General features: G+C 64.4%; 110 protein-coding genes (1 of these 110 only partly in view). 51 read left to right on the top strand and 59 right to left on the bottom strand.

The genetic code is table 11. The features are described from left to right. Positions 1 to 294 precede the first annotated feature (294 nt). On the bottom strand, positions 295 to 1,500 hold the full coding sequence (tyrS, locus tag Q8R75_RS15940) for a tyrosine--tRNA ligase (protein ID WP_305663792.1): 1,206 nt from the start codon (positions 1,498 to 1,500) through the stop codon (positions 295 to 297). A gap of 108 nt (positions 1,501 to 1,608) precedes the next feature. Between tyrS and Q8R75_RS15935 the strand changes: the two genes are divergently transcribed. Next, positions 1,609 to 2,697: an anhydro-N-acetylmuramic acid kinase gene (locus Q8R75_RS15935; protein ID WP_305614968.1), complete on the top strand. Its 1,089-nt coding sequence runs from the start codon at positions 1,609 to 1,611 to the stop codon at positions 2,695 to 2,697. A 16-nt stretch (positions 2,698 to 2,713) separates the two neighbouring features. On the opposite strand, the gene erpA is transcribed toward Q8R75_RS15935, so the two are convergent. The 6 genes from erpA to rplM form a co-directional block, all read right to left on the bottom strand. Beyond that, a complete protein-coding gene (gene erpA, locus Q8R75_RS15930; protein WP_257081951.1) occupies positions 2,714 to 3,064 on the bottom strand; it encodes an iron-sulfur cluster insertion protein ErpA in 351 nt (116 codons plus the stop codon). Positions 3,065 to 3,112: 48 nt separating this feature from the next. Continuing rightward, positions 3,113 to 3,514, bottom strand: coding sequence for a polymer-forming cytoskeletal protein (locus Q8R75_RS15925; protein WP_305614965.1), 402 nt, complete (start codon positions 3,512 to 3,514; stop codon positions 3,113 to 3,115). A 23-nt stretch (positions 3,515 to 3,537) separates the two neighbouring features. Further along, on the bottom strand, positions 3,538 to 4,185 hold the full coding sequence (locus Q8R75_RS15920; RefSeq protein ID WP_305626035.1) for a DUF6776 family protein: 648 nt from the start codon (positions 4,183 to 4,185) through the stop codon (positions 3,538 to 3,540). Positions 4,186 to 4,265: 80 nt separating this feature from the next. After that, positions 4,266 to 5,297: an N-acetyl-gamma-glutamyl-phosphate reductase gene (argC, locus tag Q8R75_RS15915; protein WP_305614960.1), complete on the bottom strand. Its 1,032-nt coding sequence runs from the start codon at positions 5,295 to 5,297 to the stop codon at positions 4,266 to 4,268. A 123-nt stretch (positions 5,298 to 5,420) separates the two neighbouring features. Further along, on the bottom strand, positions 5,421 to 5,819 hold the full coding sequence (gene rpsI, locus Q8R75_RS15910) for a 30S ribosomal protein S9 (protein ID WP_305614958.1): 399 nt from the start codon (positions 5,817 to 5,819) through the stop codon (positions 5,421 to 5,423). A 13-nt stretch (positions 5,820 to 5,832) separates the two neighbouring features. Further along, positions 5,833 to 6,261, bottom strand: coding sequence for a 50S ribosomal protein L13 (gene rplM, locus Q8R75_RS15905; protein ID WP_069038506.1), 429 nt, complete (start codon positions 6,259 to 6,261; stop codon positions 5,833 to 5,835). A gap of 499 nt (positions 6,262 to 6,760) precedes the next feature. Here rplM and Q8R75_RS15900 point away from each other — a divergent pair, with 499 nt between their 5' ends. After that, positions 6,761 to 7,183 carry an OsmC family protein gene (locus Q8R75_RS15900; RefSeq protein ID WP_305614956.1) on the top strand — a complete coding sequence of 141 codons (423 nt, stop codon included), beginning with the start codon at positions 6,761 to 6,763 and terminating at the stop codon, positions 7,181 to 7,183. Between the two features lie 12 nt (positions 7,184 to 7,195). On the opposite strand, the gene coq7 is transcribed toward Q8R75_RS15900, so the two are convergent. The 3 genes from coq7 to Q8R75_RS15885 form a co-directional block, all read right to left on the bottom strand. Next, complete coding sequence (coq7, locus tag Q8R75_RS15895) at positions 7,196 to 7,822, bottom strand: 2-polyprenyl-3-methyl-6-methoxy-1,4-benzoquinone monooxygenase (RefSeq protein ID WP_305614972.1); 627 nt, start codon at positions 7,820 to 7,822, stop codon at positions 7,196 to 7,198. Beyond that, complete coding sequence (locus Q8R75_RS15890; protein WP_305614954.1) at positions 7,819 to 8,400, bottom strand: CNP1-like family protein; 582 nt, start codon at positions 8,398 to 8,400, stop codon at positions 7,819 to 7,821. The genes coq7 and Q8R75_RS15890 overlap by 4 nt, the downstream gene beginning before the upstream one ends. Before the next feature lie 82 nt (positions 8,401 to 8,482). Further along, positions 8,483 to 9,058 carry an RNA pyrophosphohydrolase gene (locus Q8R75_RS15885; RefSeq protein ID WP_305614952.1) on the bottom strand — a complete coding sequence of 192 codons (576 nt, stop codon included), beginning with the start codon at positions 9,056 to 9,058 and terminating at the stop codon, positions 8,483 to 8,485. 144 nt (positions 9,059 to 9,202) lie between these two features. Here Q8R75_RS15885 and Q8R75_RS15880 point away from each other — a divergent pair, with 144 nt between their 5' ends. Next, a complete protein-coding gene (locus tag Q8R75_RS15880; protein WP_305614950.1) occupies positions 9,203 to 10,930 on the top strand; it encodes a proline--tRNA ligase in 1,728 nt (575 codons plus the stop codon). Beyond that, the gene (locus Q8R75_RS15875; RefSeq protein ID WP_305614948.1) at positions 10,930 to 11,541 is read left to right on the top strand and encodes a lytic transglycosylase domain-containing protein; all 612 of its coding nucleotides are present in this window, start codon (positions 10,930 to 10,932) and stop codon (positions 11,539 to 11,541) included. The genes Q8R75_RS15880 and Q8R75_RS15875 overlap by 1 nt, the downstream gene beginning before the upstream one ends. A gap of 6 nt (positions 11,542 to 11,547) precedes the next feature. On the opposite strand, the gene Q8R75_RS15870 is transcribed toward Q8R75_RS15875, so the two are convergent. Then, a complete protein-coding gene (locus tag Q8R75_RS15870; RefSeq protein ID WP_305614930.1) occupies positions 11,548 to 12,174 on the bottom strand; it encodes a LuxR C-terminal-related transcriptional regulator in 627 nt (208 codons plus the stop codon). A gap of 19 nt (positions 12,175 to 12,193) precedes the next feature. Further along, a complete protein-coding gene (gene ffh, locus Q8R75_RS15865) occupies positions 12,194 to 13,549 on the bottom strand; it encodes a signal recognition particle protein (RefSeq protein ID WP_305626450.1) in 1,356 nt (451 codons plus the stop codon). A gap of 37 nt (positions 13,550 to 13,586) precedes the next feature. On the opposite strand from ffh, the gene ccsA reads away from it, so the two are divergent. The 14 genes from ccsA to Q8R75_RS15795 all read left to right on the top strand — a co-directional run bounded on the left by ccsA (position 13,587) and on the right by Q8R75_RS15795 (position 26,043). Then, positions 13,587 to 14,399 carry a cytochrome c biogenesis protein CcsA gene (gene ccsA, locus Q8R75_RS15860; protein WP_305613087.1) on the top strand — a complete coding sequence of 271 codons (813 nt, stop codon included), beginning with the start codon at positions 13,587 to 13,589 and terminating at the stop codon, positions 14,397 to 14,399. A 3-nt stretch (positions 14,400 to 14,402) separates the two neighbouring features. Then, positions 14,403 to 15,680 carry an HlyC/CorC family transporter gene (locus tag Q8R75_RS15855; RefSeq protein ID WP_305613088.1) on the top strand — a complete coding sequence of 426 codons (1,278 nt, stop codon included), beginning with the start codon at positions 14,403 to 14,405 and terminating at the stop codon, positions 15,678 to 15,680. Positions 15,681 to 15,780: 100 nt separating this feature from the next. Beyond that, entirely contained in the window at positions 15,781 to 17,496 is a 1,716-nt protein-coding gene (gene pilB / locus Q8R75_RS15850; protein WP_305613089.1) for a type IV-A pilus assembly ATPase PilB, read from the top strand. A 59-nt stretch (positions 17,497 to 17,555) separates the two neighbouring features. Beyond that, entirely contained in the window at positions 17,556 to 18,788 is a 1,233-nt protein-coding gene (locus tag Q8R75_RS15845; protein WP_257081937.1) for a type II secretion system F family protein, read from the top strand. Between the two features lie 18 nt (positions 18,789 to 18,806). After that, positions 18,807 to 19,661: an A24 family peptidase gene (locus Q8R75_RS15840; protein ID WP_305613090.1), complete on the top strand. Its 855-nt coding sequence runs from the start codon at positions 18,807 to 18,809 to the stop codon at positions 19,659 to 19,661. Positions 19,662 to 19,778: 117 nt separating this feature from the next. Further along, a complete protein-coding gene (locus tag Q8R75_RS15835; RefSeq protein WP_305613091.1) occupies positions 19,779 to 20,099 on the top strand; it encodes an FmdB family zinc ribbon protein in 321 nt (106 codons plus the stop codon). After that, positions 20,099 to 20,728 carry a DUF502 domain-containing protein gene (locus Q8R75_RS15830; protein WP_305613092.1) on the top strand — a complete coding sequence of 210 codons (630 nt, stop codon included), beginning with the start codon at positions 20,099 to 20,101 and terminating at the stop codon, positions 20,726 to 20,728. Before Q8R75_RS15835 ends, Q8R75_RS15830 begins: the two co-directional genes overlap by 1 nt. A 44-nt stretch (positions 20,729 to 20,772) precedes the next feature. Next, positions 20,773 to 22,566 (top strand): aspartate--tRNA ligase, encoded by a 1,794-nt coding sequence (gene aspS / locus Q8R75_RS15825; RefSeq protein WP_305626722.1) that lies wholly within the window; start codon positions 20,773 to 20,775, stop codon positions 22,564 to 22,566. Between the two features lie 9 nt (positions 22,567 to 22,575). Further along, the gene (locus Q8R75_RS15820; RefSeq protein ID WP_305613094.1) at positions 22,576 to 22,965 is read left to right on the top strand and encodes a ribonuclease domain-containing protein; all 390 of its coding nucleotides are present in this window, start codon (positions 22,576 to 22,578) and stop codon (positions 22,963 to 22,965) included. A gap of 2 nt (positions 22,966 to 22,967) precedes the next feature. Then, positions 22,968 to 23,423 carry a barstar family protein gene (locus Q8R75_RS15815; protein ID WP_257081930.1) on the top strand — a complete coding sequence of 152 codons (456 nt, stop codon included), beginning with the start codon at positions 22,968 to 22,970 and terminating at the stop codon, positions 23,421 to 23,423. Next, a complete protein-coding gene (gene nudB, locus Q8R75_RS15810; RefSeq protein WP_305613095.1) occupies positions 23,420 to 23,872 on the top strand; it encodes a dihydroneopterin triphosphate diphosphatase in 453 nt (150 codons plus the stop codon). Before Q8R75_RS15815 ends, nudB begins: the two co-directional genes overlap by 4 nt. A gap of 71 nt (positions 23,873 to 23,943) precedes the next feature. After that, positions 23,944 to 24,366 (top strand): Hsp20/alpha crystallin family protein, encoded by a 423-nt coding sequence (locus Q8R75_RS15805; RefSeq protein WP_305614757.1) that lies wholly within the window; start codon positions 23,944 to 23,946, stop codon positions 24,364 to 24,366. A 109-nt stretch (positions 24,367 to 24,475) separates the two neighbouring features. After that, positions 24,476 to 25,378 carry an acetylglutamate kinase gene (gene argB / locus Q8R75_RS15800; protein ID WP_069038525.1) on the top strand — a complete coding sequence of 301 codons (903 nt, stop codon included), beginning with the start codon at positions 24,476 to 24,478 and terminating at the stop codon, positions 25,376 to 25,378. Beyond that, positions 25,375 to 26,043 carry a pyrimidine 5'-nucleotidase gene (locus Q8R75_RS15795; RefSeq protein ID WP_305614756.1) on the top strand — a complete coding sequence of 223 codons (669 nt, stop codon included), beginning with the start codon at positions 25,375 to 25,377 and terminating at the stop codon, positions 26,041 to 26,043. The genes argB and Q8R75_RS15795 overlap by 4 nt, the downstream gene beginning before the upstream one ends. Here the strand turns inward: Q8R75_RS15795 and hemB are convergent. Together hemB and yihA are read right to left on the bottom strand one after the other, a co-directional pair. Next, positions 26,030 to 27,040 (bottom strand): porphobilinogen synthase, encoded by a 1,011-nt coding sequence (hemB, locus tag Q8R75_RS15790; RefSeq protein ID WP_305614755.1) that lies wholly within the window; start codon positions 27,038 to 27,040, stop codon positions 26,030 to 26,032. The genes Q8R75_RS15795 and hemB overlap by 14 nt on opposite strands. A 297-nt stretch (positions 27,041 to 27,337) precedes the next feature. Further along, a complete protein-coding gene (yihA, locus tag Q8R75_RS15785; RefSeq protein WP_305614754.1) occupies positions 27,338 to 27,967 on the bottom strand; it encodes a ribosome biogenesis GTP-binding protein YihA/YsxC in 630 nt (209 codons plus the stop codon). 122 nt (positions 27,968 to 28,089) lie between these two features. On the opposite strand from yihA, the gene Q8R75_RS15780 reads away from it, so the two are divergent. Then, positions 28,090 to 28,740 carry a c-type cytochrome gene (locus Q8R75_RS15780; RefSeq protein ID WP_305614753.1) on the top strand — a complete coding sequence of 217 codons (651 nt, stop codon included), beginning with the start codon at positions 28,090 to 28,092 and terminating at the stop codon, positions 28,738 to 28,740. Here the strand turns inward: Q8R75_RS15780 and Q8R75_RS15775 are convergent. Then, complete coding sequence (locus tag Q8R75_RS15775) at positions 28,719 to 29,531, bottom strand: ferritin-like domain-containing protein (RefSeq protein WP_305614752.1); 813 nt, start codon at positions 29,529 to 29,531, stop codon at positions 28,719 to 28,721. The two genes, Q8R75_RS15780 and Q8R75_RS15775, sit on opposite strands and share 22 nt — an antisense overlap. A gap of 84 nt (positions 29,532 to 29,615) precedes the next feature. On the opposite strand from Q8R75_RS15775, the gene msrP reads away from it, so the two are divergent. Both msrP and Q8R75_RS15765 read left to right on the top strand, forming a co-directional pair. Further along, a complete protein-coding gene (gene msrP, locus Q8R75_RS15770; protein ID WP_305614751.1) occupies positions 29,616 to 30,569 on the top strand; it encodes a protein-methionine-sulfoxide reductase catalytic subunit MsrP in 954 nt (317 codons plus the stop codon). An 82-nt stretch (positions 30,570 to 30,651) separates the two neighbouring features. Continuing rightward, entirely contained in the window at positions 30,652 to 31,242 is a 591-nt protein-coding gene (locus Q8R75_RS15765; RefSeq protein WP_305614759.1) for a protein-methionine-sulfoxide reductase heme-binding subunit MsrQ, read from the top strand. A gap of 18 nt (positions 31,243 to 31,260) precedes the next feature. Here the strand turns inward: Q8R75_RS15765 and Q8R75_RS15760 are convergent, their stop codons facing one another. From Q8R75_RS15760 to bioB, 7 genes are all read right to left on the bottom strand, one after another. Next, positions 31,261 to 31,989: a PEP-CTERM sorting domain-containing protein gene (locus tag Q8R75_RS15760; protein WP_305614750.1), complete on the bottom strand. Its 729-nt coding sequence runs from the start codon at positions 31,987 to 31,989 to the stop codon at positions 31,261 to 31,263. Between the two features lie 25 nt (positions 31,990 to 32,014). Then, positions 32,015 to 35,104: an ExeM/NucH family extracellular endonuclease gene (locus tag Q8R75_RS15755; RefSeq protein WP_305614749.1), complete on the bottom strand. Its 3,090-nt coding sequence runs from the start codon at positions 35,102 to 35,104 to the stop codon at positions 32,015 to 32,017. 73 nt (positions 35,105 to 35,177) lie between these two features. Further along, positions 35,178 to 37,118: a 5'-nucleotidase C-terminal domain-containing protein gene (locus Q8R75_RS15750; RefSeq protein WP_305614748.1), complete on the bottom strand. Its 1,941-nt coding sequence runs from the start codon at positions 37,116 to 37,118 to the stop codon at positions 35,178 to 35,180. 126 nt (positions 37,119 to 37,244) lie between these two features. After that, on the bottom strand, positions 37,245 to 37,499 hold the full coding sequence (locus Q8R75_RS15745; RefSeq protein WP_305614747.1) for a hypothetical protein: 255 nt from the start codon (positions 37,497 to 37,499) through the stop codon (positions 37,245 to 37,247). 223 nt (positions 37,500 to 37,722) lie between these two features. Further along, positions 37,723 to 37,896 carry a hypothetical protein gene (locus tag Q8R75_RS15740; RefSeq protein WP_305614746.1) on the bottom strand — a complete coding sequence of 58 codons (174 nt, stop codon included), beginning with the start codon at positions 37,894 to 37,896 and terminating at the stop codon, positions 37,723 to 37,725. Further along, a complete protein-coding gene (locus Q8R75_RS15735; RefSeq protein WP_305614745.1) occupies positions 37,893 to 38,750 on the bottom strand; it encodes a methyltransferase domain-containing protein in 858 nt (285 codons plus the stop codon). The genes Q8R75_RS15740 and Q8R75_RS15735 overlap by 4 nt, the downstream gene beginning before the upstream one ends. 62 nt (positions 38,751 to 38,812) lie before the next feature. After that, the gene (gene bioB / locus Q8R75_RS15730; protein WP_305614744.1) at positions 38,813 to 39,793 is read right to left on the bottom strand and encodes a biotin synthase BioB; all 981 of its coding nucleotides are present in this window, start codon (positions 39,791 to 39,793) and stop codon (positions 38,813 to 38,815) included. Between the two features lie 71 nt (positions 39,794 to 39,864). On the opposite strand from bioB, the gene Q8R75_RS15725 reads away from it, so the two are divergent. Beyond that, the gene (locus Q8R75_RS15725; RefSeq protein ID WP_305614743.1) at positions 39,865 to 40,572 is read left to right on the top strand and encodes a ComF family protein; all 708 of its coding nucleotides are present in this window, start codon (positions 39,865 to 39,867) and stop codon (positions 40,570 to 40,572) included. A gap of 52 nt (positions 40,573 to 40,624) precedes the next feature. Beyond that, the gene (locus Q8R75_RS15720; protein ID WP_305614742.1) at positions 40,625 to 41,107 is read left to right on the top strand and encodes a tRNA (cytidine(34)-2'-O)-methyltransferase; all 483 of its coding nucleotides are present in this window, start codon (positions 40,625 to 40,627) and stop codon (positions 41,105 to 41,107) included. Between the two features lie 6 nt (positions 41,108 to 41,113). On the opposite strand, the gene Q8R75_RS15715 is transcribed toward Q8R75_RS15720, so the two are convergent. Genes Q8R75_RS15715 through Q8R75_RS15695 form a run of 5 tightly spaced genes read right to left on the bottom strand, consistent with a single transcriptional unit; the run spans position 41,114 to position 43,762 of the window. Continuing rightward, the gene (locus tag Q8R75_RS15715) at positions 41,114 to 42,106 is read right to left on the bottom strand and encodes an NAD(P)H-dependent glycerol-3-phosphate dehydrogenase (protein WP_305614741.1); all 993 of its coding nucleotides are present in this window, start codon (positions 42,104 to 42,106) and stop codon (positions 41,114 to 41,116) included. Between the two features lie 16 nt (positions 42,107 to 42,122). Beyond that, on the bottom strand, positions 42,123 to 42,569 hold the full coding sequence (locus Q8R75_RS15710) for an SH3 domain-containing protein (RefSeq protein ID WP_305614740.1): 447 nt from the start codon (positions 42,567 to 42,569) through the stop codon (positions 42,123 to 42,125). Continuing rightward, entirely contained in the window at positions 42,569 to 43,048 is a 480-nt protein-coding gene (secB, locus tag Q8R75_RS15705; protein WP_305614739.1) for a protein-export chaperone SecB, read from the bottom strand. Before secB ends, Q8R75_RS15710 begins: the two co-directional genes overlap by 1 nt. A 41-nt stretch (positions 43,049 to 43,089) precedes the next feature. Beyond that, positions 43,090 to 43,347 (bottom strand): glutaredoxin 3, encoded by a 258-nt coding sequence (grxC, locus tag Q8R75_RS15700; protein WP_305614738.1) that lies wholly within the window; start codon positions 43,345 to 43,347, stop codon positions 43,090 to 43,092. A 4-nt stretch (positions 43,348 to 43,351) separates the two neighbouring features. Then, entirely contained in the window at positions 43,352 to 43,762 is a 411-nt protein-coding gene (locus Q8R75_RS15695; RefSeq protein ID WP_305614737.1) for a rhodanese-like domain-containing protein, read from the bottom strand. A 266-nt stretch (positions 43,763 to 44,028) separates the two neighbouring features. Here Q8R75_RS15695 and gpmA point away from each other — a divergent pair, with 266 nt between their 5' ends. The 5 genes from gpmA to moeB all read left to right on the top strand — a co-directional run bounded on the left by gpmA (position 44,029) and on the right by moeB (position 48,819). Beyond that, positions 44,029 to 44,847 (top strand): 2,3-diphosphoglycerate-dependent phosphoglycerate mutase, encoded by an 819-nt coding sequence (gene gpmA / locus Q8R75_RS15690; RefSeq protein ID WP_305614736.1) that lies wholly within the window; start codon positions 44,029 to 44,031, stop codon positions 44,845 to 44,847. Continuing rightward, positions 44,844 to 46,070, top strand: coding sequence for a peptidoglycan DD-metalloendopeptidase family protein (locus tag Q8R75_RS15685; RefSeq protein WP_305614735.1), 1,227 nt, complete (start codon positions 44,844 to 44,846; stop codon positions 46,068 to 46,070). Before gpmA ends, Q8R75_RS15685 begins: the two co-directional genes overlap by 4 nt. A 33-nt stretch (positions 46,071 to 46,103) precedes the next feature. Beyond that, the gene (locus Q8R75_RS15680; protein WP_305614734.1) at positions 46,104 to 47,492 is read left to right on the top strand and encodes a S41 family peptidase; all 1,389 of its coding nucleotides are present in this window, start codon (positions 46,104 to 46,106) and stop codon (positions 47,490 to 47,492) included. Positions 47,493 to 47,577: 85 nt separating this feature from the next. Next, positions 47,578 to 48,039, top strand: coding sequence for a hypothetical protein (locus Q8R75_RS15675; protein WP_305614733.1), 462 nt, complete (start codon positions 47,578 to 47,580; stop codon positions 48,037 to 48,039). Positions 48,040 to 48,066: 27 nt separating this feature from the next. Beyond that, positions 48,067 to 48,819 (top strand): molybdopterin-synthase adenylyltransferase MoeB, encoded by a 753-nt coding sequence (gene moeB, locus Q8R75_RS15670; protein ID WP_305614732.1) that lies wholly within the window; start codon positions 48,067 to 48,069, stop codon positions 48,817 to 48,819. A 133-nt stretch (positions 48,820 to 48,952) separates the two neighbouring features. On the opposite strand, the gene Q8R75_RS15665 is transcribed toward moeB, so the two are convergent. The 13 genes from Q8R75_RS15665 to Q8R75_RS15605 all read right to left on the bottom strand — a co-directional run bounded on the left by Q8R75_RS15665 (position 48,953) and on the right by Q8R75_RS15605 (position 61,566). Then, positions 48,953 to 50,275: an NAD(P)/FAD-dependent oxidoreductase gene (locus Q8R75_RS15665; protein WP_305614731.1), complete on the bottom strand. Its 1,323-nt coding sequence runs from the start codon at positions 50,273 to 50,275 to the stop codon at positions 48,953 to 48,955. 109 nt (positions 50,276 to 50,384) lie between these two features. After that, positions 50,385 to 50,864 carry a disulfide bond formation protein B gene (locus Q8R75_RS15660; protein WP_305614730.1) on the bottom strand — a complete coding sequence of 160 codons (480 nt, stop codon included), beginning with the start codon at positions 50,862 to 50,864 and terminating at the stop codon, positions 50,385 to 50,387. Between the two features lie 81 nt (positions 50,865 to 50,945). After that, a complete protein-coding gene (gene hslU / locus Q8R75_RS15655; RefSeq protein WP_305614758.1) occupies positions 50,946 to 52,268 on the bottom strand; it encodes an ATP-dependent protease ATPase subunit HslU in 1,323 nt (440 codons plus the stop codon). 26 nt (positions 52,269 to 52,294) lie between these two features. Beyond that, positions 52,295 to 52,834, bottom strand: a complete 540-nt coding sequence (hslV, locus tag Q8R75_RS15650; protein ID WP_305614729.1) for an ATP-dependent protease subunit HslV — start codon at positions 52,832 to 52,834, stop codon at positions 52,295 to 52,297. A 68-nt stretch (positions 52,835 to 52,902) separates the two neighbouring features. After that, complete coding sequence (locus Q8R75_RS15645) at positions 52,903 to 54,123, bottom strand: anti-sigma-factor (RefSeq protein ID WP_305614728.1); 1,221 nt, start codon at positions 54,121 to 54,123, stop codon at positions 52,903 to 52,905. Between the two features lie 149 nt (positions 54,124 to 54,272). Further along, positions 54,273 to 56,234 (bottom strand): TonB-dependent receptor, encoded by a 1,962-nt coding sequence (locus Q8R75_RS15640; protein WP_305626712.1) that lies wholly within the window; start codon positions 56,232 to 56,234, stop codon positions 54,273 to 54,275. 143 nt (positions 56,235 to 56,377) lie between these two features. Beyond that, complete coding sequence (locus Q8R75_RS15635) at positions 56,378 to 56,707, bottom strand: hypothetical protein (RefSeq protein ID WP_305614726.1); 330 nt, start codon at positions 56,705 to 56,707, stop codon at positions 56,378 to 56,380. A gap of 15 nt (positions 56,708 to 56,722) precedes the next feature. After that, the gene (dksA, locus tag Q8R75_RS15630) at positions 56,723 to 57,160 is read right to left on the bottom strand and encodes an RNA polymerase-binding protein DksA (protein ID WP_305614725.1); all 438 of its coding nucleotides are present in this window, start codon (positions 57,158 to 57,160) and stop codon (positions 56,723 to 56,725) included. Positions 57,161 to 57,229: 69 nt separating this feature from the next. After that, positions 57,230 to 58,456 (bottom strand): class I SAM-dependent rRNA methyltransferase, encoded by a 1,227-nt coding sequence (locus Q8R75_RS15625; RefSeq protein WP_305614724.1) that lies wholly within the window; start codon positions 58,454 to 58,456, stop codon positions 57,230 to 57,232. Positions 58,457 to 58,732: 276 nt separating this feature from the next. Beyond that, complete coding sequence (locus tag Q8R75_RS15620) at positions 58,733 to 59,383, bottom strand: DUF484 family protein (protein ID WP_305614723.1); 651 nt, start codon at positions 59,381 to 59,383, stop codon at positions 58,733 to 58,735. A 7-nt stretch (positions 59,384 to 59,390) separates the two neighbouring features. Continuing rightward, positions 59,391 to 60,224: a diaminopimelate epimerase gene (gene dapF / locus Q8R75_RS15615; protein ID WP_305614722.1), complete on the bottom strand. Its 834-nt coding sequence runs from the start codon at positions 60,222 to 60,224 to the stop codon at positions 59,391 to 59,393. 22 nt (positions 60,225 to 60,246) lie between these two features. Further along, positions 60,247 to 60,675, bottom strand: coding sequence for a CoA-binding protein (locus tag Q8R75_RS15610; RefSeq protein WP_305614721.1), 429 nt, complete (start codon positions 60,673 to 60,675; stop codon positions 60,247 to 60,249). A 9-nt stretch (positions 60,676 to 60,684) separates the two neighbouring features. Then, positions 60,685 to 61,566 (bottom strand): lysophospholipid acyltransferase family protein, encoded by an 882-nt coding sequence (locus Q8R75_RS15605; RefSeq protein WP_305614720.1) that lies wholly within the window; start codon positions 61,564 to 61,566, stop codon positions 60,685 to 60,687. A 170-nt stretch (positions 61,567 to 61,736) separates the two neighbouring features. Here Q8R75_RS15605 and metK point away from each other — a divergent pair, with 170 nt between their 5' ends. Both metK and Q8R75_RS15595 read left to right on the top strand, forming a co-directional pair. Beyond that, positions 61,737 to 62,900 (top strand): methionine adenosyltransferase, encoded by a 1,164-nt coding sequence (metK, locus tag Q8R75_RS15600; RefSeq protein ID WP_305626708.1) that lies wholly within the window; start codon positions 61,737 to 61,739, stop codon positions 62,898 to 62,900. 213 nt (positions 62,901 to 63,113) lie between these two features. Continuing rightward, positions 63,114 to 65,693: a DUF3857 domain-containing protein gene (locus Q8R75_RS15595; protein ID WP_305614718.1), complete on the top strand. Its 2,580-nt coding sequence runs from the start codon at positions 63,114 to 63,116 to the stop codon at positions 65,691 to 65,693. 8 nt (positions 65,694 to 65,701) lie between these two features. Here the strand turns inward: Q8R75_RS15595 and Q8R75_RS15590 are convergent, their stop codons facing one another. Beyond that, positions 65,702 to 66,784, bottom strand: coding sequence for a TRAP transporter substrate-binding protein (locus tag Q8R75_RS15590; RefSeq protein ID WP_305614717.1), 1,083 nt, complete (start codon positions 66,782 to 66,784; stop codon positions 65,702 to 65,704). Further along, entirely contained in the window at positions 66,781 to 68,121 is a 1,341-nt protein-coding gene (pmbA, locus tag Q8R75_RS15585) for a metalloprotease PmbA (RefSeq protein ID WP_305614716.1), read from the bottom strand. The genes Q8R75_RS15590 and pmbA overlap by 4 nt, the downstream gene beginning before the upstream one ends. Before the next feature lie 124 nt (positions 68,122 to 68,245). Between pmbA and yjgA the strand changes: the two genes are divergently transcribed. Both yjgA and mog read left to right on the top strand, forming a co-directional pair. Further along, positions 68,246 to 68,827, top strand: a complete 582-nt coding sequence (yjgA, locus tag Q8R75_RS15580) for a ribosome biogenesis factor YjgA (RefSeq protein ID WP_305614715.1) — start codon at positions 68,246 to 68,248, stop codon at positions 68,825 to 68,827. Next, positions 68,814 to 69,413, top strand: coding sequence for a molybdopterin adenylyltransferase (mog, locus tag Q8R75_RS15575; RefSeq protein WP_305614714.1), 600 nt, complete (start codon positions 68,814 to 68,816; stop codon positions 69,411 to 69,413). The genes yjgA and mog overlap by 14 nt, the downstream gene beginning before the upstream one ends. Positions 69,414 to 69,557: 144 nt before the next feature. Here the strand turns inward: mog and mtgA are convergent, their stop codons facing one another. The 3 genes from mtgA to Q8R75_RS15560 are packed head-to-tail and all read right to left on the bottom strand — an operon-like array spanning position 69,558 to position 72,014. Then, positions 69,558 to 70,250, bottom strand: coding sequence for a monofunctional biosynthetic peptidoglycan transglycosylase (gene mtgA / locus Q8R75_RS15570; RefSeq protein WP_305614713.1), 693 nt, complete (start codon positions 70,248 to 70,250; stop codon positions 69,558 to 69,560). A 14-nt stretch (positions 70,251 to 70,264) separates the two neighbouring features. After that, a complete protein-coding gene (aroE, locus tag Q8R75_RS15565) occupies positions 70,265 to 71,110 on the bottom strand; it encodes a shikimate dehydrogenase (protein ID WP_305626703.1) in 846 nt (281 codons plus the stop codon). A 4-nt stretch (positions 71,111 to 71,114) separates the two neighbouring features. Beyond that, positions 71,115 to 72,014 (bottom strand): energy transducer TonB, encoded by a 900-nt coding sequence (locus Q8R75_RS15560; protein WP_305614711.1) that lies wholly within the window; start codon positions 72,012 to 72,014, stop codon positions 71,115 to 71,117. A gap of 188 nt (positions 72,015 to 72,202) precedes the next feature. On the opposite strand from Q8R75_RS15560, the gene Q8R75_RS15555 reads away from it, so the two are divergent. Continuing rightward, positions 72,203 to 73,027: an undecaprenyl-diphosphate phosphatase gene (locus Q8R75_RS15555; RefSeq protein ID WP_305614710.1), complete on the top strand. Its 825-nt coding sequence runs from the start codon at positions 72,203 to 72,205 to the stop codon at positions 73,025 to 73,027. Continuing rightward, positions 73,027 to 73,611, top strand: a complete 585-nt coding sequence (locus Q8R75_RS15550) for a YqiA/YcfP family alpha/beta fold hydrolase (protein ID WP_305626701.1) — start codon at positions 73,027 to 73,029, stop codon at positions 73,609 to 73,611. The genes Q8R75_RS15555 and Q8R75_RS15550 overlap by 1 nt, the downstream gene beginning before the upstream one ends. 208 nt (positions 73,612 to 73,819) lie before the next feature. Here the strand turns inward: Q8R75_RS15550 and Q8R75_RS15545 are convergent, their stop codons facing one another. Beyond that, positions 73,820 to 75,289 carry a hypothetical protein gene (locus Q8R75_RS15545; protein WP_305614708.1) on the bottom strand — a complete coding sequence of 490 codons (1,470 nt, stop codon included), beginning with the start codon at positions 75,287 to 75,289 and terminating at the stop codon, positions 73,820 to 73,822. Between the two features lie 165 nt (positions 75,290 to 75,454). Between Q8R75_RS15545 and Q8R75_RS15540 the strand changes: the two genes are divergently transcribed. Both Q8R75_RS15540 and Q8R75_RS15535 read left to right on the top strand, forming a co-directional pair. Continuing rightward, a complete protein-coding gene (locus Q8R75_RS15540) occupies positions 75,455 to 76,249 on the top strand; it encodes a thymidylate synthase (protein ID WP_305626699.1) in 795 nt (264 codons plus the stop codon). After that, positions 76,216 to 76,740 carry a dihydrofolate reductase gene (locus Q8R75_RS15535; protein WP_305626698.1) on the top strand — a complete coding sequence of 175 codons (525 nt, stop codon included), beginning with the start codon at positions 76,216 to 76,218 and terminating at the stop codon, positions 76,738 to 76,740. The genes Q8R75_RS15540 and Q8R75_RS15535 overlap by 34 nt, the downstream gene beginning before the upstream one ends. 65 nt (positions 76,741 to 76,805) lie before the next feature. On the opposite strand, the gene Q8R75_RS15530 is transcribed toward Q8R75_RS15535, so the two are convergent. From Q8R75_RS15530 to Q8R75_RS15510, 5 genes are all read right to left on the bottom strand, one after another. Beyond that, positions 76,806 to 79,058 (bottom strand): arginine/lysine/ornithine decarboxylase, encoded by a 2,253-nt coding sequence (locus Q8R75_RS15530; RefSeq protein ID WP_305626696.1) that lies wholly within the window; start codon positions 79,056 to 79,058, stop codon positions 76,806 to 76,808. A 159-nt stretch (positions 79,059 to 79,217) separates the two neighbouring features. Further along, positions 79,218 to 79,886 (bottom strand): PEP-CTERM sorting domain-containing protein, encoded by a 669-nt coding sequence (locus Q8R75_RS15525; protein WP_305614207.1) that lies wholly within the window; start codon positions 79,884 to 79,886, stop codon positions 79,218 to 79,220. Between the two features lie 155 nt (positions 79,887 to 80,041). Beyond that, positions 80,042 to 80,608, bottom strand: a complete 567-nt coding sequence (gene dcd / locus Q8R75_RS15520; RefSeq protein WP_305614208.1) for a dCTP deaminase — start codon at positions 80,606 to 80,608, stop codon at positions 80,042 to 80,044. Positions 80,609 to 80,742: 134 nt separating this feature from the next. Continuing rightward, complete coding sequence (locus Q8R75_RS15515; protein ID WP_305614209.1) at positions 80,743 to 82,017, bottom strand: NAD(P)/FAD-dependent oxidoreductase; 1,275 nt, start codon at positions 82,015 to 82,017, stop codon at positions 80,743 to 80,745. Further along, positions 82,014 to 82,334, bottom strand: coding sequence for a c-type cytochrome (locus Q8R75_RS15510; RefSeq protein WP_305614210.1), 321 nt, complete (start codon positions 82,332 to 82,334; stop codon positions 82,014 to 82,016). The genes Q8R75_RS15515 and Q8R75_RS15510 overlap by 4 nt, the downstream gene beginning before the upstream one ends. A gap of 197 nt (positions 82,335 to 82,531) precedes the next feature. Between Q8R75_RS15510 and Q8R75_RS15505 the strand changes: the two genes are divergently transcribed. The 11 genes from Q8R75_RS15505 to Q8R75_RS15455 all read left to right on the top strand — a co-directional run bounded on the left by Q8R75_RS15505 (position 82,532) and on the right by Q8R75_RS15455 (position 91,479). Then, entirely contained in the window at positions 82,532 to 82,915 is a 384-nt protein-coding gene (locus Q8R75_RS15505) for a metalloregulator ArsR/SmtB family transcription factor (protein WP_069038577.1), read from the top strand. Positions 82,916 to 82,917: 2 nt separating this feature from the next. Then, positions 82,918 to 84,249: a sulfite dehydrogenase gene (soxC, locus tag Q8R75_RS15500; RefSeq protein WP_305614211.1), complete on the top strand. Its 1,332-nt coding sequence runs from the start codon at positions 82,918 to 82,920 to the stop codon at positions 84,247 to 84,249. Then, on the top strand, positions 84,233 to 85,261 hold the full coding sequence (locus tag Q8R75_RS15495) for a c-type cytochrome (protein ID WP_305614212.1): 1,029 nt from the start codon (positions 84,233 to 84,235) through the stop codon (positions 85,259 to 85,261). The genes soxC and Q8R75_RS15495 overlap by 17 nt, the downstream gene beginning before the upstream one ends. A gap of 11 nt (positions 85,262 to 85,272) precedes the next feature. Further along, complete coding sequence (gene soxY, locus Q8R75_RS15490; RefSeq protein WP_305614213.1) at positions 85,273 to 85,743, top strand: thiosulfate oxidation carrier protein SoxY; 471 nt, start codon at positions 85,273 to 85,275, stop codon at positions 85,741 to 85,743. Between the two features lie 62 nt (positions 85,744 to 85,805). Further along, positions 85,806 to 86,105: a thiosulfate oxidation carrier complex protein SoxZ gene (gene soxZ, locus Q8R75_RS15485; protein ID WP_305614273.1), complete on the top strand. Its 300-nt coding sequence runs from the start codon at positions 85,806 to 85,808 to the stop codon at positions 86,103 to 86,105. Positions 86,106 to 86,198: 93 nt separating this feature from the next. Beyond that, positions 86,199 to 87,008 carry a sulfur oxidation c-type cytochrome SoxA gene (soxA, locus tag Q8R75_RS15480; RefSeq protein WP_305614214.1) on the top strand — a complete coding sequence of 270 codons (810 nt, stop codon included), beginning with the start codon at positions 86,199 to 86,201 and terminating at the stop codon, positions 87,006 to 87,008. 10 nt (positions 87,009 to 87,018) lie between these two features. Then, positions 87,019 to 87,666, top strand: coding sequence for a sulfur oxidation c-type cytochrome SoxX (soxX, locus tag Q8R75_RS15475; protein ID WP_305614215.1), 648 nt, complete (start codon positions 87,019 to 87,021; stop codon positions 87,664 to 87,666). A 7-nt stretch (positions 87,667 to 87,673) separates the two neighbouring features. Next, the gene (gene soxB / locus Q8R75_RS15470) at positions 87,674 to 89,398 is read left to right on the top strand and encodes a thiosulfohydrolase SoxB (protein ID WP_305614216.1); all 1,725 of its coding nucleotides are present in this window, start codon (positions 87,674 to 87,676) and stop codon (positions 89,396 to 89,398) included. Between the two features lie 73 nt (positions 89,399 to 89,471). Beyond that, complete coding sequence (locus tag Q8R75_RS15465) at positions 89,472 to 90,374, top strand: MBL fold metallo-hydrolase (RefSeq protein WP_305614217.1); 903 nt, start codon at positions 89,472 to 89,474, stop codon at positions 90,372 to 90,374. Continuing rightward, entirely contained in the window at positions 90,371 to 90,856 is a 486-nt protein-coding gene (locus tag Q8R75_RS15460) for a thioredoxin fold domain-containing protein (protein WP_305614218.1), read from the top strand. The genes Q8R75_RS15465 and Q8R75_RS15460 overlap by 4 nt, the downstream gene beginning before the upstream one ends. Continuing rightward, positions 90,853 to 91,479, top strand: coding sequence for a class I SAM-dependent methyltransferase (locus Q8R75_RS15455; RefSeq protein ID WP_305614219.1), 627 nt, complete (start codon positions 90,853 to 90,855; stop codon positions 91,477 to 91,479). Before Q8R75_RS15460 ends, Q8R75_RS15455 begins: the two co-directional genes overlap by 4 nt. Before the next feature lie 58 nt (positions 91,480 to 91,537). Here Q8R75_RS15455 and Q8R75_RS15450 read toward each other — a convergent pair whose 3' ends face one another. Both Q8R75_RS15450 and apbC read right to left on the bottom strand, forming a co-directional pair. After that, entirely contained in the window at positions 91,538 to 91,840 is a 303-nt protein-coding gene (locus Q8R75_RS15450) for a hypothetical protein (protein ID WP_305614220.1), read from the bottom strand. Positions 91,841 to 91,869: 29 nt separating this feature from the next. Continuing rightward, positions 91,870 to 92,958 (bottom strand): iron-sulfur cluster carrier protein ApbC, encoded by a 1,089-nt coding sequence (gene apbC / locus Q8R75_RS15445; protein WP_305663791.1) that lies wholly within the window; start codon positions 92,956 to 92,958, stop codon positions 91,870 to 91,872. A gap of 174 nt (positions 92,959 to 93,132) precedes the next feature. Here apbC and metG point away from each other — a divergent pair, with 174 nt between their 5' ends. The 3 genes from metG (at position 93,133) to Q8R75_RS15430 (ending at position 96,719) form a co-directional block, all read left to right on the top strand. Continuing rightward, on the top strand, positions 93,133 to 95,829 hold the full coding sequence (gene metG, locus Q8R75_RS15440) for a methionine--tRNA ligase (RefSeq protein ID WP_305614222.1): 2,697 nt from the start codon (positions 93,133 to 93,135) through the stop codon (positions 95,827 to 95,829). Positions 95,830 to 95,833: 4 nt separating this feature from the next. Further along, a complete protein-coding gene (locus Q8R75_RS15435; RefSeq protein WP_305614223.1) occupies positions 95,834 to 96,151 on the top strand; it encodes an acylphosphatase in 318 nt (105 codons plus the stop codon). 121 nt (positions 96,152 to 96,272) lie between these two features. Continuing rightward, positions 96,273 to 96,719 carry a hypothetical protein gene (locus Q8R75_RS15430; protein WP_305614224.1) on the top strand — a complete coding sequence of 149 codons (447 nt, stop codon included), beginning with the start codon at positions 96,273 to 96,275 and terminating at the stop codon, positions 96,717 to 96,719. Here the strand turns inward: Q8R75_RS15430 and Q8R75_RS15425 are convergent, their stop codons facing one another. The 4 genes from Q8R75_RS15425 to Q8R75_RS15410 form a co-directional block, all read right to left on the bottom strand. Next, positions 96,720 to 97,961 carry a Coenzyme F420 hydrogenase/dehydrogenase, beta subunit C-terminal domain gene (locus Q8R75_RS15425; RefSeq protein ID WP_305614225.1) on the bottom strand — a complete coding sequence of 414 codons (1,242 nt, stop codon included), beginning with the start codon at positions 97,959 to 97,961 and terminating at the stop codon, positions 96,720 to 96,722. A 123-nt stretch (positions 97,962 to 98,084) separates the two neighbouring features. Beyond that, entirely contained in the window at positions 98,085 to 99,065 is a 981-nt protein-coding gene (locus Q8R75_RS15420) for an AAA family ATPase (RefSeq protein ID WP_305614226.1), read from the bottom strand. Between the two features lie 117 nt (positions 99,066 to 99,182). Then, the gene (locus tag Q8R75_RS15415) at positions 99,183 to 101,039 is read right to left on the bottom strand and encodes a serine/threonine-protein kinase (protein ID WP_305614227.1); all 1,857 of its coding nucleotides are present in this window, start codon (positions 101,037 to 101,039) and stop codon (positions 99,183 to 99,185) included. 147 nt (positions 101,040 to 101,186) lie between these two features. Continuing rightward, positions 101,187 to 101,405, bottom strand: a complete 219-nt coding sequence (locus Q8R75_RS15410; RefSeq protein WP_305614228.1) for a hypothetical protein — start codon at positions 101,403 to 101,405, stop codon at positions 101,187 to 101,189. Between the two features lie 134 nt (positions 101,406 to 101,539). On the opposite strand from Q8R75_RS15410, the gene Q8R75_RS15405 reads away from it, so the two are divergent. Next, a complete protein-coding gene (locus Q8R75_RS15405; protein ID WP_305614229.1) occupies positions 101,540 to 102,220 on the top strand; it encodes a hypothetical protein in 681 nt (226 codons plus the stop codon). Positions 102,221 to 102,239: 19 nt separating this feature from the next. Here Q8R75_RS15405 and Q8R75_RS15400 read toward each other — a convergent pair whose 3' ends face one another. Together Q8R75_RS15400 and Q8R75_RS15395 are read right to left on the bottom strand one after the other, a co-directional pair. After that, entirely contained in the window at positions 102,240 to 103,076 is an 837-nt protein-coding gene (locus Q8R75_RS15400; protein ID WP_305614230.1) for an alpha/beta fold hydrolase, read from the bottom strand. Between the two features lie 88 nt (positions 103,077 to 103,164). Beyond that, on the bottom strand, positions 103,165 to 105,331 hold the 3' portion of the coding sequence (locus Q8R75_RS15395; RefSeq protein ID WP_305614231.1) for an EAL domain-containing protein. The gene runs 245 nt beyond the window's last position; only the last 2,167 of its 2,412 coding nucleotides appear in the window; its start codon lies off the right edge, out of view; the stop codon is at positions 103,165 to 103,167.

The raw sequence follows: 105,331 nt of genomic DNA, 5'->3' as shown, positions 1-105,331 counted from the left end.
TTGATTCGTATGAGCACTTCAATTTAGTTGTCATGCGTATCTCCATCACCCCAGGTTGCCCCGAAACGACATCCACACGCCGTTACAACCATGCCGTGCCCACACCTATCGGCTGTTTGTGTTTTTAAAGAGCTTCGCTGCTGAGCAACGAGAGGTGCGCATTCTACGGATAATCGAAAGGCCGTCAATACCTTTTCGAAAGAATCCTGAATATTTTTCGCATCGGACCCACGCCACTCCGATGCAACACGACAAACGTATAAAAATCCCTCGTTCGATCAGCGGACTAACGGCTCATCCCTGGCCGACAATGATCCTGCAGAATTTTCGCTTGCCGACCTGCGCCACCACGTTTGTCCCCGCGGCAAGCAACAGGCCGCGATCGGATGCCTTCTCGCCGTCGAGACGTACACCGCCTTGCTCGATCATGCGCAGCGCCTCCGATGTCGTTCCCGTGAGCCCAGCAGACTTCAACGCCTGGGCAATCGGCAAACCGGATGGCGGCGCCTGAAGCATCACCTCCGGCAAATCATCCGGTACACCGCCTTGCCGGAACCGCGTTTCGAAATCTTGCAGCGCAGCGTCAGCCGCGGGCGCGCCATGGAAGCGCGCAACGATCTCCTTCGCCAACATCACTTTCGCGTCGCGCGGATTGCGACCCGCCCGAGTCTCTGCCTGCAGCGCTTCGATCTCGGCACTGCTGCGGAACGACAACAGCTCGAAGTAGCGCCACATCAGCCTATCGGACACCGACATCACTTTGCCGAAGATCTCGTTGGGGGGCTCCGATACACCGATATAGTTGCCAAGGGACTTGGACATCTTGTTGACGCCATCCAGCCCTTCAAGCAGCGGCATCATGAGTACAACCTGCTGCGGCTGCCCGCACTGCTTCTGGAGCTCTCGCCCCATAAGCAGGTTGAACTTCTGATCGGTCCCGCCGAGCTCCACATCGGCCTTCAATGCGACCGAGTCATAGCCCTGGCAAAGGGGATAAAGAAATTCGTGGATGGCAATCGGCTGATTGCCGGCATAGCGCTTTGCAAAGTCGTCGCGCTCGAGCATCCTGGCCACCGTATGGCGCGAAGCGAGGCGGATCATGCCCTCGGCGCCGAGTTCGTTCATCCAGGTCGAATTGAACACAACCTCCAGGCGCTCGGGGTCAAGGATCTTGCCGACCTGATCCTGATAGGTGCGCGCATTGGCAAGCACCTGTTCGCGACTGAGTGGGGGCCGGGTCGCATTCTTGCCGGTCGGGTCACCGATCGAGCCGGTGAAGTCGCTGATCAGGAACAGGATGTGGTGACCGAGATCCTGAAAGTGCTTCAGCTTGTTCAGCAATACCGTGTGCCCAAGATGCAGGTCCGGTGCTGTAGGATCGAAGCCGGCCTTGACCCTCAGCGGGCGCCCGGACTTCAACTTCTCCACCAGATCAGCCTCGGGCAACAACTCTTCCACGCCACGCTTTATCCAGTGCAACGCTTGTTCGACATCTGACATGACTTTACTCCGGCTATCCAGAAACGCCGGTCGGCCCAGATCAGGCCGGCCGACGTGCAAATCGCGCGATGGTATCGCAAGCGCGGGACCGCGCCGACGGGAAGGCTCATGAGGGAGCTGTTCATCGGAATCATGTCGGGCACCAGCCTCGACGGAATTGATGCGGTACTGGTTGATTTTTCGGCTGAACGGCCTGCCCAGCTGGCGCATGCACACCGGCCCTACGCGATCACGCTGCGCGATGAACTGACCGCATTGTGCGCGAGCGGGCTGGACGAAATACGCCGATCGCAATGCGCAGCTATTGAGCTGGCCCACATCAGTGCCGATCTGGTTTCCCAACTGCTCGCTACTGCCGGGCTGTCTGCCGCAGGCGTCAGCGCCATCGGCTGCCATGGCCAGACCGTCCGGCACATGCCAGCGGAAGGCTACACACTGCAGATCAACGCACCTTCGCTGCTGGCCGAGCTGAGCGGGATTGCCGTGGTCGCCGATTTCCGCACGCGCGATTTAGCGGCAGGCGGACAAGGCGCACCGCTCGTGCCGGCGTTCCACGCTCACTTGTTCTCCGACGCAACCCGATCGCGAGTGGTCCTGAACATCGGCGGCATGTCGAACGTAACGCTGCTGGCACCGGGCGAGCCGGTACGCGGATTCGACTGCGGCCCTGGCAATGTGCTGATGGACGGATGGATCGCGCGCGCGCGCGGGCTGCCCTACGATTCCGATGGCGCGTGGGCAGCAAGCGGGAAGGTGGATCGGAAGCTGCTCGATGGGTTGCTGTCGCATCCGTTCTTCGCACGCCAGCCACCAAAGAGCTGTGGGCGAGAACAGTTCAATCTCGATTGGCTGGATTCGCTGTTGACGGGCAGCGAGCGCGCCGAGGACGTGCAGGCCACCCTAGCGGAATTGACCGCAATATCGGTGTGCCAGGCGCTGGCGTCCGCCGGTTTCAGCGCCGATGAGATCGCCGTGTGCGGCGGTGGCGCCTTGAACACGCATCTTGTGAACCGACTGCAGGCCCATGCAAGAGCTCAGGTCATCAGCACCGCCCACTGGGGTGTCGCGCCCGGCAGCGTTGAATCGCTCGCGTTCGCGTGGCTTGCGCGGCGCACCTTGCGCGGCGAGCCTGGCAACGTACCGAACGTCACCGGTGCCCGCGGCCCCCGGATACTGGGCGCCGTGTGGCCGGCCTAGAAACCAGCTTGCAAAATCAGACTGAGAAAGACGAGCCGCAACCGCAAGTCGACGTCGCGTTCGGATTCTTGATCACGAACTGAGCACCTTCGAGACCTTCACTGTAATCAATCTCTGCGCCAACCAGGTACTGGTAGCTCATCGGATCGATCAACAGCGTCACACCGTTCTTTTCAAGCGCGGTGTCGTCTTCGTTGGTCACTTCATCGAACGTGAAGCCGTACTGGAAACCGGAACATCCACCGCCCGACACGAAAACGCGCAACTTCAGGTCAGGGTTGCCCTCTTCGAGGATCAACTCCTGAACCTTGTTTGCCGCACTGTCGGAAAAAAGCAGCGGCATCGGCATCTCGGTCATTGCATTCATGTTTCGTCACTCCAAGGTTGCTGCACTACAAAACAAGTTCGTTCCAGTTCAACTTCCACTGGCCAACTTCAGTTCAATCGCACGCGGAGCCGCATTCTGATGTTCCAGCAACCCCTTGACAATAGCACCAAGATGCACCTCCAGCCTGTTATAGACCACATCGCCGGATATTCGTGCCTGCGGCTGAAGCTCCAGAAACTCCGACGACACGATGGGTCCGTTGACGACGCCATTCACCATGGCATGGGTCACGGAGACAGCGCCCTCAATCCGCGCATGTTCGCTCAGTACCAGCGTGCTGGATTCATCCCCATCAGCTCGGACATTGCCTACCACCTCACCATCAATACGCAGACCGCCACGGAAATGTACGTCACCGACCACTCGGGTACCGGCGCCGATCAGGCTGTCTATTCGGTTGCTGGGCTTTTTCGACTTCTTTCCGAACATGCCGTCCTCCAAAGGTTGCGTGCTCAGACCGCTGCGGTCGCGCGCGCCCTGATTTGTCCGTCCTGAACAAAACGTACTTCTATCGATTTCAGCCGCGCGCCGTCCGGCAGGGTGATAACACCATCGACGCGCTGGAAGTGCCTGAACGCGACGCGGTGCGATGCATCGCCGGGCTTGTGCGGAAACGTGATGTTAGCACCGTGCCCCTGTTGGTCAATTGTCGCAACGATTTCGTAGGTCCCAAGGGCGTCCCGGTCGGGCTTGCCGCCCTGACGGATAATCAGCATGCGATAGCGATAACGCCCGACTTCGCCGTCTGATTCAAGCACCAATCGATTGATCTTGAAACCCTGCTCTACACCGGATGAACCGGCCAGACTTTCGAATACCAGCATATCTTCGCGCAAGCGGCTGTTTTCGCTTTCGAGGGAGCGAATACGGGACGTCAGCTGTTCCTGCGCGCTACGCTCTATCTGCAACGTGCTGTGTGCAGAATCGGCCTGCTGACGAACACCAGCTAGCTCGCCTTCCAGCACGGATACGCGCTCGCGAAGCGATTGCGCCTCCGACTGCATGCCAGAAATGTCCAGACCCACCCAGCCGCGTCCAGCGTCGAAAATCACTTGTGCAAACACCAGCACAATCGCCACGACGCCCGTGACCGCAAGCACTTTGAGATACCAGGGCGCGTTCGAACGCACCGCAACCTGACGGGCTGCGATGCCGTGGCGCGAACGCCATCGACGCGCCTTTACGGCAAGACCGGTACGAGCTCTAGTCCACACGACTCATCGAACCCGAACATCAGGTTCATGTTCTGCACCGCCTGTCCCGCAGCACCTTTCACCAGGTTATCGATTACGCTCAGTATCACGACCGTATCGCCTCCCTGTGGGCGATGAACAGCGATACGACAGGTATTGGATGCGCGGACCGAACGCGTTTCAGGATGGCTGCCCGCCGGCAGGACATCGACGAAGCGCTCGTCGGCATAACGCTCCTCAAACAGCGCCTGCAGGTCACACTCCTTGCGCAAGCGGCCATACAGAGTGGCGTGAATACCGCGAATCAGTGGCGTCAGATGTGGCACGAAGGTCAACCCGACTTCATCGCCGGCTACGTTCGAGAGGCCCTGCCGGATTTCCGGCAAATGGCGGTGGCCCGGGACGCCATACGCTTTAAAATTATCCGCTGCTTCGGCAAACAGCGTGTGTACTTCCGCCTTGCGCCCCGCACCGGATACGCCCGACTTGGCGTCGGCGATCAAAGCGGCAGGATCGACCACACCAGCTTCGATCAGCGGAATGAAGCCAAGCTGCACCGCAGTCGGATAGCAGCCAGGGTTTGCGACGATGCGTGCGGAACGGATCTGCGCCCTGTTCACCTCCGGCAGGCCGTAGACCGCCTCAGCAAGGATGTCAGGGCAGGCGTGCGGCATGCCGTACCATTGCTCCCAGACGGCTTCATCCTTTAGCCGGAAGTCTGCAGCAAGATCGATCACCTTCACCCCTGCCGCCAGCAAAGCGGGTACCTGCTGCATGGCGATGCCGTTCGGTGTGGCGAAGAACACCACATTGCAGTCTTCCAGCGCCGCCTCGACAGGGTCGGCAAAACGCAGATCGACGTGCCCCCGCAGGCTTGGAAACATCTCGGACACAGGTTTGCCCGCATCGCCGCGAGAGGTGATCGCCTTCAGTTCCACGTCTGGATGTCGCGCCAGCAAGCGCAGCAGTTCAACGCCTGTATAACCCGTTCCACCAACGATACCAACCCGGATTGCCACCTCGATTCCCCTTTGAATGGATGCGGCCTGGAGCGAGCTGGTCGCTCCGCCTACGCTGCATGATGCCAGAAACGAAAAAGGCCGCTGTCGAGGCGGCCTTCTCCGGATGCGGCGACTGACGAATCAGCGCTTCGAGAATTGCTTGCGACGACGTGCCTTGTGAAAGCCAACCTTCTTGCGCTCAACTTCACGTGCATCGCGCGTAACAAACCCTGCTTTGCTGAGTGCAGGCTTCAGCGTTGCGTCATAGTCGATGAGCGCGCGGGTGATGCCGTGGCGAACGGCACCGGCCTGACCGGATTCACCACCACCGATCACATTCACCATGATGTCGAATGTGCTGATGTGCTCGGTCAGCTCAAGCGGCTGCCGGACAACCATGCGTCCAGTTTCGCGCGAGAAGAACTCGTCGACCGGCTTGTTGTTTACAACAAAAGCGCCCTTGCCCGGACGGAGGAACACGCGGGCAACCGCAGTCTTGCGCCGTCCCGTGCCGTAATAGTAATCAACGTTGAAAGCCATGACCGGACCGTCCTCAGATATTCAGCGCTTTGGGCTGCTGCGCTGTATGCGGATGATCCGTACCAGCGTAGCACTTCAGCTTCTTTAGCATTGCGTAGCCTAGCGGTCCCTTCGGAAGCATGCCCTTGACTGCTTTCTCAAGAACACGCTCCGGGAAGCGCTGCTGCAGCTTGGTGAAATTCGTTTCGTAGATACCGCCCGGGTATCCCGAGTGGCGGTAATACTTCTTGTCTTCTGCCTTGTTCCCGGTGACGCGCAACTTCTCGACGTTCACGACAACAATGTAGTCACCAGTATCGACGTGGGGCGTAAATACAGGCTTGTGCTTGCCGCGCAGACGGCGTGCGATTTCGCTGGCCAGGCGCCCGAGCACCTTGTCAGAGGCATCGACGACATACCAGTCGCGCTCGACTTCGTGCGGCTTGGCTGAAAAGGTTTTCATCTCGAACGTCCCAATGATTTCGGGCCAGATCGCCCAAAAGCCGGCGAATATAGCCCGCGGAGTCAGGCGTGTCAATGCTCGACGCCTGAATAAAAAAAGCGCGACTCATTGAGTCGCGCTAAATCCACACCAAAGGAGGAGGGTGGAGGAGACACCTGCGGAGAAACGACCGCACTACTGGCAGCAGGTGCAGGTGAACGATCGTTCTCGAAACTTGCCTTGATTATTGTCCAGCCGATCCGCGTAAGCAAGGATTTTTTGCATCGCACAAGGAACACCGCTTAGCCAGCGCGCGGGCGAGCACCGATCCACTGCATTAAATAACTTTTTATTTCATGAAGTTACAGCCCGCTTGACCGTAAGGCAACGAATTACCCCTACGGAAATGCGGATTACTTCGCATCACCACCCAGGCCGTGACGCATTGCAACAATTCCGATGCGGACGGATTGGTCGCGTCTGCGCATTACAATCACGCGCTCTTAAAGGAGAAGACGCGATGGAATGTGTCGTGAAGTGGCTAGACGGCGTGAGCTTCGTGGCCGAGACGGGCTCGGGCCACATGTTGAACATGGACGGCGCGCCGGAAGCCGGCGGTCGCAACATGGCACCGAGGCCGATGGAACTGCTGCTCGCCGGCACCGGGGGCTGCACAGCCTTCGACGTCATGCTGATACTGAAGAAAAGTCGTCAAGCGGTCACCGGCTGCGAAGTGGAACTCAAGGCAGACCGCGCTCCCGAAGATCCCAAGGTGTTCACCCGAATCGGGTTTCACTTCAAGATCAGCGGCAGGCAACTGAAACCGGAAATGATTGAGCGCGCGATCCATCTGTCTGCCGAGAAGTATTGTTCGGCTTCCATCATGCTCGGCCAGACGGCGCGCATCGAACACACCTGGGAAATCATCGAAACACCTGCCTGATCACAGGCGCCTTCAGACGTGGTAGGCCAGCCTGGTCATTACAGACGACGCCGCACGCATCGCAGCCCGGACGGGCGCCGGCAGCTCTGCAGCGCCCAGCTTTTCGGCTACGCGTGCATGCTGTCGCTCGTCCTGCCGCATCTGCTCGAGCAGCCTCCATGATTTCTGGTCAGCTGCGGGCAGGCGGTCCAGATGCCCCTGAAGGTGCGCCTCGACCTGGTTTTCTGTTTCCACCAGAAAACCCAGATTCCACTTGTCGCCGACCAGTCCGGCGGTAACGCCTGCCAGCAGCGCACCACCGTACCAAAGCGGATTCAGCAGGCTGGTCCGCGCGCCCAGTTCGCCGATGCGCGACGCAGTCCAGCACAGGTGTTCGGTTTCCTCGATGGCCGCCTGACGCAACGCATCGCGAACCGACGGATCGCGGCACGTCAGCGCCTGCCCCTGATAAAGCGCCTGGGCACAGATTTCACCCACGTGGTTGATGCGCATCAGGGCGCCGACATGGAGACGCTGGCCGTCGTCGAGGTCGGGCTCAGGCAGTTCGGCCCCGGGAATCGGACGCGTGGTTCGTGCGGGTGCCGCCAGAGTGCGCAACGCGCGATCAAGCTCGATGATCAGACGATCCGGGAACATCAGCGATAGCCTGTAAGTGGCGTTCCGACCCGCGACTTGAAGCTGGCCGCCATCAATTCGATCGCCTGAGATGGTTTCTGCGGGCGATCGCCGGCGCAAATCAAACCATCGAACAGAGCGTAGTGATAGGCATTGAAGCGGTTGCCGGTATAGACCGGCGACCATTGCACCGAACGCGGACTCACCCAACCCGCCCCTGCCCTGCGGTGGGCGTACAGACGCCGTTCCGCTGTTGCGCAGCGAATGCCTTCGACCGAAACAGTCTCTGCACCACCCGCGGTCAGCACACGCGAAATGAAGCGCGTCACTTCATCCTTACCCACGCTGATACTCGCACGCGCGACAAAATAGCGATTTCGCGTCTCGGAACCGACGTGGAACTCGACCCAGTCCGTCGCCTGTGCAACATCGGGCAACGCAAAGTCGTCTTCCTTGAGTTCGCCCGGTTCTCCGGCTTCCTGCCCGCGATAGGGCTCCGGCTTCTGCCAGTCGGTGATCTGCGCACCCGCGCCGGTCATCGAGAGGCACAGCATCACTGCTGCAGCACAACGTACGGCAGCTAAATAGTTTTTGGTGAACATATGAACGATTGAGGGTCCTTGCATGGACGAGGTTCCGCAGGTTGCGGCAGAACATGCACCGGCCGGGCGAACTTCGACGCCCTCACGGCGCGGGCGAAATGGAGTCCGGTCTTGAATCATCCGGTACGGGCGACACCTTCTGCTCCTCGTCGTCGCCATGGCTCGCGCAGCCTTTGGCGCGGGCATTCCGGAAGGCCAGCCGCGCCAGTTCTGTCAGCGCCTGCTGATAGACCTGCCGCTTGAACTCGATGACCGAATCCAGCGGAATCCAGTAGTCGTGCCATCGCCATGCGTCGAATTCGGGATGATCGGTGGCGCGCAGGCAGACGTCGCAGTCGCGGCCCACCATGCGCAAGAGATACCAGATCTGCTTCTGGCCGCGGTACGCACTGCGCCATTCGCGCCGCACCCAATTGCGCGGCACGTCATAACGAAGCCAGTCGCGCGTTCGCCCGACGATACGCACATGCTGCGGACGTAGCCCCAACTCTTCCCAGAGCTCGCGGTACATCGCCTGCTCGGGCGATTCACCGTGGTTGATGCCTCCTTGTGGAAACTGCCAGGCGTGTTCGCCTATGCGCTTTCCCCAGAAGACTTCATTGCGCCCGTTGATGAGGATGATGCCGACGTTCGGGCGATACCCTTCCCGGTCGAGCATGACTGAACCTGCCTGATGAAATTTTGGTGGATTCTTCCACAATTCGTCACCGAAATGAAGCAAAGGTCGCCGCTTCAGCCTAGCAGTGCCAAGCGGCTAGAATCGCAAGTTTGCCTCTTCACCATTCTCGGGTTCGCGAACTTCATGCACGCCAGCAAATTCTTCATTTCCACGCTCAAGGAAGCCCCCTCGGACGCCGAGGTCGTATCGCACAAGCTGATGACCCGCGCCGGCATGATCCGCAAGCTCGCTGGCGGCATCTACAACTACATGCCGATGGGCCTGCGGGTCATCCGGAAGATAGAAGGCATCATCCGCGACGAAATGAACAAAGCCGGCGCGATCGAGCTGCTGATGCCGCTCATTCAGCCAGCCGAGTTGTGGCAGGAGACCGGGCGCTGGGACAAGATGGGTCCGGAAATGCTGCGCGTGAAAGACCGGCACGACCGCGACTTCATCATCCAGCCGACATCGGAAGAGGTCGTCACCGATATTGCGCGAGCGGAAATCCACAGCTGGCGCCAGCTGCCAAAGAACTTCTATCACATCCAGACCAAGTTTCGCGACGAGCGCCGGCCGCGCTTCGGCGTGATGCGCGGGCGCGAATTCACGATGAAAGACGCCTACTCGTTTGATCGTGACGACGAAGCTGCCGGCCGCAGCTACGACATCATGTTCGATGCCTATCTGCGCATTTTCAACCGGCTTGGCCTGCAGTTTCGCGCTGTTGCCGCCGACACCGGCGCCATCGGCGGTTCGCGCAGCCACGAATTCCAGGTGATCGCCGACACCGGCGAAGATCTGATCGCCTGGTGCCCTGATTCCGACTACGCGGCCAATATCGAACTGGCGCAGGCGGTGTCGCTGATCGCGCAACGGGGTGCGGCGACGCAGACGATGTCCGTCACACCGACGCCCGGCACGACCCGCTGCGAGGATGTGGCGGCGCTGCTCGGCGTCCCGCTTGCGTCGACCGTCAAGTCCATCGTGCTTGCGGCCGAAAAGGAAGGCAGGACCGAACTTTGGCTGCTCATGTTGCGCGGGGATCACGAACTGAATGAAGTGAAGGCATCGAAGCTGGCCGGTCTCAAGGACGGCTTCCGCTTCGCGTCCGAAGCGGAAATCGTCGAGCACTTCGGCTGCGTGCCGGGCTATCTGGGGCCGATCGGCTTGAAGCAGCGTGTGCATATCGTGGCCGACCTGACGGTCGCCAACATGCACGACTTCGTCACGGGTGCCAACCAGCCGGACGCCCACCTCACCGGCGTGAACTGGGACCGTGATCTGCCGGAACCTGAAGCGGTTGCCGACCTGCGCAACGTGGCCGAAGGCGATCCGTCACCGGACGGCAAGGGCGTGCTGGCCATCCAGCGCGGCATCGAGGTCGGCCACGTTTTCTTTCTCGGCACCAAGTATTCGGAAGCAATGAACTGCACCTATCTCGATGAAACCGGCAAGCCGCGCGCCATGGTGATGGGCTGCTACGGCATCGGCGTGACCCGGCTTGTCGGCGCCGCCATCGAACAGAACCACGACGAGCGCGGCATCATCTGGCCGCAGACGATCGCCCCGTTCGAAGTCGTGATCTGCCCGGTCGGCTGGAGCAAGTCCGACGCCGTGCGCGAGGCGGCGCAATCGCTCTATGGTGAACTGGCGCAAAAGGGCTTCGACGTCATCCTCGACGATCGCGACGAGCGCCCGGGCGTGATGTTTGCCGACTGGGAACTGATCGGTGTGCCGCACCGCATCACGGTCGGCGAGCGCGGACTAAAAGAAGGCGTGGTCGAATACCAGCACCGTCGCGAGGGCGTCGTACACAAGGTGGCGCCGGACGCCGTGTCCGGACTTCTGGGCGCCCCTGCGGGCCATTGATGACACGCGCGCAATTTGCCTGCTTCGCCCTGCTGCTCGCTTCGCTGGCGGGCGGCGCGGCCGCGTCGCAGCAGTACGAGCCGCTGGCCGACAGCGTGCGCGCCGCCCTGCACCGGGCAATCAGTGACCGGCCGGCGCCGGAATCAGCGGGCGGCGCGTCGCCGGAACGCCAGCTCTGGCTGAATGCGATGTCGGATCGCCTGACCAAACGCATGCCGGACGAGGCCGGACGCATGGAATTCCTGAAGGCGGTGCATTACGAGGCCACACGGGCCGGGCTCGATCCACAGCTCGTACTCGGCTTGATCCAGGTGGAAAGCGGCTTCCGCAAGTACGCGGTGTCGAGCGCGGGTGCGCGCGGCTACATGCAGGTCATGCCGTTCTGGGTGAAGCTCATCGGCAACGAGGAAAGCAACCTTTTCCACCTGCGAACCAACCTGCGCTTCGGCTGCACGATCCTGCGCCACTATCTCGACATCGAGAAGGGCAACCTGTTCAGGGCGCTCGGACGCTACAACGGCAGTCTGGGCAAGGCCGAATACCCGAATCTGGTGCGCGGCGCCTGGGAGCGTCATTGGTCGTGGCCCGGCTTGAGCGCCAGCAATCCCTGAGTCCGGTCAGCGCAGCGGGTCCGAGAGCAATCGCCATTCAGTGACCTGAACCACCAGCTCAGCCAGCGAACCGACCTTCATCTTGGCCATCATGCGCGCGCGGTGCTGTTCCACCGTTTTCGTGCTGATGCCGAGATCGACTGCGATTTCCGCGTTCTGGCGCCCCTCCATGACGCGTTCGAGCACTTCGCGCTCGCGTGTGGTCAGCGTTCCGAGATGTTGGCTGACCGCATGAAGGCGACTGCGACGGCCCCGATGGGCGCAGTGAATGCCGATCGCTTCGTTCACCCTTTCGCGCAGTTGCAACGGATCGACCGGCTTCAACATGAAATCCAGCGCGCCACGGCGCAACGCCTGAACTGCCTGGATCACCTCGCAGGGGCCGGACACGAAGACGATCGACGCGCGACTGCCGATGGCGAGCAAACTGGACTGCAATTCGACGCAACCGATGTCCCGCAGGGTGGCACTGACCACCAGGCAGGCGGCCCGCGTGATGGCGCTGCGGTTCTGCAGCAGAGAGCCCGCGCCGGCAAACATCTGCACATCGATGTCCGGTCCCGCGACCGCCTCCGCCAGCGCCCTCCGAGCGCGCTCGTCGTCATCGACGACGCATACCAGCTCTCGCGCCACGTCGACCGGCTCCGCGCGCTCAGCGCATGCCCGGCAGCATGCCCTTCATGCTGCGCATCATTTTCTGCATGCCACCCTTGGAGAACTGCTTCATCATCTTCTGTGTTTGTTCGAACTGGTTCAGCAACCGGTTCACCTCCTGCACCGACGTGCCTGAACCCGCTGCAATGCGCCGCTTGCGGCTCGCCTTGATGAGTTCCGGCTTGGTACGTTCGGTCGGCGTCATCGAGTTGATGATGCCTTCGATGCGGCGGATCGCCTTGTCATCCTGCCCGCCCTGCATCTGCTGGGCGGCACCGGCGAACTGCGCCGGCAGTTTGTCCATCAGCGCCGACAGGCCTCCCATCTTGCGCATCTGTGCGATCTGCTGCTTGAAGTCATTCAGATCGAAGCCCTTGCCGCTCTTGAGCTTCTGCGCCAGATCGCGCGCCTGATCCTCATCGACCTGACGGCGCGCGTCCTCGACCAGACCAAGGATGTCACCCATGCCGAGAATGCGCGATGCCATGCGCTGGGGATGGAACTCCTCCAGCCCGGTCAGCTTTTCGCCCACGCCGGCAAATTTCAGCGGTGCACCGGTCACGTGGCGCACCGACAGCGCCGCGCCACCGCGCGCATCGCCATCAAGCTTGGTCAGCACGACGCCAGTCAGCGGCAATGCATCCTTGAACGCCTTGGCGGTATTGACCGCGTCCTGACCCAGCATGGCGTCAACCACGAACAGCGTTTCGATCGGCTTGAGCGCCTCGTGCAGCGCACGGATTTCGTCCATCATCGGCTGGTCGACCGCCAGCCGGCCAGCGGTATCGACCAGCAGCACGTCGAAATAGCGGGTTTTTGCGAATTCAACCGCCGCTCGGGCGATGTCGACAGGTTTCTGGTCCGGCGTTGACGGAAAGAACTCGGCGCCGGCCTGACCGGTGACGGTGCGCAACTGCTCGATGGCGGCCGGGCGATACACGTCGCACGACACGGTCAGCACCTTCTTCTTCTGCGTTTCTTTGAGCCACTTGGCCAGCTTGCCGACCGTGGTCGTCTTGCCAGCGCCCTGCAGGCCGGCCATCAGCACGATTGCCGGCGGCTGGGTTGCGAAGTTCAGGCCGACCGAAGCGCCACCCATCAGCGCGGTGAGTTCGTCATGAACGACGCCGATCAGCGCCTGACCCGGCGTGAGCGAACCGACCACTTCCTGGCCGACCGCCTTTTCACGGATCTTCGCGACCAGGTCTTTGACCACGGGCAGAGCGACGTCGGCTTCAAGCAGGGCCATGCGCACTTCGCGCAGCATGTCTGCAATGTTCTCGTCGGTCAGGCGAGCCTGACCACGCAGTGTCTTGACGACCTTGGCAAGCCGTTGGGTGAGGTTGTCTAGCATGTCGGGGCAGCCTGCGCCTTGGGTTAAACTGGGAGCAATGATTCTAATCGAACTGCTCCCCTCCGCCCTGTACGCTGCGCTGGCGCTGTGGCTCACCCGCCCCGCCATGCTGGCCCGGGCACTGCCGGCGCCGGGTAGCAGTTTGCGTACCGCGGCGCTTGCCTTCGCGCTGGTGGTACACGGCGTGGTGCTGTCGCATCAGCTTTTCCCCGACGGCCAGATGCGTTTCGGTGCGGCCGACGCGCTGGCCGTGATGACCTGGCTGGCGCTGGTGTTCTACTGGGTGGAAAGCCTGTCGTCGCGACTGGATGGCCTGCACACACTGGCGTTGCCGGTGGCCGCGGTCTGCGCCGCGATTCCCGTAATCTGGCCGGACCGTCACGCAATCGGCAATGCCGACAACCTGCTGTTCCGCACCCATTTCGTCATGGCGATGACCGCATACAGCCTGTTCACGCTGGCGGCACTGCACGCGATGCTGATGTCGGCGGTTGAGCGCAGCCTGCACAAGGGCCGCCTGACCCGATTGCTCGACAACATGCCGCCGTTGCTGGTAATGGAGGGGCTGCTCTTCAGGCTCATTACGGTCGCTTTCGTATTGCTCAGTGCAACGCTGATCAGCGGCATCGTGTTTTCGGAACAGGTATTCGGCAAACCGCTCACCTTCAATCACAAGACCTTCTTCGCGATCCTGTCCTGGGTGCTGTTCGGCATCCTGCTGGCCGGGCGGCACTTCCGCGGCTGGCGCGGCCGGCTCGCGCTGCGCTGGACGCTGGGCGGCTTCTTCGTGCTGCTTCTCGCCTATATAGGTACACGCTTCGTGATCGAGGTCGTGCTCGGCCGTACCTGAGCGATGGATTCAATCCCCCTGTCCAGCCAGTTCATAGCACTGGCCGTTCTGCTGGTGTTGTCCGGCTTCTTTTCGATGGCGGAAACGGCCATGATGGCGTCCAACCGCTATCGGCTGAAGGCAGCGGCACAAGGCGGCTCGCGCGGTGCGCAACACGCGCTCGACCTGCTGGCGCAGACTGACAAGCTGCTCGGCGTCATTCTGCTGTTCAACAATCTGGTCAATGCCGCAGCCGCCACGCTGACCGGGGTGATCGTGATCGGCCTGTTCGGCGAAGGCGAGCTGACACTTGCGATCGGCACGCTGCTGATCACCTTCCTCATCCTGGTGTTTTCCGAGATCACGCCCAAGGTGGTCGGCGCGGGCTACGCCAATTCGATCGCCCCGGTGGTCGCGTTCGTGCTCAAGCCGTTGTTGAAGGTGTTCTATCCGGTCATCTGGTCGGTCAATCTCCTCGTTTCGGGCATTCTGCGCATCACCCGCCTGAACCCGGGCGACCAGGAAGAAGGTCATGCGCTGTCGGCGGACGAACTGCGCGCGCTGATGACCGAATCGGGCCATTTCATCCCCGCTGCTCACCGGCGCATCCTGATCAACCTGTTCGAGCTGGAGGACGTGACGGTCGAGGACGTGATGACCCCGCGCAACCAGATCGAGGCGATTGACCTCGAACAGCCGCTGCCGGATATCCAGCACCAGATTGCCACGAGCCACCATGGCCGGGTACCGGTCTATGTCGGCGAGCTGGACCGGGTGCTCGGCGTGTTGCCGCAGCGGCGGGTTGTCAGCGCGCTGTCAGCGGGCGAACTCGACAAGGATGAAATCCGTGCGTTGCTGACCAAGCCCTACTTCGTGCCGTCGGCGACGCCGCTGTACAGCCAACTGCAGTTCTTCCAGGAGAACCGGCAGCGCCTTGCGCTGGTGGTGAACGAATACGGCGAGGTCGAGGGACTGGTCACCCTGGAGGACATCATCGAGGAGATTGTGGGCAAGTTCACCACCGGCCAGCCGGGCAGTGCGCTCTCATTGGCCTGGCAGGACGGCAGCGTCATCGTCGATGGCAGCCGCAGCCTGCGCGAACTGAATGGCAAGCTTGGGCTCAACCTCCCGCTTCAGGGGCCGAAAACACTGAACGGGCTGTTGCTTGACCACCTGCAGGACATCCCTGAGTCCGGCCTTTCGGTACGGATCGATAATGTGACGATGGAAATACTGCATACCGAAGACCGAATGGTGCGCAGCGTGCGCCTGTTCAAACCGGTCGACGAATCGAAACGTTGAAACGGCGCTGAAGCGCCAGAAACCGTTTACAGATCAAGCCTGAATCGTCATCATCAAAGGCGATTTATCAACTTTCGCACACACGTCTCCGACTCCGATCATGGCCGCTACAGCAAAAAGCTCCCTGTCAGGTCTGGCGCGCGCGCTGGCTCAGCACGGCCGGCTGACCGAGACGGAAGCCAGCACGCTGACCCGTGAAGGCGATCAGTCGGGGGCGGGTTTCGTCGCCCAGCTCGTGGCGAGCGGCAAGATGACCGCACGTGATGCGGCGGTGTTTGCATCGGAAACCTTCGGCTATCCGCTGCTCGACCTGACGCAGTACGACCCCGACCAGTTCGCGACCGACGCGATCGACATGAAGCTGATGCGCACGCATCGCGTGCTGGCGCTGAAGAAGCGCGCCAACCGGCTGGCTGTTGCGATCGCAGACCCCTCCAATCTGCGCGCCATCGATGAAGTCCGCTTCCAGACCGGCCTGGCCGTCGATCCGGTCGTCGTGGAAACGGACAAGCTGTTTGCGCTGGTCGACAAGATGTCGGAGTCGGTCGAGAAGACGCTGGAATCGCTGTCTTCGGCCGACTTCGACTTCGAAGGCGAAATGGCGCCGGACGAGGAGGCCGCAAGCAACGACACTGGCGCAATCGAGATCGACGACGCACCGGTGGTGCGTTTCATCCAGAAGATTCTGCTCGACGCGATCAATGAAGGGGCGTCCGACGTCCACTTCGAACCGTACGAAAAGTATTACCGCATCCGCTATCGAACCGACGGCGTGCTGCGCGAAATCACCCAGCCGCCGTTGGTTCTGCGCGAGAAGATCGCGTCGCGCATCAAGGTCATTTCCCGGCTCGACATTTCGGAGAAGCGGGTGCCGCAGGACGGCCGGATGAAATTCGTACTGTCCAAGACGCGCGCCATCGACTTCCGGGTCAGCACACTACCGACGCTGCACGGCGAGAAGATCGTCATGCGGATTCTCGATCCCAGCTCGGCCATGCTGGGCATCGATGCGCTCGGTTACGAGCCGCCGCAGCGCGCGGCGCTGATGAATGCGATCGGGCGTCCGTACGGCATGATTCTGGTCACTGGCCCTACCGGTTCGGGCAAGACAGTGTCGCTCTACACCTGCCTCAACATCCTGAATCAGGCCGGCGTAAATATTTCGACCGCCGAAGATCCGGCCGAAATCAACTTGCCGGGCGTCAATCAGGTCAACGTCAACGACAAAGCCGGCCTGACCTTCGCTGCGGCGCTCAAATCCTTCCTGCGACAGGATCCGGACGTGATCATGGTCGGTGAAATACGCGACCTCGAAACGGCCGAAATTTCGATCAAGGCCGCCCAGACCGGTCACCTTGTGCTGTCGACGCTGCACACCAACGACGCGCCGACCACGCTCGACCGAATGCGCAACATGGGCATTGCCGCATTCAATATTGCATCGAGTGTCATATTGATCACTGCGCAGCGTCTGGCGCGGCGCCTATGCTCCTGCAAGCAGCCGATGGACATTCCGGTCGAAGCCCTGCTCGAAGCCGGTTTCACCGAGGAAGAGCTCGACGGAAGCTGGCAACCCTACGGCCCGGTCGGCTGCGAGCGCTGCAAGGACAGCGGCTACAAGGGCCGGGTCGGCATCTACCAGGTGATGCCGATCTCCGATGAGATTGCGCATATCATCATGACCAATGGCAACTCGATCGACGTTGCGCAGCAGGCCCGGCGAGACGGCGTGAGGGATTTGCGACAGTCGGGGCTACTGAAGGTCAAGCAGGGTGTGACCTCGCTGGCTGAAGTGCTTGCCTGCACCAATGAATGAACGGTCGCGGCACCCCCGCCGCGCCAGCAAGAGCGGTCATACCGCGCTAGGAGCTTGATTTGGCCACCGCAACCCGCCCCGCACGCAAGGACAGCGGTTCCAAGGACCAGGTATTCAACTGGGAAGGCAAGGACAAGAGCGGCAAGCAGGTGCGCGGCGAAATGCGCGCCGGCGGCGAAGCCATGGTCCAGGCCACGCTGCGCCGTCAGGGCATTCTGGTCACCAAGGTCAAGAAGCGCAGCTTTGGTCGCGGCGGCAAGGTGACCGAGAAGGACATCACACTGTTCACCCGCCAGCTCGCCACGATGATGAAAGCCGGCGTGCCCCTGCTGCAGGCCTTCGACATTGTCGGCAAGGGCGCCGCGAATGGCGCCGTGTCGCGCCTGCTGGGCGACATCAAGCTCGAAGTGGAATCCGGCTCGAGTCTGAACCAGGCCTTCCGCAAGTACCCGCAGCATTTCGACCCGCTTTTCTGCAATCTGGTATCCGCCGGCGAGCAGGCCGGTATTCTTGACAGCCTGCTCGACCGGCTTGCGACCTACCGAGAAAAGATCCTTGCCATCAAGGGCAAGATCAAGTCGGCCATGTTCTATCCGGCATCGGTGCTGGGTATCGCAATCATCATCACCGCGGTGATCATGATTTTCGTCATTCCGGAGTTCAAGAAGGTGTTTTCGAGCTTCGGTGCCGACCTGCCGGCACCGACGCTCGTCGTCATCGCGATCTCGGACGCCTTTGTCGCCTATTCCTGGCTCATCGCGCTCGTCGCCGCCGGCGCCTTCATCAGCTTCGCCTACATGCTCAAGCGATCGCTGCCGCTGCAGATTGCGGTCGACCGGCTGCTGCTCCGCTTGCCGGTGATGGGCGACATCGTGCGCAAGGCAACCATCGCGCGCTGGGCACGCACGCTGTCGACGATGTTCGCGGCCGGCGTGCCGCTGGTCGAAGCGCTCGATTCGGTCGGCGGTGCCGCCGGCAATCACATCTACCGCATGGCGACCAAGCAGATCCAGTCCGAAGTGAGTACCGGTACCAGCCTCACGGTGGCGATGCAGAACACGAATGTGTTCCCGGTAATGGTGGTACAGATGGCGTCGATCGGCGAGGAGTCGGGTCAGCTCGACGCCATGCTGTCCAAGGTGGCCGACTTCTTCGAGCAGGAAGTCGATGATTCGGTCGAGGCGCTGTCCAGTCTGCTTGAGCCGATCATCATGGTGGTACTGGGTACGCTCATCGGCGGCCTGGTGGTGGCCATGTACCTGCCGATCTTCAAGGTCGCGCAGTCGGTCTGAGCGCAGGCAGGACACTTCATGAACATCGACCTGCTGGCCCAGTCCGGGCCGCTGGCGCTGCTGTGCGGCCTCATCGGTCTGGCCGTCGGCAGCTTCCTGAACGTGGTGATCCATCGTCTGCCGCTGATGATGGAACGCGAGTGGGCGGCGCAGTGCGCGGAACTTGCCGGCCACACGCCTGCGCCGGCTGATCCACTTACCCTCGCCGTACCGCGTTCCCGCTGCCCGTCCTGCGGCCATGCGATCAGCGCGCTGCAGAACATCCCGCTGCTGTCGTGGGCCCTGCTGCGCGGTCGCTGCAGCGCCTGCAGAACGCCGATCAGCATGCGTTATCCGCTGGTCGAGCTCCTGACCGGCCTGCTCAGCGCCGCCAGTGCCATCACCTTCGGCCCGACGCTGCTGCTGGCTGGCGCATTGGCTTTCGTGTGGGCACTGATCGCCCTGACCTTCATCGATCTCGACACCCAGCTGCTGCCCGACAGCATCACCCTGCCTCTGGTCTGGGCAGGGCTGCTGCTCAATCTGGTGGGCGGTTTCACCGATCTTCCATCTGCGGTGGCGGGCGCCATCGTTGGCTACCTCGTGTTGTGGTCGGTTTACTGGGCCTTCAAACTGGTTACCGGCAAGGAAGGCATGGGTTACGGCGACTTCAAGCTGCTCGCTGCCATCGGCGCGTTCCTCGGCTGGCAGATGCTGCCGGTGGTCATCCTGCTGTCGTCGCTGGTCGGCGCGAGCGTCGGCATCGCGATGATTGTCTTCCGCTCGCACGGCCGCAACGTGCCCATCCCGTTCGGCCCCTATCTGGCGGCAGCCGGTGTTCTGGCCCTGTTTTTCGGGCAGTCCATCAATCAGACCTATCTCGGTGCTTTCTGAGCAGACGCACGGGGCCTTGAATCCGGCGCACCGACCCTCATCTGCTTCGCGCATGGACTGAAATGTGCATGTGCAACAATGCCTTAATCTATACTTCTGCGTTTTCCGGAGCCTGACATGCCGATATACGGTTACCGCTGCTCGTCCTGCGGTCATGAAAAAGATGTAATGCAGAAGATCAGCGAGGCAAAGCTGACGGTCTGCCCGGCCTGCGGCGCATCGACCTTCACCAAGCAGCTTTCCGCGGCCGGCTTCCAGCTCAAGGGCAGCGGCTGGTATGCCACCGATTTCAAGGGCGGTGGCGCAAAGCCGGCCAGTCCTGCAGCCGGCGCCGATGCCGCGAAGGAGGCGTCATCCGGATCCTCTGCCGAACCGGCTTCGACCGACAGCAGTCCGGCCGCGCCGAAGGCTTGTGGCGGCCCGTGCGCCTGCCATTGATGAAACGCTATTTCATCACCGGCCTGCTGATGTGGATTCCGCTCGCGATCACCCTCTGGGTGCTTGCGTGGATCCTCGGCACGCTCGATTCAACCATGCTGCTGGTGCCCTACCAGTGGCGGCCGGAGCAGCTTTTCGGGTTCGACATTCCCGGTCTGGGCGTCATCCTGACGGTGCTGATCATCCTGATCAGTGGCGTAGTCGGTCACAACATCATCGGCCAGCGCCTGCTGCGCTACTGGGAAGGCCTGCTGTCGCGCATTCCCGTGGTCAAGTCGATCTACAACGGCGTGAAGCAGGTGTCGGACACTCTGTTTTCCAGCTCGGGCGAGGCCTTCCGCAAGGCGATGCTGATCCAGTACCCGCGTCAGGGCAGCTGGACCATCGCCTTCATGACCGGCCAGCCGGGCGGCGACGTGGCCAACCACCTGACCGACCACATCAGCGTCTATGTACCGACCACGCCCAATCCGACCTCAGGCTTCTTCCTGATGGTGCCGCGCAGCGAGGCGATAGAACTCGACATGACGGTGGACGAAGCGCTGAAATACATCGTGTCGATGGGCGTTGTTCCGCCAGCCCGCAAACCCAGGGTACACAAGGCGGTCGTGCCCGCACTCGATAACTGAAACCGGGGCGCGGCTGCGCCCCTACTCTCTTCCGGAAACACACCATGCGTACGCAATACTGCGGCCTGCTCGATGCGGGCTATCTTGATCAGACCGTCACACTGTTCGGCTGGGCGCACCGCCGGCGTGATCACGGCGGCGTCATCTTCATCGACCTGCGCGACCGTGAAGGCCTGGTGCAGATCGTGTGCGACCCAGATCGCGCGCAAACCTTTGCCGTGGCCGAATCGGTCCGCAACGAGTTCTGCCTGAAGGTGACCGGCCGCGTGCGTCGCCGTCCGGAAGGCACCACCAACGCCAATCTGGTGTCGGGCCAGATCGAAGTGCTGGCGCACGAAGTCGAAGTGCTTAACCCGTCGGTCACCCCGCCCTTCCCGCTCGACGACGACAATCTGTCGGAAACGGTGCGCCTGACGCACCGCGTGATCGACCTGCGCCGCCCGGCGATGCAGAAGAACATGATGCTGCGCTACAAGACCGCAATGGCCTTCCGCCGCTTCCTCGACGAAAAGGGCTTCATCGACATCGAAACGCCGATGCTGACCAAGAGCACGCCGGAAGGCGCGCGCGACTATCTGGTGCCCAGCCGCGTGCACGATGGTCACTTCTTCGCGCTGCCGCAGTCGCCGCAGCTGTTCAAACAGCTGCTGATGGTGGCCGGCTACGACCGCTACTATCAGCTGACCAAGTGCTTCCGCGACGAAGACCTGCGCGCCGACCGGCAGCCGGAATTCACCCAGGTCGATATCGAAACCAGCTTCCTCGACGAGCACGAAATCACCGCGCTGATGGAGGAGATGATCCGCTATGTCTTCAAGGAAGCGCTCGCGGTCGAGCTGCCGTCGCCGTTTCCGCGCATGACCTACGCAGAAGCAATGGACCGCTTCGGTTCCGACAAGCCGGATCTGCGCGTCACGCTCGAACTGGTCGACGTCGCCGATGCGGTCAAGGACGTTGCATTCAAGGTGTTTTCAGGCCCGGCCAATGACCCGGCGTGCCGCGTTACCGCGCTACGCGTGCCGGGCGGCGCTTCGCTGTCGCGCGGCGAGATCGACAGCTACACCGAGTTCGTCAAGATCTACGGCGCGCGCGGTCTGGCTTACATCAAGGTCAACGACGTCACGAAACTGAACGAGGAAGGCCTTCAGTCGCCCATCGTCAAGAACCTGAACGAAGCGGCGCTGCAATCGATCATGGAACGCACCGGCGCGCAAAGTGGCGATGTAATCTTCTTCGGTGCCGACAAGAGCAAGGTGGTGTCGGACGCGCTCGGCGCGCTGCGCCTGAAGATCGGTCATGAAAAGAAGTTCGTTACCGGCGACGCATGGCGCCCGCTGTGGGTGATCGACTTCCCGATGTTCGAGTACGACGAGGACGAACAGCGCTGGAACGCCTGCCACCACCCCTTCACCAGCCCGAAGGATGACCACATCGGCCTGCTGAAGACCGATCCGGGCAAGTGTCTGGCCAAGGCCTACGACCTCGCACTGAACGGCTGGGAAATCGGCGGCGGCTCGGTGCGTATCCATCGCGCAGACGTACAGGAAACCGTGTTCGAGGCGCTGAACATCGGGCCGGAGGAACAACAGCTCAAGTTCGGCTTCCTGCTCGATGCGCTGAAGTACGGCGCACCGCCGCATGGTGGCCTGGCCTTCGGTCTGGACCGCATCGTCACGATGATGACCGGCGCCGAATCGATCCGCGACGTGATCGCCTTCCCGAAGACCCAGCGCGCGCAGTGTCTGCTGACGCAGGCGCCGAGCCCGGTGGATGAGCGTCAGTTGCGCGACCTGCACATCCGCCTGCGCAACACCGCGAAGGCGGACGCCGCGCAGTAGGCACGCTCGATGACCTCGGGACTGTCTCGCCGTACGGGCCGCTGCGCAGCGCTTGCGCTGCTGTGGTTGCTGCTCAGTGGCTTCGCGCCGCCGGGCGGTCTGCCCGAGGTCGAACTCGATCGTCTGCCGCCGGAGACCGCACGCACGCTGATTCTGATCAAGCAGGGCGGTCCCTTCCCGTACTCGCGTGACGGCGTGGTGTTCCAGAACCGCGAACGGCTGCTTCCCGCACGCCAGCGCGGCTATTACCGCGAATATACGGTGCGCACGCCAGGCTTGAACCATCGCGGCGCGCGACGCATCGTCGCCGGCGAGGGCGCCGAACGCGACGTGCGCAGTTCGGGCGAGTATTACTACACCGGTGACCACTACCGCAGTTTCCGCCGCATCAAGGAGTAACCATGTCTTCCCTGCCCCCGCCGACGTCGATGGAGGCCCGATTGCGCGACGCCTCGCGCAGCGGCGTTTTTTTCGCGCAGCCCACTGCGGCCGCCCGCGCGGCGCGCGTGGCCGATCAGGCCGGGCTGCTGCTGATCGGTCTCGACCTGAAGGACGCGCGCGACCGCGCTGCGCTGTTCCAGGCCTTCGCCGACACCTTCGGCTTTCCGGCCACCTTCGGCCACAACCTCGACGCGCTGGGCGACTGCCTCGGCGATCTGTCATGGATACCGGCCGGCGGATATCTGGTGCATCTGAGTGGCTGCGCGAAGCCGGTCGAACATTGCAAGGACGACTTCAATGCCATCGTCGCCGTGCTCGACGAGGCCGCCGCCGAATGGCGCGCGCGCGGCACGCCGTTCTGGGTGCTGATCGACCAGCCGAATACGCTGGCACGCCCCTTCATGGCCAGCGCATGAAGCGACCGCAGTCGGTCCTGGTGCTGATCCACAATGCATGTGGCCACATCCTGCTGATCGAACGGGCGAAGCACCCGGGCTTCTGGCAGTCGGTCACCGGCAGCGTCGAAGCCGGCGAATCGCTGGTCGAGGCGGCACAGCGTGAAGTGGCCGAAGAAACCGGCATCGTTGCCCCGGCCGCGCTGTTCGAGCGCTGGCATCACAGCAGCCGCTTCGAAATCTTCCCGATGTGGCGCCAGCGCTACCCGCCCGGCGTCACCCACAACACCGAACACCTGTTCAGCCTGTGCGTGCCGCGCGACACGCCGATCACGCTGGCACCCGACGAGCACCGCGACTGGCGCTGGCTGCCGTGGCGCGAGGCGCTCGACGCAGTGTTTTCCTGGACCAATCGCGATGCGATCCGGTTGTTGACCCAGCGCAAGCGGCTGAACGACGACAGGCCTTGAAATGGTTTTTCGCCACCCCTAGTTTCAGGGCATGCGGGACAGCTCCCGCGTCTGATACGAAAGGATGAGCGATGAATCAAGTCACCCGTTGGGACCCGTTCGAAAACCTGTTCAAGGACTTTCGCGGCCTCGTGCTGCAGCCGGTCGATATGGCCGGCAATCCGGATGTTCCGGCACTGAAGGTCGACGTGAAGGAAGACAAGGATGCCTACACCGTGCACGCCGATCTGCCGGGCGTGGCGAAAGGCGACATCCAGGTCAACATCGAAGGGCCGGTGGTGTCGATCAGTGCGGAGAAGAAGCGCACGGTCGAGAACAAGGATGGCGAGCGCGTGCTGCGTTCGGAACGTCACTACGGAAAGGTGTCGCGCAGCTTCCAGCTCAGCCAGGACATCGACGAGGGGAACGCCCAGGCCCGCTTCAGTGACGGCGTACTGGAACTGACCCTGCCGAAAAAGGTGGTGGCTGCATCGCGCAAGCTGACCATCCAGTAAATCGGACCGGCGATGCATCGGAAGCGGACACCCCGGCGTGTCCGCTTTTTGTTTGTGCAGTGCACGGCTAGAATCCGCCACCATCATCTCCAGCTGCCGGACACCCGAAATGCCCCACTCTTCCGACCTGACTTCCGGACTGTCACCCCACGCCAAGGCCGCCGTGCTTTCGGAGGCGCTGCCCTATATCCGGCGCTTCCAGGACCGCACCATCGTCATCAAGTACGGCGGCAACGCCATGACCGACCCGGCGCTGAAGCTCGGCTTTGCGCGCGACGTGACGCTGCTCAAGCTGGTCGGCATGAATCCGGTGGTGGTGCATGGCGGTGGACCGCAGATCGACGACCTGCTGAAGCGGGTCGGCAAGCAGGGCACCTTCGTGCAGGGCATGCGCGTCACTGACGACGAAACGATGGACATTGTCGAAATGGTGCTCGGCGGCCATGTGAACAAGGACATCGTGAACCTGATCAACCAGGCCGGTGGCAAGGCCGTCGGATTGACCGGGCAGGACGCGTCCTTCATCCGCGCCACCAAGCTGATGATGCCGAACAAGGACAAGCCGGACGAAATGCTCGACATCGGTCTGGTCGGCGACATCGTGTCGATCGACCCGACCATCATCAACTTTCTCGACAGCGGCGACTTCATCCCGGTGATCGCGCCGATCGGCGTCGGTCCGGATGGCGAAAGCTACAACATCAACGCCGACGTGGTCGCCGGCAAACTGGCTGAAATCCTGAAGGCGGAAAAACTGGTGCTGCTTACCAATACGCCGGGCGTGCTCGACAAGGAAGGCAATCTGCTGACCGGCATCACGCCGCGCGACGTCGATGCCATGATCGCGGACGGCACGCTGTCCGGCGGCATGCTGCCCAAGATCGGTTCGGCGCTCGATGCCGCGCGCAGCGGCGTGAAAAGCGTGCACATCATCGACGGTCGCGTGCCCAATGCGCTGCTGCTCGAAGTGCTGACCAATGACGGTGTCGGCACGCTGATCAAGAGCAAATGAGTCGACAGGCGGGGCGGCGTACGGTCTGGATCTTCGATCTGGACAACACACTGCATGACGCCAATCCGCACATTTTTCCGCATCTGAACCGGGCGATGACCGCCTGGCTGATGACGGAACTCAAGCTCGAACAGGCGGAAGCGGATCGGCTGCGCATGCATTATTGGCACCGTTACGGTGCCACGCTGCTCGGCCTGATGCGCCACCATGGCACGCGGCCGGCGCACTTCCTGCATGGCACGCACGACGTCGAGGCACTGCGACCCGGTGTGGTGTTCGACCGCGCGCTGCGCCACATGCTGACCCGGCTGCCGGGCCGCAAGATCGTATTCACGAACGGACCGGCGCATTACGCCGAAGCGGTACTGGCGGTGATGGGCATGCGCCACCTGTTCGACGCGGTACATGCCATCGAACATTCGCGCTACGTGCCGAAGCCGCGGCTCGCCGGCTTCCTGCACCTGTTGCGCGACCAGCACGTGACGGCGTCGGACTGCATCATGGTGGAGGACACTGCGGCCAATCTGCGCACCGCGAAACAGCTCGGCATGCGCACCGTGTGGATCAACCGCAGCGCGGGCCACCACAATTACGTCGACCTGCGGCTGACTTCGGTGCTGAAGCTGCCGCACGCCACACGACTGCTCAGCGTCAGGCGTCCCTGAGCCAGCGCGCCGCGTCCAGCGCGTAATAGGTCAGTATGCCGTCAGCGCCGGCGCGCTTGAAGGCGAGCAGCGCTTCCATCGCAGTGGCGCGCTCGTCCAGCCAGCCGTTGGCGACCGCGGCCTTCAACATCGCGTACTCGCCGCTGACCTGATAGGCATAGGTCGGCACACCCAGTTCCGATTTCACCCGGCGCACGATGTCCAGATACGGCATGCCGGGCTTCACCATGACCATGTCCGCGCCTTCGGCGATGTCGAGCGACACTTCGCGGATCGCCTCATCGCTGTTCGCCGGGTCCATCTGATACGTGTACTTGTTGCCCTTGCCAAGGTTGCCGGCCGAACCCACCGCATCGCGGAACGGGCCATAGAAGGCCGATGCGTACTTGGCCGAATAGGCAAGGATGCGTGTATGGATCATGCGGTGCGCGTCGAGTTCGAAGCGGATGCGGCCGATGCGCCCGTCCATCATGTCCGACGGCGCGACGACGTCGGCGCCGGCACGCGCATGGCACAACGCCTGTTTGGCCAGTGCCTCGAGCGTTTCGTCGTTCATCACATAGCCGGTCACGTCGATCAGACCGTCCTGACCGTGGCTGGTGTAGGGATCGAGTGCGACGTCGGTGATCACGCCGAGCTCGGGAAACCGCGCCTTCAGCGCCTGCACCGTGCGCGGCACCAGCCCGTCCGGATTCCACGCTTCCGCTGCATCGTCGGTTTTCAGCGAGGTGTCGATCACGGGGAACAGTGCCAGTGCGGGCACGCCGAGCGACACCGCCTGTTCCGCCACCCCCATCAGCAGATCGACGCTGACCCGGCTCACGCCGGGCATCGATGCCACGGCTTCGCTGCGCGTCGGGCCATCGAGCACGAACACCGGGTAGATCAGATCGTTTGCGGTGAGCGTGTTTTCGCGCATGAGCCGGCGCGAGAAATCGTCCCGGCGCATGCGGCGCAGGCGGGTGGACGGGAAATGGCTGGCGGGAGGAAAGGACATCGCAGTGGCCCGTTACGCAAAGCCGCGATGATAGTACGAGCGCACCCGGCTTCGCGTGCAGGCACCGGCCAACGCGCGCTGCGGCGACGCAACAATTCCGGAACTCGCGCAGACGCGACCCGGTCAGAGCAGGCGACGGTGCAAGCCGTCACCCGCTTCACCTCCCTGAGCGGGTGCTTCTTCAAGAGGCGTTTCGAGCCCACGGCTTCCATCCCCTTTGGCCGTGGGCTTTTTCTTTTCGGCTCCGGCTGTTCGTGCGCTGCGGTCCCGCAGTGGTCCGTTTCGCTGCAGCAGGTATCAGGCAGGTGTCGTTGACGCCTGATCGGGCAGGTGCGAGGCCAGCCAGGGTGAAACGGCCGCCTCGGCTTCCTCGACACCGGTCTTCTTCAGGCTGGAGAACAGTTGTACGCTGACCTGCTCCCCCATGCCGGACAGCTGTCTGCGCACGTCGGCAAGCGTCGCAGCCTGAGCGCTGCGGGTGAGTTTGTCGGCCTTGGTCAGCAAAACATGCATGGGCTTGCCGCTCACCGAGAACCATTCGATCATGTTCCAGTCCAGAGGCGTGAGTGGGTGACGCGCATCCATGATGAGCACGAGGCCGGCCAGGCTTTCGCGCTCCTTCAGGTAGCGCTCGATCAGTCCCGCCCAGGCCTTGCGGACTTCGATCGGCACCTGGGCATAGCCGTAGCCGGGCAGGTCGACCAGAAAGCCGCCACGCACCAGCGTGAAGTAATTGATCAGCTGGGTACGCCCTGGCGTCTTGCTGACGAAAGCCAGACGCGTGTGGCCGACCAGGGTGTTGATGGCACTCGATTTACCGGCATTGGAACGCCCGGCAAAGGCGATTTCCGGGCCGGCAGGCGCCGGCAGGCCGGACGGTTTGGCGACCGAAAGGTGGAATGCAGCACCGCGGAACAGAGAGGACAAATCGATTACGCGCCACGCGCGCCCAGGAAAACACGGTAAAATGAGGAGTTTACCGTAACACCCTATTCAACCGGCCACAGATCCATCGGGCCATCGACCGGATTCATCGTTCAAGGATAGTCATGCGCATGCTCAAGTCTTTCGGTTTTGCCCTGTCTCTGACCCTGGTTTCCGCCAGCGCGCTGGCGTCTGAAGAAAAAGCCGCCCCGAAAGCGGACATTGCGGCCGGCAAGACTGTCGCGACGCAAGTGTGTGCGGCCTGCCATGGTGCAGACGGCAACAGCGTCATCGCGGTCAACCCCAAACTGGCCGGCCAGCATCCGGAATATCTCTACAAGCAGCTGATGAATTTCCGCAGCAAGGACGGCCAGCCGCCCGAGCGCGCCAACGCCATCATGGGCGCACTGGCCTCCGGCCTGTCGGAAGCGGACATGCGCAATGTTTCGGCCTACTACGCGAGTCAGACCCAGACGCAGGAAAAAGCCAAGGGCAATCGCGAAAGCATTGAACTCGGTCAGCGCCTGTGGCGCGGCGGCGATCTCGAAAAGGGTCTGCCCGCCTGTGCCGGCTGTCACGGCCCAACCGGTGCCGGCATGCCCGCACAGTACCCGCGCATCGCGGGCCAGCATGCCGAGTACACCGAGACGCAATTGAAGTACTTCCGCGTTGCAGAGCGCGCGAATGATCCGGCCAAGATGATGCGTGGTGTGGCGATCAAGATGACCGATGCGGAAATCAAGGCCGTGTCCGACTACGTCGCCGGCCTTCGCTGAACGCTCAGACCCGCGATCTCGCTGGCCGAAAAGCCCGCCGCCAGGCGGGCTTTTTCGTTGACGGGGGGCTGCAGGCGCGGCGCATTGAAGGCATTGAACAGCTGGAGGAAGGTGGCTTCTGGCGCCAGTCCGCGCTGCGCGCAAAGATGACGGAACCAGCGGTCACCGATGGCGACATGGGTGATTTCGTCACTCAGGATGACGTCGAGAATGGCTAGCGCCGGCGCATCGCCGATGGTGCGCAGCTTGTCCATGATGGGCGGCGTGGCATCCAGCCCGCGCGCTTCGAGCACGCGCGGCACCAGCGCCATACGGGTCAGCGCGTCATCGGCGGTGCGTCGCGCCATGTCCCACAAGCCGGCGTGCGCCGGAAAGTCGCCGTAGTCATGACCCAGCGTCTGCAGATGGGCGCGCAGCAGACCGAAGTGGCGCGCCTCGTCGGCCGCCACGCGCAGCCAGTCGGCCAGGTAGGCGTCCGGCAGGTCACGGAAGCGCCAGGCAGCGTCGAGTGCAAGATTGATCGCGGTGAATTCAATGTGGCAGATCGCATGAATCATCGCCGCATGGCCTTCACGCGTGCCGACCTTGCGGGGGCGCAGCGCCGAAGGCTCGACCAGTTCGGGCCGCACCGGGCGCCCGGGTTCGTCGATGGCATGCGGAAGCGCTGCCGCACGATCGAAAACCACACCCGCCTGCCAGTCTGCCCACAGTGATGCGACTCCAGCGCACTTGGGCTGCGGCGCCTCGCACATCAGCAGGTCGAGCAGTTCGGGAAAGATCTTTCGGTTCATCTGCAGTCAGAGAGGTAAGGTCGCGCCAATGCGGCCGGTCAGCACTGTTCTGACCCCCTGCAGCGTACAACGAGGAGCTTCACCATGCTGATCAAACGCCCGGCCGACATCGTGTCGTCCGACATCACGCCGCGCGCACTGTTCGACACCCGCCGGGACTTCATCCGCGCAGCCGGACTGGGCGCCGGTGCTGCGCTGCTCGGCGGCCTGCCGGAGATCGCAGGCGCGCAGGGCAAGCGCGGCGAGAAACTCGGGCCACTGGCGAAAAGCCCCTTCTCGACCGACGAAAAACTGAACGATTACGACGACATCACCAGCTATTGCAATTTCTACGAGTTCGGCACCGATAAGGGTGACCCTTCGAAGAACGCCCATCGCATGGTCACCCGGCCGTGGACGGTGAGCATCGAGGGCCTGGTGCAGAAGCCGAAGACGCTGGGCATCGAGGAGGTGCTGAAGCTGGCGCCGCTGGAGGAGCGCATCTACCGGCTGCGCTGTGTCGAAGCGTGGTCGATGGTCGTACCCTGGGTCGGCATTCCGCTGTCAGTGCTGCTCAGACAGGTGGAGCCGCTGGGCAGCGCGAAATACGTCGAATTCACCACGCTTGCCGACCCGAAAACCATGCCCGGCGTGCGCAGTGCAGTGCTCGAATGGCCGTATGTCGAAGGGCTGCGGCTGGACGAAGCCATGCATCCGCTCTCCATCATGGCTGTTGGCCTGTATGGCGAAATGCTGCCGAACCAGAACGGCGCACCGATCCGGCTGGTCGTGCCATGGAAGTATGGCTTCAAGAGCGCGAAATCAATCGTCAAGATCCGCTTCACCGACAAGGAGCCGCTGAGCGCATGGTCGCGTGCCGCCGGTCGCGAATACGGCTTCTATTCGAATGTGAATCCGGACGTCGATCATCCGCGCTGGAGTCAGGGGCGCGAACGGCGCATCGGTGAGTTTTCGAAGCGCAAGACGCTGGTGTTCAATGGCTACGGCGATCAGGTTGCGTCGCTCTACGCCGGCATGGACCTGAGGAAGTACTACTGAGGTGCAGGCACGCGCCTCGACCGCACCGCCCCCGGGCCGCACCGCGCGCGCCTGGACACCGGGTGCCACCGTATTCCGCTGGCTGTGGCGTACCGTCTGGCTCGCTTGTCTGGTGCCGCTGATATGGCTGGCATTCTGCGCATATGCCGACCGGCTGGGCGCCAATCCGATCGAACACATTACGCGCGCCACCGGCGACTGGACGTTGCGCCTGCTGCTGGTTACGCTCGCCGTGACGCCGTTGCGTCAGATCACCGACTGGCACTGGCTGGTGCGCCTGCGCCGCTTGCTCGGCCTGTACGCGTTCTTCTACGCCTGCCTGCACCTGCTCACCTATGTGTGGCTGGACCAGTTCTTCGACATCGAGGGCATCGTCAAGGACATCATCAAGCGTCCCTTCGTGACGATTGGCTTCGCGGCTTTCGTGCTGATGCTGCCGCTCGCCCTCACCTCGACCCACGGCATGGTGCGCCGCCTCGGCGGCCGGGCCTGGCAGCGGCTGCACAAACTTGTCTATGCAGTTGGCGTACTCGGTGTGGCGCACTACTGGTGGCTGGTGAAGAAGGACCTCACCGAACCGATACTCTATGCAGCCATCCTGACGCTGCTGTTCGGTATGCGCCTGTGGCACGCCCGCCGTCTGCGCGCGCACGTGGCGGCGCAGACGGCGTAGGGGCGCGAGGGGCGTCGATCAGCGACGCGCGCGACGGGCGGCACCCGCCACACCGATCAGGCCAGCGAGCATCAGCGCCCAGCTTTCCGGTTCCGGCACGGCAGTGATGTTCACATTGTCGATCGCCAGTGCGGTCGTCACGCCGAAGTCGCCCACATCGACGACTCCGAACGCCAGCTGTACCGCACCGCCGCGCGTAAATACATATTCGAAGCTGCGGATGCCGGTGTCGGCCAGAAAATCGAGGATCGGCGCCGACGTTGCGTCAGCGACCGAGGCGATGCGCGTGATGTCGCCGTCGACCGACAGGAAGGCAAAGTCCGGCCGTGCTTCGGCGCCGACTTCGTTGGTGGCCAGCAGCCAGTCAAACCGCAGGATGTCACCGACATTCACGTTCACGGTGCGCCAGATGGCCGAGCCTTCATAAGTGAAGTCGTCGCCACTATCAAAGGCGCCGGGCTGCGCACCGATCGCCGTTTCGAGCGCGAGGCCGGTTTCGACCGCTGCCACACCGCTCAGATTGAACGAGCCGGCCGGCAGCGGGAAGTCATCCTCGAACGTCAGCGATGCCGTTGTCAGGGCGATGTAGGTGTCGCCCGAATTGTCCTGTGCGGACACGTCGCCGGCGGTCTGCCAGTTGGCGACGTAACCGCTGTTGAAGTCTTCGCTGAAGCTCACGTTGGCGTGCGCAGCGGTGGCGAACAGCGAAGCAATCAGCGCTGCGGCGGCGAGGGGTTTGAAGGTCATGTTCGAATCTCCGGAAAGTCGGTGTTCAGTAGAGGAAGGTGGCGCTGCCCAGCTGGGCGGGCAGCACGTTGCGCAGGATCACCAGCGGACGGGCAGCGGCGCGACCGGCAGACCCATCGGCGTCGAACAGCACCATCGTGTTCGCACCGCTCTGACGCAAGCTGATGTGGCCGCTGGTCAGCGGGTCGCTGCCGGTCGTGACGCCGGCCAGCAGCAGGCGCACATCCAGCCTGTCCTGCTGCGGGTCGAAGTCGGTGATGGTGTCGAGCGCGTCGCGTACGCTCTGATAGACGAAGGTGTCCGCACCGCCGCCGCCAGTCAGCAGGTCTGCGCCTTCGCCGCCGGTGATGACGTCATCGCCCGGTGTGCCGGTCAGCGTGTCGCGACCGGCGCCGCCGTTGATCGTGCGCAGCAGGTTCAGACCGATGATGACCGGATCGTGGTCCGACGAGCGGAAGGCGGTCGGCGCGTACAGGTCCTGCGGCTTGAACTCGGTGTTGTAGTCGATCACGAATGGCTCGTCGGTATTGATGTGCCACTGCGTGACGCCACTTACCTTGCCGGCCAGCGCGGCGCTGGCCAGCGCATGGTCGAGCGCGCCACTTTCACCGTCGAAGGTGTAGGTGTAGTTGAGCTCGATACCTGCAGCAAGATCGGTCAGACCGGCCGAGGTCAGCGCAAGGATGGGATCTTCCTTCGCATACGCGTTCAGGTCGCCGATGACCAGCATGTCGGCGGCGCCACCTTGACCGGGCAATTGCTGGATGAAGGTCTGCAGCGCTGCCGCCTGCTGCACGCGCAGCGGATTCCAGCAACCCTGACCGTCACCCTGATCGGCTTCGGCCCCGGCGGCGTCGCCGCAGCCCTTCGACTTGAAATGATTGACGACGACGGTGAAGCGCTCGCCGTTGGCCGCGGCGAAGGTCTGCGCCAGCGGCGGGCGGCTGTGGACCGTCGCCGTGTCGCTGACCGCGCTGCCGACCGGTGTGACCTTCGTCGGCTTGTAAATCATGGCCTGACGGATGGCGTCGGTACCGCTTCCGCCGACCGGCAGACCGACCGCGGCATACACATTGGCGCCGTAGGCTGCGTTCAGCGCGGCCACCAGATCGTTCACCGCGCCCTGACCGTTGTTCTCGATTTCGATCAGGCCGACCACATCGGCATCCATCGCCCGCAGCGCGGCGACGATCTTGTCGCGCTGACGGGTGAATTCGAGTGCGCTGTCGGCGCCGCGGCAATCGCTGCGCGTGCCGGTCGGGAAGCACGAAGCACCGGCCTGGTCGATCGTGCTGAAGTAGTTCAGCACATTGAAGCTGGCCACCTTCACATTGCCGCCAACCGGCTCGGGGAAAGCAGTACGGGGGTGTGTCCGCTCGAATACGGGTTCGACGGCCGGATGGATCTTGTAGTCGCGCGGCCCGGTACTCGACGCGGTGATCAGGCCATGATCGATCACGCCAGTCAGCATTTCCACGGTGTCGCCGGCGCGCAGCGTGTTGTCGGCGCCGATGAAGGGGATGGGATTCGGGTTCTGCGCAGTCCTGCCGTCGTCGAGCACGATGCGGCGACGTGCATTCTCGTCGCGCAGCGCCAGCGCCTCCGCGCTGCCGGCCGGGTGGCGGTTGGTCGGGATTTCCAGGCGGCCTTCGGCCGACAGCGTGACCTGACCGTAGCGGCCCTGGAAGTAATTCTGCGACACGGTGAGCGGCGACACGATACGGACCAGCATGCCTTCGTAGCGCTCGAGTTCGCCCTCGAATGCTTCCGGCAGCACGATGTCGGTTGGCGTGATCGACACGCCGCTACCCAGCACCTGTATGGCGCTCGGCGACGTGAGCTGGGTCACCGTGTTGAATTCGGTGACACTCGCCGTCAGACGCAGCCGCTGACCAACGATTGCCGTGTTGCCCGGGGCATACACGAAAATGCCATCTGACGTGCTGACGTCGCCGTCGCCTGATGCGTCCTGCAAGGTGTAACCCGACAGTCCGGGGAACACGGCACTGACCACGCCCTCGGTAGTGACGACCTGACCGTTCAGCGGGCTGGCGTCACCGCTGCCCTGGATCGCCGGGATGGGCACGATGGCGGCCGGCGCAGCGACCGTGATATCGACACTGCACGTTCCTTCCTGCGCCTCGTTGTTCGTAAAACGCAGACCGATGCTGTACTGGCCGGATGCGGTACCCGCCGCAACGCTGACCTGCGCCGACGCGCTGCCGCCGTCGGCGGTCGCCGGTGCGAAACCGTCGACCGTCACGCCATCCGGCAGCGCACCGGTCAGCGAGAAAGCCTCGACGACGCTGTCGGCGTCGCTGGCAGCCACCATCACGCTGCCTGCTTCGCCGGCCTGAATCGCAAGCGCCGGGCAGGTGGTCACGATGGGTTGATTCACCGCCCCCGTGCCACCACCCTGCACCGAAATATTGTCGATGCCGACCCACTCGTCGTTGCCCGGCGCGTTGGTCGTGATCACGCGCAGTTGCAGCAGCGGCTGGTTGTCGGCGGCGGCCGGCAGCGTCACCTGCACCGGCGTTACCTTGACAGCCAGCGACGGACCTTCGGTGGCGTCGGCAACATAGCCTTCCGGCACATTGATGAAGCTGCCGCTGGCGCCGATGCGGTACTGCAGTGCCACTTGCTGTTGTGCGTTGTCGGCCGAGCCGTCGAGATCGCGCAGGTCATAGCGCACGACGATGCCGCTGTGGCCGGTGGTGTTCAGCGACAGCAGGATGAACGGCGCATCGGCGGTGCCGGAGCCGGTCAGTGCGACGACCGGATCGGTCAGGTGGAACTCGGTGACGCCACCGGTACTGAAGGTGTTCGGATTGGTCTGGTTGGCATTCACGTCGACCGGCGACGTGGTGCCATCGGCCGTGATGGTCTGCGGATCGACGCCGGTTGCGCTGGTCAGCTCATCGCCGCGGTAGCCGGTGATGCCGGGCACGCCGCTCCAGTTGTCATTGGCCGTGATCAGGCCGATGTTCGTCCAGTCCTGCGCAAACGGCAGGGTTTGCGGTGTGTTGTCGGCCTGCGCAGCCGAGGCGAACAGACCGACGATGGCCAGCGTCAGGGCAAGTCGGGGCGAAACGATGCGGTCGTTTGATGACATTTGAGTTTCCAGCAAGACGGGCAGGGTAATCGAAGCGGCCCGCCGGCGATAGCGGACGGGCCGGGAGGCTGAATCAGACAGCGACGGCGTTGCGGCGGCGGGCAAACACGCCGAGCAGGCCCAGGCCGGCCAGCAGCATGGCCCATGTATCGGCTTCCGGCACCGGCGAGATCGCCAGGTCGACCAGGCGACCTGCCGGGTCGAGCGGATCGGCGACGCCGTAGCGGCTGGCACTGATGACGCCGCCCAGACCGCCTTCCGAGATTGCGTCGGTGATGTATTCCTGCAGCGCCTGCTGGTAGGTGATCGAACTGACGGCATTCTCGAATTCGATGCCGGCAGCCGCGAACGGGTAACCGTCGCCACCGTTGGCGGTGAAGTCGATCGTGGTCAGCGAGAAGCTGCGTGCGCCTTCCACGACTTCACCGTTCTGCACCAGCACGGTGCCGTCATCGAGCACGATGCTGACGATGCGGTCGCCCGACGCCCGCGTCGTGTCATACACGACACGCATGCCGGACACCTGGGCAAAGCGGCCGTCAGCACTGCCGCTGGCCGATGCGTTGGCAACCGAATGCTCCATGATGGTCTTCAGCTGCTCCGCATCGACGCTCGGTGCGACATCGACCAGATTGGTGAAGGGCAGCACGTCAAACGTGTTGCCCACGCTGACGTTGCCGACGCTGATCGAAGTACGGATGCCGCCGCCGTTCTGGATCGCGATGTCGGTGCCGCCGGCATGACGCATGGCATCGGCAACCAGATTGCCCAGATTCGTTTCCGCATTGCGCACACCTGCCTGGAAGCTGCCGGGCGTACCCGCCGCGCCGCGTGCTCCGTTCAGGAACACGTCCGACGTCCCGATCACGGTCGCATTGAGATCATTGACGTACATCTGGACCGGATCGACCACCGCGGTCTTCAGGAAGCTGTCGCCCACGACTGCATCGGTCTGAGCGCCGGACACGCGGTACAGATTGGCGCCGTTGATCGCGGTCACGACACCGGTCGTGTCGTGCAGCGTGAGGTTCAGTTCTCCGACGTAACGGTTGCCGAAGTTCGAGGTCACCATGGCCACGCCTTTGCCATCGGCATCCGCGATCATCTGCGGCAAGCCGGTGATGGCGCGCACATCGTTCGGAATCAGCACATCGTCGGCATCGGCCATCAATTCGTGGCCGCCGCCGGACAGCACGACATCGACGCCGCGCAGACCGGGGATCAGCACGTCGCGCTCGTTGGCGGCGTTCTGCAGGTGGCTGATCACGATGACGCTGCCTGCACCTTCTGCGCGCGCGGCATCGATCTGCTGCTGTACGAAAGGCACCAGCGCCTGCAGGTTCTGCGTCTCGGTATTGCCTGCGCTCCAGCCCCCGGTCAGATTCACCGCACCCGGCGAACTGATGTTCGGCAGCCGCGGTGTCGTGACACCGACCACCGCAACCTTGTTGCCGCCATTCGTGCTCAGCAGCGTGTAGGGCGCGACCGTGCCGGTCGCGGCGAGCGACGCGAATGCGGGCGTGGCGCTGAAGTTGAGGTTGGACGACAGGTAGGTGGTGCCTGAAACCTGGGCGAAGCGCGCCGCGACGTCCGGGCCGAGATCGAATTCATGATTGCCGAACACGGCCGCATCGAAGCCGATGTGGCGCATCGCGATGGCGTCGTAGAAATCCTGACCGCCATCGATGTAGGCCGAGCCCAGATTGGCGAAGCTGGCGTTCAGGCGGGGCCCGGGCAGGAAGGCGTCACCCGCGTTGAGCTTGAACACCGTGTTGCCGGCCAGTTCGGCGGCCGACTCGGCGGCGAACATGACGCTGGCGAGGCGGTCGACGCCGCCGTAGAACGACACGGCCTGCGAGGCGTTGTCACGCAGGTTGCCCTGCGCCGACAGCAGCCAGGACTCCTGGTCACCGACATGCAGCAGCGTGAGACCTTCGGCCAGCGCCGGGCCGGCGAACAGCGACGAAATCAGGATGGCAAGCGTGTGCTTGCGCACGACGAGGGTGGCGTTCATGGGACATCTCCGGAATCGTTGTCAGACGGCGGGCGCGCAGCGGCACCCGACTGTGTGAGCCGGAGGTTAGGGCGCGAAGATGACCGGACTGTGGCCGCGAAAACCCTGCGGCATGGTCTGAACGGACTATGCCGCAGCGCCCGGGCGACGCAGCGCCGACAGCGCCCCCAGCAGGCAACCGACGCCCAGCGTGCCGCAGGCGAAGGTCCATGCCACAGGGGAAGAGATACCCCCGGTCATGTCGAGCACGCCACCGAACACCCGCGGCGCGATGAAGCCGGCGCCGAAGCCGCCGAGCGAATACAGCGCCATCGCCGCAGCGCGCCGTGCCGCCGGCGCAGCATGCACCAGGCCGGCGGTCAGCGAGGCCGAATCAGCCATGACTGCCGTGTTGTACAGCTCCGGCCAGCCAGGCACAGCAGGCCCGAGGTAACCCTCATATCGACGACCCCGCGCCGACGCCCGACACGGCCGGCCATTTCGTTACCGAAAATACCAGGGTCAATTGAAACTGAATCGCGCGCGGGCCGCGATTAAACGCGGACAGACCCCAGCGCCTCGGCGACGCGCATCAGCAGCGTGAGCCGGGCCGATGGCGACATCGTCAGTCGCCGTCCGTCGTCTTGCGCAGACCGGATTTGAGCCGCGCGCGGCTGGCCTTCTTGTCTTGCCGGGCGTGCTCGCCGCCCTTTTTCATCAGCGCCGCAGTGGCCAGCGGGTTGCGCGGCTTCAGGCTGCGTCCCTTGGCGCTGACCCGCACGGCGTCCTTGCGCTTCATAGCCGGCGGCCGCGTTCGAACTGGATGATCGCGCGGCCGTCTTCGGTCTGGCGCGGCTCGCCGCGCCAGGCGTGGCCGTAGATGATCTCCATCGTTGCCGGCAGGCGGCCGTCGTCGCGCAGCCGCAACAGCGCGTCATCGAGCCGCGCACGGGCACGCGGCGTCAGCAGTCCGCGCGGCCGTGCGGCCAATGCGCAGTGGCCGCCGGTATCGGCCAGATCGCGGTACAGCGCGGTCGGCGTGTCGAAGGTCAGCGTGATGTGCTCCATGTCCATCACCGGTTCGGCGAAGCCCGACTCGACCAGCATGTCGCCGACATCGTGCATGTCGATGAATCGATGTGCGCGCAACGGCAGTCCGGCTTCGGCCAGCGCGCCACGCAGTTCGCGCAGCGTGTCCGGGCCGAGCATGGAAAACATGAACAGCCCGTCGACGCGCACGCAGCGCTGCACTTCGCGCAGTGTCGCCGGCAGGTCCGCCTGCCAGTGCAGCGCCATGTTGGACCACACCATGTCGATGCTGCGCGGCGCAATCGGCAGGCGCGCGATGTCGGCACGCACCAGCGCGGTCTGGCTGCCGCCCAGCACCCCGGGCAGCCAGCGCCGCCAGCGCGGTGTGCGGGTCGCTGCCCGCGCGAGCATGGCGGCCGAACGGTCGACGCCGATCATCTGCATGTCGGGGTAGCGGGCGCGCAGCGGCTGCAGATCGGCGCCGCTGCCGCAGCCCAGATCGAGCAGGCGGGCCGGCTTCAACATGACCATGTCAAGCCGCTCGGCCATGCGCCGGGCCACTTCGCGATGCAGCACCGCCGCGTCGTCGAAACGCGCGGCGGCACGCTCGAAGCCGCGCGCCACCGCGCGCGCATCGAGTGCGAGGTCGGGCGGAACCGCAGCGGCGATGGTCGTGCGCTCCGCGCTCAGACCGACTGGATGCCCAGCCGCTCCAGCAGCCGGCGGTCGTTGTCGGCCTGCGGGTTGCCGGTGGTCAGCAGCCTGTCGCCGTAGAAGATGGAATTGGCACCGGCCAGAAAGCACAGCGCCTGCATCTGGTCGTTCATCGCTTCGCGCCCGGCCGACAGGCGGACGTGACTCTTCGGCATCGTGATGCGGGCGCAGGCGATGGTACGCACGAATTCGAACGGATCAAGATCCGGCGTATCGGCCAGCGGCGTGCCTTCGACCTTGACCAGGTTGTTGATCGGCACCGATTCGGGCGGTGTATCCATGCTGGCCAGCGTGGCGATCAAGCCGGCACGGCCACGGCGCGATTCGCCCATGCCGACAATGCCGCCGCAGCACACGTTCATGCCGGCTTCGCGCACCGCTTCCAGCGTGTCGAAGCGGTCTTCCTGAGTGCGCGTACCGATGACGTCGCCGTAGAACTCCGGAGCGGTGTCGATGTTGTGATTGTAGTAATCCAGCCCCGCCTTCTTCAGCGTTTCGGCCTGACCTTCGCGCAGCATGCCCAGCGTGGCGCACGTTTCCAGACCCAGCCCCTTCACCGCCGAAATCATTTCAGCCACCGCTTCGACATCGCGGTCCTTCGGGCCGCGCCAGGCGGCGCCCATGCAGAAGCGCGTCGCACCGGCATCGCGCGCGGCGCGGGCAGCCGCCAGCACCTCTTCGACCGGCAGCAGGTCCTGGCTGGTGACGCCGGTGTCGTGGCGCACCGACTGCGGGCAATAGCCGCAGTCTTCCGGGCAGCCGCCGGTCTTGATCGACAGCAGGGTGGATCGTTGTATGGCATTGGGATCAAAATGCTCGCGATGCACCTGCTGCGCTCGGAACATCAGATCGGCGAAAGGCAGCGCGAACAGCGCCTCGACCTGTTCGGTGGTCCAGCGCTGGGGCACTTGCGAACGGGAGGACGGCGGAAGATGGATGACCTGGGTATGCATGATGTGAAGTCTGGCGGGCGCATCGGCGCCGAAACGGCGAAGCCCGCATTTTCCGCGAAAACGGCCTGCCCATGTTGCACCGCGTAATCGCCGCTGCGCAGGCCGTGCGCAGACGATTGATGCCGCAGGACTGCCGACTGTGCGGCCTGCCATCGGGCGATGCGCTGTTGTGCGCCGGATGCCATGACGAGTTGCCGCGTCTGCCCGCGGCGCATTGCCCGATCTGCGCGCTGCCGGTTCCAACCGCCGACGTGTGCGGCCGCTGCCTGAAGCATCCGCCGGCCTTCGACGCGACGCTGGCTGTCTGGGCGTACGCGGAACCTGCCGACCAGTTGATCCATGAGCTGAAGTTCCGCGCCCGCCTGCCATTGGCCATCTGGTTCGCGCACGAGCTGCACGCGCTCGGCCTGCCGCCCTGTGATCTGCTGCTGGCCATGCCGTTACACCCGAACCGTCTGCGCGAGCGCGGCTTCAACCAGTCGGTCGAGATCGGCCGCGCGCTCGGTCGGCTCGGCCAGCTGAACTTCGATGCCTTCGGTCTGGTGCGCCTCTACGACACGCCGCCGCAGCGCGATCTCGCGTGGTCGCAGCGACGGCGCAACGTGCGCGGCGCATTTGCGGTGCGCACCGAGGTGGCGGGCCGGCATGTCGCAGTGCTGGATGACGTGCTGACCACCGGCGCGAGCCTGCACGAGGTGGCACGCATGCTGAAGGCAGCCGGCGCGCTGACGGTGACCAATCTGGTGCTGGCGCGCACGCCACGGCTGCGCGGGAAGTAGCTTCACCCGCCCCGCCACGGCACAATCGCGTTCCCCGACCCGGCGCGCGCCCATGTTCCACATCGTCCTGTACCAGCCCGAAATACCACCCAACACCGGCAACGTGATGCGGCTGTGCGCCAACGGCGGGTTCAGGCTGCATCTGGTGAAGCCGCTCGGCTTCGAAATCACCGACAAGCACCTCGCGCGTGCCGGCATGGACTACCGCGACCTGGTGAATGTGACGGTGCATGAGGATTGGGCCGCGCTGTCGGACGAACTGGCGCTGCAGCCCGACGATCCGCGGCTTTATGCCCTGAGCACGCGCGGGCGCACGGCACATACGGCGCCGCACTATCGCTCCGGCGACATTTTCCTGTTCGGTCAGGAAACCGCCGGTCTGCCCGGCGCGCTGCTCGACACTGTGCCGGTGGCACAGCGACTGCGAATCCCGATGCAGCCGGAAAGCCGCAGCCTGAATCTGAGCAATTCGGTGGCCATCGTCGCCTATGAAGCATGGCGCCAAACCGACTTCGCTGGCGCGGCGACGCCGTGAACGAGGCTACAGCGGCGGCGTTTCCGCTTTCGGATCACGCGACAACAGGTTTTCCACTGCGTCGGCTGCAGCCAGCCGCCCGTCGAGCACCGCCGCCACCGCCTGCGTGATCGGCATGTCGACCTGCATGCGCTCGGCCAGCGCGGCCGCCTCGCGTGCGGTCGGCACCCCTTCTGCCACATGACCCAGCGTGGTCAATACCTCATCCAGCGAACGCCCTTCGGCCAGCAACAGGCCGACGCGCCGGTTGCGTGACAGATCGCCGGTGCAGGTGAGGATGAGGTCGCCCATGCCGGCCAGTCCCATGAAGGTCTGGCTGCGGCCGCCAAGCGCCACGCCCAGGCGGGCGATTTCGGCCAGACCGCGGGTGATCAGCGCGGCCCGCGCGTTCATGCCGAATCCGAGCCCATCGCACACTCCGGTGGCGATCGCCATGACGTTCTTGACTGCGCCACCGACCTCGACGCCGATCAGGTCGTCGTTGGCATACAGCCGCAGCCGGGGACTGTGCAGCGAGGCGACCAGCCAGCTCGCGAACGCGATGTCGTCGCTCGCCACGGTGATCGCAGTCGGCAGGCCGCGTGCCACCTCGATCGCAAAACTGGGCCCGCTGAAGGCGCCGCGCGAAATGTGCGCCGGCAGGATGTCCCGCGCAACTTGGTGCGGCAGCAGACCGCTGCCGCGTTCGAACCCCTTGCAGGCCCACAGGACGGCGGACACGCTGCTGCGCGCAACCGCTTCGAGCGCTGCACGCAGGCCGGCGATCGGCGTCGCGATCAGCGCCAGATCACAGCCGTTCAGCGCAGACGCAGCGTCGGACGACACCGCAATGCCCGGCGGCAGCGCAATGCCGGGCAGATAACGTTCGTTGCAACGCGTACTGTGCAGCGACCGCGCATGGTCAGCATCGCGTGTCCACAGCGTCACGTCGTGATCCGGCGCATAGGCGACAGCAAGCGCCGTACCCCAGGCGCCGGCGCCCATCACGCACAGCTTCATTTCGGCGAAACCCGGCTCACAGCCCCCAGACCTGGGAGATGCGCACGAAACCGCTCTGGCCGTCACGATGCTTCACCTTCGCCCAGCCTGCGGGCGCCGCTTCGGTCAGTGGTTCGAGCAGTACGCGGCGTTCCGCTTCGAACACCAGCGGTGCGTCGTCTTCTGCACGGACCAGGACGCGCGCGCGCTCGGCGGTGACAATCACCATGCGTGCAGGTGCCAGCGAAGCCGCCTCGACCCAGGCCAGCATGCCGCCCGGCTCGCGCACCTTGACCCATCCGGTCTGGCTGCGCACCACCTCGACCGGCGTGTGGCGTGCGATGACGAACTGCTGACGCGCCTGCCGCGACGGCGCGTCGTACATGACCGCAACGTCCGACAACGACCGGTACTCGACGCCCGCCGCCTGCACGACAGGCGGACAGACGAGGGCGACCAGTGCCGCACACGCGGCCTGCTTCATCACTGCACCGTGGCGCCGTTCTGGCCTTCGGGCGGCTGCTGCATGCGTTGCTGGTAGATCGATTCAAAATTGACCGGTGCCAGCACGACCGGCGGGAAGCCGGCGCGATTGACTGCATCCGACACGCTTTCACGGGCGTACGGGAAGAGGATGGTCGGGCAGGCGATGCCGAGGATCGGCTGGATGTCTTCGGCCGGGACGTTGCGGATCTGGAAGATGCCGGCCTGACGGACTTCAACCAGGAACATCGTCTTCTCTTCAAGCTTGGCGGTGACGGTGACGGTCAGCGTCACGTTGAACACGCCTTCCTGCACGGCCTTGCCCTCGGTCTGCAGCTGGATCTGCACGGTCGGGTTTTCGCGGGTCAGGAAAATTTCCGGCGCGTTCGGGACTTCGAGCGACAGGTCCTTGACGTAGATCTTCTCGATGGAAAACACCGGGCCCGTGGGCTGTTGGGGTTGCACTGCTTCTTCGGCCATTTTTCGCTTCTCGGTTGGGGGTTAAGGCTGCAAAAACCGGCTCACGCCTGCAGCAGGGGGTCTAACTTGCCTTCGCGGTCGAGTGCCTGCAGATCATCGCACCCGCCCACGTGGTAATCGCCAATGTAGATCTGTGGCACGGTGCGCCGGCCGGTTCGCTCCATCATTTCGGAACGGCGATCCGTATCGATGTCGATGCGCACCTTCTCGATGTCGGTCACACCCTTGCTCGTCAGCAGGCGTTCGGCCTGCGAGCAATACGGACAAAAGCCGCTTGTATACATCAGCACGCGTGCCATGGCATCACTTCTTTGTCAGCGGCAGACCGGCCTGTTCCCAGGCGCCGATCCCGCCGTCCAGCGCGAAAACCTTCTCGAAACCCGCCTTGCGAAGCGCGGAGCACGCACTCGCCGAGCGCTGGCCGCTGGCGCAGACGACGATCAGCGGCCGCTGCCTGAACTTTTCCAGCTCACCCAGCCGTTTCGGGATTTCGCCCGCCGGGATGTGCCGCGCGCCATTGATGTGGCCCTTGGACCATTCCGCCTGATCACGCACGTCGATCACCTGCGCGTCTTCGCGATTGATCAGCTGCGTGGCCTGGGCCGGTGACAGGCGCGGGCCCGACACCTTCTGGCGTATGGTCAGGAAGATGAGCCCGGCACCACTCATGAAAGCGGTGATGGCCCAGATGTAGTTGGTCGTTACGAAGTCCATGGAGTCTGAGAGCAGCCAGTGTAGGGGTCGGGATGAAATCGCGTGCCCGGGTTAGCGGGCCGTCGTTCGGAAGCGTCCGACCATTTGATACGCGTCGAAACGCGCAGGTATGTCGATTTTTTACCGGACCGCGAAATGCTTTTTCTGGGAAAATGCCGATTTTAGCCCAAGCGCGCGCGGCTCACCTACAGACCACGAATCAGTAGCGCAACTCTCCGCCGCTAGATGCCGCGCCCGACCCGATCCCACCCTACAGATCCCACCTCATGTACAAGCTCGTTCTGTTGCGCCATGGCGAATCCGTCTGGAACAAGGAAAACCGTTTTACCGGCTGGACCGACGTCGGTCTGACCGAAAAGGGCGAAATCGAGGCGCGCGAAGCCGGCCGCCTGCTCGCCCGCGAGTCCTACCGCTTCGATGTGGCATTCACGTCGGTGCTCAAGCGCGCCAACAAGACGCTGTATGTTGCGCTCGAACAGATGAACCTGATGTGGATTCCGATCCGCCCGACCTGGCGCCTGAACGAGCGCCACTATGGTGCGCTGCAGGGTCTGGACAAGGCGCAGACGGCGCAGCGCTTCGGCGAGGAACAGGTGCTGGCATGGCGCCGCTCCTACGACACGCCGCCGCCTGCACTGGAAGAGGACGACCCGCGGCTAGACCGCAAGAACCCCCGCTACGCCGACGTGCCGAACGAATGCTTTCCGCGCACCGAATGCCTGAAGGACACCGTGGCCCGCGTGCTGCCGTTCTGGAGCGCGGAAATCGTGCCGCAGATCAAATCCGGCAAGAACGTGCTCATCGTGGCCCACGGCAACAGCCTGCGTGCGCTGATCAAGTATCTCGACAACGTGTCCGAGCAGGACATTCTCGGCCTGAACATCCCGACCGCACAGCCGCTGGTCTATGAGCTGGACGACGACCTGACGCCGATCCGCCATTATTACCTGGGCGACCAGGAGGCGATCAAGGCCGCCATTGACGCCGTGGCCAACCAGAGTCGCGCCGTTCCGCAGCGCCAGCGGCCACCGATTCCGGATACGGAGGAGGCGCAGACCGAGCAACGCCCGCCGTGGATGGAGTGACCGTCCGGTTCCTCCTTGCCCTGCTGTGCACCCTGCCACTGGCCGCACAGGCTGAACGCGCGGTCCAGTCCAGTCCGGAACAGCTCAAGGCGCTGCAGCAGCGCATGGAAGCGCTGCGCGATGAGCTTAACCAGTCGGAAAGTGCGCACCGCGAGGCTCGCGACGAGCTACGCGGTTCCGAAAAAGCCATCTCGGACGCCACCCGCGCGTTGCGCGACATCAGCCGGCAGCGCAAGGAGGTCGAGACGGCGCTGGCCCGCACCCGTACCGACATCGCCGCCGGCGAAACAACGCTGCAGCGCCAGCAGGCACAGCTTGCACAACTGCTGCGCGGCCACCAGCGCGCCGGCGAAGCCGATGCACTGCGCCACCTGCTGTCGGGCACCGACCCGAACCAGAGCGCGCGCGACCTGCACTACCTGCGCAGTCTTTCGCGCAGCCAGCTGGCGCTGATGGACACCCACCGCGCTGCGCTCGCGCGGCAGCGCGAACTGCTGGCACAGCAGGACAGCCAGCTCGAACAGATGCGCACGCTGGAGGCGGAACGCGAACTCGAACGCGAACGCCTGGCTGCCGAGAACAATGTGCGCCGCAAGGTGCTAGAACGACTGGCCACCCAGTTGCGCACCGAACGGCGTGAGCTTGCCACTTTGAAGCGCGACGAGGCGAGGCTCAGCAGGCTGATCGAAGCCCTGTCGAAGAAAAGTGCGCGCACCGTGCCACGTCCGGCACCCGGCGCAGCGCCGCCAGGTGACAACCCGGAACCCGCCCGCAACAAGGCGGACACCGGCCCGGTCGTCAAGTCTCTGCCGGTCGATCATGGTGGCCAGCCGTTCGTGAAGTTGCGCGGCAAACTGCCCTGGCCGGCCAGCGGCGAACTTGCGCGCCGCTTCGGTGCCCAAAGTGCCGATGGCGGCACACCGTTGCGTGGCATTTTCATCCGCGCCGGTGCCGGAGACGTGAAAGCCGTGGCGGCGGGCACCGTGGTGTTCGCCGACTGGCTGCGCGGCTTCGGCAACCTGATCATCGTCGACCACGGCGACCACTATCTGAGCATCTACGGCAACAACGAAGCCCTGCTCAAAGGGGTGGGCGCACGCGTTGGCAGCGGCGAGAACATCGCCTCGATCGGCAGCAGCGGTGGGGCTCTGGAATCGGGTTTATACTTTGAATTGCGGCATCAGGGACAAGCGCTGGATCCCTTGAAATGGGTTTCCCGCTAGATTTCCGGCCGATACACACGCGGAGTGCTTTCGATGCAAAAGAAGCTGCAGCAAACCGGCCTGATCATGATCGGGCTCTGTGCAGGTGTGCTGCTCAGTCTCAATTTCTCCGCCAATGCGAACAAGACGCCCGGCAGCAGCCTGCCGGTGGAAGAACTCCGCCAGTTCGCTGACGTCCTCAATGCGGTCAAGGCCAGCTACGTCGAGCCGGTCGATGACAAGAAATTGATCACGCAGGCCATCAGCGGCATGTTGTCCGGCCTCGACCCGCACTCGGCCTACCTTGATCAGGATGCGTTCAAGGACCTGCAGGCCGGCACCCAGGGCGAATTCGGCGGCCTCGGCATCGAAGTCGGCATGGAAGACGGTTTCGTCAAGGTGGTGTCGCCGATCGAGGACACACCTGCGTTTCGCGCCGGCATCAAGTCGGGCGACCTGATCATCAAGCTGGACGACACGTCGACCAAGGGACTGAACCTCGGCGACGCGGTCAAGCGCATGCGCGGCAAGCCGAACACCAGCATCCGCCTGACCATCGCGCGCAAGGGCGAAACCAAGCCGATCGAAGTGACGCTGATGCGCGAAGTGATCAAGGTGCAGAGCGTGAAGTCCAAGCTGGTCGAGCCGGGCTACGGCTACCTGCGGCTGACCCAGTTCCAGGAGCAGAGCGCGGAAGATCTGGTCAAGCATATCGGCAAACTCTACAAGGACGGCGAGCTGAAGGGTCTGGTACTCGACCTGCGCAACGATCCTGGCGGCCTGCTGCACGGCGCGGTCGGCGTATCGGCGGCTTTCCTGCAGCCGAAGGCGCTGGTGGTATCGACCGACGGTCGCACCGATGACGCAAAGCGCCGTTTCATCGCCTCGCCGGAAGACTACCTGCGCGGCAGCCGCGATGACTTCCTGCAGACCCTGCCTGCAGGTGCCAAATCGGTACCGCTGGTGGTGCTGGTGAATTCGGGATCGGCTTCGGCCTCGGAAATCGTCGCCGGCGCCCTGCAGGACCACAAGCGCGCTGTCATCATGGGCACCCAGACCTTCGGCAAGGGTTCGGTGCAGACCATCATGCCGCTGACCAACAATACGGCGATCAAGCTGACCACGGCACGCTATTACACGCCGAACGGTCGCTCAATCCAGGCCAAGGGTATCGTGCCGGACATCGTTGTCGAGGAAAGCGCGAATGGCAGCACCGGAATGCGCCTGCGCGAAGTCGACCTCGACCGCCACCTGAACAACGACAAGGACGTGGAAATCCCGGCCATGCCGGCCGATGCAGGGGCCAAGGGCAAGCCGGGTCCGGCGAAGGAAGACGAGGACGGCAAGCAGGCTGCGCCGTTCGAATTCGCGACCAAGACCGACTACCAGTTCACACAGGCGCTGAATCTGCTGAAGGGCCTGCAGATCATGCAGAAGAACTGAGCTGCGACCGCGACCATGCGGTCTGGCCAGCGTGTCCGGCGTCCGCATGCGGACCGTCGGACCTACCGGATTGAGGAGCTGAATGATGGCCGCTCATGCAAGCAAGCGTCGTTTTGGTCGCGAACACCGCGCCCCGCGCAAGCCGGGTTACGGCCCTCAGGCCGGTCTGATGAAGCACCGCGAACTGCGCTTCAGCCTGCGCAGCTACGAGCGGATCGATGAAGCAAGCCGCTTTCTCACCGAACAGGGCAACATCACCGTCACCGGTCGCCGGGGTCGCGCACTGGCCATCGAGTACAGTCTGGCCGAGCACAGCTTTCGCAGCATCGAACGGCTGCTCGACCAGAACGGCTTCCACACCGACACCGGGCTGGTCATGCGCATCCTGCGCGCGCTGCTGCACTTCTGCGAAGACACCCAGCTGCGCAACCTGCGGCAGCCGGAACGGCTGATCAAGAAATCGAACGAAATCTATGTCAAGGCCTGGCAGCACCATCCGCATGGCGACCATGACGACACGCCGACCGAACTGCGCGACTACCGCTGACACCGCACGGCCGCAACCTTTTCTGCAATGAACGACGAACAACTGCTGCGCTACAGCCGGCACATCCTGCTGGACCCGATAGGTATCGAAGGACAGGACAGGCTGCTCGCATCGCGTGCCCTGATCGTCGGCGCCGGTGGCCTGGGCTGCCCGGCGGCGCTCTACATGGCGGCAGCCGGTGTCGGCACGCTGGTGATCGTCGACGATGACGAGGTCGATCTGACGAATCTGCAGCGACAGGTGCTGCACCGGCAGCATTCGGTCGGGCGGGCCAAGGTCGAGTCGGCGCGAGAAGCGTTGCACGACATCAATCCGAGCATCGCGGTGATCGCGCTCAAGACACGGCTGGCTGGCGACGCTTTGCGCGAACAGGTCGAGGCGGCCGACGTGGTGCTCGACTGCAGCGACAATTTCGCTACTCGCCATGCCATCAACCGCGCCTGCGTGGCCGCGCGCACGCCGCTGGTGTCCGGTGCGGCGATTCGTTTCGACGGTCAGGTGTCGGTATTCGACAGCCGCGACGCCGGGGCACCCTGCTACCACTGCCTGTTTCCGGAAGGTGGCGACGCCGACGAGGTGCGCTGCGCGGTGATGGGCGTGTTCGCGCCGCTGACCGGCATCATCGGCACGATGCAGGCCGCCGAGGCCCTCAAGCTGCTGGCGCACACCGGCCAGTCGCTGGCCGGCCGGCTGCTGCTGCTCGACGCACTGGGCATGGAGTGGCGCAGCATCACGCTGCCACGCGACCCCGCATGCGAAGTCTGCGGCCAGCGGACCTGATCGCCCGGTTCCTGCCCACTCGCCGCCGCAGCGACGCCGTCGGGCAGACCAACCTCAGCACATCGCCCGAACCAGGCACCGGCCCCCTGGTCCCTGGTCCCTGGTCCCTGGTCCCTTAAATTCTGCCTCTGCCTCAATGCAGCTTGACGTGCGGCTCCGTGCTGCGCTTGATGATGCGTGCCAGCGCGTCGATCGAACTTTTGATCCAGCCGTGCAGCGCGATCTGATGCATCTGGTACAGCGAGCGGTACATCACGCGTGCCACCAGGCCTTCGATGAACATGCTGCCGCCAATGATGCCGCCCATCAGGTTGCCGGTTGCGCCGGTCTTGCCCAGTGATACCAGCGAGCCGAAGTCCTTGTATCTGAACGGGCCCGGATCGCCCTTGCCGAACAGGCGCATGTCGAAAATCTTCACCAGATAGCTGGCCTGCTGGTGTGCCGCCTGTGCACGCGGCGGAATCGTGCCTTCGCCATCCAGCCAGACGCAGGCGGCACAGTCGCCGAAGGCAAACACGTCCGGGTCGCGTGTGGTGGTCAGGTGATCATCCACCACCAACTGGTTGATGCGGTTCGATTCCAGTCCGCCGAAACCGGCAAGCATGTTCGGCGCCTTGATGCCTGCGGCCCACACCATCAGGTCGGCACGGATGAACTGGCCGCTGGCCGTGGCCAGACCGTCCTTGCTCACTTCGCTGACCCGCTCGGACTTCAGCACATCGATGCCCATCTTCTTGAGCAGGCCTTCGACCGAAACCGAAATGCGTGTCGGCAGCGCCGGCAGCACCCGATCGGCCGCCTCGATCAGCGTGATGCGGACGTCCTTCCGCGGGTCCATGCTGTGCACGCCGAAGGCCCGCAACACCTTGCTGGTATGCCGCAGCTCGGCCGACAGTTCGACACCGGTTGCGCCAGCCCCGATGATGGCAATCGACACCTGGTGCGGCTCGCCACGCTCGGCGCGCGCATCGGCACGCATGCAGGCGGCCACCAGCTTCTGCCGGAAACGTTCGGCGTCGTGGGTCGAGTCGAGCGCCATCGTGAAGTCGTCGGCGCCCGGAATGCCGAAGGTATTCACCGTGCTGCCGATGGCGATCACCAGATAGTCGTAATGCAGTTCGCGCTCCGGCAGCATGGGGTCACCGTCGAAGTCCGGCACCGCCTCGATGTGGATGGTCTTGCGCTCACGGTCGATCGCCGTCATTCGGCCAAGCTGGAACTCGAAGCTGTGCCAGCGCGCCTGGGCGACGTATTCGAGCCGGTGCATGTGCATGTCCATGCGCCCGGCAGCAACTTCGTGCAGGTGCGGCTTCCAGATATGGATCGGCGAGGCGTCGACCAGCACCACGTCGGCCAGACCCTTTTCGCCGTAGCGGTCTCCAAGACTGGTCACGAGCTCGAGTCCGCCTGCGCCGCCGCCCACCACCACGATGACGGGTTTTTTCTGATGGTTCATAGTGTCCGGAAGCAGAAAGATTGATGCACGCGGATTGTGCATCAGCAACTGTCGCTTGTGCTCGACACCCTTCCGGATGCGGCACAAATGGAACAGCGGGTACGGCTGCTCAGTGCCGGCGCCACGAGAGCAGCACGGCGATCAGCGCCAGTGCCACCAGCCAGGCGAGCGACCACTCAGGAATGTCGAGCCCGAAGATGGGCGGCAATTTGGCGCCGCAGGCGCCGTCGGCGAAAAACAGCTGGGGCAGCCACTGCGCAGGCGGCAGGCTGTTTACGAAGTCCTCGACCGGATCAAGACCACAGCTGACCGACGGGTGGTACAGCACATAGACGTGCCGCCCGGCGATCGCCGCGCCCGCGCCGGCGACCAGCGCCGCCAGCCAAAGCCCGCTGCGCGACAGCGTGCCGCCGAACAATCCGCTCAGCAACAGGAACAGGCCGGCACCGGCAAAGGCGTAGCGCTGCAGGATGCACAGTGGGCACGGCGCCAGCCGTTCGACGTGCTGCAGGTAGAGCGCAAAGGCAACCAGGCCGAAACAGACGTAGGACAGGACGAACAGCAGGCGGGTACGGGCGATCGGGGTCATCGGACGCTCAGGTGGACGGACGGGGGGACATTCAGGCAGAAGCTCGGGTAGACGGAAAGTTCTGTACGCACCGGAGTGCGCTCAAAGAACATAGCGGGCAAGATCCTCGCTCTGCGACAGTTCGCCCAGGCGGAGGTCGACATAGGCGGCATCGACGGTCAGCGCACTGTCGTGCCGGCCGGCGTCGAAGGACACGTCTTCAAGCAGCTTTTCCATCACCGTGTGCAGACGGCGCGCACCGATGTTTTCGGTGCGCTCATTGACCGACCAGGCGACTTCGGCCAGCCGGCGGATTCCGTCGGCGGTGAAGTCCACCGTGACGCCGTCGGTGCCCAGCAGCGCAATGTACTGGCGCGTCAGGCAGGCGTCGGTGGCGGTCAGGATGCGTTCGAAATCTTCCACCGACAATGATTCGAGTTCGACCCGGATCGGGAATCGGCCCTGCATTTCCGGTATCAGGTCGCTCGGGCGCGACAGGTGGAAGGCGCCACTAGCGATGAACAGGATGTGATCGGTTTTCACCATGCCGTACTTGGTGCTGATGGTCGTGCCTTCGACCAGAGGCAACAGGTCACGCTGCACGCCCTGGCGCGACACGTCCGCACCACCGTGCTCGGAACGGGTGGCAATCTTGTCGATCTCGTCGAGGAACACGATGCCATGCTGCTCGACCGCGGCCCGCGCCTGCTGCTTCACCTCGTCCTCATTCACCAGCAGTGCGGCTTCTTCGTCGGTCAGCACGCGCATCGCTTCCGCGATGGTCATACGGCGCCTGCTGCGGCGCGGGTTGCCCATGTTCTGGAACATCGACTGCAGCTGCCCGGACAGTTCCTCCATGCCGGGCGGGGTCAGGATTTCCATCGACTGCGCCGACTGCGCGACTTCGATGTCGATCTCCTTGTCGTCCAGTTCGCCTTCGCGCAGCTTCTTGCGGAATTTCTGCCGCGTGCCGGATTCTTCCGCCGGCGGCGCGTCGGTGCCGAAACCCGTCGGGCGGGCCGGCGGCAGCAGCACGTCCAGGATGCGGTCTTCCGCGGCGTCCTCGGCGCGCGTGCGCGACGCCTTCATCGCGCGCTCACGCAGATCCTTGATCGCGATCTCCATCAGGTCGCGGATGATGCTGTCGACGTCGCGCCCGACATAGCCCACTTCGGTGAACTTGGTCGCCTCGACCTTGATGAAGGGCGCGTTGGCCAGGCGCGCCAGCCGGCGCGCGATTTCCGTCTTGCCGACCCCGGTCGGCCCGATCATCAGGATATTCTTCGGCGTGATTTCGGTACGCAGCGGCTCGGCCACCTGGGCGCGGCGCCAGCGGTTGCGCAGCGCCACGGCGACGGCGCGCTTGGCACGCGTCTGCCCGACAATGTGCTTGTCCAGTTCGGACACGATTTCGGATGGCGTCATGGTGTGACTGGAAGCGGCTGTATTCATCACCATTCGATCACTTCGATGGTGTGGCTCTGGTTGGTGTAGATGCAAAGATCGCCGGCAATGCCGAGCGACTTCGAAATGACATCTCTGGCGGACAGTTCGGTGTTTTCGATCAGTGCGCGGGCGGCTGCCTGAGCGTAGGCACCGCCCGACCCTATGGCAACGATGCCGCCTTCCGGTTCAAGCACATCGCCGTTGCCGGTGATGATCAGCGACGACTCGCGATCGGCCACAGCGAGCATGGCTTCGAGCCGGCGCAGCATGCGATCGGTACGCCAGTCCTTGGCCAGTTCGACCGCGCTGCGCAGCAAATGCCCCTGATGCTTTTCCAGTTTGGTTTCGAAACGCTCGAAAAGCGTGAAGGCGTCAGCGGTGCCACCGGCGAATCCGGCCAGAATGCGGCCCTGGTACAGGCGGCGCACCTTGCGTGCCGTGGACTTGACGACAATGTTGCCGAGCGTGACCTGACCGTCGCCGCCGAGCGCAACCTGCCCCGGACGGCGCACCGAAAGGATGGTCGTGCCGTGAAACTGTTCCATGCCTGATCCTGATGAAGCGGAAAGGTCGCGTACTTTACCCTCGCGGGCAGCGGCCCAGTTGAGTCGATTCAGAAATGCCGCTGCTGGATTTCCGCCACCGCGGCGACGCCGATCAGCACGAACAGCGCGGCAATCATGGGACGCACCTCGACGAAACGCGGTTGGCGACCGGTGGCCTGCACCGCTGTGATCACGTTGAACAGCAGGCCCGCGCTGATGAAATCCATACGTTTCAGATCGCAACATTCGACCTTGAGCACACCCGGCGGGTGATCGCCGGCCGTCAGCACGGCGAAGGCGTCCTGCCTGGCGCCGGTGATTTCGCCCTGCAATGCCACTGCCGGCTTGCCATTTGGTTTGACCGGCTCGGGCGCCGCCGGCAGCAGCGTGGCCGAAACCCAGCGCGCATCCCATGACGGCGGCGACTGTTCGAACGTCACCGCATACTGGATGGCAAATTCCTCGAATGTCGCTTCGTCGCCCAGCTGCTGCAGCGTTTCCAGATAAAGCAGCCATTGCTCTGGCAGCGCCGCCGTACCGGGAATGACACGCGGTGCGAGCATATCCCGCAGGGATGTGACATTGATCATCGCCACCCGATGGCCGCTGCGCCTGACTTTCACCAACGCCTCGGTCAACATTTTCGCGCCGTCTTCGTCCACGTCCTGCACGCGTGCGGTGTCGAGCCTGAGCAGCGGGGTTTTGCAAGCGAGACGGTCGAACTGGTCAATCATCGCGCGGCTGGCTTCGCACAGCTTTCCGGACAGCGTCAGGGTTGGGGGGCCATTTGCCGCGCCTCGGGACGGGCTGGCCGGCCAGGTCGGCGCAGAGCGTTCGAAACGCTCGGCATAGGCCAGCGCGTGCGCTTCGAAGGCGTCGCAGCGACCGAGCGCGTGGCACAGATCGAACAGCATCGCCCACACCTGCTCGGCGGAACTGCCCAGATCGTCGAAGGTGGCGCGCTCGAGCGCACTCAGTGCGGCTTCATCGTCACCGTTGGCAAACAGCATCGCCGCCTCTTCGACCACCGGGTGCAGTCCGCTGGCAACGTCCTGCACTTCCAGCTCGCCCTTGCCCATGCGACGCGCGCCCTCGAGCGGATCGCGCGAGATGAAGTCGAGCGATATCAGGCCACTCGATGGCGACACGCTCGGCGCAACATTGCGCGGCCCGCTCTGGGGCGGCGTGCTCTGGGGCGGACGCGAAGCCGTGCCGCCGCGGGCGGGCTGCACGGGTTTGCGCGTCTCGACCTGCGGCGCAGGTGATTTCTTGAAGAATGAAAAGGCCACGGACGGAAAGATATCGGGTTAACCCGAAGGGTTAACGGCACTGCTTGGACAAAATCGATACAGATCTTTACTTTACCCCGCAAACCCTGCGCGCTGCGCGCCCATCCCGTAAGCAGACGTGACAGGCGCCCGCCCCCGCGTCGCTGCGTTCAGAAATTCATCCGCAGACCGGCCATCACGCTGCGCCCGGGCAGCGGTGCAATCGTCTTCAGGAAAGACACGTGGTTGCGCGCTTCGGTATCGAACAGATTGTTGCCGCGCAGCCAGGCTTCCCAGCCCATGCCACCCGCCGAGAAGCCGTAGCTGGCAAATGCGTTGACCCGCGTATAGCCCGCGGTCGATGTGCCGCCATCGTCTACGCGATCCTGCCGGCGCACGCCCTGTGCTTCGAGCCGCAGCTGCAGCCGGTCGCGATGCCAGTTCAGCGCGGCGAGCGCGCGCATCGGCGCAATGCGCGGCAGCGGCTCGCCGGTGTCACGGTTGCTGGCACGCACCATGTCGGCCTGAAGATCGAGGTGCAGTTCGCCGGCGCAGCGGCACAGCAGCAGATGCGCCTGCGCCTCGGCACCGGTGAATCTGGCCGGCACCGCACTGTAGGTAAACTCCGGCAATTCACCTGCAGGGTCGATCAGTCCGTCTTCTTCGCGGTTGCGGCCGCTACCTGACAGCGCGATGTAGTTGTTGAAGCGGCTGTGGAACACACCGATGCTGCCGCTGTGCTCGCCATGCTTGACCCGAAGCTGCAGGTCGATCGAGTTCGATTTCTCGGTATCGAGCGCGGTGTTGCCCAGTTCGTAATTACCGGTGGCGGCATGCGGGCCATTGGCGAACAGCTCGTAAAAGGTCGGCGCACGTTCGGTGTGGGCCAGCTGGCTGGCCACCGAAAACACCTCGTTCAGCGGATAGATGGCGCCGAAGGCTGCGCTGCGCGCGGTGAAGCGGCGCTCCTGCGAGGGGTCGAAGCGTGGCGTTCCGGGGTTGTTCGCGTCATCCGGTCCGCCGCCATCGGTACCGACCTCCACCCGTTCGATGCGCCCGCCGAAGGTGAGCTTCAGGTCGCCGACCTTCGTTTCCTCGAACACGAACAGTGCGCGCGTATCGGTGCTTGTGGACGGCACGAAGGCCTCTGCGCCGAGCGCCGAAAAGTCGCTGCTGTCGAGCTGCACGCCGAATACGCCGCGGAAGGCACCGACCGGCGCGTGGCTGGCTTCGACCCGGAAGTCGGTGCCCTTGTTGAAGAAGCGTGTCTCGGGCGCTCCATCATCCAGTTCGACATGCTTGTAGTCGGTGTGACCGGCACGGAATTTCAGGCCGGTGATGAAACCGCCCAGATCGCGCGCCTCACCGGCCAGATCCCAACGCTCGCTGCGCATGTCGATGGTGATGGACGGTTCGGCGACCGTACCGTACAGCGTGTCGTACTGGCCGTAGGACGCGCCGACATAACCCTTGTCGCCAGCCAGCGAAAAGCCGATGCCGCCGCCTTCGCTTTCGGCCGCCGAATTGCGCAGCCGCGATGCGCCGCTGCTGCGTGGAATCCGCAGGTCGCTGGTACGGCGGCTGAAGCCATCTACGTGCAGATTGAAGCCGTTGGCACCGAATTCGGCACGACCGGCGACGGCGCGCGTCGAATCGGCACCGCCGACCACCCCGTCAAGGCGGCCACTGGCACCGGACAGCGCACCCTGGGGAATGCGGTTGTCCAGCGTATTGACCACGCCGCCGACTGCATTGCCGCCATACATCAGCGCCGCAGGGCCGCGCACCACCTCGACCCGTTCGATCACCAGCGGGTCGGTCGTGACCGCGTGGTCGAAGGACAGTGACGACGCATCGACCGTCGCGCCGCCGTTGCTCAGGATGCGCACCCGGTCGCCGTCGAGGCCGCGGATGACCGGGCGGCTCGAATTCGGTCCGAACCAGGTGCTGCTGACGCCGGGCAACGTGCCGACCGTTTCGCCCAGCGTGCTGGCGCCGCGCAGCGTCAGGTCATTGCCGTCCATGACCGACACCGGGCTGACCAGATCCGACAGGTCGCTGCCAAGCGGATTGCCGGTCACGACGACAGTGGGCAGATCCTTGATGGTTTGCGCCGCGGCCGGAACGGCCATGGCTGCGATCGAAGCGGCGACGACGGCGCTTCGCAATGAATGCGGGTGGTACATGAGTGCTCCCCTGGCCCGATAGGGCATGGCCGCGCACGACGCGGCCGGTCTGTCACTGGAAGGATCGCGCCGGTAGGCGGCGCGCTGCGTCAGATCAGTGAGGGGAGTGGCGGGCCGTGAGCGCGTTGCTCCGGCAGATCGCAAGCCGTTGAACGAACTGGCGCGGTCGTGATGAATACGTGATCAAGGCCGGCGTGGCGCAGCCCCGGCAGCTTGGCCGGCATCGCGGTATTCAGCGCATGTCCCGACAAGCAGTCTGCGCATGACACCGCGTGCAGACCCGAGCCATGTTCCGACCCGGCGACCGAATGCACGCCGGGCGCCGGATGATGTTCGTATGCGTGCGCAAGCGCCACATGCTGTGCGCCAAACAGGCACAGCAGCAGCAGGATGCGCCGCAGTACGAACAGGGGATTCATGACGGCGAAGCCGCTTCAGTCGCCGTACAGCTTCTGCAGTCGTTCGCGCCGTTCCTGCGCTTCGATGGTCAGCGTCGCGGTCGGACGGGCAAGCAGGCGGCCGATACCGATCGGCTCGCCGGTTTCGTCGCAATAGCCGTACTCGCCTGCGTCGATACGGTCGATCGCCTGTTCGATCTTCTTCAGCAGCTTGCGCTCGCGGTCGCGGGCGCGCAGTTCCAGCGTGTGTTCTTCTTCGACCGTCGCGCGGTCGGCCGGGTCGGACACGTTGTCGGCTTCCCGCATGTGCTCGACCGTTTCATCGGCCTTGCGCAGGATGTCGTCACGCATGCGCGCGAGCAGACCGCGGAAAAACGCGAGCTGCGCCTCGTTCATGTAGTCCTTTTCCGGCATCTTCAGCATGTCGGCTTCGGTCAGCGGCTTGTCTGCCTTGCCGGCGTTCTTGGTGGCCATCCGCGGGGACTCCCAAGTTGGAAAGAGCGGGAGGATACCAATGTTTGCAGTAAAACAAGAGCCGCGTTGTCACACCACGCGGATGAGCAGCCCTTTCAGGTACTCGCCTTCCGGAAAAGCCAGCCCGACCGGGTGATCCACCCCGGCCGAAAGCCGGCGCAAAACGCGCGCAGCGACGCCGGCATCAGCCGCTGCGTCACCAACGATGCCCTGGAACATCGCCGGGTCGATGCCGGCCGAACAGGAATAGGTCATCAGCAGCCCTCCCGGCGCCAGCAGACGCAGTCCGAGCAGGTTGATGTCCTTGTAGGCGCGCGCAGCCGACTTGGCGTGCGACGCCGACGGCGCGAACTTCGGCGGGTCGAGCACCACCAGATCGAATTTGCGGCCTTCGGCACGCAGTGTGCGCAGGTGCTGGAACACGTCCGCTTCGAGCCAGGCAGCGCGCGCCGCGTCAAGGCCCGGGTTGTGCGCCAGATTGGCGCGGGCCAGATCGAGCGCCGGTCCGGATGAATCGATCGACAGCACCTCGGTCGCCCCGCCGGCCAATGCGTGCAGCGAAAAGCCGCCGGTGTAGCAGAAGCAATTCAGCACCCGCCTTCCCTGCGCCAGTTCGCCGCACAAACGGCGACTGTCACGCTGGTCGAGGTAGAAGCCGGTCTTGTGGCCGTTGACCACGTCCACTTCTATATTGATACGGCCTTCTGCGGCGCGTTCGGCAATGACCGGGCGCAGCGTCCAGCTTTCGCTCCCCGTCTCGCCGGTCAGCCAGCCGGTGCGCGTGGCCAGCCCTTCGAGGGCGCGTACGTCCGGGTCGGAACGCTCGTAGATGCGGGCGATGCCGGTGGCCCGGGTCAGCGCGTCGGCGATCGCGTCGCGCCACTTCTCGCCACCGGCGCTGGTGATCTGCAGCACGATCGTGTCGCCGTAGCGGTCGGCGACCACGCCGGGCAGGCCGTCGGATTCGCCATGCAGCAGCCGCACCCCGCCGGATGCGTCGAATTCGGGCGCCAGTTCCGGCAGATCGCGCCGCTGCTCGACCGCGCGCGCCACGGTGCGGCGGAAGAAAGCGTCGTCGATGCTTTCGTCGACGAAGGTCCACATGCGGGCGCGTATCTGCGACTCGGGCGACAGCGCGGCGCGGCCCAATGCGCGGCCGTTGCTCGCCTGCACCACGACGGTGTCACCCGGCCGGGCGCGCCCGTCGATGCGATCGACCGCACCAGCGAAAATCCACGGGTGGCGCCGCAGCACCGAACGTTCGCGGCCCGGTGCAAGAATCAGGGTGGCGGTCACACTGCGCGGTCCGAACGGGTCGGCTGTTCAAACCCGACCCTGTTCGAACAAAGTGAGCGTGGGGGCCGACGCGCCGCCCGCAGGGCCGCCCCAAGGGGTGTAGCGGGGGTTTCGGCGGGCATTGCTCGCCGCCCGCGTAACGGGTCGGCTGTGCAAAGCCGACCCTGTGCGAACGAAGTGAGCGTGGGGGCCGACGCGCCGCCGGCAGGGCCGCCCCAAGGGCGAGCGCAGCCCCCTCGGGGGGCAGCGAACGAAGTGAGCGTGGGGGCTCTCATCTCAGCCCAGCTCGCGGATCAGCGAGGCGCCGAGCAGTTCGCCAATCCGTTCGAGGTAGAGCGTGCCCATGTCGGACACGAAACGGTCGGCATCGTCGGAACCCAGCGCCAGCAAACCGACGATGCGTGATTCGCGGCGCAGCGGGATCAGCGCAATCGACTGCACCGACGGCGCCGCGTCGCCGAACCACGCCACTACGCCCAGATCGTTCACCGGCCCGCAATAGGGATGCTTCGCGTCGTTGGCGAACACGCGGATGCGCTCCTCCACCGGCGCGAACACGTCGCTGTCGCGCGTCAACACGCTGTTCCAGAGGCGCAGCGCCAGCTGCGGCACGGCGAAGGCGTCGGCCAGCTGTTCACGCAGCACGTTCATCAGCGCGTCGAAGCTTCCAGCTGTCAGCAGCGCGACCGACAGCGCATGCACGCGCGTGGAAATGAGGTCGTTGTCTTCGCCGAAGCGCAGCAGCTCTGCCAGCTTCAGTTCCAGCGCCTTGGACTTTTCGCGCAGCGTCAGGATCTGCCTTTCGGTGATCGAAATGGTGCGGCCGCCGTGCGGATGCGGGACATACAGCTGCGCCAGCAGGTCGTGGTAATCCTCGAAGAACTGCGGGTGGTCCTGCAGGTAACGCGCGATGTCGTCGGCTCTCATGCCTCGGTCACTCCAGATGAATGTCTGCTTCAAAAACGGTCACGGCCGGGCCGGTCATGTAGACCGGCTCACCTTCGCCGGCCCAGCGGATGTTCAGTTCGCCGCCGCGCGTGGTCACGCGCACCGGGCTGTCGAGCAGATTCCTGACCACGCCGGCCACCACGGCGGCGCAGGCGCCGGTACCGCAGGCCAGCGTTTCGCCGGCCCCGCGCTCATGCACGCGCAAACGGATGTGATGCGCATCGACCACCTGCACGAAACCGGCGTTCACCCGCGCCGGAAATCGCGTGTGCGATTCGATCAGCGGCCCCTGCTGCGCGACCGGCGCGGCATCGACGTCGGCCACCACCTGCACCGCATGCGGGTTGCCCATCGACACGGCGGTGATCGGCAACGTCATACCCGCCACGTCGAGCGGCTGCACGAAGGCATCGGAGGCGGAATCGAACGGGATGCGCGCCGGATCGAACACCGGCACCCCCATGTTCACGGTGATTTCACCGTCGTCTTCCGCGGTCAGCGTGATGACGCCGGACATCGTTTCGACGCGGATCTGCCGCTTGGCGGTCAGTCCCTGATCGAGCACGAAGCGCACGAAACAGCGCGCGCCATTGCCGCACTGTTCGACCTCGCCGCCGTCGGCGTTGAAGATGCGGTAACGGAAATCGATGCCCGCCTGCTGCGCGCGCTCGACCAGCAACAGCTGGTCGCAACCGACACCGAAGTGGCGGTCGGCCAGAAAACGCACGCGCGCGGGTGTCAGATCGACCTGCTGACGGATGGCATCGATCACGACGAAATCGTTGCCGAGGCCGTGCATCTTGGAAAAACGCAGCTTCATGCGCGTCCTTTCATGTGCGCCTTCATTCGGTCGCCAGCGGCACCCAGTCGCGCCACACGCAGCGATTCATCACCACGGTGAGCCCGGCGTCCTTCGCACGCTGCGCGGCGGCTTCGTCGATCACGCCGTCCTGCAGCCAGATCGCCGGCAGGCCGAGCGCGATGGCGCGATCGACCACGGGGCCGACGCGTTGCGGCGCCAGAAAGACATCGACCAGATCGATGTCGCGCCGCAGCGCTTCGGGAATGTCATCGAGCGAGGCGTAGGCGGTTTCGCCCAGCACTTCGGTCACGGCCGGTCGCACCGGCACGATGCGCCAGCCCAGGACCTGCATGGCGCGCGCGACCCGATGACTCGGGCGGTTCTCATTCGGGGAGAGGCCGACGACGGCCACGGTGCGTGCGCGCCGCAACAGCGCGCCGATGGCCTGCGGCGAAGGATTTTCAAACATGCGTGCATTCTACAGCGCGGGCCGCTGCACGCCGGGCGGGCACTTGTAGCGCTTGTAACCCCAGATGTACTGGTCGGGATAGCGGCGCACCAGTGCCTCGACGCTGCGGTTGATCGCCTCGACGCGCGCCCGCGTGTCCCCGGTGACCGGCACCTCGGGCGGCAGGAAGTGCAGATGGAAACCCTGACCGTCCGGCAACCGCTCGGCGAATACCATCAGCGGGCCTTCGGCATGCTCGGTCAGTCGCGCCGCCAGCGTCATCGTGTAGGCTGGCCGGCCGAAGAAGTCGGCCCACACACCTTCGCCATTGGCCGGCACCTGATCGGGCAGGATGCCGACCAGTCCGCCGTCACGCAGCGTGCGCAGCAACCGGCGCACGCCGCCGCCGTCAGCCGCAGCCAGCGACACGCCGCCGCCGTCCCGCCCATGTGCCATCAGCGGGCCGAGCCAGGCCTGGCGGGGCTCGCGGTACAGCACGGTGATCGGCAGACGTGAGCCGATCAGTTGCGCCGCCACCTCGAAAGCGCCCATGTGCGGCGTCAGTAGCACCACGCCGCGTCCCTTCGCGTGCAGCGCCGCGACATGCTCCCAGCCGGTGACGCCGGTCACCCGGCCCAGCACCTCGGTTCGTGGCCGCATCCACACCCAGGGCAATTCGAACACGACACGCCCGGCGCTGGCGGCTGCCGCGTCGATCAGCGCGGCGTCGGCATCGGGCACGGCGCGTTTCAGATTGGCATCGAATTCGCGCCGGAACTTGTCCGACCAGGCATGCATGCGACGCCCGGCGAATGCGCCCACCGTCTGCAGGACGCGCAGCGAACAGCGTGACAACACGCCGAAGAAAGCGCCGGCCAGCCGGCTTGCCGGGGTGTGAACAACTGCAGGCATCGAGAAATGCTTGGCGCACGGAAACAACAGGACGCGGTAGACTAATGCTTCCGCCGAGTTAAACGAGACAACTTGCAGGGCGGATTAAAAATACTGCTAAAGCGTCGCCTGCTCGCTTCCCGGAGCTGGTTCGACGAACCAGCACAGGGATGATCAAAAGGAGCAGGCGCATGTCAGAGTATCTATTCACGTCGGAATCGGTTTCAGAAGGTCACCCGGACAAGGTGTCCGACCAGGTGTCGGATGCCATCCTCGACGCCATCCTCGCGCAGGACCCTACCGCCCGTGTCGCCGCGGAAACGCTGTGCAACACCGGCCTCGTCGTGCTCGCGGGCGAAATCACGACGACCGCCAACGTCGACTACATCCACGTCACGCGCGACACGCTCAAGCGCATCGGCTACGACAACACCGAATACGGCATCGACTACAAGGGCTGCGCCGTGCTGGTGGCCTATGACAAGCAGAGCCCGGATATTGCGCAGGGCGTCGATCGCGCCAGCGACGACTATCTGAACCAGGGCGCCGGCGACCAGGGCCTGATGTTCGGTTACGCCTGCGACGAAACACCGGTGCTGATGCCGCTGGCCATCCACCTGTCGCACCGTCTGGTCGAGCGCCAGGCGCATCTGCGCAAGGACGGTCGTCTGCCCTGGCTGCGCCCGGACGCCAAGAGCCAGGTCACCATCCGCTACGTCGACGGCAAGCCTGAACGCATCGACACGGTCGTGCTGTCGACCCAGCACGCGCCCGACATGTCGCTCGAAGCCATCCGCGAAGCAGTGATCGAGGACGTAATCAAGCCGGTGCTGCCGCCGGAACTGGTCAAGGGCGAAATCAAATATCTGGTGAATCCGACCGGCCGCTTCGTCGTCGGCGGCCCGCAGGGCGACTGCGGTCTGACCGGTCGCAAGATCATCGTCGACACCTACGGCGGTGCCGCACCGCACGGCGGCGGCGCATTCTCCGGCAAGGACCCGTCGAAGGTCGACCGCTCGGCCGCCTACGCCGCACGCTACGTGGCGAAGAACATCGTCGCCGCCGGCCTCGCCTCCAGGGCGCTGGTGCAGGTGAGCTATGCCATCGGCGTCGCCCAGCCGACCTCGATCATGGTCGACACCTTCGGCACCGGCAAAATCTCGAACGAAAAGCTGACCGAACTGGTGAAGCGCCATTTCGACCTGCGCCCGAAGGGCATCGTGCAGATGCTCGACCTGCTGCGCCCGATCTACCAGAAGACCGCCGCCTACGGCCACTTCGGCCGCGACGAGCCGGAATTCACGTGGGAAGCGATCGACAAGGCCGCCGCGCTGCGGGCGGACGCGGGGCTCTGACCCGGGAGCGTTCGTAGGCGCTGAAAGGAGGGCCGCAATGCGGCCCTTTTTTGTCGGTCGACGCTGTAACGCCAAGCGTGTCGCATCGAAATGAAAAACGCATGTGCAAGAATTTCGGTTTCGCCCACTGGGTCGCCTTCGCGGCCGGAACGGAGACTTTTGCGCACGCTGCCACCCGCATTCCAGCGCCTTTTCAGCCTGCTCCTGATACTGATGTCCTGGGGTGCGGATGCCCGGGCCGCGGACTACCGCATCACACCGACGCCCGCCTGGGTGACGCCCATAACGACCGCGAGCCGCGCAGTCGTACCGGTCGGACAGATCAGCAGCGGCGCCTACTTCCTCCTCGGTGACTTCCAGACACGCAGCGGCCCCGAAGGACGGACCGTATTCCGCCACCTCGCCGCCCAGGCGCTCAACGACAAGGGCGTCGATGCGATCGCCAATATCGAACTGTTGTTCGAGCCGTCCCACCAGACCCTGCATCTGCATATGCTTGCCGTCATCCGCGATGGTCAGCGCATAGACAAACTGCGCCGGGCGACCATCCGCGTACTGCAGCGCGAGAAAGAACTGGAGTACCGCATCTACGACGGGCGCAAAAGTGCCCACATCTTCCTCGACGACATCCGGACTGGCGACATCGTCGAGTACGCCTACAGCGTGCTCGGCTCGAATCCGGTGTTCGGCACGCGCGAGTTCGGCAGCCAGTCGCTTCAGTGGGCGGTGCCGATGGAGCGCCTTCATGTCAGGCTGTTGCTGCCCGCCGATCGCGACATGCGCATTGCCGTCCGCAACAGCGCACGACAACCACTCGTGCGGATGATCGGCAGCCATCGCGAGTACGTATGGGACGAATCGCCGCTGGCGCCGCTGGCGCTCGAACTCGATGCCCCGGGCTGGTTCGACCCCTATCCGGCGCTCGAATGGAGCGAGTTCGCCGACTGGAATGCCGTCGCACGCTGGGCCGTCCCGCTTTACCGTCCGCCGGCGCAGCTCGGTCCGTCGCTGCGTGCCAAGGTACTTTCCATCGAACAGGGCGCCCGGAGCCAGGCCGACAAGGTGCTCGCGGCACTGCGCCTGGTACAGGGCGATGTTCGCTACCTCGGCGTCGAGATCGGTACCGGCTCCTTCGTGCCGTCACCGCCTGATCGCGTCTACGACCAGCGCTTCGGCGACTGCAAGGACAAGACGCTGCTGCTGCTGAGTCTGTTGCACCACATGGGCATCGACGCCCAGGCAGCGCTGGTGAACACCGTGCTCACGCGCGGCATCAGCGACACGTCACCGAATCCGGCTGCGTTCAACCACGTGCTGGCACATGTGAAGATCGGCGGGCGCAGCTACTGGCTGGATCCGACCCGCGCCCCACAGCCCGGCTCGCTCGAGGTCGTCCACCAACCGGACTTCGGCCGTGCATTGCTGGTCAGCGATGCAACGCGCGAACTGCTGCCGATGCAGCGCGACCCTGCCCCGGCACTCAAGCGGCGCATCGACGCGCAGTTCGACGCACGCAACGGTTTCGATCAACCGGCGCGGCTGACCGTCACGACGACCAGCGAGGGCCGGGAGGCGGAAGAGGCGCGCAACCTGCTCGCCACGACCAGTCCGGACGCGCTGCAGAAGCAATACCTGAACTATTACGCGCGCTACTACGCCGGCTTGCGCGTGGCTCAGGCCATGGCAATCAGCGACGACACCGGGCACAACCGCATCACGGTCTCCGAGTACTACGAAATTCCCGACTTCTGGCCACTGGCCGAAGACGGCAGTCGCCGCGAAGCCAGCTTCTACTCGCCCGAGGTGATGGATCTGCTGCGGCTGCCGTCGTCAACCGTGCGCCATTCGCCGGTGGCACTTGCGCCACCGCTTGACGTCACGCTGGTCACCGAAGTGCTGCTGCCGGAATCCTGGCCGATCAAGGCCGAAACGACGCGGATCGACGACGCCCACTTCACGCTCGAACGCCGCATCGGCGGTGACGACCGGCGCCTGATACTGACCGACCATTTTCGTTCGCACGTCGATCACGTGAAGATGGATGCCATTCCATCCTATGTCGCCAATCTCGAACGTGCGCGCAATGCGCTGGGCTACCGTCTGTTTCATCACATGAACCTGCCGCCCGCCACGCTGGCCGAGCGTTTCAACTGGATGATCGCGCTGCTGGCCGCGATGCTCACCGGTGCATTGGTCTGGCTGGCAGTGCGTCTTTACCGCTACGACCCACCACCTGGCAACTTCACGCCCATCCCGGCTCTGACCGGCCTGCGCGGATGGCTGCTGCTGCCCGCGCTGAACCTGTTCCTGCTGCCGTTCAGGCTGGTCAGCGACTTCCTGCCGAGCATCAATGTCTACGCGGTTCCGACCTGGATCAGGTTGACCCACCCGGGTGGAGCCGGCTACGACCCGCTGTGGGCACCCGCGCTGCTGTTCGAACTGGTGGCCACGCTGACCCTGGGCACACTGGCCTTGCTGACCCTGGTGCTCTTCCTCAAGCGCCGCAGCAGCACACCACGCGTGTTCATCGCGCTCAGCATAGGCATCGTGATTTCGCAGTCGATCAACCAGGCGCTCGTCATGGCGCTTCCGCTGACCGGCGACGTCGCGGATACGCTGCGCAACCCTGCGGAACTGATCCAGTCGGTGCTGTTCCTGGCGGTCTGGGGCACTTACTTCCTGCGGTCGCAACGCGTGAAATCGACCTTCACCCGCACCTGGCGACCACGCCCGCCGGAACCCCTGCCTGCCACCGCACCGCTGGAGGCCACGCAGGCGCAGCCCGCCGGCTGAAGCCGGCGTCACTCCACCGGATGCCGTCCGGCGAACGCATCGACCGAATTTTCCGAAATCCGCGTCCACAGATGCTGTTCGGAGCGGAAGCGGTTCCACGGTTCGAACACCTTGCGAAAGCCCGGACTGGACGCGGCGAGTTCGCGGTACAGGGCAAAGGTTTCCTTCTGGCAGGCGAGCAGGATGTCGCGCGAAAACATGCGCAACCGGGCGCCACCTTCGATCAGCTTCTTCATAGCAGCCGGGTTGCGCGCGTCGTAGCGCGCCTGCATGCCGAGGTGCGCGGCTGCGCAGGCGGCTTCGAGGATATGGCGGTAGTCGGCCGGCAGCGCGTCATGCGCCGCGCGGTTCACGTAGATCGACAGCTGCGGCCCGGCTTCGGCCCAGCCCGGGTAGTAGTAATAGGGCGCCACCTTGTAGAAGCCGAGCTTCAGGTCGTCGTACGGCCCCACCCATTCGGCGGCGTCAATGGCGCCCTTTTCCAGCGCCGGATACACGTCGGAGCCCGGAATCTGCTGCGGCACCACGCCCAGACGGGTCACGACCTGCCCGGCCAGCCCGCCGACGCGCATCTTCAAGCCCTTCAGATCAGCCACGGTGAGGATTTCGCGGCGGAACCAGCCCCCCATCTGCGCGCCCGTATTGCCGCACGGAAAATTGACGATGTTGTAGCCGGCGAACAGCTCGCGCATCAGCGCCATGCCGCCGCCATCCAGCAACCACGCGCTCTGCTGGCGACTGTTCAGGCCAAACGGCATCGCACAGTCGAAAGCGAAGGTCGGGTCCTTTCCGATGTAGTAGTAGGAAGCGGAGTGACCGCACTCGACCGTGCCTTCGCGTACCGCGTCGAGCACACCGAACGGCGGTACCAGTTCGTTGGCGGAGAACACCTGGATCTGGAAGCGGCCGCCGGTCGCGGCACTGACCTGCTGCGCCACCTGTTCTGCAGCGGGAAACAGCGCATCCAGCCCTTTCGGAAAGCTGGACGCCAGCCGCCAGCGGATCGCCGGCTGCGCACCCACCACGGCCGGTGCGGCCAGCAGCGCGGCGGGCGCCGCCTGCAGGAAGGTGCGCCGCCCGCGCGCGCTCACGCGCCGGCTATCCTCATGCGGTCGATGAGGATCGAGCCGCACTGCTTCGAGCCGCGCACCAGCGTGTCGGCACCGACTTCCTTGATGCCCATGTACATGTCGCGCAGATTGCCGGCGATGGTGATTTCCTGCACCGGATAGGCGATCTGGCCGTTTTCGATCCAGTACCCGGCGGCACCGCGCGAATAGTCGCCGGTCACGTAATTGACGCCGTGACCCAGCAATTCGGTCACCAGCAGGCCGCGCTTGATCGAGCCGATCATGTCCACCAGGCTGCGCGTGCCCGGCTTGACGATCAGGTTATGCGAGCCGCCGGCATTGCCGGTGGTCTGCATGCCCAGCTTGCGCGCCGAATAGGTGCTCAGGAAGTAGCCGTTGAGTACGCCGTCCTGCACCACATCGCGGTCGCACGTAACCACGCCGTCGTCGTCGAACATGCCGGAGCCCATCGCTCGCGGCAGATGCGGCCGTTCGGCAATGCTGATCAGCGGCGAGAAGATCTGCTTGCCCAGGCTGTCGAGCAGGAAGGACGACTTGCGGTACAGCGAACCACCGCTGGCCGCCTGCACGAAATGGCCGATCAGGCCGATGGCCAGCGGCGCCTCGAACAGCACCGGCACCCGGGTGGTCTTGACGCGCCGTGCGCCCAGCCGCGCCAGCGCGCGCTCCGCTGCATAGCGGCCGATGGCTTCGGGTAACGGCAGATCGGCCGCAGATCGCTGGCTCGCATACCAGTCTTCGCGCTGCATGGCATCGCCCTCGCCGGCGATGACCGAACAGGTGATGTACTGGCGCGAACTCGAATAACCCGCCATGAAGCCCAGGCTGTTGGCCGAAATGAACTGCGACTGCTGCGCCGACACCGAACCGCCTTCCGAATTGCGGATGTCGGGCGATGTGGCGAAGGCGGCGTCTTCGCAGCGCTTGGCGATTTCGATCGCCTGTTCAACCGGCAGCTCCCACGGATGGAACAGATCAAGGTCGCGGAATTCGGTCGCCAGCAGCGACTTGTCCGGCAGGCCGGCGCAGTCGTCTTCTGCCGTGAAGCGGGCGATCGACAGCGCTGCATCGACCGAAGCGCGCAGCGCGTCGCGCGAAAAGTCGCTCGAACTGGCGTAACCCTTGCGCTGGCCGACATAGACAGTGACGCCGATGCCCTTGTCGCGGTTGTATTCGATCGTTTCGACCTCGCCACGGCGCACCGTGACCGACTGGCCGAAGCCTTCGGACACGTCGACTTCGGCCGCTGTGGCGCCGCCGGCACGTGCGTGGTCCAGCAGATCCTGCGCAATGTCGCGCAGGCTGTCATCGGTATAGCTGAAACCCTGTCGGGACATGGGGGCCTATCTCGCAGTGAAATCGGGTGGGAAATCCGCAGCCGGCGCGCCACGCAAGGGCGTTGCACGAGCGGGCTGCGGCAAAGCTGCAATAATAGCCGCTTGCCAAGCTTCGCCCCGCCCCATGCGCCCGAAATCCATATCGACCCACGACGACCCCGATGACGAGCCGCAGTACGACGGCCCGAGCAAGAGCCAGAAGAAGCGCGACTCGCATGCGCTGCAGGACATCGGCGAACAGCTGGTCGCGCTGTCCGACACCCAGCTCAAGCGCATCGACCTGCCGGAAAACCTGCGCCGCGCGATCGAGGAAACGCGTCGCACGCGCAGCCGCGAAGGCCTGCGCCGGCAGATGCAGTATGTCGGCAAGGTGATGCGCAACATCGATACGGCGCCACTGGTCGAAGCGCTAGACGCGATACGCGGCGTGTCCGCCCGCGCCGTCGCACGCGAACAGATGCTGGAACGCATGCGCGAGCGATTGATCGCCGACGAACAGGTGCTGGGCGACATCGCCGCGCAGTGGCCGGACGCCGACCTGACCCAGTTGCGCACGCTGCGCCGCAACGCGCTGCGCGAAACCGAGCTGGACAAACCGCCGCGCGCGTTCCGCGAAATTTTCCGCGTGCTGCGCCAGCTCGACCGTGCCGGCACGCCGGACGCCACCGAAACCGCAGAGGATGAACACGACGATGAGCAAGGATGACGATCTGCTGACCGTGGGTCTGGTGTCAGTGTCCGACCGCGCCTCGTCCGGCGTCTATCAGGACCAGGGCATTCCGGCGCTGCAGGACTGGCTGTCGGCAGCGCTGAAGACACCGGTCGCCTTCGAAACACGGCTGATTCCGGACGAACAGCCGGTGATCGAGGCGACGCTGATCGAACTGTGCGACAGCGCCGGCTGCGATCTCGTGCTGACCACCGGCGGCACCGGCCCGGCGCCGCGCGACGTGACACCGGATGCCACCGCCGCCGTGGCGCACAAGCTGATGCCCGGCTTCGGCGAACAGATGCGCCAGATCAGCCTGCGCTTCGTGCCCACCGCCATCCTGTCGCGCCAGACTGGCGCCATCCGCGGCAAGACGCTGATCCTGAACCTGCCGGGGCAGCCGAAATCGATCCGGGAAACGCTCGAAGGCGTGAAGGGTGCGGACGGCACCCAGATCGTGCCCGGCATCTTCGCCGCCGTACCCTACTGCATCGATCTGATCGGCGGGCCGTACATCGAAACCGACGAAGCCGTGGTGAAAGCCTTCCGCCCGAAATCCGCGATCCGGCCGCCCAGGACCTGAGCAGGCGTCGCCCGCACAGCGGACTGACCGCGGACGACCGCTGTGGAAACCGCGACGGTGTTGCTTTTCGTAGGAGCGGACTCTGTCCGCGGTGCACGCGCTGTCACGCAACCAGCATTCCCCTTCCGCGGCTTGAACTCGCCGCTAAGGCACTTGCGAGTAGTGCATGCGTGCCGCAACGCGTGAGGCGTGTGCCGCGAGACGCGGGCCGAAGGTTTTCTCGTACTTGCGCGGGTTGGGCAGCATGACGGCCAGCCGGGCTGCCTGATCCGGCCCGAGCTTCGCCGCCGGCACGCGATAGTAGCGCTGCGCGGCCGCTTCGGCGCCGAAAATGCCGTCGCCCCACTCCACCACGTTCAGATAGATTTCGAGGATGCGCCGCTTGTCCATCACCGCTTCCATCATGAAGGTGATGGCCGCCTCCTGCGCTTTGCGCAGATAGCTGCGGCTCGGGCTCAGAAACAGGTTTTTCGCCAGCTGCTGGCTGATGGTCGAGCCGCCGGCGACCGCGCGGCCCTTCTTGCGGTTCTTTTCCATCGCCTTCTGGATGCCTTCCCAGTCGAAGCCTTCGTGATCGATAAAGCCATCGTCCTCGGCAGCGATCACGGCGCGCTTCAGATGCACCGAAATGCGCTCGTACGGCACCCACTGCCTGCGCAGCTGTGCCTCGGGCTGACGTTCGCGCAGCTCGGACAGGCGCAGCGACATGAAGCGGGTTTCGTCCGGATTGAATTTCGTCCACCACAGCAGGTGGCCGAAAATCCACAGCTGATAGGCCAGCGCCAGCAGCACCGCAGCGGCAAGCAACCATTTCAGCAGGCGAAGGAGGCGACGCATGGCGAGGGCGACGTTCAGGCGAGCGGCGGCGTTGCCGCGCGCAGCATGTCGCGCACCGGCGCCGTGTCAGGCCGCACGCCCCGCCACAGTTCGAACGCTTCGGCCGCCTGTTCGACCAGCATGCCCAGACCGTCGGCCAGCGTGGTGGCGCCCTGCGCGCGCGCCTGCTTCAGGAAGGCGGTCAGGCCGCGGCCGTACACCATGTCGTACGCCAGACTGCCCGGCGCGTACAACCCGTCGGGCAAAGGCGGCGTTTCGTCGGTGAGGCTGGCGCTGGTGGCGTTGATCACGATGTCGTACGGCGCAGCGGCAGCGTCCTGCCAGCCACCGGCGGCCAGAACACCCGGCATGCAGTACACAAGCATGTCGGCAAAATCTTCCAGGAACTGCTCTGCCCGCGAGCTTGTTCGATTTGCAACGAACAGCCGAGACACCCCAGATTCAAGAAGCGGCGCAACGACTCCGCGCGCAGCACCGCCTGCGCCCAGCAACAGGACCCGGGCAGTGGCCAGTCGGCAACCGAGAGTTTCCAGGTCGCGAACCAGTCCGGCGCCATCCGTGTTGTCACCCTGAACTTCTCCTGCGTTGAACGAAAGTGTGTTTACAGCCCGAGCGAGGCTCGCCCTTTCCGTCAGGCGATCGGCCAGCCGCCAGGCCTCTTCCTTGAACGGCACGGTGATGTTCATGCCGCGCCCGCCCTCGGCGCGAAATTGCCCGACCGTGGCAGCGAAACCATCCAGCGGCGCCAGCAGCGCCTCGTAAATCATGTCCTGACCGGTCTGCGCGGCAAACGCGGCGTGGATGGCGGGTGACTTGCTGTGCGAGATGGGGTGACCCACCACGGCGTAACGGTCGGGCATCGGTTTAGCGTGCTTGAAGCTGATCGCCCTGGGTGAAGCTCCAGGTACGGGTGATGGACAGGATTTCAAAGTCGCGCCGGATGTCCGGCGAGAACGGCGCATAGGGTGCGGCCATGCGCACGATGCGCTGCGCCGCCTCGTCGAGCAGCGGCTGACCGGACGAGCGGCTGACGTAGATCTGTTCGATTTCGCCGTCGGACCGTATTTCGACCGTCAGCGTGAGGTTGCCGTAGATGCGGCCGCGCGCCGCGCTCGGGTAGTTCAGGTTGCCGATGCGCTCGACCTTCTGCCGCCAGTCCTCGATGTACTGCGCGAAGCGGTACTCCTGCGTGCGCGCGCCGACGAATTTCTTGCGCGGCCGCTTGTTGTAGTCATCCACATTGCGCGCGATTTCGGCTTCGAGCCGCGCCATCGCCATGGCGCGTGCCGCAAGGTCGGTGCCGCTCGGCAGCGGCACGGCCTGTGGCGTCGGTTCCGGCTGCTCGACCCTACGTTCTTCTTCCCGGACTGCTGTCTTTGCCTGCGCTTCGGCCAGCAACTTCTGCTGCAGGGCTTCAAGCTCCTGCACGCGGCTTTGCGTGCTGACCAGCTGATCACCGGTCTGGTCGCGTTTGCTGGCGGGCAGCGGGGTTTTGGCGCGACGGTCCTGATCGGTGTTGCCGCCGCCGTCCAGGCTGGCCTGCGCGAGCGCCTGCGGATCGACCGGCTTCTGCTTGCTGCGCGCATTGACCAGCACCACTTCCAGAGGCTGATCGATCGCCTTCTGCTTCGGCTTGAGGTCCGGCGCGAAATTGATCGCCAGCACGAAGCCATGCACGAAAATCGACACCGCGATGCCGATGGCCAACGGCGGCAGCGCGGGTTCGGCCGCGGTCAGGGCGGCTGGCCGAACGCTGGTCAGCACCGCCCTCTCGGGCGTGGCAGCGGACTTGGGGCGGGTGCGGGCTGCAGCGCTTTTTCGTGGCATGGGGCGGGATTTTACAGGCGGCCGGTGAAATACCGCCGCCCCGCCGGAAATGAGACAGCGCAGCGTCGCCGGCATGTCACGACCGGCACCCTATAATCGCCGGTCTTTCGTGTGCAGCAAACTCCATGGATCCATTGCTGATCAAGGCCTTCATCCTCGGCATCATTGAAGGTCTGACCGAGTTCCTGCCCATCTCCAGCACCGGCCACCTGATCATCGCAGGCAGCCTGCTCGGCTATACCGACGACACCAGTCGCGTATTCAAGATCGTCATCCAGCTGGCCGCGATACTGGCGATCTGCTGGGAGTACCGGCGCAAGCTCATCGATGTCGGCAGCGGTGTGCTGGCGCGCGACCCGCAAGCCAACCACTTCGTGACGCTGGTGCTGATCGCCTTCATGCCTGCTGCGGTACTTGGCTTCCTGCTGCACGGCGTGATCAAGGCTTACCTGTTCAACCCGCTGACCGTGGCCGGCGCACTGATCGTCGGTGGCGTGCTCATCCTGCTGATCGAGCGGCGCAACCACCAGCCGCGTTATGAAACGGTGGAGGAGATGGACTGGCGCGCCGCGCTCAAGGTGGGTTTCGCGCAGTCCGTGGCGATGTTCCCCGGCGTGTCGCGCTCGGGTGCGACCATCATGGGCGGCCTGATCTTCGGCTTGTCGCGCCGCGCGGCGACCGAATTCAGCTTCTTCCTCGCCATTCCGACCATGTTTGCGGCCACCGCCTACGACGTTTACAAGAACTGGGCGCTGCTGCGTGCCGAAGATCTGCCGGTGTTCGCGACCGGCTTCGTGGCCTCTTTCCTGGCCGCGTTCTTCAGCGTGCGCTGGCTGCTGCGCTACATCTCCACCCACACCTTCGAGGTGTTCGCCTGGTACCGCATCGTATTCGGCATCATCGTGCTGCTGACAGCCGCTGGCGGCTGGGTGGACTGGGCCGATCACTGATGCAGAAGCTGTTCTACCTGCACGGCTTCCGCTCGGGTCCGCAGTCGGTCAAGGCCGTGCAACTGCGCGCCCACCTTGCCCGCCAGGGACGGGCCGGCGACCTGTGGTGCGAACAGTTGCCGCCCGGCCCGCTGGACGCGATCGCGCTGATCGAATCGGTGCTTCGCCCGGCGCTGGACACCGGCGATGATGTCGCACTGGCCGGCTCGTCGCTGGGCGGCTTCTATGCGCTGCATCTGGCGGAAAAGCACGGACTGCACGCGGCGCTGATCAATCCCGCCGTGGTCGCACCGAAGTCGCTCGGCGACTACGTCGGCGAACACGAGCACATGTATACGGGCGAAGTGTTTCGCTTCGAACAGGAACATGTCGACCAACTGGCTGCGCTGGAGGTCGCGGCGGTTACCCGGCCGGAACGGTACCTGGTACTGCTGGAAACCGGCGACGAGGTACTGGACTGGTGGCAGGCGGTGCTGAAGTTGCGCGGCGCGAACCTCGTAGTACATGCCGGGGGCGATCACAGCCTGCAGTGCTTCGCGAGAGAACTTCCACGGATGACCGAATTCCTGCTGCCGGATCGCTGACGGCGATTGCCGCTTGTTGGGCATCGCTGCGCTCACCCCAACCTACGGGGGATGGGGCGGCGCGACTTGAGGAAGCCTGATTGTTGGGCATCGCTGCGCTCACCCCAACCTACGGGGGATGGGCAACGTGATTGCCGGCGAGCGCAGTCGCTGCCGTAGGTTGGGGTGAGCGCAGCGATGCCCAACACCCGCCCTGCGCGAGGCCGGGCTAACGAAAATCGCTGACGCGGAAACGGGCGAGATCGAAGTTGGCGCCGCGCTCGATAAGTTCGACCGGATCAAGCCTGACATGGCGCCCGTTGATCGACGCGTGCAGCGGATACTCGGCCGAATAGCCGGTGCCGTTGATCGCCAGACGGACAACGGCGCCGGTGATCGGGTCATCCAGCGCAACGGCTTCGCCGCTGTTGCGTTCGGAAAATACCTCCAACGGGCGGGCGGTGGTCGACAGCGTTTCGATGCCGACCGTGCCGCGCGCGTCGCGACCTCGCATGTAACGGCGCACGACACCGACCAGCCAGTTGTCGCCGCCCGAAGGCTGCATGCCGACCAGCGAGCCGATACGTACCCACTCCGCGCTGGCGGTAGGTGCCGTTGCGCCGATGCCGCCCAGGCTGGCGTCGGACATTTCCCAGCGATAGATCACCGCCTCGTCGCGCGCGCCGCGTAGCACATGGTGCAGATGCTTGATGCCGTTGGCGACCGCAAGCGCACCGCCCAGTGTGTGGCGGCGGTACTGCCGGGTCGGCGGGTCGAGCGCCCAGTTGATCGACAGGTGGCGCAGCAGCCGGCCCAGCTGTTCGGGCGACGGCTCTTCATCAAAATGCAGCGAATCAGGCCGATCGCCGGCTTCGAGCTTGCGCGCCATCGCAAGTGCGGCATCGGCGGCTGCGATGCCGGAAAAGTAACGGATACCGTCGGTGGTGAGCGGCGCGCGCACCAGACGCAGCGGAGGTGCCGGCTGGTTGGAGTCCAGCCAGTGCGTGGTGCCGCGCTCGACGGCGGATGCCATCGAAAACCGTGCCGCGAAATAACTGGTCAGCTGTTCGGCCAGCCGCACGCCCGCCGGCACCAGCCCTTCCGGTGCCGCCACATGCAGGGCAATCAGGCGCAGATACTCGCGTTCGACCGAAGTCGCCGCTTCGTCGGCAACATTGACCACCTCGCGCACCTCGGCACCCGATGCCTGCGCAAGCAGGTAGGCCTGGCCCGCTACCTGCCACAGCCCGGCATCGATCGGACCGTTGTGATAGACGTCCCACTTGAAGCGCTGGCGGCACGCCCGCACGGTGCGCGAGGCCAGACGCGACAGGCCGCTGAGCACCGATGCCTGCGCCGGGTCTGACATGTAGCGATCGAGCGCGAATTCGTAGGCGGATGACAGGATGGACCAGAAATCGCGACCGGTGCGCCAAACCACATCCTTGCCTTCCGGTTGTTCGACGTACGCGCTGTCGAGCTTGCGCAGATGGGGCTGGGCGCTGGAATCGAACTGATAAAGCAGATTGACGTGGTGCGCGATGTCGATATTGGCCGCTTCGCTGACCGATTCGACCCAGCCGGTCAGTTCGTTGATGGCCAGATCGGGCTGCGCGGCGGCGATTTCGGCCAGCACACGGCGCAGCTCGGCCGGATTGCCGAGCACACTCGCCGGGGATGAAGAAAAGACACCGAACATACCTGCCACCTCCGCCGCTCGGGATGCGCCCCGATTGTACTGATCATCAATCGTCCGTCGGACGGTGCGCAGTGCCCCGTCCGTACTGCATGCAGACCCCGCCGGAACCGCGCGCTGGACTACAATCCCGACCCTCTAGCGTAACGCGACTACGCGATATTTTCCATGCGGCAATATCTCGACCTCATGCGCCATGTGCTCGAACAGGGCGCGCTCAAGACAGATCGCACCGGAACCGGTACCCGTTCGGTGTTCGGCTGGCAGATGCGTTTCAACCTCGCCGACGGCTTTCCGGTGCTGACGACGAAGAAACTGCACCTGCGATCCATCATCGTCGAATTGCTGTGGTTCCTGCGCGGCGACACCAATATCGCCTGGCTGAAGGAAAACGGCGTCAGCATCTGGGACGAATGGGCCGACGACAACGGCGACCTCGGTCCGGTGTATGGCGCCCAGTGGCGCAGCTGGCCGACGCCCGACGGGCGCCACATCGACCAGATCGCCGAACTGATCAAGGGCCTGCGCCAGAATCCGGATTCGCGCCGCCACATCGTCAGCGCGTGGAACCCGGCCAGCATCCCGTCGATGAAGCTGCCGCCCTGCCATGCACTGTTCCAGTTCTACGTCGCCGAAGGTGCATTGTCCTGCCAGCTGTATCAGCGCAGCGCCGACATATTTCTCGGAGTGCCTTTCAATATAGCGAGTTACGCGCTGCTGACGATGATGATGGCCCAGGTGTGCGGGCTCAAGCCGGGCGAATTCATCCATACGCTGGGTGATGCGCACCTGTATCTGAACCATGTCGATCAGGCCCGCGAACAGTTGTCGCGCGCGACGCGGCCGCTGCCGGTGATGCACATCAACCCTGCGGTGACCGACCTGTTCGCCTTCGCGCCGGAAGATTTTCGTCTTGACGGCTATGACCCGTGGCCGCACATCCCGGCCAAGGTGGCCGTGTGACGCCGCGCCTGTCGCTGATTGCCGCACTGGCCGCCAATGGCGTGATCGGTCGCGACAACACCATGCCCTGGCATCTGCCGGAAGACCTGAAGCGCTTCCGCGCGCTGACCATGGGTCACCCGATGATCATGGGTCGCAAGACCTGGGATTCGCTCGGCAGGCCGTTGCCGGGTCGCACCAGCATCGTGGTCACCCGGCAGCCCGGGTTGTCGATGCCGGGTGCCATCTTCGTGCCGTCACTCGAGGCGGCGCGACAGGCGGCGGCGCAGGCCGAAGGCGGCGCGGACGCTTTCATCATCGGTGGCGCCCAGCTTTATGCACTGGCGCTGCCGCACGTGCAGCGCCTGCTGTTGACCGAAATCGCCGACCCGTTCGAGGGCGACACGGTGTTTCCCGCGTTCGACCGCAGCGAATGGGTCGAAACCGCCCGCGAGACAGCTGACAGCGTCAGCGGGCTGCGCTACGCCTTCGTCGATTACGCCCGGCGCTGAAGCACGGCGCGAAACGTCGCGCCGCCAGCCCCACAGACTGCCCGGGCGTGCAGGCAGCAAAGCTCTCAATCACGCACGCAGTCCACCAGATAGTTGATCGTTTCGCCCTCGCCGTCGCCGACCAGACCGTGGATGTCGGTCTCGAAGCCCGGGAAGGCGCGGTTGAACTCACGGGCAAAACGCAGGAAATTGACGATGGTGCGATTGAAGCGCTCGCCCGGAATCAGCAGCGGGATGCCCGGCGGATAGGGCGTCAGCAGCACGGCGGTGATGCGGCCTTCGAGATCATCGATCGGCACGCGGTCGATCTCGCGGTGCGCCATGCGCGCCCACGCCTCGGCCGGCTTCATCGCCGGTTCCATCGGCGACAGATACATTTCGGTCGTCAGGCGCGCGATGTCGTGCTTCTTGTACATTTCGTGAATGCGCACGCACAGGTCGCGCAATCCGACGCGTTCGTAGCGTGAATGCGCCGCCACGAACTCGGGCATCACCTTCCACAGCGGTTCGTTGTTGTCGTAGTCATCCTTGAACTGCTGCAGTTCGGTCACCAGCGTGTTCCAGCGGCCCTTGGTGATGCCGATGGTGAACATGATGAAGAAGCTGTACAGCCCGGTCTTCTCGACGATGATGCCGTGCTCGGCCAGGTAGCGCGTCAGCATGCCGGCGGGGATGCCCCAGTCGGCAAAGTCGCCATCGACGTCCAGACCCGGGGTGATGACGGTCGCCTTGATCGGGTCGAGCATGTTGAAGCCTTCGGCCAGATCGCCGAAACCGTGCCAGCGCTCGCCTGCGCGCAGCGTCCAGTCTTCGCGCGTGCCCAGCCCCTCTTCCGCGAGGTGCTCCGGCCCCCACACCTTGAACCACCAGTCGGTACCGAATTCGGCATCGACCTTGCGCATCGCGCGGCGGAACTCCGCCGCTTCGGCAAGGGATTCCTCGACCAGCGCCGTGCCGCCCGGCGGTTCCATCATCGCGGCGGCGACGTCGCACGAGGCGATGATCGCGTACTGCGGGCTGGTGGAGGTGTGCATCAGGTAGGCCTCGTTGAACACATCGCGATCGAGCGAGCGGGTCTGCGAGTCCTGCACCAGGATCTGCGACGCCTGCGACAGGCCGGCCAGCAGCTTGTGCGTCGACTGCGTGGCAAAGATCATCGAATCCTTGCAACGCGGACGCCCTTCGCCGATGGCGTGGTAGTCACCATAAAGATCGTGGAAGGACGCGTGCGGTAGCCAGGCTTCGTCGAAATGCAGCGTGTCGATTTCGCCGTCGAGCACGTCCTTGATGGCTTCCACGTTGTACAGGATGCCGTCGTAGGTCGACTGCGTGATGGTCAGGATGCGCGGCTTCTTGTTCAACACCTTGCGCGCGAACGGATTGGCTTCGATCTTGGCGCGGATCACGTCCGGGCTGAATTCGGACAGCGGAATCGGCCCGATGATGCCGTAGTGGTTACGCGTCGGCGTCAGGAAGACCGGAATCGCGCCGGTCATGATGATGGAGTGCAGTATCGACTTGTGGCAGTTGCGATCGACCACCACGATGTCGTCCTGCGCCACGGTCGAGTGCCACACCATCTTGTTCGACGTCGAGGTGCCATTGGTGACGAAGAACAGGTGATCGGCATGGAAGATGCGTGCTGCGTTGCGCTCCGACGCGGCCACCGGGCCGGTATGGTCGAGCAGCTGCCCCAGTTCTTCGACCGCATTGCACACGTCGGCGCGCAGCATGTTCTCGCCGAAGAACTGATGGAACATGCGCCCGACCGGGCTTTTCAGGAAGGCAACGCCGCCGGAATGCCCCGGGCAGTGCCAGGAGTAGGAGCCGTCCTGCGCGTAGTGCACCAGCGCACGGAAGAACGGCGGCGGCAGCGAGTCGAGATAGGCACGTGCTTCGCGCACGATGTAACGGGCGACGAATTCCGGCGTGTCCTCGAACATGTGGATGAAGCCGTGCAGCTCGCGCAGGATGTCGTTCGTGATGTGGCGCGTGGTGCGCGTCTCGCCATACAGGAAGATCGGGATGTCGGCGTTGCGGCGGCGGATTTCGGCGACGAATTCGCGCAGGTTCTGCAGCACGGCCTGGATTTCCGCGGCGCTGCCGCCCCCGAATTCCTCGTCGTCGATCGACAGGATGAAGGTCGACGCCCGGCTCTGCTGCTGCGCGAACGAGGTCAGGTCACCGTAGCTGGTGACCCCCAGTATCGTCAGCCCTTCCTTCTCGATCGCTTCGGCCAGCGCACGGATGCCCAGGCCGGAGGCGTTCTCGGAACGGAAGTCCTCGTCGATGATGATGATCGGAAACTCGAAGCGCATGGCGTCAACCTGTGTGATGGCAGGAGCGCCCTGGCACGGCGCCCCGGGTTGCAGAGAACCTGCAATCTTGAGCGCGCGATGGTATCAGTTCGATGTCTCAAAACAATCCGGGCCGCACTGGGCGGCCCGGACGGGATGCTGCAGAGGCTGCAGACGGGTTCAGCCGAGGCGGCGGCGGGCGACGGCACCAACGACCAGCAGGCCGGCAAGAATCATCGCGTAGGACGCCGGTTCCGGCACCGGGGCGGCGACCGACGTGTAGCTGTCGAGGAATTCGACGCGTACGCCAGTCGGGTTGCCACTGCCCTGCGCAGCATTGTTCACGAAGAAATCGATCGTATTCACGCCGGCAACGAAGCCGGTACTGGCGGCAAACGACGTCCAGCTGCTGAATGACGAGCCGGTGGATATGGTGCTGCCGTTGAAAACGACGTAACCGCTGTTGTCCGACGCCCAGCGACCCGAAAATGCGGACGCTGCCGGGTCATAGCCAGTGAGATCAAAGCTGATCGACCACTTGTACAAGCCGGCCGACGACGGATCGTAGCTTTGCGCAGCGTTGGCCGACGGCGTCAGCCAGGTCGAATCCCAGTTGTTCGCAAGCCAGGGACCGAAAGGAAAGCCCGAACCGGTGGTCACGACGCCGTAGCCGTCGGTGCCGGTTGCCGTACCGGCGATGGCGGTGAAGCTGTAGCGGGTGTCGGTCTGGCCGGCGTCAAAGCCAGTACCGGTGTTTTCGAGGCCGTCGATCCAGGGCACGTCGAGCGCGGCAAAGGCGCCCGTCGAGACAATGGCAAGACTTGAAGCGAGAAGAAGGTTCCTGAACATGACGGCTCCGCAGTGATTCGTGAAAGTGAGCGGAGTCTAGGGGGGGGCGTCAGCGCAGACTGTTCATAAAGTCACGTCGCAGCGACGTGTAACGCTTGGTATCGATTCGCGGGAAAATGCATGCGGAAAGCGTGTATTTGCGCACGAAAACCGCGTCATATCTTGGGCAGCGTCACACCGGTCTGCCCCTGGTACTTGCCGCCACGGTCACGGTACGAGGTTTCGCACGGCTCGTCCGACTCGAAAAACAGCATCTGCGCCACGCCTTCGTTGGCATAGATGCGGGCCGGCAGAGGCGTGGTGTTGGAGAACTCCAGCGTGACGTGACCTTCCCATTCGGGCTCGAGCGGCGTCACGTTCACGATGATGCCGCAGCGCGCGTAAGTGCTTTTGCCGAGGCACACCACCAGCACGTTGCGCGGCACGCGAAAGTATTCGACCGTACGCGCCAGCGCGAAGGAGTTCGGCGGAATGATGCAGGACTCGCTGTTCATTTCGACGAAGGAGTTCGGATCAAAGCTCTTCGGATCGACGATGGTCGAGTTGATGTTCGTGAACACCTTGAATTCGGCGGCGCAGCGCACGTCGTAACCATAGCTCGACGTGCCGTAGGACACGATGCGCCGGCCATCGACCTCGCGCACCTGACCGGCCTCGAACGGCTCGATCATCCGGTGTTCCTCGGCCATGCGACGTATCCAGCGATCGGATTTGATGCTCATCTGCGTACCTCGGCATGCGTAAGCGGGCGCCCGGGCGCCACGGAAGAGCGCGATTGTTGCAAGTTCGGCGCAGAAAAGCACGCGGCCCGGACATCAACGCAATGTGCGGGCCGCGTGTCTTGAAGCAGCAACGATCAGGTCAGCATGTCGGCCCAGATGTTGCGCGCCCAGGCGAGCGCGTATTTGCCTTCCATCTCGGTGGGTGCTGCCGACAGACCGCCCGCGCCCTTGACCGGCTGGGGCTGCCTGGTCGCCGCATCGTACGGATGCACGGACGCCACGTGCACCACGTTCGTCGCATCGACGAAGCTGTAGCAGGTATTCATCACCAGCGGCGCGTCGGACGGCGGCTGTCCGGACATCAGGTTGATGATGGCCGCCGCCGCGACCTTGGCGTGCTGATTGGCCATGTGACCGGACTTGGGCATCGTCGGCGCCGGGAAGATGGCATCGCCCAGCACGTGAATGTTGGGCGTGCTTGTCGATTCCATCGTGAGCCAGTTGATGTCGACCCAGCGGTTATTGATCAGCTTCAGCCCCGAATTGGCGGCAATGTCGCCAGCGCGCTGCGGCGGCACAACGTTGAGCACATTCGCCTTGACCTGATCGAATTCGAGGATGGCGGTGCGATTGCCTGCATCGACATCGCGCAACTCGCTCTGCGGCCGGTACTCGATCATGCCCTTGTAGCTGTCGGCCCAGGCCTTGGTGAACAGGCCCTTCTTCGACACGATTTCCTCGTTGGCATCCAGCACCAGCACCTTCGATTTCGGCTTCGCCTGCTTCAGGTAATGGGCGACCATGCAGGCGCGTTCGTACGGCCCGGGCGGGCAGCGGTAGGGCGCCTTCGGGATGGTCATCGCGAACACACCGCCGTCGGGCATTGCTTCGAGCTGCTTGCGCAGCGCAACCGTCTGCGGACCGGCCTTCCACGCGTGCAGGATGTTCTCCTTCGCCGCTGCCGATGCCATGCCGGGCAGCGACTCATACATAAACTCCACGCCCGGCGACAGCACCAGCCGGTCGTAGGCGAGGTCGCCGCCACGTGCCAGCCTGATCATGCGCTTTTCGGCGTCGACCGCAGTCACTTCGTCCTGCACCACGGTGATGCCGTATTTCGCAAGACCTTCGTAGCCGACTGTGATGTCCGACAACTGCTTTTCGCCCGCCAGCACGAGATTGGAGATCGGGCAGGAAACGAACGCTGCGTTGCGTTCGACCAGCGTCACCCGGATGCCGCCCTCACTCCACATCGAAATGTACTTCGCAGCGGTCGCACCGCCGTAGCCGCCACCGACCACGACAACATGGCCCTTGGCGCCCTTGCCGGCGCCGGCGCAGCCATAGAGTGCCGCCATGGCGGACAGGCCGAGCGTGCCCTTGATGAATCCACGACGTGCTGCGGTCATTTGGCACCTCCGACGGGTGTGCGCGACGCGAAGTAGTCCGCAATGAGGTCAAGCTGGCTGTCGGTGTAGCCCTTGGACAACTGATGCATGATCGTCGCCGGCTTGGCGCCGCTACGGAACTCGTTGATCAGGCCGAGCATCTTGGCTTTCGACATGCCCGCAAGACCCGGAATGCCGCCGGCGCTGTTGCCGTCGGTGCCGTGGCAATTGGCGCAGGTGGCTGCAAGGTTGCGGCCAAGGTTCGGATCCGCGGCCTGTGCACAGGCCATTGAGAGGCCAAGCCACAGCAGCGCCGTGCCCGCCAGTTTCTTTCTCAAAATGTTCTCCTCCGTGGAATCTTCGTGTTAATCCGGGCACGCCTGTTCCACATCCGTCGTGAAGAACCTTGCGAGCTAACGACACGCTAGACAAAAACGCGTCACCTCTCAAGTAGAAAAAATAATAAATTTATTCTTGACCATATGCGCAATTGCGCATATGTTTGATTTCAACAAGGACAAGACGAGGAGCAGCGGTGGATTACGATCCCGAGCTGGACAAGGTTTTCGAGTCGGTGGCCGATTACTTCGGACTGCTGGCCGAACCTGCAAGACTGAAAATCCTGCACTGCCTGTGCGACGGCGAACGTTCGGTTGCCGACGTCGTGGACCAGTCGGGTCTGAGCCAGACCAACACCTCCCGTCACCTCAACATGTTGTACCGCGCCGGCATCGTCGGCCGGCGCAAGGACGGCGCCATGGTGTTCTACAAGCTGATTGATCCGAATTTCCCGTCGATCTGCCGCACCGTGTGCATCCAGATTGCCTCCGGCAACTCGCTGAACATGCCGCACCGACCCAGCAAGGCATCGCTGAAAAAGGTGGGCAAGTCGCTCGAACTCGCGTCCGAACAGGAGTAAGCATGTCCCAGATCACCCCACGCCCCGGGCGCATCCAGCGCGCACCGGAAGGCTTCCTGTCGCCGGAACAGATACGGGAAGTGTCTGCCGGGCGCCGCGACTTCCTGCGGACGGCCTTCGCCAGCGCCAGCATGGTCGTTGCGGGGACGTCCGTTGCACGAGCCGCCGATGGCGACCCGGCCATACTGACGCTGCCCGAGCACAGCACCACGCTGGGCCGTCCGGTCGCCGAACGCCCGTACGGTGCCCCGTCGCAGTTCGAAGCGGGCCTTCGCCGCCGCGAAAGCCCCGGGCTGACCCGCGTGGCCGGCTCGTCGGTTTCGTTCTCGCCGCTGCAGGGCCTGTTCGGCATCATCACGCCATCCGGCCTGCATTTCGAACGCCACCACCAGGGCTGGCACGACATCGACCCGGCGCGGCACCGGTTGATGATCAACGGCCTGGTGAAGGAAGCCCGCGTGTACACGATGGACGACCTGATGCGTCTGCCGTCGGTGTCGCGCATCCACTTCATCGAGTGCGGCGCCAATACCGGCATGGAATGGGGCAACGTGGCCGTGCCGACCGTGCAGTACTCCCACGGCATGTTGTCCTGTTCGGAATTCACCGGCGTGCCGCTGTCCGTTCTGCTCGACGACTGCGGCATCGATCGCAAGCGCGCGAAGTTCGTGCTGGCCGAAGGGGCCGACGGTTCGAGCATGACCCGCACGATATCGCTCGACCGCGCACTGGACGACGTACTGGTGGCCTGGGGCCAGAACGGCGAAATGCTGCGTCCCGAGAACGGCTACCCGCTGCGGCTCGTGGTGCCCGGCGTTCAGGGCGTGTCATGGGTCAAGTGGCTGCGCCGCATCGAAGTCGGCGATCAGCCGTGGGCGACCAAGGACGAAGCGGTGCACTACATCGACCTGATGCCCGATGGCACGCACCGCCAATACACCTCGATCCAGGAATGCAAGTCGGTCATCACGACGCCCTCCGGCGGCCAGACCCTGCTCGACAAGGGCTTCCACAACATCACCGGTCTTGCCTGGTCGGGCCGCGGCAAGGTGAAGCGGGTGGACGTATCGGTCGATGGCGGCCGCAACTGGCGCACCGCACGGCTTGAAACACCGGTGCTGTCGAAAGCGCTGACCCGCTTCAACATCGACTGGGTGTGGGACGGCAGTCCCGCGATCCTGCAGTCACGCGCCATCGACGAGACCGGTTACGTGCAGCCCACCTATGCGCAACTGCGCGCGGTGCGCGGTACGCGGTCGATCTATCACAACAACGCCATCCAGTCGTGGAAGCTGGCGGACAGCGGAGACGTGAGCAATGTCCAGGTTTTCTGAACTTCTCGTCGCGGGCTGCCTGATTGCCGCCGCGGCCGGCGCCTCGGCCAACAGCAGCTTCCCGGGTGTCGGCCGAGCGGCAACACCAGCCGAAGTCAAGGCGTGGGACATCGATGTGCGCCCTGATTTCAAGGGTCTGCCCCCCGGCAAGGGCTCGGTGGATCAGGGCATCGAACTGTGGGAGGCGAAATGCACGGCCTGTCATGGCAGTTTCGGTGAAAGCAACGAGGTATTTACCCCGCTGGTCGGCGGCACGACGAAGGAGGACATCGCTACCGGGCGTGTCGGAGCCTACATCCGGCAGGACGCCCCGCAGCGCAGCACGCTGATGAAGGTGCCGACGCTGTCGACGCTGTGGGACTACATCAACCGTGCCATGCCCTGGAATGCGCCGAAGTCGCTGAGCCCGGACGAGGTGTACGCCGTGCTCGCCTACCTGCTTCATCTGGGTGAGATCGTGCCGGCCGACTTCACGCTGTCGGACAAGAACATCGCCGAAGTGCAGCAACGCATGCCGAACCGCAACGGCATGACGACCAAGCACGGCATGTGGGACATCAAGGGCAAGCCTGACGTGAAGAACGTGGCCTGCATGAAGAACTGCAAGACGCAGATCACGATGGGGTCCAGCCTGCCGGACTACGCCCGTGATGCACACGGCAATCTCGCCGATCAGAACCGGGGGATCGGCGCGGTACGCGGGCAGCAGACCAGCGAGGGCGCCGGCGGCGGTGCGGCAGCGCCAGCGCCGCATCCAGCAATGGAATTGATGAAGAAAAGCGGTTGCAGTGGTTGTCACGGCATCGCCAGCAAGATACTCGGGCCGTCCTTGCGCGACATCGCGAAGCGTTACAAGGACGACAGGGGGGCAGAATCGCAGCTCATCGGCCGTGTCAAGGCGGGTGGCAGCGGCTCCTGGGGCGATGTGGCAATGCCGCCCCAGGCGCATGTCAGCGACGCGGACACGGCTGCGTTGATCAAATGGATATTGTCGGGCTCGCCCGAAAACTGAGGAGGAAACGGATGAACACGCAGCGAAGGAAAGTCCTGAAGAGCGGCAGCGCGGCCGGATTGTTCGGTCTGCTGGTGGCCGCTGGCCTGATCACGACCCAACAGGCGCAGGCAGCCGGATGGGACAAGCCGGCGTTCGAAGCCAAGGCGATGGACGAAGCACTCAAGGCGCTGGGTGCCGGCAAGCCAGCCGATTCGAAGGACATACAGATCAGCGGCCCCGACATCGCCGAGAACGGTGCGGTGGTGCCGGTCGGCGTCAAGAGCGCGCTCGCCGACACCGAGTTCATCGCGATCCTGATCGAGAAGAACCCGAGCATGCTGGCTGCCAGCTTCACGCTGCCGGCCGGCACGATGGCCGATGTGAGCACCCGCGTGAAGATGGGCCAGACCTCGAATGTGTTCGCGCTGGTCAAGGCAGGCGGCAGCTTCTACATGGTGTCCAAGGAAATCAAGGTGACGCTGGGCGGTTGCGGCGGCTGATGCCGGTCGGCAATTCGTTCACATCCCACGCACAACCCAAGGAGCAAGACATGGCAGGTCCGATGCGCATCCGCGCTGCCAGCAATGGCACTGAAACCGAAGTGAAGATCCTGATGAGCCACGACATGGAAACCGGTCAGCGCAAGGACGCGTCCGGCGCCCTTGTCCCGGCCCATCACATCACCGAACTGACGGCCACCCACAACGGCCGCGTCGTGCTGGCCGCCCAGTTCGGCCCGGCAGTATCGAAGAACCCTTATCTGCAGTTCAAGTTCGCCGGCGGCGCCAAGGGCGACAAGGTCAACGTGAGCTGGGTGGACAACAAGGGTGACAAGCGCACCGACGAAGTCGTCGTGGCCTGAACCCCGCGCGCATCGTCGTACCGAGGATCGACCCGAAGCAGGCCGGTCCCGTCATCAGCCAGGACATCCCGTCAAGGACTGGAGGAAGAGATCATGAAAACAAACAGCACATACGCTGCGTGCGTTGTCGCGTCGGCGTTCATGTTTGCCACGCCGGTGCTGGCAGACGCCACCGCCGAGGGCATTGCCAAGTACCGCGAGGCGCTGGCCGAGGGCAATCCGGCCGAGTTGTGGGAAATGCGCGGCGAGGAGTTGTGGAAGGAGGCGCGCGGCCCGAAGAAAGCGACACTGGAAAAATGCGACCTCGGGCAGGGGCCGGGCGTCGTCAAGGGTGCCTTCGTCACGCTGCCGCGCCATTTCGCCGATACCGGCCGCGTGCAGGATCTGGAATCCCGCCTGTTGACCTGCATGGAAACACTGCAGGGCATTCCGGCTGACGAGGTCGCGAAAACGCCGTTCGGCAAGGGTGAACAGAAAAACATCGAGGCGCTGGTCGCGTGGATATCGGCCGAATCGCGCGGCATGAAGTTCAACCTACCGATGGCGCATCCGGAAGAGAAGCGCATGTACGAAATCGGCAAGCGCGCCTTCAACTACCGCGGCGGCACGCATGACTTCGGCTGCGTCACCTGCCACGGCGAAGACGGCAAGCGCATCCGCCTGCAGGATCTGCCCAACCTGACCAAGGGCCCGGACGCCGCGCGCGGTTTCGGTTCATGGCCAGCCTACCGTGTGTCGTCGGGCGAGCTGTGGAGCATGCAGCGCCGGCTCAACGACTGCTTCCGCCAGCAACGTTTCCCGTATCCGCTGTACGGATCGGACGTGACCATCGCCCTGTCGAGCTATCTGGGCGTGACCGCCAACGGCACGGTCGAAAGCATCGCCCCGGCCATCAAGCGTTAAGGAGAGCACGATGAATATCCGCATCCGTCAGGGCGCAGTCGCGCTCGCCGTGCTGGCAGCGCTGGCCACCGTCGCGGGCTGCGCCGGCACCGGCGCGTCCCGAGTCACCTCGGCCGACTACGACAAGGACGCCGCGGCCGTCATGGCCGCATCCTTCCGCGAACAAGGCATCGTCAAGACCGATCGCCTGACGCAGGACGAAATCATGGTCGCCTGCTCGAAATTCGGGCACAGCCTCAATGACGACCTGCGCGAGCGATTCCAGGCGTCCGCGCTGGCCGACGTGAAATGGCCGTCCGACGGCAAATACATCGGTGACTGGAAGGAAGGCGAAAAGATCGCGCAGAGTGGTCGTGGTCTGACCTGGACCGACAAGGCCGACGATGCCAATGGTGGCAATTGCTACAACTGCCACCGCATCACGAAGAAGGAAATTTCGTACGGCACCATCGGCCCAAGCCTGTACCAGTACGGCAAGGTTCACGGCAACACGGAAACCACGCAGAAGTATGTGTGGGCCAAGATCTGGAATCCGAACGCCTACAGCGCCTGCACCAACATGCCCCGTTTCGGCACGCACGGCATCCTCGACGAAAAGCAGATCCGCCACATCGTGGCCCTGCTGCTCGATCCGAAATCGCCGGTCAATGCGGAGTGATGGCGCGATGAGCATGAACCGCCGCGAATTCATGCAGGTGCTGGCGGCGGCCAGCGCCGGTGGCATGGCCCTGCATGGCAACTTCGCCCAAGCCGCCAGCGCGGCCGGGCAGATGTACGAACTGCCGCGTTTCGGCAACGTGAGCCTGCTGCATTTCACCGACTGCCACGCGCAGCTGATGCCCATCCACTTCCGCGAGCCGGACGTGAATCTGGGCATCGGCGACATGCTGGGTCGGCCCCCGCATCTGGTCGGCGAGAAGCTGCTGAAGCAGTTCGGCATCGCGCCGGGCAGCGCCGAGGCACACGCCTTCACCTACCTCGACTTTTCGCAGGCGGCGAAAACCTATGGCAAGGTCGGCGGCTTCGCCCACCTGGCCACGCTGGTCAAGCGCATGAAGGCGAGTCGGCCGGGCGCGCTGCTGCTCGACGGCGGCGACACCTGGCAGGGTTCCGGGCTGTCGCTGTGGACCAAGGGGCAGGACATGGTCGACGCCGGCAAGCTGCTCGGCGTCGATGTCATGACCGGCCACTGGGAATTCACCTACGGCGCCGAACGGGTGAAGCAGATCGTCGACGGCGACTTCGCCGGCAAGATCGATTTCGTCGCGCAGAACGTGAAAACCACCGACTTCGGCGACCAGGTGTTCCCGCCCTTCGTCATCAAGCCGATCAACGGCGTGCCGGTGGCCATCATTGGCCAGGCCTTCCCGTACACGCCGATCGCCAATCCGCGCTACTTCACGCCGGACTGGAGCTTCGGCATCAACGACGAAAGCCTTCAGGAACACGTCGAAGCCGCACGTGCCAAGGGCGCACAGGTGGTGGTCGTGCTGTCGCACAACGGCATGGATGTCGACATCAAGATGGCGTCCCGGGTGCGCGGCGTCGACGCCATCCTCGGCGGTCACACGCACGACGGCGTGCCGGCGCCGGTCATCGTCAAGAACGGCGGCGGACAGACGCTGGTCACCAACGCAGGCTCGAACGGCAAGTTCCTCGGCGTGCTCGATTTCGACGTGAAGGGCGGCAAGGTGTCGGACTTCCGCTACCACCTGCTGCCGGTGTTTTCCAACCTGATCCAGCCCGACGCCGACATGGCTTCGCTGATCGCGAAGATGCGTGGGCCGCACGAAGCGAAACTGGGCGAGAAGCTCGCGGTGACCGAAGGCCTGCTGTACCGCCGCGGCAACTTCAACGGCAGCTTCGACCAGCTCATCCTTGACGGACTGATGAAGATGAAGGATGCAGAAATCGCGTTTTCGCCCGGCTTCCGCTGGGGCACCAGCCTGCTGCCGGGCGACACCATCACGATGGAAAACCTGCTCGACCAGACCGCCATCACCTATCCGTACACGACGCTGACGCCGATGACCGGCGAATTCATCAAGACGGTGCTCGAAGACGTGTGCGACAACCTGTTCAACCCCGACCCCTACTACCAGCAGGGCGGTGACATGGTGCGCGTCGGCGGGCTGCAGTACCGCTGCGACCCGACCGCAAAGATGGGCAGCCGCATCACCGCGATGTCGCTCGCCGGCAAGCCGCTCGAGGCGTCGAAGACCTATCGCGTCGCGGGCTGGGCGCCGGTATCGGAAGAAGCGAAGAACGCCGGCGGCGAACCGATCTGGGATCTGATGGCGCGCTATCTGCGCGATGTGAAAACCGTCAAGCCGGTCAAGCTGAACCTGCCCGAACTGCAGGGCGTGGCCGGCAACCCGGGCATGGCCTGACATGCCGCTTCTGCGTCGTCCGTCGATGGGGACACTTCTCGCGACATGCGCGGTTCTCCTTGCGCACTGCGCGATGGCGGGCGAGGCGCCGCTTGTTCACCCGGCGCTCAAGCCGATACAGGTCGGCGCCCACAGCTGGTATGTACAGGGTGAAGCCGGCCCGGCCAGTCTGGCCAACGCTGGCTACAACTCCAACGCGGGCTTCGTCGTCACCGGCGACGGCGTGGTCGTGATCGATGCGCTCGGCACCCCCACACTGGGTGAGGCGCTGATCGCCGCCATCCGCCGCGTGACCGACCAGCCGATCCGCCGCGTGCTGATCACTCACTACCACGCCGACCACTTCTACGGGCTGCAGGCATTCAAGGCAGTCGGTGCCGAAGTGTGGGCGCACCGCGCCGGTCGCGAATACATCGAAGGCGAGGAAGGCCGTGCCCGCCTCGAACAGCGGCGGCGCGATCTCGATCCGTGGGTCGACGGCAAGACGCGGCTGATCGCCGCCGACCTCTGGCTGGAGGGCGATTCCAGCTTCCGCATGGGCGACATCGGTTTCGAAATGATCCACATGGGCCCGGCGCACGCACCGGACGACATGGTGGTCGTGGTGCGCGAAGACGGGGTGATCTACTCCGGCGACATCCTGTTCATCGGCCGCATCCCCTTTGTCGGTGATGCCGACAGCAAGCGCTGGCTGACCACGATGGACCGTCTGCTTGCGCTCAAACCCGGCACGCTGGTCACCGGCCACGGTCCGGCCTCGACCGACCCGGCGCGCGACCTCGGTTTGACGCGTGACTACCTGACCTATCTGCGCTCGGAAATGGGGCGGGCTGTCACCGATTTCATGCCGTTCGACGAGGCCTATGCGCGCACCGACTGGCGCCGCTGGGAAAAAATGCCGGCGTTCGACGCCGCCAATCGCGTCAATGCCTACGGCACCTATCTGCGCATGGAGCAGGAGGCGCTCGACAAATGACCTGGCGCACACTCGTCGCCCTGATGGCGCTGCTGCTGAGTCCGGCGTTGTTCGCCGCGCCGGCGCGTACCGCCGGACCGGCGCTGCCGACGATGACCAACGCGGTGAAGGATGTGCGTGACGCCGCCAACCCGGGCGTCGTGGTCGTCGTGCTGTTTTCGCTGCCCGGCTGCCACTACTGCGAAGAGGTGCGCAGCCACTATCTGGCGCCGCTGGCACGCGATGCCGCCCAGCGCGGCCGGCTGGTGATCCGCGAAGTCGATCTGAACAGCGCGCGCAAGCTGACCGACTTCGACGGCAGCAAGACGACGCAGGCCGCGTTCGCGAAACGCATGAAGGTGCAGTTCGCGCCGACCGTGCTGTTTCTGGATGCCGACGGCAGACAGGTCGCCTCACCGCTGGTCGGAGCCGGCAAGGCCGACTTCTATGGCGGCTATCTTGATGACGCCATCGCGGCGGGCGTCAAGGCGGCCGCGCGATGAACGACGGCAAGAAGCACCACTGGGAAGAGGTCTATGCCCGCAAGGCGCCGGACAGCGTGAGCTGGTTCCAGCCGCACGCGCAGCATTCGCTCGACCTGATCAAACGTGCCGGACTGGGTCGTGAGGCCGCCATCATTGATGTCGGCGGTGGCGCCTCGACGCTGGTCGATGATCTGCTGGCGCGCGGCCATACCGACCTCAGCGTGCTCGACCTGTCGGCCGCTGCGTTGCACGCGGCGCAGGCTCGTCTGGGCGGCGCGGCGGCCGGGGTGACGTGGATCGAGGCCGACATCACCGAAGTCGAACTGCCGCCGAGGCGCTTCGACCTGTGGCACGACCGCGCGGTATTCCATTTCCTGACCGATCCGGCACAGCGGGATGCCTATGTGGCGACGGTGCTGCGGGCGGTAAAGCCGAACGGCTACGTGATCGTGGCCGCCTTCGCGGAAGACGGCCCGGATCGCTGCAGCGGCCTGCCGGTGGTGCGCTATGGTGCGAACGCGCTGCATGCTCAATTCGGGGCACGCTTCGAACTGCTGGAGCACAGTCGCGAAGCCCATCGCACGCCAACCGGCGTGATGCAGCAGTTCGTCTATTGCTTCTGCCGCCGGTCGGCGAGTTGACGTTCCAGACGGACGCGCCAATCGGACGCGCCCGCCTGGCGAACCTGCTGAATGTGCCTTATCTGAACTTGTAGTAACGCTGGTTCAGATAGGCCGCAACATGCGCCTCGTCTTCCGGGAACCAGCCGGTGTTGAGCTGCGAATTGCACACGCTGACCTGGGTCGCGAGCTGGGCCAGCGTGTTCACCCGCCGGTCCTTGCGCAGATAGATCTGCGAACCGTCTCCGCCCAGCTTGTCCGCGTGGCAGCTTTCGCACCGCGCCTCGACCACCAGTTCGCCGCCCTTGGCCGGATCGGCGGCATGAACTGCCGTGGCAAGCAAGCAACACGATGCAGCGATCAACAGTGCGTTCGGCTTCATGACGGTTTGCCTCCGGGTGGGTCTGGCAATCAGGTGTTCTGCACCACGATGCTGGGGAACTTGGCACTCATGTCCTTGCCCTTGTCGGCGATCTTCACCGCCACCTTGCGCGCGATGTCGCGATAGATTTCGGCCACGCGCCCGTCCGGGTCGGACACCACGGTCGGCTTGCCGGAATCGGCCTGTTCGCGGATCTGCATCGCCAGCGGCAGCGAACCCAGCACTTCGAGGCCGTAGTCGGCCGCCATGCGCGCGCCGCCACCCTCGCCGAAAATGTGCTCTTCGTGGCCGCACTTCGAACAGGTGTGGATGCTCATGTTTTCCACGATGCCGAGGATGGGGATGCCCACCTTCTCGAACATCTTCAGTCCCTTGCGTGCATCCAGCAGCGCGATGTCCTGCGGCGTCGTGATGATGACGGCGCCGGTCACCGGCACCTTCTGCGCCAGCGTAAGCTGGATGTCGCCGGTGCCCGGCGGCATGTCGATGACCAGGTAATCGACATCCTCCCAGCGGGTTTCGGTCAGCAACTGCTCCAGCGCCGAGGTCACCATCGGGCCGCGCCAAACCATCGGCGTTTCGACGTCGATCAGGAAGCCGATCGACATCGCCTGGATGCCGTAGGCCATCATCGGCGACAGCGACTTGCCGTCCGGCGAATCCGGCCGGCCGGTGATGCCCAGCATCTGCGGCTGCGACGGGCCGTAGATGTCGGCGTCGAGCAGACCGACCGTCGCCCCCTCGGCGGCCAGCGCCAGAGCAAGGTTCACCGCGGTGGTGCTCTTGCCGACGCCGCCCTTGCCGGACGCCACGGCGATGATGTTCTTCACACCTGGCAGCAGCTTCACGCCGCGCTGCACCGTGTGCGACACGATCTTCTGCGTCATGCTGACGCTGACATTGCCGACGCCCGGAATCGCGCGCAGCACGGCGATGGCCATCCGGCGCAGGTGATCCATCTGGCTCTTCGCCGGATAGCCCAGTTCGATGTCGACCGACACGTCGATGCCATCGACGCGGATGTTCCGCGCGCTGCGCGTGGTAATGAAATCCTTGCCGGTATTGGGATCGATCAGTTCCTTGAGCGCACTCTGGACCTGGGCTTCGCTGATGGACATATGAACTCCGAAACGCGGTGTGCCCGCCGGGCCGCGTCATGCGGCGCCGCTGCAGGCAATACCTGATTGATTTACTCCAGTTTAACCGATCATCGCGCTCCGTATCCCGGAAGCCCGTTCGCGGGCAGTAGAATTGCGGGCTTTCCTGCTCTGGCTACCACCCCGCCGCCCGCCATGTCCCGCCGCCGCCTGCTCGTCACCAGTGCCCTTCCCTACGCCAATGGCGCCATCCATCTCGGTCATCTGGTCGAATACATCCAGACCGACATCTGGGTGCGCTTCCAGCGCATGCGCGGCCACGAGGTGCATTACGTCGGCGCCGACGACCAGCACGGCACGCCCATCATGCTGCGTGCAGAGAAGGAAGGCATCACACCGCGCGAGCTGGTCGAACGCGTGCTGCACGAACATGCACGCGACTTCTTCGGCGGGCTCGACGTGCAGGCCACATGGAAACAGGGCCGGGGCGAACTCGGTGGCTTCCTGGTCAGCTTCGACAATTACCACCAGACCGATTCCGACGAGAACCGCGCCTTCTGCGAAGACATCTACGGCAAGCTGAAGGCGGCCGACCTGATCGCGCAGCGCTCGGTCGAGCAGTTCTACGACCCGGTGAAGGAAATGTTCCTGCCCGACCGCTTCATCAAGGGCGAGTGCCCGAAGTGCGGCGCGAAGGACCAGTACGGCGACTCGTGCGAAGTGTGCGGTGCCACCTATGCGCCGACCGAACTGAAGAATGCATATTCGGTGGTGTCCGGTGCCGCGCCCGAGCGGCGCGCCAGCGAACATCACTTCTTCCGCCTGTCGGCGCCGCAGTGCGAACAGTTCCTGCGCGATTTCACGCAGGGCTCGAACCGGCTGCAGCCGGAAGCCGCCAACAAGATGAAGGAATGGCTGGGCGATCCGGGCGACAACCGCCTGTCCGACTGGGACATTTCGCGCGACGCGCCCTACTTCGGCTTCCGCATCCCGGGCACCGACAACAAGTTCTTCTACGTCTGGCTGGACGCACCGGTCGGCTACTTCGGCAGCTTCCGCAATTACGTGCAGAAGCAGGCGGCGCTCGGCCATGCCATCGACGAAGCCGACTTTCTCGATGCCGCCGGGGCACGGGCCGCCGGCACCGAAATGGTGCACTTCATCGGCAAGGACATCCTGTACTTCCACGCCCTGTTCTGGCCGGCCATGCTGGAGCACTCCGGCTACCGCACGCCGACCCAGATCAACGCGCACGGCTTCCTGACGGTCAATGGCGAAAAGATGAGCAAGAGCCGCGGCACCTTCATCACCGCGCAAAGCTATCTCGATCTCGGCCTGAACCCGGAATGGCTGCGCTACTACTACGCGGCCAAGCTGAACGGTTCGATGGAAGACATCGATCTCAACCTCGACGACTTCGTCGCGCGGGTGAATTCCGATCTGGTCGGCAAGTACATCAACATCGCCAGCCGCTGCGCGGGCTTCATCACGAAGCGCTTTGCGGGCAAGTTGTCGGCGCCGACCGTGCCATTTCACTGGCATGAAGTATCGATCCGTGACGCCTACGAGTCGCGCGACTATGCCCGCGCACTGCGCGAGGTCATGGCCTGTGCCGACCAGGCCAACGTGTTCGTCAATGACCATGCACCCTGGGTGCTGGCCAAGCAGGACGGTCAGGACGAAAAGCTGCAGTCGGTTTGCAGCACCGCGCTGGAACTGTTCCGCCAGCTCACCGTACTGCTCAAGCCGGTGCTGCCGCATCTGGCTGCCGAGGTCGAGCGCTTCCTGAACATCGCGCCGGTGTGCTGGGACGACTTCGACGCCACGCTCGCCGCCGGCCACACCATCAACGACTACAAGCACCTGATGACCCGCATCGACCCGAAACAGGTGATCGCGCTGGTCGACGCCAACAAGGAAAGCCTGCTGCCCTCACCCCAGCCCTCTCCCGCTGATGCGGGAGAGGGCGTGAAAAGCAAGGGCACCTCGAACCCCTTTCCCGCTGATGCGGGAGAGGGAGCGAAAAGCCACAGCGCTGCAAAGCAGTTGCCAGGCGATTCCGCCAAAACCCGCGACGCGTCGAATCCCTCGCCCGCATCAGCGGGAGAGGGTGGCCGCGCGCCAGCGCGGACGGGTGAGGGCAAGGCGGCATCCGCCCCCGCGTCGCTGGTCGAACTGGCCCGCAAGCTGCGCGCCGGACAGACCGATGCCGAAGCACTGATCTGGTCCTTGCTGCGCGATCGCCAGATCGGCAACGCGAAGTTCCGCCGCCAGCACCCGTTCGATCTTGGCGGTGGCGCGAAGGCCATCCTCGATTTCTATGCCGCAGAACAGAAAATCGCCGTCGAACTCGACGGCGGTCAGCACGCCGACGCCGCACTGAAGGATCGCGAACGCGACCGCATGCTCGCGGAGCAGGGCATTCGCGTGCTCCGCTACTGGAACAACGAGGTGATTGATCAGACCGAAGGCGTGCTGGAATCGATCTGGCGCGCGGTGACGAACGCATCTGCCCTCACCCCCGGCCCCTCTCCCGCAGATGCGGGAGAGGGGAGCTTCATCTCCATCGACGACTTCTCGAAGGTCGAACTGCGCATCGCAAAGATCGTCGCGGCCAACCATGTCGAAGGCGCGGACAAGCTGCTGCGCCTGCAGCTCGACATCGGCGAAGAGCGCCCGCGTCAGGTGTTCGCGGGCATCAAGTCGGCCTATGACCCGGCACTGCTGGTCGGCCGGCTGACTGTCATGGTGGCCAATCTCGCACCGCGCAAGATGAAGTTCGGCCTGTCTGAGGGCATGGTGCTGGCGGCGTCCGACGATACGGGTGAAGTACCGGGCCTGTTCATCCTGTCGCCGGACAGCGGTGCGGCGCCGGGCATGCGGGTCAAGTAGGTCGATGGCCGATTCGGAGATCGAGGCGCTTCACTTCGCCGTCCGCGGGCGGGTGCAGGGCGTGGGTTTCCGCTATGCCATGATCAACGAAGCGCGCCGGCTCGGCGTGACCGGCTGGGTGCGCAACCGGCGCGACGGATCGGTCGAGGCATTCGCCTGCGGTGTGCCGGCGGCCCTCGATGCGCTGGTTGCCTGGGCCGAACGGGGCCCGGCCGGAGCGCGCGTTGATGAATGTTTGATTGCGCCGATCGCAGCCGACAGTGCACTGCACGACTTCTCGCAACGCCCGACCGTCGGCGATCCGCTATCGAAAACAGACTGAAAGCCCGGTCATTTGGTGCACTGCCGCCATGGCAGTGCGTCAAGACATTCCGCAGACACACGTCTAGTCTCTCCAACAGGCGCGCACATGGACGCAACCCACTTCTGTGGAGGAGACAATCATGCTGCCAATGGAGGAAGCGTGTTTTAGCGCCGTGTTGCGCGCCTGCCAGGATCACGCCGACGCATTGCTTGCGCGCGGCGACCCACCTCGTCCCACCGCGCTGATGGCGCACATTGAGCACGGCCGCATCCGCAGTGCGGCGCTTGCCCACGTCGACTTTCTGGACGAACTCGCCGTGACCCGCTTCGTGCAGGAAACGGTCGCTCAACCGGACATCGATGTGGTCGGCCTGAGCTGCCTGTTGCGGCTGGCCGAATTCGACGACGACGAACCCGATCAGCCGCCGGTCACGCGCGATGTCGTGCTGATCTATCTGGTGTCGAAAGAGCGCGAAACCTGGGTCGCCAATGACATCGATCTTGAATCCGGCTGCCTGATGCGGGGTGAGCTCGATCTGACGCGCGGCAGCCGCACCTTCCTGGTCGACCCGATGAAGTTGCACTGATCAGCCGGCATCACCCTCTCGCGGCGCGCGGGTGTCCCGCTCGGCCGGCAATTCGGTTGGCACCGGCGTCAGCGCATACGGCGCAACCAGCTTCCAGATGTGCGCCGGCACCATGCTCTTGAGACGCTGCGGCATTTCGCGCCGCAGGTGGATGACGGTTTCGACCGCCTTCATTTCGACCCGGGCACGCGCAAATTCCAGCCCCTTCGGCCCGACACGCGGCATCAACCAGCCCACGATGGGGCGCAGCCATTGCGGCATGCGGCGCAGCGGCAGCCCGCCCGCGGCGCGCTCCACATTGGCGAGGAAGCCTTTCACCGGCCCCTGCCGCTTGCCCGCACTGCCCGGCGCACGCGTCACCACTTCGTCGCCCAGCAGCGCAAGCAGTTCTTCGCCGCGCTCGTTGCGCACCAGCAGCCACTGTTCGCCCTCGCCACCCATGTAGCCGACCGTGATGTCGGCCAGCACATTGGTGTAATCGACACAGGTGCGACAGGTCAGCGGAAAGAAGTCGTTCGGCAATTGCGACAGCGGCAGCATCAGAAAGGGAATGGCGCGCTTCGTGCCATCGCGGTAGCGCAGCTCGACGTGATAGTCGGCGCGGAATTCGAGATAGGTGATGTCGTCGGCGGCAACATCGGTTTCCCGCGCCAGCAGTTCGAGGAACTCGTGGAAGCGCTCGGTGGTGGTGTTGTCCGAGCAGGGCGTGCCGATCACGTATAGCCTGTCGAAACCCAGTTCGGCTTCGAGTGCGCGCAGCGCATAGACCTGACACGGAATTCCGATCACCGCGAGCCGCCGGTAGCCCTGCGCGCGCGCCGGTTCGAGCAGCGCAAGCAGCGGCGCATAGCCCATGCGCATGCCGCGGCACTGCGCCATGCCTTCCGATCGCGTCACCAGCACCGGCACCGGGCGCCAGCGATCGTCCGGGTCGGGCGCCATCGTCAGCACGGCGTCGACGGCGCCGGTTTCCAGCAGCCGTTCGGCGATGCGGGTGGTGATGCCGGTCCATTGGGCATCGGCTCTGGCCGGCTTGAGTGCGGCACGCAGCATGCGGCGATGCGGCCCGAAATGCATTTCGTCCGGTCGCCGCGGGTCGCGTGCGCGGCCATGTACGCGCGTTTCAAGTTCGGGGTAATCCGGCTTGATGAACTGGCAGGCTCGGCCGCAGCGCTTGTCTTCGCTGCTGCGCGAAATGCCGCAGTCGGTGCACAGATCGCGGCTGGCAGCCGGGCCTATCATCGGCCGCCATACGGCTGAAGATGAAGGCACTTCACACGATGGGGCAGCGATCGAAGGAGCGTCGTTCAGCGCTGGAAGACTCGGGTGGTTCATGCGACCGGAGCGTACCAGAGCACGTGTGCGCTAGAACCCTATCTTCTTCTGCCGGGTCGCGCGGCCGGCGTCCAGATCGGCCGGCAGCAGGTGGTCGCGCCGTTCCAGCTTGGCATTGCCGAAGGCCGCCATCAGCACCTTGCGCATGTCGCGCGGCGGCACACGGGCCAGACCGTCGATGACGTCTTCCGGCGCGTCTTCGTCGAAGCCCCAGTGATGTACGGCAAGAATCTCGCCATACAACGTACGCGCTATCGCACAGGCCTGATCGTGATCCGGCCGCGGAACGGTGTACACATTCATGCGACTCAGGATAGGGTCGGGAATCGAACGCTCGTCATTCGCCGTGGACACCCACATGATGTGGCTGGCATCCATGTCGACCTCGATGAATTCGTCCTTGAACTGGCGCGCGGTGTCCTGCTCCAGCAAGCCATACAGCGCACCCATCGGGTCATAGCGCGGGTCGCCACCGGCCTTGTCGACCTCGTCGAGCACCAGCAGCGGATTGGCGTAGTCGCCGGACACCAGCGCCTGTGCGACCTTGCCCGGCCGCGCGTGCGACCACTGCGACGAGGTGCCGCTCAGTATCCAGCCAGCAGTCAGCGACGACATCGAGACGAACTCGAAGCCTGTACCCAGCACATTGGCAAGTTGCTTCGCGAAGTGGGTCTTGCCGATGCCCGGCTCGCCGAGCAGCAGGATGGGCGTGAAATGCATCGGCTCGTTGCCGGCTACCGCCAGCGCGAGATAGCGTTTGAGATCGTCCAGCACGGGTGCGAAATTCGGACAGCGGGCGTACAGCGGATCGAGCCCGTCGAATGACGAAGGCTTGACGACGTAGCGCACGCCACCCAACTGCTTCATCTTTTCGTAGTACGCCACCAGCGACTCGTTGCGTGATGTGGCACCCGATTCCATCGCCCGGTCGACCGCGCCAACGCTGTAGATTTCGCGGCATTCGGCCAGTGGAATCTGAAACTCAGCCCCTTGCATCTCAGCCCCTCGCATGATTCGTCTCCCGATGTTGCTGCACCCACCTGAAGGTCTAACGTCGCGCGCACCGGGAAGTTGAGTCGGGTCCGCAGGCGCACGGTCGGTGCGTCATCCGATGCATCAACCGTGCCACTACTGCGGTGTCGGAACGATCAGCCGGGCAAGCGTGGCGAAGCGACTCGGTTGACCGAGCATCAGCTTTGCCAGTTCGTCCAGCCATTCGGTCCCGTTGTCTTCTGCGGGCGGCTGGTAATCGACGATGCCGAAACGTTCGACATTCTGCAAGGTCAGGCGCAGCGTCAGCCGGGTGAAATCGGCGTTCAGTTCGACCCGGCCGCGCACTTCGGGCGCAACATCGAATACTTGGGCACGCAGGCGATTCTGTTCGTCACGCAAGGCCTGTTCCTCAAAGCGCAGGCCGTGTTCGCGCAGCGCCACGCGCAGCGCGCTCGCCGCCTGCGGCTCGCGCTCGCAGCGCATCAGGGCCTGGCCGCGCAGCAGCCAGGCCAGCGACACGCGAGCCAGCTGATCGGGCGCCTCCGGACCGCGATTGCGGGTGTTGACGTCGGACGCCTGCCAGGCCAATCCGCGCAGCACACCCAGACCGAGCAGCGGATAGTCTCGCGCGACCTGCGGTTTGATCACATTGAGTTGGCCCGCAAGCTGCGTCAGGTAGTCGCGCACCAGCACAAGGCGGGCGGCGAGCGCCTGTTCCGCTTCGGTGCGCACCGCCCGCTCGCCGCGCTGCATCTGCGCGTTGTGCGTGCGGATGCGCTGTGCCTCGCTGGCAAGATCGGCCAGCAGCGACGACGCGGCGGCTGCCGGCGCACCCGGCGCCGCGCCGTTCGATGCTGCGGGCACCGCTGCACCCGCAGCGACTTCCGGCTCGTCGTGCAGCGTGGGGAAAGCCGGCCCCTGTGTCGCCGCCTCGCGCAGCGGCTTCAGGCGGCTCTGCGCGGTGCCGTCGGACACCACGCCGATCGAGGGCGGCGCGGTGCCACGGGCCGAAAACGCATCGATGTCAGCCGCCAGCGCGGCCAGCACGTCGTCGACCGGCAGACCGGGTTTCTGCGACTGACCGCGACGCAGGCTTTCCGGACCGTCCACCAACTCCGGACTTTCCATCGCACGTGGCGGCGGTTCAGCCACTTTCAGCACCGTTGCAGCAACCGGTTTGAACCGGATCCAGCGCAGCGCATCGGCCAGCTCGGCGGCCGTCTGGAAACGGTCGACGGGCGATTTCGCAAGCGCCTTCATCACCAGCAGATCAAGTTCGGGCGGTACATCCGGGTCGATCGCGCTCGGCGTGGGCGTGGGTACGTGAGCGATGTTTTCCAGCACGCTGGACAAGGTGCCGGTCAGCGGCGAGCCGAAAGGCGGCCGGCCGGCCAGCATTTCGAACAGCAGCGCACCGAGCGAAAACACGTCGGAGCGCGCGTCGGGGGCAAGCCCCTGAACCTGTTCGGGTGAAAGATACTGCGGCATCGCCGGCAAGGCATCCGGGGCCGGGGCGGGCAGCGCAAAGTCGGTCACCGACACATGGCCGGCGCCGTCAACCAGAAGGTTGGATGCCGTCAGGCCGCCATGCGTGACGCCGTTGGTGTGGGCATGCGCCAGCGCGTCGGCAGTCTGCAGACCGATGCTGCATACCCATTCGAAAGACAGGCGCGGAAGTGCGTCGAGCAGCTGCCGCAGCGAACGTGCATCCACGCGGTCCATGGCAACCCAGGGCGTACCGTCGCCGGCACTGACGCCCTGTTCGATGATGCGCACGATGCACGGATGATTGAGCTGTGAGGCGTGCAGCAGACGGGCGCCGAGCGCGCGGACGTAAGCCGGCACGTCATCGGCAAGATCGGTACGGAAGGTTTTCAGCGCGACCAGACGACCGCTGCCCGCTTCGGTCGCTTCGAATACAGCGCCGCGTTCGCCGCGGCCGATTTCTCGCCCGAGCGCATAGCGCCCCACCTTGCGCGGCGCATCAGCCATGCGCGACGCCTCGTGCGTTCAGCGGTGGAGGGTGAAGCTGTTGGCGTGGAACGTTAAAAAAAGTATCGCAAGGCATGTTTGCGATCTTACCCAAGCTGCTGCCACTGCACACCCTCGCGCAGCAGCCCGGGCCGGCATTACGACGATTTATTCCTGCAAACGATAGATATCGCGCAGGAACGCATCGGGATCGGACACGGCAGTGTGCGAGCGCGCAACCGATGGGCGGCGGCTGGCAAGCGCTGCTTCGGGCTGCGGCAGCCAGCCTGCGTCGAGCACTTCGTCGCCGTAATCCTGGCGGCCGAGCGACTTTCCAGTCATGAAATCAAACAGGTCCATGTTTCTCTTCCTGAACACACCGTCCATTGCCATCGGCTCGTGCCCCGGCGACTTGAGGGTTCCGATCGCCGGTGGCACACATGTTTGCGGCTTCTGTCTGCCGTCTCGTTGAACTACGCTGAAGAGGTCTGACCTCCTCCCCACCGGTGCATCTCGCTGCCATGTTCCGTTGCTGCATCCTGCTTGTTTCGCTGTGCGCACCGTGCGGTACGCAACCCGCCGCCGCCGCGGATGCAGCGAGCCGCGCGAATCAGCAGATCATTGATGCCGCGCTCGCGCGCTGGTCGACCGGTCCGCAGGCAGGCTGGCTGTCGCGCATCCTGCCGCCGACAATGACGGCCGCTGCGCTGCCCGAACCGGATTCGCCCGCTGCGTCGTTGTTGGCGCGCTACTGCGTTCAGTGCCACCACCTGCCGAGCCCTGCGATGCACCACCCTGACAAATGGCCGAAAATCGTCGACCGGATGGTGTTGCGCATGCGGGGCAGCGGAAACCGCGGGGCGCTGATGAAACACATGATGGGCGGCGGCGGCGCGCCGGACGAGGAAGAAGTACACATGCTCACCGGCTACCTGAGACGTAATGCACAGAAGCCGATTGATGTGGCGCGCTATCCGGACCTGGACACGCGCGGGCGCAGCTTCCGCGACGCCTGCGACCAGTGCCACGTGCTGCCGGAACCGTCCAGCCGACCCGCCCGGGAGTGGCGTCGCATCGTGCAGCGCATGGAAGACAACATGTCCTGGATGAACCGGATCGTGGGTTCAACGCCGCAGCGGGACGAACCCCAGCTGCGGCGCCAGGACATCCTGGGCTATCTGGAAAGCAAGGCCGGGCGCTGACTCGGCGCCCGACACACGCTCAGACGACGCCTGCCCCCTGCGACTGGCTGCGCGCACTGCGGCAGGCGACCGGCAGCCAGTCGAGCACGCACTGGGCCACTTTGCGCCAGTCGGCTTCCAGCATCATGCCGTGGCCCATGCCGGGGAAGATGCGCGCCTCGACATCGAGTGCACGGGCGGTCATTTCGGTCAGCGAAGGCGGAATGATGGGATCGTACTCGGCGCCGAGCACCAGCAGCGGCGCGCGCCGCATGCGTGATGGCTGCGGCAGGTCGAACAGGGTCATGTCCCAGATCACGCGCGCCGATTCCGGCTGCACGCGACGCGCCATCTGCTGCAGGCGCTCCATCGACACCGGCTGGGCGAACAGGGCTTCGCGCAGCACCTCGGGCGACGTGCCGCCGCCGTTCAGCAGGTTGTTCAGTTCCGACATCAGGTCGGGCCTGCGCAGCGCCAGGCCGACCGCCGACGCCCAGAGCCCCTGCGGCGGCACCGACGCCATCAGTACCGCACCGGACACCTGTCTCACTTCCATACACTTCTGTACCACCATGCCGCCCATCGAGTGTCCGATCAGGATGGGGGGTACTTCAGAGCCGTCGATGAGTTCGAGCACGTCGCGCACGTAGTCGTCGAGGCTCAGCAGATCGAGAAATTCGCGCCCCGGACTGCCGCCATGGCCGGACAGCGACAACGCGGTCGCCTCGAAGCCGGCGTCGGCGAAGTAGGACAGGAAATGCTCGTCCCAGCACCAGGCTGCCGTGTAGGCGCCGTGGACGAACAGCAGGGGTGTTGCGTGGGTCGCCGCAGCCGGTCTTCGCGTGATGACTTCCAGCGGACCTTGGCGCTTGATCATGTTTCAGTGCTCCGATGGTTTCGAGACACTTTAACTGCAAGCAGGTATCGGGCCCGGACACACATTGTCGAAAACGTCACACGGAAGGTCACAAAGCGTCAGCGTGTTCAGGTTGCGCAACGACCTCGTCGTTGTCTGCGCAGGTGCCCGGCTTGGCGACCGAAGTCAGCGCCCAGTGCGACTCCCGGAACCACTTTTCAAGCGCTTCCACCGGAATCGGCTTGCTGATGAGGTAGCCCTGGGCCAGATCGCAACCGAGTTCGCGCAGCCGTTCCAGCACGGCTTCGGTCTCGACGCCTTCGGCCGTCACTTTCAGACCCATGTTGTGCGCCAGTTCGATTGTCGAACGTACGATGATTTCGTCGTTCGGATTTTCGACCAGGTTCATCACGAAGCTGCGGTCGATCTTCATTTCGCTGACCGGCATCTGCTTGAGGTAGGACAGCGAGGAATAGCCGGTGCCGTAGTCGTCGATCGACAGCAGGCAGCCGGTGTCACGCAGCGCCTGCAGATTGGCCAGCGCGCGCAGCGGATCGTCGAGCACCGCGCTTTCGGTGATTTCCAGCGTGATCAGGCGCGATTCGCAGCCATGGCGCTCAAGCATTCCGATGAAGCTGGTGGGCAGGTCGGGGTTGAGCAGGTCGCGCGCCGAAATGTTCACCGACACGTTCACTTCGATGCCGGCACGCAGCCACAGGCCGCACTGGCGGATCGCGGCATTCATGACCCAGAGCGTGATCGCCTTGATGTAGCCGGTCTGCTCGGCGAACGGGATGAAATCGAACGGCGGAATGAAGCCGCGCGTCGGATGGATCCAGCGCACCAGCGCTTCGACGTGGTGCTGGCGGCCCGGCACCAGCGCGACCTTGGGCTGGTAATACAACACCAGTTCATCGTGCTCGACAGCCGCCCGGAGCTCGGTCAGCAGCGACAGCCGCTCCACGTTGCGTTCATGGTGGCGCGGGTCATAGATGGCCGCGCCGCTGTTCTGGCGTTTCGCCTGATACATGGCGACGTCGGCGTGGCGCAGCAGCGCCTGCACGTCGTCGCCGTGTTCCGGAAACGAAGAAATGCCCATGCTGGCGCTGACGTCCACCATCTGCCCTTCGAGGCTCATCGGCTGGTCGAGGGCTTCGGCAATGCGCATCGCCACGCCGTAGGCCTTCTGCGCATCGGCGCCCGGCAGCAGTACGGCGAATTCGTCACCGCCCAGGCGCGCCACCTGATCGCGCACATCGCGCAGCGTGTCGCGCAACCGCTTGCCCACTTCGACCAGCAGCAGGTCGCCCAGGCCGTGGCCCAGCGCGTCATTCACCATCTTGAAGCGGTCCATGTCGAGCGTCAGCACGGCCAGTGCGCCAGCGCGCACCTTGGCGTCGCGGACACCATCGGTCAGCCGCTCGACGAAGTAGGCGCGGTTCGGCAGGCCGGTCAGCGTATCGCGGTAGGCCAGTTCGGAAATGCGCGCCTCGCGCGTCGATATGGCTTCGGTCATGTGCGAGAAGGCATCGGCCAGCTGCCCGATCTCGTCACGCCGGTCCATGACCGGCGGCACGCCGTACTCGCCCTTGCCGACGCGGCGCGCGAACTGCGCAAGCCGGGCCACCGGCGAGGCGATCGATCGCCCGAGCAGCGCGCTGGCCACCAGCGCAAACAGCATGCCCGCCAGCGACAGCTGCAGCCAGTTGTCGTACAGGCGCTGCCACGGTTCAAGCGCGCGATCGAGCGACAGCTGCAGCACGACCGTGATGTGCTGCTGCGTGCCCGCTTCGATGATCTTGGGCCGGCTTGCGTAGTCCGTGCCATCGAGTGGCAGCATTTCAGGCAGCGCCCCGCGATGGCTGCGGAAGGCCGCGAGCAGCCCCGGCTGCAGCGTATCGGCGAGCGAACTGGCCGCCAGCATCCATTCACCGCCATCGGTCCGGCTCAGGAAGCTCAGGTCGAGGCCGGACACCCGTTTGAGGTCCTGCACGAACGGCTGATCGACGATGAATGCGGTCACGACATAGGCGACCGGCAGCGGCGCGAGTACCGGCACCACCACGACCTGGTACAGCGTGCCGTCGATGATGACCAGACCGCTCCCCGATCCGCCATTGCGTGCGTTCTCGATCAGGCCGTGCAGTTGCGGCGCAACGCCCTGCGCTTCGTCCGGATAAACCGCCGTGACGCTTTCGTCGAGGCCGAGCAGCATCATCAGGCTGGCTTCGATCCGCTGGCCATGATTGCCGAGCGCCGACACGATCGTTTCGTTG

The organism is Methyloversatilis sp., assembly GCF_030696805.1.
Lineage (GTDB): Bacteria > Pseudomonadota > Gammaproteobacteria > Burkholderiales > Rhodocyclaceae > Methyloversatilis.
Note: the sequence above shows the minus strand (reverse complement) of the source record. Positions and strands in the feature narration are given on the sequence as shown.

Excerpts from the sequence above, each read along its gene's own strand:
- tyrS (WP_305663792.1), bottom strand. The coding sequence starts at position 1,500 with ATGTCAGATGTCGAACAAGCGTTGCACTGGATAAAGCGTGGCGTGGAA.
- Q8R75_RS15935 (WP_305614968.1), top strand. The coding sequence starts at position 1,609 with ATGAGGGAGCTGTTCATCGGAATCATGTCGGGCACCAGCCTCGACGGA.
- erpA (WP_257081951.1), bottom strand. The coding sequence starts at position 3,064 with ATGAATGCAATGACCGAGATGCCGATGCCGCTGCTTTTTTCCGACAGT.
- Q8R75_RS15925 (WP_305614965.1), bottom strand. The coding sequence starts at position 3,514 with ATGTTCGGAAAGAAGTCGAAAAAGCCCAGCAACCGAATAGACAGCCTG.
- rpsI (WP_305614958.1), bottom strand. The coding sequence starts at position 5,819 with ATGGCTTTCAACGTTGATTACTATTACGGCACGGGACGGCGCAAGACT.
- rplM (WP_069038506.1), bottom strand. The coding sequence starts at position 6,261 with ATGAAAACCTTTTCAGCCAAGCCGCACGAAGTCGAGCGCGACTGGTAT.
- Q8R75_RS15900 (WP_305614956.1), top strand. The coding sequence starts at position 6,761 with ATGGAATGTGTCGTGAAGTGGCTAGACGGCGTGAGCTTCGTGGCCGAG.
- Q8R75_RS15890 (WP_305614954.1), bottom strand. The coding sequence starts at position 8,400 with ATGTTCACCAAAAACTATTTAGCTGCCGTACGTTGTGCTGCAGCAGTG.
- Q8R75_RS15885 (WP_305614952.1), bottom strand. The coding sequence starts at position 9,058 with ATGCTCGACCGGGAAGGGTATCGCCCGAACGTCGGCATCATCCTCATC.
- Q8R75_RS15880 (WP_305614950.1), top strand. The coding sequence starts at position 9,203 with ATGCACGCCAGCAAATTCTTCATTTCCACGCTCAAGGAAGCCCCCTCG.
- Q8R75_RS15875 (WP_305614948.1), top strand. The coding sequence starts at position 10,930 with ATGACACGCGCGCAATTTGCCTGCTTCGCCCTGCTGCTCGCTTCGCTG.
- ffh (WP_305626450.1), bottom strand. The coding sequence starts at position 13,549 with ATGCTAGACAACCTCACCCAACGGCTTGCCAAGGTCGTCAAGACACTG.
- ccsA (WP_305613087.1), top strand. The coding sequence starts at position 13,587 with ATGATTCTAATCGAACTGCTCCCCTCCGCCCTGTACGCTGCGCTGGCG.
- Q8R75_RS15855 (WP_305613088.1), top strand. The coding sequence starts at position 14,403 with ATGGATTCAATCCCCCTGTCCAGCCAGTTCATAGCACTGGCCGTTCTG.
- pilB (WP_305613089.1), top strand. The coding sequence starts at position 15,781 with ATGGCCGCTACAGCAAAAAGCTCCCTGTCAGGTCTGGCGCGCGCGCTG.
- Q8R75_RS15840 (WP_305613090.1), top strand. The coding sequence starts at position 18,807 with ATGAACATCGACCTGCTGGCCCAGTCCGGGCCGCTGGCGCTGCTGTGC.
- Q8R75_RS15835 (WP_305613091.1), top strand. The coding sequence starts at position 19,779 with ATGCCGATATACGGTTACCGCTGCTCGTCCTGCGGTCATGAAAAAGAT.
- Q8R75_RS15830 (WP_305613092.1), top strand. The coding sequence starts at position 20,099 with ATGAAACGCTATTTCATCACCGGCCTGCTGATGTGGATTCCGCTCGCG.
- aspS (WP_305626722.1), top strand. The coding sequence starts at position 20,773 with ATGCGTACGCAATACTGCGGCCTGCTCGATGCGGGCTATCTTGATCAG.
- Q8R75_RS15820 (WP_305613094.1), top strand. The coding sequence starts at position 22,576 with ATGACCTCGGGACTGTCTCGCCGTACGGGCCGCTGCGCAGCGCTTGCG.
- Q8R75_RS15815 (WP_257081930.1), top strand. The coding sequence starts at position 22,968 with ATGTCTTCCCTGCCCCCGCCGACGTCGATGGAGGCCCGATTGCGCGAC.
- nudB (WP_305613095.1), top strand. The coding sequence starts at position 23,420 with ATGAAGCGACCGCAGTCGGTCCTGGTGCTGATCCACAATGCATGTGGC.
- Q8R75_RS15805 (WP_305614757.1), top strand. The coding sequence starts at position 23,944 with ATGAATCAAGTCACCCGTTGGGACCCGTTCGAAAACCTGTTCAAGGAC.
- argB (WP_069038525.1), top strand. The coding sequence starts at position 24,476 with ATGCCCCACTCTTCCGACCTGACTTCCGGACTGTCACCCCACGCCAAG.
- Q8R75_RS15795 (WP_305614756.1), top strand. The coding sequence starts at position 25,375 with ATGAGTCGACAGGCGGGGCGGCGTACGGTCTGGATCTTCGATCTGGAC.
- hemB (WP_305614755.1), bottom strand. The coding sequence starts at position 27,040 with ATGTCCTTTCCTCCCGCCAGCCATTTCCCGTCCACCCGCCTGCGCCGC.
- Q8R75_RS15780 (WP_305614753.1), top strand. The coding sequence starts at position 28,090 with ATGCGCATGCTCAAGTCTTTCGGTTTTGCCCTGTCTCTGACCCTGGTT.
- Q8R75_RS15775 (WP_305614752.1), bottom strand. The coding sequence starts at position 29,531 with ATGAACCGAAAGATCTTTCCCGAACTGCTCGACCTGCTGATGTGCGAG.
- msrP (WP_305614751.1), top strand. The coding sequence starts at position 29,616 with ATGCTGATCAAACGCCCGGCCGACATCGTGTCGTCCGACATCACGCCG.
- Q8R75_RS15760 (WP_305614750.1), bottom strand. The coding sequence starts at position 31,989 with ATGACCTTCAAACCCCTCGCCGCCGCAGCGCTGATTGCTTCGCTGTTC.
- Q8R75_RS15755 (WP_305614749.1), bottom strand. The coding sequence starts at position 35,104 with ATGTCATCAAACGACCGCATCGTTTCGCCCCGACTTGCCCTGACGCTG.
- Q8R75_RS15750 (WP_305614748.1), bottom strand. The coding sequence starts at position 37,118 with ATGAACGCCACCCTCGTCGTGCGCAAGCACACGCTTGCCATCCTGATT.
- Q8R75_RS15745 (WP_305614747.1), bottom strand. The coding sequence starts at position 37,499 with ATGGCTGATTCGGCCTCGCTGACCGCCGGCCTGGTGCATGCTGCGCCG.
- Q8R75_RS15740 (WP_305614746.1), bottom strand. The coding sequence starts at position 37,896 with ATGAAGCGCAAGGACGCCGTGCGGGTCAGCGCCAAGGGACGCAGCCTG.
- bioB (WP_305614744.1), bottom strand. The coding sequence starts at position 39,793 with ATGCATACCCAGGTCATCCATCTTCCGCCGTCCTCCCGTTCGCAAGTG.
- Q8R75_RS15725 (WP_305614743.1), top strand. The coding sequence starts at position 39,865 with ATGTTGCACCGCGTAATCGCCGCTGCGCAGGCCGTGCGCAGACGATTG.
- Q8R75_RS15720 (WP_305614742.1), top strand. The coding sequence starts at position 40,625 with ATGTTCCACATCGTCCTGTACCAGCCCGAAATACCACCCAACACCGGC.
- Q8R75_RS15715 (WP_305614741.1), bottom strand. The coding sequence starts at position 42,106 with ATGAAGCTGTGCGTGATGGGCGCCGGCGCCTGGGGTACGGCGCTTGCT.
- Q8R75_RS15710 (WP_305614740.1), bottom strand. The coding sequence starts at position 42,569 with ATGAAGCAGGCCGCGTGTGCGGCACTGGTCGCCCTCGTCTGTCCGCCT.
- secB (WP_305614739.1), bottom strand. The coding sequence starts at position 43,048 with ATGGCCGAAGAAGCAGTGCAACCCCAACAGCCCACGGGCCCGGTGTTT.
- grxC (WP_305614738.1), bottom strand. The coding sequence starts at position 43,347 with ATGGCACGCGTGCTGATGTATACAAGCGGCTTTTGTCCGTATTGCTCG.
- Q8R75_RS15695 (WP_305614737.1), bottom strand. The coding sequence starts at position 43,762 with ATGGACTTCGTAACGACCAACTACATCTGGGCCATCACCGCTTTCATG.
- gpmA (WP_305614736.1), top strand. The coding sequence starts at position 44,029 with ATGTACAAGCTCGTTCTGTTGCGCCATGGCGAATCCGTCTGGAACAAG.
- Q8R75_RS15680 (WP_305614734.1), top strand. The coding sequence starts at position 46,104 with ATGCAAAAGAAGCTGCAGCAAACCGGCCTGATCATGATCGGGCTCTGT.
- Q8R75_RS15675 (WP_305614733.1), top strand. The coding sequence starts at position 47,578 with ATGGCCGCTCATGCAAGCAAGCGTCGTTTTGGTCGCGAACACCGCGCC.
- moeB (WP_305614732.1), top strand. The coding sequence starts at position 48,067 with ATGAACGACGAACAACTGCTGCGCTACAGCCGGCACATCCTGCTGGAC.
- Q8R75_RS15665 (WP_305614731.1), bottom strand. The coding sequence starts at position 50,275 with ATGAACCATCAGAAAAAACCCGTCATCGTGGTGGTGGGCGGCGGCGCA.
- Q8R75_RS15660 (WP_305614730.1), bottom strand. The coding sequence starts at position 50,864 with ATGACCCCGATCGCCCGTACCCGCCTGCTGTTCGTCCTGTCCTACGTC.
- hslU (WP_305614758.1), bottom strand. The coding sequence starts at position 52,268 with ATGACGCCATCCGAAATCGTGTCCGAACTGGACAAGCACATTGTCGGG.
- hslV (WP_305614729.1), bottom strand. The coding sequence starts at position 52,834 with ATGGAACAGTTTCACGGCACGACCATCCTTTCGGTGCGCCGTCCGGGG.
- Q8R75_RS15640 (WP_305626712.1), bottom strand. The coding sequence starts at position 56,234 with ATGGCCGTTCCGGCCGCGGCGCAAACCATCAAGGATCTGCCCACTGTC.
- Q8R75_RS15635 (WP_305614726.1), bottom strand. The coding sequence starts at position 56,707 with ATGAATCCCCTGTTCGTACTGCGGCGCATCCTGCTGCTGCTGTGCCTG.
- dksA (WP_305614725.1), bottom strand. The coding sequence starts at position 57,160 with ATGGCCACCAAGAACGCCGGCAAGGCAGACAAGCCGCTGACCGAAGCC.
- Q8R75_RS15620 (WP_305614723.1), bottom strand. The coding sequence starts at position 59,383 with ATGAGAGCCGACGACATCGCGCGTTACCTGCAGGACCACCCGCAGTTC.
- dapF (WP_305614722.1), bottom strand. The coding sequence starts at position 60,224 with ATGAAGCTGCGTTTTTCCAAGATGCACGGCCTCGGCAACGATTTCGTC.
- Q8R75_RS15610 (WP_305614721.1), bottom strand. The coding sequence starts at position 60,675 with ATGTTTGAAAATCCTTCGCCGCAGGCCATCGGCGCGCTGTTGCGGCGC.
- Q8R75_RS15605 (WP_305614720.1), bottom strand. The coding sequence starts at position 61,566 with ATGCCTGCAGTTGTTCACACCCCGGCAAGCCGGCTGGCCGGCGCTTTC.
- metK (WP_305626708.1), top strand. The coding sequence starts at position 61,737 with ATGTCAGAGTATCTATTCACGTCGGAATCGGTTTCAGAAGGTCACCCG.
- Q8R75_RS15595 (WP_305614718.1), top strand. The coding sequence starts at position 63,114 with ATGTCCTGGGGTGCGGATGCCCGGGCCGCGGACTACCGCATCACACCG.
- pmbA (WP_305614716.1), bottom strand. The coding sequence starts at position 68,121 with ATGTCCCGACAGGGTTTCAGCTATACCGATGACAGCCTGCGCGACATT.
- yjgA (WP_305614715.1), top strand. The coding sequence starts at position 68,246 with ATGCGCCCGAAATCCATATCGACCCACGACGACCCCGATGACGAGCCG.
- mog (WP_305614714.1), top strand. The coding sequence starts at position 68,814 with ATGAGCAAGGATGACGATCTGCTGACCGTGGGTCTGGTGTCAGTGTCC.
- mtgA (WP_305614713.1), bottom strand. The coding sequence starts at position 70,250 with ATGCGTCGCCTCCTTCGCCTGCTGAAATGGTTGCTTGCCGCTGCGGTG.
- aroE (WP_305626703.1), bottom strand. The coding sequence starts at position 71,110 with ATGCCCGACCGTTACGCCGTGGTGGGTCACCCCATCTCGCACAGCAAG.
- Q8R75_RS15555 (WP_305614710.1), top strand. The coding sequence starts at position 72,203 with ATGGATCCATTGCTGATCAAGGCCTTCATCCTCGGCATCATTGAAGGT.
- Q8R75_RS15550 (WP_305626701.1), top strand. The coding sequence starts at position 73,027 with ATGCAGAAGCTGTTCTACCTGCACGGCTTCCGCTCGGGTCCGCAGTCG.
- Q8R75_RS15545 (WP_305614708.1), bottom strand. The coding sequence starts at position 75,289 with ATGTTCGGTGTCTTTTCTTCATCCCCGGCGAGTGTGCTCGGCAATCCG.
- Q8R75_RS15540 (WP_305626699.1), top strand. The coding sequence starts at position 75,455 with ATGCGGCAATATCTCGACCTCATGCGCCATGTGCTCGAACAGGGCGCG.
- Q8R75_RS15530 (WP_305626696.1), bottom strand. The coding sequence starts at position 79,058 with ATGCGCTTCGAGTTTCCGATCATCATCATCGACGAGGACTTCCGTTCC.
- Q8R75_RS15525 (WP_305614207.1), bottom strand. The coding sequence starts at position 79,886 with ATGTTCAGGAACCTTCTTCTCGCTTCAAGTCTTGCCATTGTCTCGACG.
- dcd (WP_305614208.1), bottom strand. The coding sequence starts at position 80,608 with ATGAGCATCAAATCCGATCGCTGGATACGTCGCATGGCCGAGGAACAC.
- Q8R75_RS15515 (WP_305614209.1), bottom strand. The coding sequence starts at position 82,017 with ATGACCGCAGCACGTCGTGGATTCATCAAGGGCACGCTCGGCCTGTCC.
- soxC (WP_305614211.1), top strand. The coding sequence starts at position 82,918 with ATGTCCCAGATCACCCCACGCCCCGGGCGCATCCAGCGCGCACCGGAA.
- Q8R75_RS15495 (WP_305614212.1), top strand. The coding sequence starts at position 84,233 with ATGTCCAGGTTTTCTGAACTTCTCGTCGCGGGCTGCCTGATTGCCGCC.
- soxY (WP_305614213.1), top strand. The coding sequence starts at position 85,273 with ATGAACACGCAGCGAAGGAAAGTCCTGAAGAGCGGCAGCGCGGCCGGA.
- soxZ (WP_305614273.1), top strand. The coding sequence starts at position 85,806 with ATGCGCATCCGCGCTGCCAGCAATGGCACTGAAACCGAAGTGAAGATC.
- soxA (WP_305614214.1), top strand. The coding sequence starts at position 86,199 with ATGAAAACAAACAGCACATACGCTGCGTGCGTTGTCGCGTCGGCGTTC.
- soxX (WP_305614215.1), top strand. The coding sequence starts at position 87,019 with ATGAATATCCGCATCCGTCAGGGCGCAGTCGCGCTCGCCGTGCTGGCA.
- soxB (WP_305614216.1), top strand. The coding sequence starts at position 87,674 with ATGAGCATGAACCGCCGCGAATTCATGCAGGTGCTGGCGGCGGCCAGC.
- Q8R75_RS15465 (WP_305614217.1), top strand. The coding sequence starts at position 89,472 with ATGGCGGGCGAGGCGCCGCTTGTTCACCCGGCGCTCAAGCCGATACAG.
- Q8R75_RS15460 (WP_305614218.1), top strand. The coding sequence starts at position 90,371 with ATGACCTGGCGCACACTCGTCGCCCTGATGGCGCTGCTGCTGAGTCCG.
- Q8R75_RS15455 (WP_305614219.1), top strand. The coding sequence starts at position 90,853 with ATGAACGACGGCAAGAAGCACCACTGGGAAGAGGTCTATGCCCGCAAG.
- Q8R75_RS15450 (WP_305614220.1), bottom strand. The coding sequence starts at position 91,840 with ATGAAGCCGAACGCACTGTTGATCGCTGCATCGTGTTGCTTGCTTGCC.
- apbC (WP_305663791.1), bottom strand. The coding sequence starts at position 92,958 with ATGTCCATCAGCGAAGCCCAGGTCCAGAGTGCGCTCAAGGAACTGATC.
- metG (WP_305614222.1), top strand. The coding sequence starts at position 93,133 with ATGTCCCGCCGCCGCCTGCTCGTCACCAGTGCCCTTCCCTACGCCAAT.
- Q8R75_RS15435 (WP_305614223.1), top strand. The coding sequence starts at position 95,834 with ATGGCCGATTCGGAGATCGAGGCGCTTCACTTCGCCGTCCGCGGGCGG.
- Q8R75_RS15430 (WP_305614224.1), top strand. The coding sequence starts at position 96,273 with ATGCTGCCAATGGAGGAAGCGTGTTTTAGCGCCGTGTTGCGCGCCTGC.
- Q8R75_RS15425 (WP_305614225.1), bottom strand. The coding sequence starts at position 97,961 with ATGATAGGCCCGGCTGCCAGCCGCGATCTGTGCACCGACTGCGGCATT.
- Q8R75_RS15420 (WP_305614226.1), bottom strand. The coding sequence starts at position 99,065 with ATGCGAGGGGCTGAGATGCAAGGGGCTGAGTTTCAGATTCCACTGGCC.
- Q8R75_RS15415 (WP_305614227.1), bottom strand. The coding sequence starts at position 101,039 with ATGGCTGATGCGCCGCGCAAGGTGGGGCGCTATGCGCTCGGGCGAGAA.
- Q8R75_RS15410 (WP_305614228.1), bottom strand. The coding sequence starts at position 101,405 with ATGGACGGTGTGTTCAGGAAGAGAAACATGGACCTGTTTGATTTCATG.
- Q8R75_RS15405 (WP_305614229.1), top strand. The coding sequence starts at position 101,540 with ATGTTCCGTTGCTGCATCCTGCTTGTTTCGCTGTGCGCACCGTGCGGT.
- Q8R75_RS15400 (WP_305614230.1), bottom strand. The coding sequence starts at position 103,076 with ATGATCAAGCGCCAAGGTCCGCTGGAAGTCATCACGCGAAGACCGGCT.